Source organism: Stenotrophomonas pictorum JCM 9942, from assembly GCF_001431585.1.
Classification (GTDB): Bacteria; Pseudomonadota; Gammaproteobacteria; order Xanthomonadales; family Xanthomonadaceae; genus Stenotrophomonas; species Stenotrophomonas pictorum.
In genome coordinates this window covers 1-89,339 of record NZ_LLXS01000012.1, presented here as the reverse complement: position 1 = coordinate 89,339, position 89,339 = coordinate 1, and the positions used below count along the sequence as shown (strand labels likewise).

90 protein-coding genes, 11 tRNA genes and 1 pseudogene are annotated in these 89,339 nt (G+C 65.3%); 78 read left to right on the top strand and 24 right to left on the bottom strand.

Going from position 1 to position 89,339, the window contains the following annotated elements:
- Nucleotides 1–325: 325 nt before the first annotated feature.
- From ARC78_RS05465 to ARC78_RS05320, 30 genes are all read left to right on the top strand, one after another.
- Nucleotides 326–3,070 carry a M14 family metallopeptidase gene (locus tag ARC78_RS05465; RefSeq protein ID WP_199398896.1) on the top strand — a complete coding sequence of 915 codons (2,745 nt, stop codon included), beginning with the start codon at nucleotides 326–328 and terminating at the stop codon, nucleotides 3,068–3,070.
- A gap of 445 nt (nucleotides 3,071–3,515) precedes the next feature.
- Complete coding sequence (gene rpsJ, locus ARC78_RS05460; protein ID WP_010341589.1) at nucleotides 3,516–3,827, top strand: 30S ribosomal protein S10; 312 nt, start codon at nucleotides 3,516–3,518, stop codon at nucleotides 3,825–3,827.
- 11 nt (nucleotides 3,828–3,838) lie between these two features.
- Nucleotides 3,839–4,489: a 50S ribosomal protein L3 gene (gene rplC / locus ARC78_RS05455; RefSeq protein ID WP_054657191.1), complete on the top strand. Its 651-nt coding sequence runs from the start codon at nucleotides 3,839–3,841 to the stop codon at nucleotides 4,487–4,489.
- A 12-nt stretch (nucleotides 4,490–4,501) separates the two neighbouring features.
- The gene (gene rplD, locus ARC78_RS05450) at nucleotides 4,502–5,107 is read left to right on the top strand and encodes a 50S ribosomal protein L4 (protein ID WP_054657239.1); all 606 of its coding nucleotides are present in this window, start codon (nucleotides 4,502–4,504) and stop codon (nucleotides 5,105–5,107) included.
- Nucleotides 5,104–5,403: a 50S ribosomal protein L23 gene (gene rplW / locus ARC78_RS05445; RefSeq protein WP_054657193.1), complete on the top strand. Its 300-nt coding sequence runs from the start codon at nucleotides 5,104–5,106 to the stop codon at nucleotides 5,401–5,403. The genes rplD and rplW overlap by 4 nt, the downstream gene beginning before the upstream one ends.
- Nucleotides 5,404–5,413: 10 nt before the next feature.
- Nucleotides 5,414–6,241, top strand: a complete 828-nt coding sequence (gene rplB, locus ARC78_RS05440) for a 50S ribosomal protein L2 (RefSeq protein ID WP_054657195.1) — start codon at nucleotides 5,414–5,416, stop codon at nucleotides 6,239–6,241.
- Between the two features lie 6 nt (nucleotides 6,242–6,247).
- Nucleotides 6,248–6,517, top strand: coding sequence for a 30S ribosomal protein S19 (gene rpsS, locus ARC78_RS05435; RefSeq protein ID WP_054657196.1), 270 nt, complete (start codon nucleotides 6,248–6,250; stop codon nucleotides 6,515–6,517).
- A gap of 12 nt (nucleotides 6,518–6,529) precedes the next feature.
- Nucleotides 6,530–6,865, top strand: coding sequence for a 50S ribosomal protein L22 (rplV, locus tag ARC78_RS05430; RefSeq protein WP_054657198.1), 336 nt, complete (start codon nucleotides 6,530–6,532; stop codon nucleotides 6,863–6,865).
- Between the two features lie 17 nt (nucleotides 6,866–6,882).
- A complete protein-coding gene (gene rpsC, locus ARC78_RS05425; protein ID WP_054657200.1) occupies nucleotides 6,883–7,617 on the top strand; it encodes a 30S ribosomal protein S3 in 735 nt (244 codons plus the stop codon).
- A gap of 5 nt (nucleotides 7,618–7,622) precedes the next feature.
- Complete coding sequence (rplP, locus tag ARC78_RS05420; protein ID WP_054657202.1) at nucleotides 7,623–8,036, top strand: 50S ribosomal protein L16; 414 nt, start codon at nucleotides 7,623–7,625, stop codon at nucleotides 8,034–8,036.
- Complete coding sequence (gene rpmC, locus ARC78_RS05415; RefSeq protein ID WP_054657204.1) at nucleotides 8,036–8,221, top strand: 50S ribosomal protein L29; 186 nt, start codon at nucleotides 8,036–8,038, stop codon at nucleotides 8,219–8,221. The genes rplP and rpmC overlap by 1 nt, the downstream gene beginning before the upstream one ends.
- Nucleotides 8,222–8,232: 11 nt before the next feature.
- On the top strand, nucleotides 8,233–8,502 hold the full coding sequence (gene rpsQ, locus ARC78_RS05410) for a 30S ribosomal protein S17 (RefSeq protein ID WP_054657206.1): 270 nt from the start codon (nucleotides 8,233–8,235) through the stop codon (nucleotides 8,500–8,502).
- A 12-nt stretch (nucleotides 8,503–8,514) separates the two neighbouring features.
- Nucleotides 8,515–8,883 (top strand): 50S ribosomal protein L14, encoded by a 369-nt coding sequence (rplN, locus tag ARC78_RS05405; RefSeq protein WP_003479595.1) that lies wholly within the window; start codon nucleotides 8,515–8,517, stop codon nucleotides 8,881–8,883.
- 16 nt (nucleotides 8,884–8,899) lie between these two features.
- Nucleotides 8,900–9,217: a 50S ribosomal protein L24 gene (gene rplX, locus ARC78_RS05400; RefSeq protein ID WP_054657208.1), complete on the top strand. Its 318-nt coding sequence runs from the start codon at nucleotides 8,900–8,902 to the stop codon at nucleotides 9,215–9,217.
- Between the two features lie 11 nt (nucleotides 9,218–9,228).
- On the top strand, nucleotides 9,229–9,771 hold the full coding sequence (gene rplE, locus ARC78_RS05395) for a 50S ribosomal protein L5 (RefSeq protein WP_054657210.1): 543 nt from the start codon (nucleotides 9,229–9,231) through the stop codon (nucleotides 9,769–9,771).
- Between the two features lie 18 nt (nucleotides 9,772–9,789).
- The gene (gene rpsN / locus ARC78_RS05390) at nucleotides 9,790–10,095 is read left to right on the top strand and encodes a 30S ribosomal protein S14 (protein WP_057505880.1); all 306 of its coding nucleotides are present in this window, start codon (nucleotides 9,790–9,792) and stop codon (nucleotides 10,093–10,095) included.
- Nucleotides 10,096–10,309: 214 nt separating this feature from the next.
- Nucleotides 10,310–10,708, top strand: a complete 399-nt coding sequence (gene rpsH, locus ARC78_RS05385; RefSeq protein WP_054657212.1) for a 30S ribosomal protein S8 — start codon at nucleotides 10,310–10,312, stop codon at nucleotides 10,706–10,708.
- A 15-nt stretch (nucleotides 10,709–10,723) separates the two neighbouring features.
- The gene (rplF, locus tag ARC78_RS05380) at nucleotides 10,724–11,251 is read left to right on the top strand and encodes a 50S ribosomal protein L6 (RefSeq protein WP_054657214.1); all 528 of its coding nucleotides are present in this window, start codon (nucleotides 10,724–10,726) and stop codon (nucleotides 11,249–11,251) included.
- Between the two features lie 33 nt (nucleotides 11,252–11,284).
- Entirely contained in the window at nucleotides 11,285–11,638 is a 354-nt protein-coding gene (rplR, locus tag ARC78_RS05375; RefSeq protein ID WP_054657216.1) for a 50S ribosomal protein L18, read from the top strand.
- A 158-nt stretch (nucleotides 11,639–11,796) separates the two neighbouring features.
- Nucleotides 11,797–12,339 carry a 30S ribosomal protein S5 gene (gene rpsE, locus ARC78_RS05370; RefSeq protein WP_054657217.1) on the top strand — a complete coding sequence of 181 codons (543 nt, stop codon included), beginning with the start codon at nucleotides 11,797–11,799 and terminating at the stop codon, nucleotides 12,337–12,339.
- Nucleotides 12,332–12,523, top strand: a complete 192-nt coding sequence (rpmD, locus tag ARC78_RS05365; protein ID WP_054657219.1) for a 50S ribosomal protein L30 — start codon at nucleotides 12,332–12,334, stop codon at nucleotides 12,521–12,523. Before rpsE ends, rpmD begins: the two co-directional genes overlap by 8 nt.
- 6 nt (nucleotides 12,524–12,529) lie before the next feature.
- Nucleotides 12,530–12,973, top strand: coding sequence for a 50S ribosomal protein L15 (gene rplO / locus ARC78_RS05360; protein WP_054657221.1), 444 nt, complete (start codon nucleotides 12,530–12,532; stop codon nucleotides 12,971–12,973).
- Nucleotides 12,974–12,980: 7 nt separating this feature from the next.
- Nucleotides 12,981–14,336 carry a preprotein translocase subunit SecY gene (gene secY, locus ARC78_RS05355; protein WP_054657223.1) on the top strand — a complete coding sequence of 452 codons (1,356 nt, stop codon included), beginning with the start codon at nucleotides 12,981–12,983 and terminating at the stop codon, nucleotides 14,334–14,336.
- 347 nt (nucleotides 14,337–14,683) lie between these two features.
- Nucleotides 14,684–15,040 carry a 30S ribosomal protein S13 gene (gene rpsM, locus ARC78_RS05350; protein WP_057505879.1) on the top strand — a complete coding sequence of 119 codons (357 nt, stop codon included), beginning with the start codon at nucleotides 14,684–14,686 and terminating at the stop codon, nucleotides 15,038–15,040.
- Nucleotides 15,041–15,052: 12 nt separating this feature from the next.
- Nucleotides 15,053–15,445, top strand: a complete 393-nt coding sequence (gene rpsK, locus ARC78_RS05345) for a 30S ribosomal protein S11 (protein WP_054657227.1) — start codon at nucleotides 15,053–15,055, stop codon at nucleotides 15,443–15,445.
- Between the two features lie 14 nt (nucleotides 15,446–15,459).
- Nucleotides 15,460–16,089 (top strand): 30S ribosomal protein S4, encoded by a 630-nt coding sequence (rpsD, locus tag ARC78_RS05340; RefSeq protein ID WP_017355428.1) that lies wholly within the window; start codon nucleotides 15,460–15,462, stop codon nucleotides 16,087–16,089.
- 54 nt (nucleotides 16,090–16,143) lie between these two features.
- The gene (locus ARC78_RS05335) at nucleotides 16,144–17,142 is read left to right on the top strand and encodes a DNA-directed RNA polymerase subunit alpha (RefSeq protein ID WP_054657229.1); all 999 of its coding nucleotides are present in this window, start codon (nucleotides 16,144–16,146) and stop codon (nucleotides 17,140–17,142) included.
- Between the two features lie 192 nt (nucleotides 17,143–17,334).
- The gene (rplQ, locus tag ARC78_RS05330) at nucleotides 17,335–17,721 is read left to right on the top strand and encodes a 50S ribosomal protein L17 (protein WP_054657231.1); all 387 of its coding nucleotides are present in this window, start codon (nucleotides 17,335–17,337) and stop codon (nucleotides 17,719–17,721) included.
- 144 nt (nucleotides 17,722–17,865) lie between these two features.
- The gene (locus ARC78_RS05325; RefSeq protein WP_054657233.1) at nucleotides 17,866–18,372 is read left to right on the top strand and encodes a disulfide bond formation protein B; all 507 of its coding nucleotides are present in this window, start codon (nucleotides 17,866–17,868) and stop codon (nucleotides 18,370–18,372) included.
- Between the two features lie 42 nt (nucleotides 18,373–18,414).
- Nucleotides 18,415–19,797 carry a class II 3-deoxy-7-phosphoheptulonate synthase gene (locus ARC78_RS05320; RefSeq protein ID WP_057505878.1) on the top strand — a complete coding sequence of 461 codons (1,383 nt, stop codon included), beginning with the start codon at nucleotides 18,415–18,417 and terminating at the stop codon, nucleotides 19,795–19,797.
- 16 nt (nucleotides 19,798–19,813) lie between these two features.
- On the opposite strand, the gene ARC78_RS05315 is transcribed toward ARC78_RS05320, so the two are convergent.
- From ARC78_RS05315 to typA, 3 genes are read right to left on the bottom strand one after another with little or no spacing between them, the layout of a single operon-like run.
- Nucleotides 19,814–21,427, bottom strand: a complete 1,614-nt coding sequence (locus ARC78_RS05315; RefSeq protein WP_057505877.1) for an amidase — start codon at nucleotides 21,425–21,427, stop codon at nucleotides 19,814–19,816.
- Nucleotides 21,428–21,472: 45 nt separating this feature from the next.
- Nucleotides 21,473–21,946: a DUF7144 family membrane protein gene (locus tag ARC78_RS05310; RefSeq protein ID WP_054658415.1), complete on the bottom strand. Its 474-nt coding sequence runs from the start codon at nucleotides 21,944–21,946 to the stop codon at nucleotides 21,473–21,475.
- Nucleotides 21,947–21,951: 5 nt separating this feature from the next.
- Nucleotides 21,952–23,781: a translational GTPase TypA gene (typA, locus tag ARC78_RS05305; protein ID WP_054658417.1), complete on the bottom strand. Its 1,830-nt coding sequence runs from the start codon at nucleotides 23,779–23,781 to the stop codon at nucleotides 21,952–21,954.
- A 211-nt stretch (nucleotides 23,782–23,992) separates the two neighbouring features.
- Between typA and ARC78_RS05300 the strand changes: the two genes are divergently transcribed.
- From ARC78_RS05300 to ARC78_RS05290, 3 genes are all read left to right on the top strand, one after another.
- Nucleotides 23,993–24,487, top strand: a complete 495-nt coding sequence (locus ARC78_RS05300; RefSeq protein ID WP_054658419.1) for a peptidylprolyl isomerase — start codon at nucleotides 23,993–23,995, stop codon at nucleotides 24,485–24,487.
- Between the two features lie 117 nt (nucleotides 24,488–24,604).
- The gene (locus ARC78_RS05295) at nucleotides 24,605–25,588 is read left to right on the top strand and encodes a malate dehydrogenase (RefSeq protein ID WP_054658421.1); all 984 of its coding nucleotides are present in this window, start codon (nucleotides 24,605–24,607) and stop codon (nucleotides 25,586–25,588) included.
- Between the two features lie 107 nt (nucleotides 25,589–25,695).
- Complete coding sequence (locus tag ARC78_RS05290; protein ID WP_054658423.1) at nucleotides 25,696–26,319, top strand: RluA family pseudouridine synthase; 624 nt, start codon at nucleotides 25,696–25,698, stop codon at nucleotides 26,317–26,319.
- 21 nt (nucleotides 26,320–26,340) lie between these two features.
- Here ARC78_RS05290 and ARC78_RS05285 read toward each other — a convergent pair whose 3' ends face one another.
- Nucleotides 26,341–27,639 carry a M14 family zinc carboxypeptidase gene (locus tag ARC78_RS05285; protein WP_158499974.1) on the bottom strand — a complete coding sequence of 433 codons (1,299 nt, stop codon included), beginning with the start codon at nucleotides 27,637–27,639 and terminating at the stop codon, nucleotides 26,341–26,343.
- Nucleotides 27,640–28,081: 442 nt separating this feature from the next.
- Here ARC78_RS05285 and prpE point away from each other — a divergent pair.
- Together prpE and ARC78_RS05275 are read left to right on the top strand one after the other, a co-directional pair.
- Nucleotides 28,082–29,974 (top strand): annotated as a pseudogene (gene prpE, locus ARC78_RS05280) (propionate--CoA ligase); the annotation flags it as partial.
- A gap of 135 nt (nucleotides 29,975–30,109) precedes the next feature.
- Nucleotides 30,110–30,589 (top strand): hypothetical protein, encoded by a 480-nt coding sequence (locus tag ARC78_RS05275; protein ID WP_054658427.1) that lies wholly within the window; start codon nucleotides 30,110–30,112, stop codon nucleotides 30,587–30,589.
- 93 nt (nucleotides 30,590–30,682) lie between these two features.
- Here the strand turns inward: ARC78_RS05275 and ARC78_RS05270 are convergent, their stop codons facing one another.
- The 5 genes from ARC78_RS05270 to ARC78_RS05250 all read right to left on the bottom strand — a co-directional run bounded on the left by ARC78_RS05270 (nucleotide 30,683) and on the right by ARC78_RS05250 (nucleotide 36,483).
- Nucleotides 30,683–31,300, bottom strand: a complete 618-nt coding sequence (locus tag ARC78_RS05270) for a glutathione S-transferase family protein (RefSeq protein ID WP_054660724.1) — start codon at nucleotides 31,298–31,300, stop codon at nucleotides 30,683–30,685.
- Between the two features lie 101 nt (nucleotides 31,301–31,401).
- On the bottom strand, nucleotides 31,402–31,860 hold the full coding sequence (locus tag ARC78_RS05265) for a cell wall hydrolase (RefSeq protein ID WP_054660722.1): 459 nt from the start codon (nucleotides 31,858–31,860) through the stop codon (nucleotides 31,402–31,404).
- Between the two features lie 454 nt (nucleotides 31,861–32,314).
- On the bottom strand, nucleotides 32,315–34,345 hold the full coding sequence (locus tag ARC78_RS05260) for an NADPH-dependent 2,4-dienoyl-CoA reductase (RefSeq protein ID WP_057505876.1): 2,031 nt from the start codon (nucleotides 34,343–34,345) through the stop codon (nucleotides 32,315–32,317).
- A 390-nt stretch (nucleotides 34,346–34,735) separates the two neighbouring features.
- A complete protein-coding gene (gene yczE / locus ARC78_RS05255; protein WP_054657992.1) occupies nucleotides 34,736–35,353 on the bottom strand; it encodes a membrane protein YczE in 618 nt (205 codons plus the stop codon).
- A 104-nt stretch (nucleotides 35,354–35,457) separates the two neighbouring features.
- Complete coding sequence (locus ARC78_RS05250) at nucleotides 35,458–36,483, bottom strand: zinc-binding alcohol dehydrogenase family protein (protein WP_054657990.1); 1,026 nt, start codon at nucleotides 36,481–36,483, stop codon at nucleotides 35,458–35,460.
- Between the two features lie 385 nt (nucleotides 36,484–36,868).
- Between ARC78_RS05250 and ARC78_RS05245 the strand changes: the two genes are divergently transcribed.
- The 4 genes from ARC78_RS05245 to ARC78_RS05230 all read left to right on the top strand — a co-directional run bounded on the left by ARC78_RS05245 (nucleotide 36,869) and on the right by ARC78_RS05230 (nucleotide 39,919).
- Nucleotides 36,869–37,975 (top strand): OmpA family protein, encoded by a 1,107-nt coding sequence (locus ARC78_RS05245; protein ID WP_054657988.1) that lies wholly within the window; start codon nucleotides 36,869–36,871, stop codon nucleotides 37,973–37,975.
- A 190-nt stretch (nucleotides 37,976–38,165) separates the two neighbouring features.
- Nucleotides 38,166–38,654: a hypothetical protein gene (locus ARC78_RS05240; protein WP_054657986.1), complete on the top strand. Its 489-nt coding sequence runs from the start codon at nucleotides 38,166–38,168 to the stop codon at nucleotides 38,652–38,654.
- Nucleotides 38,655–38,682: 28 nt separating this feature from the next.
- A complete protein-coding gene (locus ARC78_RS05235) occupies nucleotides 38,683–39,555 on the top strand; it encodes a pseudouridine synthase (RefSeq protein ID WP_083468411.1) in 873 nt (290 codons plus the stop codon).
- A gap of 55 nt (nucleotides 39,556–39,610) precedes the next feature.
- Nucleotides 39,611–39,919: a hypothetical protein gene (locus ARC78_RS05230; RefSeq protein WP_145974278.1), complete on the top strand. Its 309-nt coding sequence runs from the start codon at nucleotides 39,611–39,613 to the stop codon at nucleotides 39,917–39,919.
- Between the two features lie 67 nt (nucleotides 39,920–39,986).
- Here ARC78_RS05230 and kbl read toward each other — a convergent pair whose 3' ends face one another.
- Complete coding sequence (gene kbl / locus ARC78_RS05225; RefSeq protein ID WP_057505874.1) at nucleotides 39,987–41,201, bottom strand: glycine C-acetyltransferase; 1,215 nt, start codon at nucleotides 41,199–41,201, stop codon at nucleotides 39,987–39,989.
- A 207-nt stretch (nucleotides 41,202–41,408) separates the two neighbouring features.
- Between kbl and ARC78_RS05220 the strand changes: the two genes are divergently transcribed.
- From ARC78_RS05220 to ARC78_RS05195, 6 genes are all read left to right on the top strand, one after another.
- Nucleotides 41,409–42,785: an OprO/OprP family phosphate-selective porin gene (locus ARC78_RS05220; protein WP_241772676.1), complete on the top strand. Its 1,377-nt coding sequence runs from the start codon at nucleotides 41,409–41,411 to the stop codon at nucleotides 42,783–42,785.
- 11 nt (nucleotides 42,786–42,796) lie between these two features.
- Complete coding sequence (locus ARC78_RS05215; protein ID WP_083468410.1) at nucleotides 42,797–43,819, top strand: sulfate ABC transporter substrate-binding protein; 1,023 nt, start codon at nucleotides 42,797–42,799, stop codon at nucleotides 43,817–43,819.
- A gap of 13 nt (nucleotides 43,820–43,832) precedes the next feature.
- On the top strand, nucleotides 43,833–44,681 hold the full coding sequence (gene cysT, locus ARC78_RS05210; protein WP_054657994.1) for a sulfate ABC transporter permease subunit CysT: 849 nt from the start codon (nucleotides 43,833–43,835) through the stop codon (nucleotides 44,679–44,681).
- On the top strand, nucleotides 44,678–45,625 hold the full coding sequence (gene cysW, locus ARC78_RS05205; RefSeq protein WP_054657978.1) for a sulfate ABC transporter permease subunit CysW: 948 nt from the start codon (nucleotides 44,678–44,680) through the stop codon (nucleotides 45,623–45,625). The genes cysT and cysW overlap by 4 nt, the downstream gene beginning before the upstream one ends.
- Before the next feature lie 7 nt (nucleotides 45,626–45,632).
- Nucleotides 45,633–46,670: a sulfate/molybdate ABC transporter ATP-binding protein gene (locus ARC78_RS05200; RefSeq protein ID WP_057505873.1), complete on the top strand. Its 1,038-nt coding sequence runs from the start codon at nucleotides 45,633–45,635 to the stop codon at nucleotides 46,668–46,670.
- A gap of 112 nt (nucleotides 46,671–46,782) precedes the next feature.
- Nucleotides 46,783–47,535 carry a TorF family putative porin gene (locus ARC78_RS05195; RefSeq protein WP_057505872.1) on the top strand — a complete coding sequence of 251 codons (753 nt, stop codon included), beginning with the start codon at nucleotides 46,783–46,785 and terminating at the stop codon, nucleotides 47,533–47,535.
- Between the two features lie 307 nt (nucleotides 47,536–47,842).
- Here the strand turns inward: ARC78_RS05195 and tdh are convergent, their stop codons facing one another.
- Complete coding sequence (gene tdh / locus ARC78_RS05190; protein WP_096144905.1) at nucleotides 47,843–48,865, bottom strand: L-threonine 3-dehydrogenase; 1,023 nt, start codon at nucleotides 48,863–48,865, stop codon at nucleotides 47,843–47,845.
- 153 nt (nucleotides 48,866–49,018) lie between these two features.
- Between tdh and ARC78_RS05185 the strand changes: the two genes are divergently transcribed.
- Nucleotides 49,019–51,184 carry a S46 family peptidase gene (locus ARC78_RS05185; RefSeq protein WP_057505870.1) on the top strand — a complete coding sequence of 722 codons (2,166 nt, stop codon included), beginning with the start codon at nucleotides 49,019–49,021 and terminating at the stop codon, nucleotides 51,182–51,184.
- A gap of 319 nt (nucleotides 51,185–51,503) precedes the next feature.
- On the opposite strand, the gene ARC78_RS05180 is transcribed toward ARC78_RS05185, so the two are convergent.
- Nucleotides 51,504–52,373, bottom strand: coding sequence for a hypothetical protein (locus ARC78_RS05180; RefSeq protein WP_057505869.1), 870 nt, complete (start codon nucleotides 52,371–52,373; stop codon nucleotides 51,504–51,506).
- A gap of 397 nt (nucleotides 52,374–52,770) precedes the next feature.
- Between ARC78_RS05180 and ARC78_RS05175 the strand changes: the two genes are divergently transcribed.
- The 9 genes from ARC78_RS05175 (at nucleotide 52,771) to ARC78_RS05135 (ending at nucleotide 61,004) form a co-directional block, all read left to right on the top strand.
- Nucleotides 52,771–53,415 carry a histidine phosphatase family protein gene (locus ARC78_RS05175; RefSeq protein WP_054660839.1) on the top strand — a complete coding sequence of 215 codons (645 nt, stop codon included), beginning with the start codon at nucleotides 52,771–52,773 and terminating at the stop codon, nucleotides 53,413–53,415.
- A gap of 11 nt (nucleotides 53,416–53,426) precedes the next feature.
- Nucleotides 53,427–54,179, top strand: coding sequence for an energy transducer TonB family protein (locus ARC78_RS05170; RefSeq protein ID WP_158499973.1), 753 nt, complete (start codon nucleotides 53,427–53,429; stop codon nucleotides 54,177–54,179).
- 155 nt (nucleotides 54,180–54,334) lie between these two features.
- Complete coding sequence (folC, locus tag ARC78_RS05165) at nucleotides 54,335–55,609, top strand: bifunctional tetrahydrofolate synthase/dihydrofolate synthase (protein ID WP_057505882.1); 1,275 nt, start codon at nucleotides 54,335–54,337, stop codon at nucleotides 55,607–55,609.
- A gap of 66 nt (nucleotides 55,610–55,675) precedes the next feature.
- Complete coding sequence (locus ARC78_RS05160) at nucleotides 55,676–56,689, top strand: SPOR domain-containing protein (RefSeq protein ID WP_057505867.1); 1,014 nt, start codon at nucleotides 55,676–55,678, stop codon at nucleotides 56,687–56,689.
- A 64-nt stretch (nucleotides 56,690–56,753) separates the two neighbouring features.
- Nucleotides 56,754–57,518 (top strand): CvpA family protein, encoded by a 765-nt coding sequence (locus ARC78_RS05155; RefSeq protein WP_054659392.1) that lies wholly within the window; start codon nucleotides 56,754–56,756, stop codon nucleotides 57,516–57,518.
- 29 nt (nucleotides 57,519–57,547) lie between these two features.
- Entirely contained in the window at nucleotides 57,548–59,014 is a 1,467-nt protein-coding gene (purF, locus tag ARC78_RS05150) for an amidophosphoribosyltransferase (RefSeq protein ID WP_054659395.1), read from the top strand.
- 3 nt (nucleotides 59,015–59,017) lie between these two features.
- Nucleotides 59,018–59,860 carry a ferritin-like domain-containing protein gene (locus ARC78_RS05145; RefSeq protein ID WP_054659397.1) on the top strand — a complete coding sequence of 281 codons (843 nt, stop codon included), beginning with the start codon at nucleotides 59,018–59,020 and terminating at the stop codon, nucleotides 59,858–59,860.
- 207 nt (nucleotides 59,861–60,067) lie between these two features.
- A complete protein-coding gene (locus tag ARC78_RS05140; RefSeq protein WP_241772671.1) occupies nucleotides 60,068–60,520 on the top strand; it encodes a DUF2628 domain-containing protein in 453 nt (150 codons plus the stop codon).
- 34 nt (nucleotides 60,521–60,554) lie between these two features.
- On the top strand, nucleotides 60,555–61,004 hold the full coding sequence (locus ARC78_RS05135) for a COG3650 family protein (protein ID WP_057505866.1): 450 nt from the start codon (nucleotides 60,555–60,557) through the stop codon (nucleotides 61,002–61,004).
- 58 nt (nucleotides 61,005–61,062) lie between these two features.
- Here the strand turns inward: ARC78_RS05135 and lpxH are convergent, their stop codons facing one another.
- The 8 genes from lpxH to ARC78_RS05095 form a co-directional block, all read right to left on the bottom strand.
- Entirely contained in the window at nucleotides 61,063–61,803 is a 741-nt protein-coding gene (gene lpxH / locus ARC78_RS05130; RefSeq protein ID WP_054659401.1) for a UDP-2,3-diacylglucosamine diphosphatase, read from the bottom strand.
- 21 nt (nucleotides 61,804–61,824) lie between these two features.
- Entirely contained in the window at nucleotides 61,825–62,361 is a 537-nt protein-coding gene (locus ARC78_RS05125; protein WP_057505865.1) for a phosphatase PAP2 family protein, read from the bottom strand.
- The gene (locus tag ARC78_RS05120; RefSeq protein WP_057505864.1) at nucleotides 62,348–63,478 is read right to left on the bottom strand and encodes a glycosyltransferase family 4 protein; all 1,131 of its coding nucleotides are present in this window, start codon (nucleotides 63,476–63,478) and stop codon (nucleotides 62,348–62,350) included. Before ARC78_RS05120 ends, ARC78_RS05125 begins: the two co-directional genes overlap by 14 nt.
- Nucleotides 63,479–63,568: 90 nt before the next feature.
- The gene (ppx, locus tag ARC78_RS05115; RefSeq protein WP_172675078.1) at nucleotides 63,569–65,089 is read right to left on the bottom strand and encodes an exopolyphosphatase; all 1,521 of its coding nucleotides are present in this window, start codon (nucleotides 65,087–65,089) and stop codon (nucleotides 63,569–63,571) included.
- Nucleotides 65,090–65,163: 74 nt separating this feature from the next.
- The gene (ppk1, locus tag ARC78_RS05110) at nucleotides 65,164–67,251 is read right to left on the bottom strand and encodes a polyphosphate kinase 1 (RefSeq protein ID WP_057505863.1); all 2,088 of its coding nucleotides are present in this window, start codon (nucleotides 67,249–67,251) and stop codon (nucleotides 65,164–65,166) included.
- Nucleotides 67,248–68,588, bottom strand: a complete 1,341-nt coding sequence (gene phoR / locus ARC78_RS05105; protein ID WP_054659075.1) for a phosphate regulon sensor histidine kinase PhoR — start codon at nucleotides 68,586–68,588, stop codon at nucleotides 67,248–67,250. The genes ppk1 and phoR overlap by 4 nt, the downstream gene beginning before the upstream one ends.
- 62 nt (nucleotides 68,589–68,650) lie before the next feature.
- A complete protein-coding gene (gene phoB / locus ARC78_RS05100; protein WP_054659077.1) occupies nucleotides 68,651–69,340 on the bottom strand; it encodes a phosphate regulon transcriptional regulator PhoB in 690 nt (229 codons plus the stop codon).
- A 111-nt stretch (nucleotides 69,341–69,451) separates the two neighbouring features.
- Nucleotides 69,452–71,104 carry a M48 family metalloprotease gene (locus tag ARC78_RS05095; RefSeq protein WP_057505862.1) on the bottom strand — a complete coding sequence of 551 codons (1,653 nt, stop codon included), beginning with the start codon at nucleotides 71,102–71,104 and terminating at the stop codon, nucleotides 69,452–69,454.
- A 151-nt stretch (nucleotides 71,105–71,255) separates the two neighbouring features.
- On the opposite strand from ARC78_RS05095, the gene grxC reads away from it, so the two are divergent.
- From grxC to ARC78_RS05080, 3 genes are all read left to right on the top strand, one after another.
- On the top strand, nucleotides 71,256–71,552 hold the full coding sequence (gene grxC / locus ARC78_RS05090; RefSeq protein WP_054657137.1) for a glutaredoxin 3: 297 nt from the start codon (nucleotides 71,256–71,258) through the stop codon (nucleotides 71,550–71,552).
- A complete protein-coding gene (locus tag ARC78_RS05085) occupies nucleotides 71,549–71,941 on the top strand; it encodes a carboxymuconolactone decarboxylase family protein (protein ID WP_054657139.1) in 393 nt (130 codons plus the stop codon). Before grxC ends, ARC78_RS05085 begins: the two co-directional genes overlap by 4 nt.
- A gap of 131 nt (nucleotides 71,942–72,072) precedes the next feature.
- On the top strand, nucleotides 72,073–73,077 hold the full coding sequence (locus tag ARC78_RS05080; RefSeq protein WP_057505861.1) for an isocitrate dehydrogenase: 1,005 nt from the start codon (nucleotides 72,073–72,075) through the stop codon (nucleotides 73,075–73,077).
- A 242-nt stretch (nucleotides 73,078–73,319) separates the two neighbouring features.
- Here ARC78_RS05080 and ARC78_RS05075 read toward each other — a convergent pair whose 3' ends face one another.
- Nucleotides 73,320–74,081: a Bax inhibitor-1/YccA family protein gene (locus ARC78_RS05075; protein ID WP_054657141.1), complete on the bottom strand. Its 762-nt coding sequence runs from the start codon at nucleotides 74,079–74,081 to the stop codon at nucleotides 73,320–73,322.
- Between the two features lie 141 nt (nucleotides 74,082–74,222).
- On the opposite strand from ARC78_RS05075, the gene ARC78_RS05070 reads away from it, so the two are divergent.
- From ARC78_RS05070 to ARC78_RS04995, 16 genes are all read left to right on the top strand, one after another.
- A tRNA-Pro gene (locus tag ARC78_RS05070) sits at nucleotides 74,223–74,299 on the top strand.
- A gap of 44 nt (nucleotides 74,300–74,343) precedes the next feature.
- Nucleotides 74,344–74,420, top strand: a tRNA-Arg gene (locus ARC78_RS05065).
- Between the two features lie 34 nt (nucleotides 74,421–74,454).
- A tRNA-His gene (locus ARC78_RS05060) sits at nucleotides 74,455–74,531 on the top strand.
- Nucleotides 74,532–74,608: 77 nt separating this feature from the next.
- Nucleotides 74,609–74,684 (top strand) — tRNA-Lys (locus ARC78_RS05055).
- A gap of 110 nt (nucleotides 74,685–74,794) precedes the next feature.
- A tRNA-Lys gene (locus tag ARC78_RS05050) sits at nucleotides 74,795–74,870 on the top strand.
- Between the two features lie 140 nt (nucleotides 74,871–75,010).
- Nucleotides 75,011–75,095, top strand: a tRNA-Leu gene (locus tag ARC78_RS05045).
- Between the two features lie 182 nt (nucleotides 75,096–75,277).
- Nucleotides 75,278–76,573 (top strand): trigger factor, encoded by a 1,296-nt coding sequence (gene tig / locus ARC78_RS05040; protein ID WP_057505860.1) that lies wholly within the window; start codon nucleotides 75,278–75,280, stop codon nucleotides 76,571–76,573.
- Nucleotides 76,574–76,639: 66 nt separating this feature from the next.
- A complete protein-coding gene (clpP, locus tag ARC78_RS05035) occupies nucleotides 76,640–77,266 on the top strand; it encodes an ATP-dependent Clp endopeptidase proteolytic subunit ClpP (protein WP_054657143.1) in 627 nt (208 codons plus the stop codon).
- Between the two features lie 127 nt (nucleotides 77,267–77,393).
- Complete coding sequence (gene clpX, locus ARC78_RS05030; RefSeq protein ID WP_054657145.1) at nucleotides 77,394–78,680, top strand: ATP-dependent Clp protease ATP-binding subunit ClpX; 1,287 nt, start codon at nucleotides 77,394–77,396, stop codon at nucleotides 78,678–78,680.
- 177 nt (nucleotides 78,681–78,857) lie between these two features.
- The gene (gene lon / locus ARC78_RS05025) at nucleotides 78,858–81,317 is read left to right on the top strand and encodes an endopeptidase La (protein ID WP_054657147.1); all 2,460 of its coding nucleotides are present in this window, start codon (nucleotides 78,858–78,860) and stop codon (nucleotides 81,315–81,317) included.
- A 207-nt stretch (nucleotides 81,318–81,524) separates the two neighbouring features.
- Nucleotides 81,525–81,797 (top strand): HU family DNA-binding protein, encoded by a 273-nt coding sequence (locus ARC78_RS05020; RefSeq protein ID WP_054657149.1) that lies wholly within the window; start codon nucleotides 81,525–81,527, stop codon nucleotides 81,795–81,797.
- A gap of 12 nt (nucleotides 81,798–81,809) precedes the next feature.
- Nucleotides 81,810–81,884, top strand: a tRNA-Val gene (locus tag ARC78_RS05015).
- A gap of 27 nt (nucleotides 81,885–81,911) precedes the next feature.
- A tRNA-Asp gene (locus ARC78_RS05010) sits at nucleotides 81,912–81,988 on the top strand.
- A gap of 80 nt (nucleotides 81,989–82,068) precedes the next feature.
- Nucleotides 82,069–82,145: transfer RNA gene (locus ARC78_RS05005), tRNA-Asp, on the top strand.
- 68 nt (nucleotides 82,146–82,213) lie between these two features.
- Nucleotides 82,214–82,290: transfer RNA gene (locus ARC78_RS05000), tRNA-Asp, on the top strand.
- A gap of 129 nt (nucleotides 82,291–82,419) precedes the next feature.
- The gene (locus tag ARC78_RS04995; RefSeq protein ID WP_057505859.1) at nucleotides 82,420–84,387 is read left to right on the top strand and encodes a peptidyl-prolyl cis-trans isomerase; all 1,968 of its coding nucleotides are present in this window, start codon (nucleotides 82,420–82,422) and stop codon (nucleotides 84,385–84,387) included.
- A gap of 87 nt (nucleotides 84,388–84,474) precedes the next feature.
- Here the strand turns inward: ARC78_RS04995 and ARC78_RS04990 are convergent, their stop codons facing one another.
- Nucleotides 84,475–85,686: a lytic transglycosylase domain-containing protein gene (locus ARC78_RS04990; RefSeq protein ID WP_054657151.1), complete on the bottom strand. Its 1,212-nt coding sequence runs from the start codon at nucleotides 85,684–85,686 to the stop codon at nucleotides 84,475–84,477.
- The gene (gene gloB / locus ARC78_RS04985) at nucleotides 85,683–86,447 is read right to left on the bottom strand and encodes a hydroxyacylglutathione hydrolase (RefSeq protein WP_054657153.1); all 765 of its coding nucleotides are present in this window, start codon (nucleotides 86,445–86,447) and stop codon (nucleotides 85,683–85,685) included. The genes ARC78_RS04990 and gloB overlap by 4 nt, the downstream gene beginning before the upstream one ends.
- Nucleotides 86,448–86,527: 80 nt before the next feature.
- Between gloB and ARC78_RS04980 the strand changes: the two genes are divergently transcribed.
- From ARC78_RS04980 to dnaQ, 3 genes are read left to right on the top strand one after another with little or no spacing between them, the layout of a single operon-like run.
- The gene (locus tag ARC78_RS04980; protein WP_241772669.1) at nucleotides 86,528–87,112 is read left to right on the top strand and encodes a class I SAM-dependent methyltransferase; all 585 of its coding nucleotides are present in this window, start codon (nucleotides 86,528–86,530) and stop codon (nucleotides 87,110–87,112) included.
- A gap of 16 nt (nucleotides 87,113–87,128) precedes the next feature.
- A complete protein-coding gene (rnhA, locus tag ARC78_RS04975) occupies nucleotides 87,129–87,581 on the top strand; it encodes a ribonuclease HI (protein ID WP_054657155.1) in 453 nt (150 codons plus the stop codon).
- 8 nt (nucleotides 87,582–87,589) lie between these two features.
- Nucleotides 87,590–88,318: a DNA polymerase III subunit epsilon gene (dnaQ, locus tag ARC78_RS04970; RefSeq protein ID WP_054657157.1), complete on the top strand. Its 729-nt coding sequence runs from the start codon at nucleotides 87,590–87,592 to the stop codon at nucleotides 88,316–88,318.
- Nucleotides 88,319–88,333: 15 nt separating this feature from the next.
- On the opposite strand, the gene ARC78_RS04965 is transcribed toward dnaQ, so the two are convergent.
- On the bottom strand, nucleotides 88,334–89,038 hold the full coding sequence (locus ARC78_RS04965) for a PP2C family protein-serine/threonine phosphatase (RefSeq protein ID WP_054657159.1): 705 nt from the start codon (nucleotides 89,036–89,038) through the stop codon (nucleotides 88,334–88,336).
- A gap of 203 nt (nucleotides 89,039–89,241) precedes the next feature.
- Between ARC78_RS04965 and ARC78_RS04960 the strand changes: the two genes are divergently transcribed.
- A tRNA-Ser gene (locus ARC78_RS04960) sits at nucleotides 89,242–89,332 on the top strand.
- The last annotated feature ends 7 nt before the right edge of the window (nucleotides 89,333–89,339 follow it).

Below are 89,339 nucleotides of genomic sequence, written 5' to 3'. Positions count from 1 at the left end.
CTCCAAGATCACCAAGTAATAGCCCGGTTCGAGCACCTTCTTCAAAGAAGGTGCTTCAGGCGGGATGTCATCGGGAAGGGCAGCCTCTGGGCTGCCCTTCTTCGTTTGCTTGCCTGCAATAAGGTGTTCGGGTGGTTTCGGTCGGCCGACGGGATGGCGGAAAAACCGCGTCCGTGCGTCTTTTTGTTGCCTGTCGTCGGAGTATTCACGGTGACTGGGCCAGGGGTGTCGGGGCTGTGTGCATGCGCGGACTCCGGTGCCGAATATGGCTGTTGCGGGGTGGCCGTGCCGGTATCTGGTGCAAGGCTGCTCCTGGGGAGAGGAAGTGAAGTACGGATTTGGACAATGGCGCGGGCGTATCGCTCTTGCATTGGTGATGTTGCTGGCCGCAGGTATGGGGCAGGCCGCTGCGCCTTCGCCGCGCGAGCATTTTGGATTCGATATCGGCGATGACTACATGCTCGCCAACTACACGCAGACGGAGGCGTATTTCCGCAAAGTGGCGGCCGCTTCCGACCGGTTCGTGCTGCAGGAGCTGGGCAAGACTTCGGAAGGGCGATCCCAGTTGATGCTGGTGGCATCGTCGCCGGCCAATCTCGCCCGCCTGGAGGAATATCGGGCGCTGTCCGGACGCATGGCGCGGGCACGGGATGACGAGGCCACCGCGCGGGCGCTGGCGGCGCAGGGCAAGGCGGTGGTGTGGATCGATGGCGGCCTGCATGCCAACGAGACGGTCGGCGCCCACCAGCTGATCGAGACGGTCTGGCAGCTGGCCAGCCGCGACGATGCCGAAACCCGGCGCATTCTGGAGGACACCATCATCCTGCTGGTCCATGCCAACCCGGACGGGCAGGAGCTGTATGCGGACTGGTACATGCGGGAGCCGGTGCCCGAGAAGCGGGTGCTCGACAAGCCGCCGCGGCTGTACCAGAAGTACGCCGGGCACGACAACAACCGTGACTTCTACATGGCGGCGTTGCAGGAAACGCGCAACCTGAATCGGGCGATGTACACCCGCTGGTATCCGCAGATTGTCTACAACCACCACCAGACCTCGCCCAAGGGCACGGTGATCGTGATCCCGCCCTATCGCGATCCGTACAACTACAACATCGACGCGATGATTCCGGTCGGGCTGGAGGCGCTGGGGTCGGCGATGAACCTGCGCTACCTGCAGGAGGGCAAGCCGGGTGCGGTTTCAAAGCGTGGCAGCGTGTACTCGACGTGGTGGAACGGCGGCCTGCGCACAATGCCGTACTTCCACAACATGATGGGCGTGCTGACCGAGATCACCGGCAACCCGACGCCGATGCAGATCCCGTTCATTCCGGAGCGCCAGTTGCCAGACAGCAATCTGCCTGCGCCGGTGGCGGCCCAGACCTGGCATTTCCGCCAGTCCATCGATTACAGCCTGACGGCCAACTGGGCGCTGCTGGATTACGCCTCGCGCAACCGTGAACAGCTGTTGTTGAACATCTACCGCATGGGGCGCAACTCGATCGAGCGGGGCAGCCGCGACAGCTGGACGCCAAGTCCGACAGCTCTGGCGCAGGCGAAGCTGGCGGTGGAAAAAGCGGGCAGGGACAAGGGCGCGTTGGCCGCGGCGCAGGTGCAGCAACTGCTGCGCCAGCCCGATCAGCGTGATGCGCGTGGCTATATCATCCCGGCCGACCAGGCGGATTTCCCGACCGCGGTGAAGTTCGTCGATGCCTTGCAGCTGGGCGGTGTGGAGGTGATGCGCGCCTCGCGTGAGTTCACGGTCGCAGGCAAAAAATACCCGGCCGGTTCCTTCGTGGTGCGTGGCGATCAGGCCTTCCGCCCGCACGTGCGGGACATGTTCGAACCGCAGGATCATCCCCACGATTTCGAATATGACGGTGGTCCGCCGATCGCGCCGTATGACTCGGCGGGGTGGACGCTGGCCTACCAGATGGGGGTGAGTTTTGATCGGGTCATGCACGGCTTTGCCGGCCCGTTCGAGGCGCTGCCGATCGGGCAGCTGCAAACGCCCGTCGACTTGCCTGTGGCGCATTCCTCGCGCGGTTATTTGCTGGATGCGCGGGTCAATGACAGCGTGCTGGTGATCAATCGCCTGCTCAGGGAGGGGGTTGAGGTCCGGCGGTTGCCAGGGCGGGACGGTGCCTTCTTCCTGCCTGCGGTGCCTGTGCCGCAGCTCGAGCGGGCGCTGCGCGGCACGGGTGTTCGCGCGGTGGTGCCCAAGGGGCGGGTGGAGGCGGGCGAAGTGGTGCACGCGCCGCGCATCGCGCTGTGGGATCACTACGGCGGTTCGATGGTGTCCGGATGGACGCGCCTGGTGCTGGAGAATTTCGGCTTCGACTACCAGGTGGTGTATCCGCAGCAGATCCTCAAGGGCCGGCTGCGTGAGCGGTTCGACGTGATGATCCTGCCCAGTGGGGCACTGCCGTTGCCGGAGGCGCTGGCAATCGAGGGCAAGGCTGGCAGGGTGCCGGCGTCCCCGGATCCGGCGACGATTCCTGACCAGTACCATCCGCTGCTCGGCGAGCTGACGGCGGAAAAGGTGGTGCCGGTGCTGCGCGGGTTTCTCGAGTCGGGCGGACATGTGGTGGCGACCGGGTCTTCCAGCGGGCTGGCGCTGGCGCTGGGGTTGCCGCTGCAAAGCCATCTGCGTACGCCGGCGGCTGAGGGCGGGATGCGCGCGCTCTGTCAGCGTGAGTACTACATCCCGGGCAGTGTGCTGCAGGTCGCGGTGGACAAGTCCAGTCCGTTGAGCTGGGGCTTGCCGTCGGAGCTGGATGTGTATTTCTCCGATGGTCGCTGGGACAATGCACCGGTATTCGAGCTGCCGGCGGGGCGGGCGGACATCCGGCCGCTGCTGAGTTTTGCCGGTCCGGCCCCGCTGCGTTCCGGCTGGGCCTGGGGACAAGAGCATCTGCAGGGCGGGGTACTGGCGGCCGAGGCGGATATCGGTACGGGACGGCTGACCTTTGTTGGTACCGACATCACGTTCCGCGCGCAGACCCATGGCTCGTTCAAGTTGCTGTTCAATGGCCTGCTGCGCGCAGGTGGATCGGACGCGGCGCAGAACTGAGATCCGGTCCCGGTCCGGGCCGCCGTTGCGCGGCCTGGGCCAGCTCCGGGGGCGCGAGGCGTGTTCCTGAACAGGCAGTCTGTCTATTGGCTGAAGCCTCTGTGCGGCGGTTGCAGGGTGACTTGCGGTGGCTGGCAATAACTGACAGAATGCACGACCACTCGCGAAGGTGCGCATCAGTGCAGCTTCGCAACCAGCGAAAAGAGGTGCAGGAAGCGCCTCGTGTTCGCCAGACTAAGGACAGGTCGCGTGGATCGCTCCGGCATCGCTGGAGGGGTGTTGCGCGTTTGTTTGTGTCTGGGGCGGGCCGGGAAACCGGGCCGCCTTCCTTGTATCGAAAGGATTCGCGCGACGGAGGGTGCTTCGGCGCTTTTTGTCGTATTCATGGGGTTCGGCACACTCAGGGGCCGGACCTGTCGCTCTTTAGACCTATAGGAACACCGTCATGGCGGACCAAAAGATCCGGATTCGGTTGAAGGCGTTCGATCATCGTTTGATCGACCGTTCGGCCAGCGAGATCGTTGAAACGGCAAAGCGGACCGGCGCGCAAGTGCGTGGCCCGATCCCCCTGCCGACCAAGATCGAGCGTTACACCATCCTCGTTTCCCCGCACGTCGACAAGGACGCGCGTGACCAGTACGAGACCCGCACGCACAAGCGCGTGCTTGACATCGTCGACCCCAACGACAAGACCGTGGACGCGCTGATGAAGCTCGAACTGGCTGCCGGCGTCGACGTGCAGATCAAGTTGACCTGAGGACTACGACCATGACGAAGAAATATTCGTTGGGCTTCGTGGGCCGCAAGGCTGGCATGAGCCGCGTTTTCACTGAAGATGGCCAGTCCATCCCGGTGACCCTGATTGAAGCAACCCCGAACCGCATCGCGCAGATCAAGACCGTCGAAACCGACGGCTACAGCGCCGTGCAGGTGACCGTCGGCGCCCGTCGCGCTGCGCTGGTCAACAAGCCGGAAGCCGGCCACTTCGCCAAGGCGAAGGTGGAAGCGGGCCGTGGCCTGTGGGAATTCCGCGTTGAAGACGCACAGATCGGCGATTTCGCCGTCGGTGGCGAAGTCAAGGCGGACATCTTCGAAGTTGGCCAGAAGGTCGACGTCCAGGGTGTCACCAAGGGTAAGGGCTTCCAGGGCACCATCAAGCGCCACAACTTCCGTATGGGCGATGCAACCCACGGTAACTCGCTGTCGCATCGCGCGCCGGGTTCGCTGGGTCAGCGCCAGACCCCGGGTCGCGTTTTCCCGGGCAAGAAGATGTCCGGCCACATGGGTGCTGTGCAGCAGAGCACGCAGAACCTGGAAGTGGTCAAGGTCGACGTCGAGCGTGGTCTGATCGCCATTCGCGGCGCCGTGCCTGGCGCAGCCGGTGGTGACGTGATCGTGCGTCCGGCTAGCAAGGCATAAGGAGAGATGACGATGGAACTCGTTATCACGGGTAGCAACAACAAGGTCTCGGTCTCCGACGCCGTGTTCGGTCGCGATTTCAGCGAAGATCTGGTTCACCAGGTCGTCGTTGCTTACCGCAACGCCGCTCGCGCCGGCACCAAGGCTCAGAAAACGCGTTCGGAAGTGAACGGCACGACCAAGAAGTCGAAGAAGCAGAAGGGCGGCGGTGCGCGTCATGGCGCGCTGACGGCTCCGATCTTCGTCGGCGGTGGCGTGACGTTTGCCGCAAAGCCGCGTTCGTTCGACCAGAAGGTCAATCGCAAGCAGTACCGTGCCGCCATGTGCGCGATCCTGTCCGAGCTGAACCGTCAGGGTCGCATCACCGTCGTCGAATCCTTCGACGTCGATGCTGTCAAGACCAAGGCGCTCATCGAGAAGCTGGCGGGTCTGTCGGTGGGCAAGCGCCCGCTGATCGTGACCGAAGACGCTTCCGAGTCGCTGTACCTGTCGGCCCGCAATCTGCCGTACGTGCAGGTGCGTGACGTGCAGGGTCTGGATCCGGTGGCTCTGGTCGGTGCCGACACGGTCGTCATCACCGCTGACGCGGTCAAGAAGGTCGAGGAGTGGCTGGCATGAGCAGCAACGAAAAAATCTTCAGCGTGCTGCGTGCTCCGCGAGTCTCCGAGAAGACCGCGCGCCTGCAGGAACTTTCCAACCAGTATGTCTTCGAGATTTCGAGCGAAGCCACCAAAGCCGATGTAAAGGCCGCGGTTGAGCAGCTGTTCGACGTCAAGGTCGAGGCCGTCAACGTGCTGAACGTCAAGGGCAAGAGCAAGTCCTTCCGTAATCGCGCTGGCCGCCGTGGCGATTGGCGCAAGGCGTACGTGCGTCTGGCCGATGGCCAGTCCATCGATGTAACGGCCAAGGCCTGAGGTACATCCCATGCCATTGATGAAATTCAAGCCCACCTCCGCAGGCCGTCGTTCGGCCGTGCGCGTGGTCACGCCCGATCTGCACAAGGGCGCACCGCACGCAGCGTTGCTGGAGCCGCAGAGCAAGTCCGGTGGTCGTAACCACCACGGTCGCATCACCACCCGTCACGTGGGTGGTGGTCACAAGCAGCACTACCGTCTGATCGACTTCAAGCGCAACAAGGAAGGTATTCCGGCGCGCGTGGAACGTATCGAATACGATCCGAACCGCACCGCCCATATCGCCCTGCTGTGCTATGTCGACGGCGAACGTCGCTACATCATCGCCCCCAAGGGCCTGAAGGCGGGTGACCAGGTCATCTCCGGTGCACACGCGCCGATCAAGACCGGCAACACCCTGCCGCTGCGCAACATCCCGGTGGGTACCACCATTCACGGGATCGAGCTGAAGCCGGGCAAGGGCGCCCAGATCGCCCGTGCCGCCGGTGCAGCCGTGCAGCTGGTCGCTCGTGAAGGTATCTACGCCACCCTGCGTCTGCGCTCGGGTGAAATGCGTAAGGTGCCGGTCGAATGCCGCGCCACCATCGGTGAAGTCGGTAATGACGAGCACAACCTGGAAAAGCTGGGCAAGGCTGGTGCCAAGCGCTGGCGTGGCGTGAAGCCGACCGTTCGTGGTGCTGCCATGAACCCGGTGGATCACCCGCATGGTGGTGGTGAGGCCAAGGCCGGTCAGGGTAATCCGCATCCGGTCACCCCGTGGGGTGTTCCGACCAAGGGTTACAAGACGCGCCATAACAAGCGCACTCAGCAGTTCATCGTCCGCGATCGTAGGGGCTAATCGACCATGGCACGTTCACTCAAGAAGGGCCCGTTCGTCGATCACCACCTCATCAAGAAGGTGGAGGCCGCTGCGGGCAGCAAGAAGCCGATCAAAACCTGGTCGCGCCGTTCGATGATCCTGCCGGAAATGGTAGGCGTCACCATCGCCGTTCATAACGGCAAGAACCACGTTCCGGTGCTGGTCAACGAGAACATGGTCGGCCACAAGCTCGGCGAATTTGCCGTCACCCGGACCTTCAAGGGTCACGGTGGCGACAAGAAGTCGGGCAAGTAAGGAGAGATGACAATGGAAGCGAAAGCAATCCTGCGCTCCGCGCGCATCTCTGCGCAGAAAGCCCGTCTGGTCGCTGACCAGGTGCGCGGTCTGCCGGCCGAGCGTGCGGTCAACCTGCTGAAGTTCTCGGACAAGAAGGCTGCCCACCTGATCAAGAAGGTGGTGGAGTCGGCTATTGCCAATGCCGAGAACAACCAGGGCGCTGACGTCGACGAGCTGAAGGTCAAGACCATCATGGTTGATGAAGGTCCGACCCTGAAGCGTTTCATGGCGCGGGCGAAAGGCCGCGGTACCCGCATCCTCAAGCGCACCAGCCACATCACTGTGGTTGTGGGCGCCGGCAAGTAAGCGGAAAGGAAAAGACCATGGGTCATAAAGTTCATCCGATTGGTATCCGCCTCGGTATTTCCAAGGATTGGAACTCCAAGTGGTACGCCAACAAGGCCGAGTTTGCTGGTTACCTGGCAGCCGACCTGAAAGTCCGTGAGATGCTGCGCAAGAAGCTTGCTCAGGCCGGCATCAGCAAGATCCTGATCGAGCGTCCGGCAAAGACCGCTCGCGTGACGATCCACACCGCCCGTCCGGGCGTGGTGATCGGCAAGCGTGGTGAGGACATCGAGAAGCTGCGCAAGGAAGTGAGTGAGATGATGGGCGTTCCGGCGCACATCAACGTCACCGAAGTGCGCAAGCCGGAGTTGGATGCACAGCTGGTTGCCGAGTCGATCGCGCAGCAGCTGGAGCGTCGCATCATGTTCCGCCGCGCAATGAAGCGCTCGGTCGGCAACGCGATGCGTCTGGGTGCCCTGGGCATCAAGGTCAACGTCGGCGGCCGCTTGAACGGCGCTGAAATCGCCCGTTCGGAGTGGTACCGCGAAGGCCGCGTGCCGTTGCACACCCTGCGTGCGGATATCGACTACGGTTTCGCTGAAGCCAGCACCACCTACGGCATCATCGGCATCAAGGTCTGGATCTACAAGGGCGAGGTCTTTGATTTCTCCCAGGTTGGCCAGGAAAAGCAGGACGACAGCCCGCGCAACGATCGTAACGATCGCGGCGACCGTGGTGACCGTCCGTCGCGCCCGGCTCGTGAAGCGAGGTAACGGCAATGTTGCAACCCAAGCGAACCAAATACCGCAAGATGTTCAAGGGCCGTAACGACGGCCTGAGCTGGAGCGCAAATGCCGTCAGCTTTGGCGAGTACGGCCTGAAGGCAACCGCTCACGGTCAGCTGACCGCGCGTCAGATCGAAGCGGCCCGCCGCTCGATCAGCCGCTACGTCAAGCGCGGCGGCAAGATGTGGATCCGCGTGTTCCCCGACAAGCCCATCACCAAGAAGCCCATCGAAGTCCGAATGGGTGCCGGTAAGGGTGGCGTGGAATACTGGGTCGCGCAGATCCAGCCCGGCCGCATGATCTATGAAATCGAGGGCGTTTCCGAGGAAGTGGCACGCGAGGCGTTCCGCCTGGCCGCTGCCAAGCTCTCGGTCACCACCACTTTCGTGACCCGGACGGTGCGCTGATGGACATCAAACAACTCCGCGAGAAGTCGGCTGACGAACTCAAGGCCCACCTGACCGACCTGCGTAAGGAGCAGTTCTCGCTCCGTATGCAGCAGGTCACCGGCCAGCTGCCGAAGACCCACGAAACCCGCCGGGTGCGCCGCGAGATCGCTCGCGTCAAGCACCTGATCGGCAGCACGAAGTAAGGATGGCTGCTATGAGCGAAAATAACGCAAGCAAGACGCTGCGCACGGTCGAAGGCCGTGTCGTCAGCAACAAGATGGACAAGACGGTCACCGTGTTGGTGGAGCGCCAGGTCAAGCACGCCCTGTACGGCAAGTACATCAAGCGCTCGACCAAGCTGCATGCACACGACGCCGAGAACACCTGCAATGAAGGTGATTTCGTGCGTGTGACCGAGATTGCTCCGCTGTCCAAGACCAAGAACTGGCGTGTGGTGGAAATCATCACCCGCGCAGCGAAATAAGGAGCCTGAATCATGATTCAGATGCAGAGCTACCTCGACGTCGCTGACAACTCTGGTGCCAAGGAAGTGATGTGCATCAAGGTGTTGGGCGGCTCGAAGCGCCGTTACGCACACATCGGTGACATCATCAAGGTCACCGTGAAGGATGCGATTCCGCGCGGTAAGGTCAAGAAGGGTGAAGTGTATGACGCAGTCGTGGTGCGTACCCGCAAGGGTGTGCGTCGCGCTGACGGTTCGCTGATCCGCTTCGATGGCAATGCCGCGGTCCTGCTGAACAACAAGCAAGAGCCGATCGGCACCCGCATCTTCGGGCCGGTGACCCGTGAACTTCGTTCTGAGAAGTTCATGAAGATCGTCTCGCTCGCTCCCGAAGTTCTGTGAGCGCCAGGAGATAATCATGGCTAACCGTATCAAGAAGGGCGACCAGGTCGTCGTCAACACCGGCAAGGACAAGGGCAAGCAGGGCGAAGTCGTCCGCGTCGACGGCGATCGTGTGATCGTCGCCAACGTGAACATCGTCAAGCGCCACACCAAGCCGAATCCGCAGGCAGGCGTTGCTGGCGGCGTGGTCGAGCGTGAAGCGTCGATCCATATCTCCAACGTCAATGTTCTGAACCCGGCAACGGGCAAGGGCGAGCGCGTTGGCTTCAAGGTGCTGGAGGATGGACGCAAACTGCGTGTGTTCCGCTCCAGCGGTGAGGCGCTTGACGCCTGAGGAATGATCGAATGAATTCCCGTCTCGAAAAGTTTTACAAAGACGAAGTTGTGCCGGCACTGACCAAACAGTTCGGCTACAAGAACCCGATGGAAGTGCCGAAGCTCGTCAAGATCACCCTGAACATGGGTGTGGGCGAAGCGGCTACCAACAAGAAGGTTCTGGAAAACGCCGTCGCGGATATGACCAAGATCACCGGTCAGAAGCCGATCGTCACCAAGTCGCGTGTTTCGGTGGCATCGTTCAAGATCCGTGATGGCTGGCCGATCGGCTGCAAGGTCACGCTGCGTCGTGACACCATGTTTGAGTTCCTGGATCGTCTGATCAACATCTCGCTGCCGCGCGTGCGTGACTTCCGCGGCGTGTCGGGTCGTTCGTTCGACGGTCGTGGCAACTACAACATGGGTGTGAAGGAACAGATCATCTTCCCGGAAATCGACTTCGACGCCGTCGATGCGATCCGTGGTATGGATATCGCCATCACCACCACTGCCAAGACCGACGCGGAAGCCAAGGCGCTGCTCGCAGCGTTCAAGTTCCCGTTCCGTAACTGATTCGTCGAGGATACCGAAATGGCAAAGACCTCCATGGTCAACCGCGACATCAAGCGGAAAAAGCTGGCTGAAAAGTACGCTGAAAAGCGTGCGGCTCTGAAGAAGATCGTGTCCTCGGTGGACGCGACCTACGAAGAGAAGATCGAGGCCTCGACGAAGTTGTCCAAGCTGCCGCGCGACTCGTCGCCGTGCCGCCACCGCAACCGTTGCGAGCTGTCCGGTCGTTCGCGTGGCGTGTACAGCAAGTTCGGCCTCGGCCGTAACAAGCTGCGCGAAGCCACCATGCGCGGCGATGTGCCGGGCCTGCGCAAGGCCAGCTGGTAAGAAATTCCGGCCGGGCCGCGAGGTCCGGCCGGAGCATCGGCAGGGCAACCTGAAGGTGACTCAAAAAGTCCGACGCCAGTCGGGCTTTTTGTCGTATAATCCCGCTCCTTGCCTGTCCGAAACCGGCTGGCTGGTGTGGTAGGGGCCCTGGCCCATCCCAGGAAAACACGAGATTTTCGCGAAAGCGGATATCGGTGCACTCAAAGGTATCTACATGAGCATGACTGATCCCATCGCCGACCTGCTGGTACGCATCAAGAATGCGGCCGCGGTTGGCAAGCAGACGGTGAAAGCCCCGTCGTCCAAGGTCAAGGTGGCCATTGCCCAGGTCCTGAAGGACGAGGGTTACATCACCGACCTGCGCGTGACCAACACCGAAAACAACAAGGCCGAGCTTGAAATCGTCCTGAAGTATTTCGAAGGCAAGCCGGTCATCGCGACCCTGAAGCGCTTCTCGCGTTCGGGTCTGCGCCAGTACCGTGGCAAGTCTGAACTGCCGAAGGTCCTCAACGGCCTGGGCGTCGCCATCATTTCCACCTCCAAGGGCATCATGACTGATGCGCAGGCGCGCCAGTTGGGCGTCGGCGGCGAAGTCCTGTGCTTCGTGGCCTAAGGGAAGGAGTCCACTATGTCCCGCGTAGCCAAGAAGCCGATCAACCTGCCCAAGGGCGTTGAACTGACCATCCAGCCGGAAGTTGTGACCGTGAAGGGCCCGAAGGGCGTCCTGTCGCTGAACAAGGCCGCTGGCGTTGAAATCACTCTCGACAATGGCGTTGCCACGCTGAGCCCGAAGGACATCTCCTTCGACGCGCTGACCGGCACCGTCCGTTCGATCCTGGCCAACATGGTCCAGGGCGTGTCCGAAGGCTTCGAAAAGAAGCTGGAGCTGGTGGGTGTGGGTTACCGCGCCGCCATGCAGGGCAAGGACCTGAACCTGTCGCTGGGCTTCTCCCATCCTGTCGTGTTCGTGGCGCCGGAAGGCATCACCCTGTCGACCCCGACCCAGACCGAAATTCTGGTCCAGGGTTCGGACAAGCAGGTTGTCGGTGAAGTCGCCGCCAAGATCCGCGGTTACCGTCCGCCGGAGCCCTACAAGGGCAAGGGTGTGAAGTACGCCGGTGAAGTCATCATTCGCAAGGAAGCCAAGAAGGCCTAATTCCTAGGTTTTCAGCTTTCGAGGATAAAGAACATGAACAAGAACATTGCACGTCTGCGTCGCGCCAAGTCGACCCGCTCGCACATCCGCACCCTGGGTGTGGCGCGCCTGTCGGTTCTGCGCACCGGCCAGCACCTGTATGCACAGGTCTTCACCGCCGATGGCTCCAAGGTGCTGGCGGCTGCCAACACCGCCCAGGCCGAAGTCATGGAAGGCCTGAAGAACGGCAAGAACTGCGACGCAGCTGCCAAGGTCGGCAAGATGATTGCCGAGCGCGCCAAGGCTGCCGGTATCGAAAAGGTCGCGTTCGACCGTTCCGGTTACCGCTACCACGGCCGCATCAAGGCCCTGGCCGATGCAGCCCGCGAAGGCGGCCTGCAGTTCTAAGGGATCGGGAAAGGGGCCGTTGGCCCCTTTCCGCCTGCCTGCCGGTACGGGCTGTGCCGGGCGTCTCCGCTCTTATGCAGCGGCCGACGAGTCAACGTTTCGTCCCACAACTATAAGCGGCTTCGAGCCGTACATAATCCACACAACAAGGAATAGAAATGGCTGAAGAACGTCAGTCGCGGGGTCGCGATCGCGATCGCAACCGCGAAGAAAAAGTCGACGATGGCATGATCGAGAAGCTGGTCGCGGTCAATCGCGTCAGCAAGACCGTCAAGGGTGGTCGCCAGTTCACCTTCACCGCACTGACCGTGGTCGGTGATGGTGCAGGCAAGGTCGGTTTCGGCTACGGCAAGGCGCGCGAAGTGCCGGTCGCCATCCAGAAGTCGATGGAGCAGGCCCGCAAGAACCAGATCAGCGTTGATCTGAACAACGGCACGCTGTGGCACACCGTCAAGGACGGCCACGGTGCGGCTCGCGTGTTCATGCAGCCGGCTTCGGAAGGTACCGGCGTGATTGCCGGCGGCGCGATGCGCGCTGTGCTGGAGGCGGTTGGCGTGAAGGACGTGCTGGCCAAGGCGGTGGGTTCGCGCAACCCGATCAACCTGGTTCGCGCCACGCTGAAGGGTCTGGCAGGCGTGCAGTCGCCGGCTCGCATTGCGGCCAAGCGCGGCAAGAAGGTGGAGGATCTCAACCATGGCTGATCAGAACGTCAAGACCGTGAAGGTGCGCCTGGTGCGTGGCCTGCGTGGAACCCAGTCGCGTCACCGCCTGTCGGTGCGTGCCCTGGGCCTGAACAAGCTCAATGATGTGCGTGAACTGAAGGACAGCCCGCAGGTTCGCGGCCTGATCAATAAGGTTCAGTACCTCGTCCAGGTTGAGGAGTAATTGACCATGACTTTGCGTCTTAATGAACTGAGCCCGGTTGAGGGCGCGCGTACCGAGCGTAAGCGCGTCGGTCGCGGCATCGGCTCCGGCCTTGGCAAGACCTGCGGCCGCGGCCACAAGGGTTCGTTCGCTCGTTCGGGCAAGGGCAAGATCAAGGCCGGCTTCGAAGGCGGTCAGACCCCGATGCAGCGTCGTCTGCCGAAGATCGGCTTCGTTTCCCGTACGGCCAAGGACACCGCTGAAGTGCTGTCCTACCATCTGGACCGTCTGGAAGCTGGCGAGATCGATTTTGCGGCACTGCGTGCTGCCAAGCTGGTCCCGTCCACTGCCAAGAAGGCCAAGATCGTCCTGAAGGGCGAGCTGAGCAAGGCGTTCACCCTGAAGGGTGTTGCGGCAACTGCCGGCGCCAAGGCTGCGATCGAAGCTGCCGGCGGCAGCGTACAGGAGTAACTGGAACATGGCGCAAGCTGGCATCGGTAACCTCGCGGGCGGGATGGGCAAGTTCACGGAACTTCGCCAGCGTCTTCTGTTCGTACTCGGGGCATTGCTCGTCTATCGCATTGGCTGTTATGTGCCGGTGCCGGGCGTCAATCCCGATGCCATGCTTGCGCTGATGCAGGCGCAGGGCGGCGGAATCGTGGACATGTTCAACATGTTCTCGGGCGGCGCCCTGCACCGTTTCAGCATCTTCGCGTTGAACGTGATGCCGTATATCTCGGCATCCATCGTGATGCAGCTGGCGGTCCACATCTTCCCGGCCCTGAAGGCCATGCAAAAGGAAGGTGAGTCCGGTCGTCGCAAGATCACGCAGTATTCGCGCATCGGCGCGGTGCTCCTGGCGGTGGTGCAGGGCGGCAGTATCGCGCTGGCATTGCAGAACCAGGTGTCGCCGGGCGGTGCTCCGGTGGTGTACGCACCGGGTATGGGTTTCGTGCTGACCGCTGTGGTCGCACTCACGGCCGGCACCATCTTCCTGATGTGGGTGGGTGAGCAGGTCACCGAGCGGGGTATCGGCAACGGTGTGTCGCTGATCATCTTCGCCGGTATCGTCGCGGGCCTTCCGGCGGCGGTGATCCAGACCGTCGAGGCGTACCGCGATGGCAACATGAGCTTCATTTCGCTGTTGCTGATTGTGCTGGTGGTGCTGGCGTTCACCTACTTCGTGGTGTTCGTCGAGCGCGGCCAGCGCCGCATCACTGTCAATTACGCCCGCCGTCAGGGTGGCCGTAACGCCTACATGAACCAGACCTCGTTCCTGCCGTTGAAGCTGAACATGGCGGGTGTGATTCCGGCGATCTTCGCTTCCAGCATCCTGGCTTTCCCGGCCACGCTGGCGATGTGGTCCGGCCAGGCCAGCTCGGCCACCTGGCTGCAGAAAGTGGCTAATGCGCTGGGTCCGGGCGAGCCGCTGCACATGATCGTGTTCGCTGCACTGATCACCGGTTTCGCGTTTTTCTATACCGCGCTGGTGTTCAACTCGCAGGAAACCGCTGACAACCTGAAGAAGTCGGGTGCGCTGATTCCGGGTATCCGTCCGGGCAAGGCCACGGCTGACTATATCGATGGTGTGTTGACGCGCCTGACGGCGGCCGGCTCGGCCTACCTGGTCATCGTCTGCCTGTTGCCGGAAATCATGCGCACCCAGCTCAACGCCTCGTTCTACTTCGGTGGCACCTCGCTGCTGATCGTGGTGGTGGTGGTGATGGACTTCATTGCGCAGATCCAGGCGCATCTGATGTCTCACCAGTACGAGAGCCTGTTGAAGAAGGCCAACCTGAAGGGCGGCAACCGCGGCGGTTTTGCGCGCGGCTGATTCACCCGGTATACTTTCCGCTTCATAGCGAGAAGATCCCCTCCGGTTCCCGTTGGGGTCTTCAAGACAGAAGGGCGGCCCCCGCAGCGGTCTCGGGTGGGGGTGTGATGTGGTGGTTCTGCGCAGGAGTAGCGCGGGCGGCAGAGGTGGTATCACTTTGCCAAGCACATCCGGCGCCGGAGCGTGGGCACACTCCCCACGCCGGGTCTGTGGAACCTTCGGGTTATGCGGACCTCAAAGCAAACCGAGGCCTTGTTAGATCGCTAATTAACTTTTTTGATCCATCCTGCCGGATTGGCGCGCCTGTTGGTGCGCATTCGGCCATCACTCAGCTGGAGAACCGCGTCATGGCGCGTATTGCAGGCGTCAACCTGCCAGCCCAGAAGCACGTCTGGGTCGGGTTGCAAAGCATTTACGGCATCGGCCGTACCCGTTCGAAGAAGGTTTGCGAAGCCGCAAACGTTGCTTCGACCACCAAGATCCGCGAACTGTCCGAGCCGGAAATCGAGCGTCTCCGCGCCGAAGTCGGCAAGTACATCGTGGAAGGCGACCTGCGTCGCGAAATCGGTATCGCAATCAAGCGCCTGATGGACCTGGGCTGCTATCGCGGCCTGCGTCACCGTCGCGGTCTGCCGCTGCGTGGCCAGCGTACCCGTACCAACGCCCGCACCCGCAAGGGTCCGCGCAAGGCGATCAGGAAGTAAGGGACCTAAATAATGGCTAAGCCCGCTGCTGCAAAAACCAAGAAGAAGATCAAGCGCGTCGTCACTGACGGCGTCGCCCACGTCCACGCTTCGTTCAACAACACCATCGTGACCATCACCGACCGCCAGGGCAATGCACTGTCTTGGGCCACCTCCGGTGGCGCTGGCTTCCGTGGTTCGCGCAAGTCGACTCCGTTCGCTGCCCAGGTTGCCGCCGAAAAGGCTGGCAAGGCTGCGCTGGATTACGGCCTGAAGTCGCTGGAAGTCCGCATCAAGGGCCCGGGTCCGGGCCGTGAGTCGGCCGTACGTTCGTTGAACAACGTCGGCTACAAGATCACCAACATCATCGACGTGACGCCAATCCCGCACAACGGGTGCCGTCCGCCGAAGAAGCGTCGCGTCTAAGGGAGCGATAAGAAATGGCTCGTTATATCGGTCCCACCTGTAAGCTCGCCCGCCGCGAAGGCGCCGACCTCTCTCTGAAGAGCCCGGCCCGCGCGTTGGATTCCAAGTGCAAGCTGGAGCAGAAGCCCGGCCAGCACGGCGCTACCGCCCGCAAGGGCAAGCTGTCCGACTACGCCACCCAGCTGCGTGAAAAGCAGAAGGTCAAGCGTATCTACGGTCTGCTGGAGCGTCAGTTCCGCAACTACTACAAGAAGGCCTCGACGAAGAAGGGCAACACCGGCGAGAACCTCTTGCAGCTGTTGGAAACCCGTCTTGACAACGTCGTCTACCGCATGGGCTTCGCAGTGACCCGTCCGGCTGCCCGTCAGCTGGTCTCGCACCGCGGTGTCACGGTCAACGGCAAGTCGGTGAATCTGGCTTCGTACCAGGTCAAGGCTGGCGATGCCGTTGCGCTGTCGGAAAAGGCTGCCAAGCAGCTGCGCGTTCAGGAAGCCCTGACCGTTGCCGCCCAGCACGACCTGCGTCCGTCGTGGGTTGAGGTTGATTCGGGCAAGTTCGCCGGCATCTTCAAGGCCGTGCCGGATCGCGCCGATCTGCCTGCGGATATCAACGAAGCGCTGATCGTCGAGTTGTATTCGAAGTAATTCACAATGGAGAACCTCCGGGTTGCACCGGAGGTTCGCAGGAGAACCCGCAACATGACGGTTACCGCAAACCAGGTTCTGCGTCCTCGTGGCCCGCAGATCGAACGCCTTACCGACACCCGCGCCAAGGTCGTTATCGAACCCTTGGAGCGTGGTTACGGGCATACGCTGGGCAACGCCCTGCGTCGCGTGCTGCTGTCGTCCATCCCGGGCTTCGCCATTACGGAAGTCGAGATCGACGGCGTGCTGCACGAATACACCACCCTTGAAGGTCTGCAGGAGGACGTGCTGGAAGTCCTGCTCAACCTGAAGGATGTGGCAGTCCGTATGCATACCGGCGACAGCGCCACCGTGACCCTGTCCAAGCAGGGCCCGGGCGTTGTTACCGCTGCCGACATCAAGGTCGACCACAACGTCGAAGTGATCAACGGCGACCATGTGATCTGCAACCTGACCAAGGATGCATCGATCAACATGCGTCTGAAGATCGAACGTGGCTTCGGCTACCAGCCGGCTGCCGCGCGTCGTCGTCCGGACGAAGAAACCCGTGCGATCGGCCGTCTGGTTCTGGACGCCTCGTTCTCGCCGGTTCGCCGCGTCGCCTATTCGGTGGAAGCGGCCCGTGTGGAACAGCGTACCGATCTGGACAAGCTGGTCATCGAGATCGAAACCAACGGCACGATCGATGCCGAGGAAGCTGTCCGCACCGCGGCCGACATCCTCAGCGATCAGCTGTCGGTGTTCGGTGACTTCACCCACCGCGACCGCGGTGCAGCCAAGCCGGCCAACAATGGCGTGGATCCGGTGCTGCTGCGCCCGATCGACGATCTGGAGCTGACCGTGCGTTCGGCCAACTGCCTGAAGGCCGAGAGCATCTACTACATCGGTGATCTGATCCAGAAGACCGAAGTGGAGCTGCTCAAGACCCCGAACCTCGGCAAAAAGTCGCTGACCGAGATCAAGGAAGTACTGGCCCAGCGTGGTCTGTCCCTTGGCATGAAGCTGGAAAACTGGCCGCCGGCCGGTGTTTCCCAGCACGGCATGCTCGGCTGAGAGTAAAATCCATTCCCCCGCATGGGTAACCATGTGGGGGAATGTTGTCTGCAGTACCCGCGTTGACCGGTGCAGATGCCGGCACGCAGGTCGTCCAGGACGGACGACCAGGACCATCCGCAGTCCACAGTTTCAACGCCTGGATGGCGACAGCGAAGTTCAACGATCCATCATTAACCAAGGAATACACTCATGCGTCACATGAAGTCGGGCCGCAAGTTCAACCGCACCAGCGCCCACCGCGAAGCGATGTTCAAGAACATGGCTGCGTCGCTGTTCAAGCACGAGCTGATCAAGACCACCCTGCCGAAGGCCAAGGAACTGCGTCGCGTCGCCGAGCCGCTGATCACCCTGGCCAAGGTCGACTCGGTCGCCAACCGCCGTCTGGCGTTCGCCCGTCTGCGTGACAAGGAAGCCGTCGGCAACCTGTTCACCATCCTGGGCCCGCGCTACGCCAACCGTCCGGGCGGCTACCTGCGTCTGCTGAAGTGCGGTTTCCGTGCTGGCGACAACGCACCGATGGCCTATGTCGAACTGGTGGACCGTCCGGCTGTTGTGGCCGAGGAAGTCGCCGAGTAATCGGCGCACTCGCCAAGCGACGGATCCTGCGGAAGCCCGGCCTATGCCGGGCTTCTTGCGTTTGCGTACCCGGCATCTGCAAGACGGCTGCCGGAAGGCATGGGGGCTGCTACTCTTGCGACCTTATTTGTAAGGGGGTTGCCGATGAATCCGTTGCGTTGGAATTTCCGTGCGCAGTGCCTGCTGGGTTTTTTGATCTGTGCCGGGTTGCTGGCCTTTGCGATCTACATGCAGATCCAGATGGGGCTGGAGCCATGCCCGCTGTGTATCTACCAACGCATCGCCTTCGCCTCGGTCGGCGTCTTGTTCCTGCTCGGCGCGCTGCACGGTCCTTCCAGCCGCGCTGGCCGCGCCTGTTATGGCGTGTTGACCCTGATCGCGGCAGGCGTGGGGGCCGGCATCGCCGGGCGCCACGTCTATGTGCAGTTGCTGCCGAAGGACCTCGGCAGCAGCTGTGGCCCGCCGTTGAGCTTCCTGAGCGAGACCATGGGGCCGTTCGAGGTGTTCCGTACGGTGCTTACCGGCACCGGTGATTGCGGCAACATCGATTGGCAGTTCCTGGGCCTGACCATGCCGATGTGGAGTCTGGTGTGGTTCGTGTTGCTGGGGCTGTGGGCCCTGTATGCCGGCTTGCGCCGGGTGGCGCGCTGATCGCCGCGTCGTTTTCTTTCTTCCTCTCTTGCCGGTAATTGCATGAACCAGTCTGCGCCTTCTGTTGCTTATCCTGTTCCAGATCCGGGCTGGGCGCCGTCGAGCTGGCGTGGCAAGCCGGGACTGCAGATGCCGACCTATCCCGATCCGGTGGCGTTGGAAGCGGCGCTGGGTCAATTGCGGCAGCTGCCGCCTCTGGTCACCTCCTGGGAGATCTTCGCGCTCAAGCAGCAGCTGGCCGAGGCGCAGGAGGGCAAACGCTTCCTGCTCCAGGGCGGGGATTGCGCCGAGAATTTCGCCGATTGCGAATCGGCCACAATCTCCAACCGGCTCAAGGTGCTGCTGCAGATGAGTCTGGTGCTGGTGCATGGGCTGCGCAAGCCGGTGATCCGCGTCGGCCGCTTTGCCGGGCAGTACGCCAAGCCGCGCTCGGCCGATACTGAAACCCGCGACGGCGTGACCCTGCCCAGCTACCGCGGCGATGTGATCAACGCCCCGGAGTTCACCGAGGCGGCGCGTGTTCCCGACCCGCAACGGATGATCACCGCGCATTCGCGTTCGGCGCTGACGATGAACTTCGTACGGGCGCTGATCGATGGCGGCTTCGCCGATCTGCATCACCCCGAGTACTGGAACCTGGGCTGGGTGGGCTGTTCGCCGCTGGCGGCCGAGTACCAGAAGATGGTGGGCTCCATTGGCGATGCGGTGCGTTTCATGGAGACGCTGGCCGGCGCGCCCGTGCACAACCTCAACCGGGTGGACTTCTACACCTCGCATGAGGCGCTGTTGTTGCCCTATGAGGAGTCGCTGACCCGCCAGGTGCCGCGCCAGCACGGCCATTTCAACCTGAGCACGCATTACCCGTGGATCGGCATGCGTACGGCGGCGCTGGATGGCGCGCATGTGGAATACCTGCGCGGCGTGCGCAATCCGATCGCGATCAAGGTCGGGCCATCGGTGCAGCCGGACCAGTTGCTGCGGCTGATGGATGTGCTCAATCCGGATGACGAGCCGGGCCGGCTGAGTTTCATCCACCGCATGGGGGCGGCGCAGATCGCCGAGAAGCTGCCGCCGTTGCTCGATGCGGTCAGCCGCGACGGGCGCCGGGTGTTGTGGGTCTGCGATGCGATGCACGGCAATACCGAAAGCACCAGCAATGGCTACAAGACCCGCCGCTTCGACAATATCCGCGGCGAGGTGGAATTGGCCTTCGATCTGCATGCCGCAGCCGGCACGCGTCTGGGAGGCGTGCATCTGGAGCTGACCGGGGAGGATGTGACCGAGTGCACCGGCGGCGCACGCGAGTTGACCGAGCGTGATCTGGAGCGTGCCTACCGCTCCACTGTCGATCCGCGGCTGAACTACGAACAGTCGCTGGAAATTGCCATGGCGATCGTGCGCAAGCAGGGGCAGTCCGCCCCGTGAGTGGCGCCCGTCGGACTCAGTGTCGGCGGGCCGGCGCGGCGGGGCTGGCGGAAAACGCCGGTGGCCGCCGGGCCTGGGTGAGCTGTTCATAGGCGTAGCCCAGCGCCAGCAGCCTGGGCTCGCTCCAGGCCGTTCCCATGAACAGAAGCCCCAGCGGCAGGCCATTGGCGTGCCCCATCGGCACGCTCAGGCTCGGATAGCCGGCCACGGCTGCGGCGCTGTAGCTGCCGCCGGGAAATGCATCGCCCTGGCCGGGCGTGGTCAGCCATGCGGTGCCGGTAGTCGGGGCGATCAGTGCATCCAGTCTGTCTGCCTGCAGGGCGGCATCGATCCCCTGCGGACCAGCAAGACGTCGTGCGCGGGTGCGGGCGGCGATATAGGCCGGATCGGTGAGGGGGCCCTGGCGGGCGGCCTGCTCCAGCAGATCCTGGTCGAAGTGCGCCATTTCGCGTGCGGCATGTTCGTGATTGAAGGCGATCAGTTGTTCCAGCGTGCGGATTGGCGCCTTGGCGGTGCCAAGGTAACGCTCCAGCCCGGCCTTGAATTCATACAGCAGCAGGGTCTGCTCGTCCTGCTCCCACTGGCCCTCGGTAGGGATGCGGGTTTCGATGACCGTGGCACCGGCATCGCGCAGGGCGGCGATGGCCTGGGCGAACACTGCGGCGATCTCGGGCTGTTCGACCAGGGCGGGGCGCAGTACGCCGATGCGGGCTCCGCGCAGGGCGTCCGGGTGCAGGCGGGCATGGTAGTCGTACACCGCCCGGCCGGGCATGGTCGCGGTCGCCGGGTCGGCGCCGTCGCGGCCGGCCAGGATGCCCAGCAGGATGGCGCTGTCGGCGACGCTGCGGGTCATCGGGCCGGCGGTGTCCTGGCTGAAAGAGATCGGTACGATGCCGCCGCGGCTGACCAGTCCCACGGTCGGCTTGAGTCCGACGATCCCGTTCACTGCCGCCGGACAGGCGATGCTGCCGTCGGTTTCGGTGCCCACGGCCGCCACGGCCAGGTTGGCCGCCACCGCCACCGCGCTGCCGGCGCTGGAGCCGCAGGGATTGTGGCTCAGTGCGTAGGGGTTGCGCGTCTGGCCGCCTACCGCGCTCCAGCCGGAAGTGGAGCTGCTGGAGCGGAAGTTGGCCCATTCGCTGAGATTGGTCTTGCCCAGGATCACCGCGCCGGCCTCGCGCAGCCGCTGCACCACAAAGGCGTCCTCGTCGGGGTGGAATGAGCGCAGCGCCAATGAGCCGGCGGTGGTGGCCATTGGCGTGGCGTCGATATTGTCCTTGAGCAGGATCGGCAAGCCATGCAGGGGGCCGCGGATACGGCCGCTGCGCCGCTCGGCATCGCGCTGGGCAGCCTCGCGGCGGGCGGCGGGGTTGATCAGCAGTACCGAGCGCAGGCGTGGGCCGCTGCGGTCCAGGCTGGCGATCCGCTGCAGGTAGGCTTCGGTCAGGGTGACGCTGTCCAGCTCACCGCGGGCCATCTGCGCCTGCAGATCGTCGATGCGGGCTTCGGCATAGGCGAATGGCGCCACGGGGACGTCGGCGGGTACTGGCGTGCGTGTGCAGGCGCTGCCCAGCAGCAGGGTCAGGGCGGTCAGCAGGAAGGGCTGGGAGCGGCGCGAGGGGGTGTCCATCTGCGCAGGCTAGCCAGCCGGCAGGGGGCTTTGCAAATGCCGCGCTCAGTCGAGGTGGCGCTTGCGGATATCCCGTGCCAGCACCCAGACCACCAATACGTTGACTGCCAGCAGCAGCCACGACGCCCAGCCAGGGTGTTTGACGATGGCGTACAGATCCAGTGGCAGATACAGCGCCGCGGAGATGCAGCCCAGCCACGAGGCCCACGCATGGGCGCGCCACAGCCCCCACGCTTCCACGGCACGCAGCAGGCCATAAGCGGCCAGTACGGTGGCGGCGAGGTGGACGGTATCGGGAGTGATCTGGCCGAGCAGCGAAGAGAATGACCCGTGCTCGGGATCGCCGCCAAGGCGCAGGATCACGGTGTTGATGACGGTGCGCAGCGGGGCGGGCCCGGACACTTCCAGGCCGGCCGCGGCGAGAAAGGCCGCAAGGGCCTTTCCCGCTTCCAGCAGCGCGATGGCTGCCAGGCCCGGATGCGCATGCGGATCCGGGTTGTAGGGCGGCGTGCCGGTCAATGCAATCAGCCGGCGCGCGAGGCCTTCTTGCGGTCGCTTTCGGTCAGGAACTTCTTGCGCAGGCGGATTTCCTTCGGGGTGACTTCGACCAGCTCGTCGTCCTCGATGAAGTCCAGTGCCTGCTCCAGCGTGTACTTGATGGCCGGGGTCAGCTTGATCGCGTCATCCTTGCCCGACGCGCGCATGTTGGTCAGCGGCTTGGTCTTGATCGCGTTGACGGTCAGATCGTTGTCCTTGGAGTGGATGCCGATCAGCTGGCCTTCGTACACGTTGTCGCCTTCGGCGGCGAACAGCTTGCCGCGCTCTTCCAGCGGGCCCAGCGCGTAGGCCGGGGTGGCGCCCGGGGCGTTGGCGATCATCACGCCGTTCTGGCGCTTGGCGATGGCGCCCTGTTCCTTCGGACCGTAATGGTCGAACACGTGGAACAGCAGGCCCGAACCCTGGGTCAGGGTCTTGAACTCGTTCTGGAAGCCGATCAGGCCGCGGGCCGGAATCATGTAGTCAAGGCGCACACGGCCCTTGCCGTCGGCTTCCATGTTCTTCAGCAGGCCCTTGCGGATGCCCAGCTTCTCCATCACGCCGCCCTGGTGCTGTTCTTCGATATCGACGACCAGCTGCTCGATCGGCTCCATCATCTGGCCGTCGATTTCCTTGATGATCACTTCCGGGCGCGACACGGCCAGTTCGTAGCCTTCACGACGCATGGTTTCGATCAGCACCGACAGGTGCAGCTCGCCACGGCCGGAGACCAGGAACTTGTCCGCATCTTCCAGCTGCTCGACCTTCAGTGCCACGTTGTGCACGGTCTCGCGCTCCAGGCGCTCCTTCAGCTGGCGGCTGGTCAGGAACTTGCCGCCGGACAGGTCCTTGTTGCCGGCGAACGGCGAGTTGTTGACCTGGAAGGTCATGGAGATGGTCGGCTCGTCGACGGTCAGTGCCGGCAGCGCTTCCGGGGCATCCGGATGGCAGATGGTGTCGGAGATGGTCAGTTCCTGGATGCCGGAGATGGCGACGATGTCACCGGCCTCGGCCTCTTCGACTTCCACCCGCTCTAGGCCCATGAAGCCCAGCACCTGCAGCACCTTGCCGTTGCGCTTCTTGCCTTCGCGGTCGATCACGGTGACCGGCATGTTCTTCTTCAGCTTGCCGCGCTGGATGCGGCCGATGCCGATCACGCCGACGAAATTGTTGTAGTCCAGCTGGCTGATGCGCATCTGGAACGGGCCTTCCGGATCCACGTCCGGCACCGGCACGTACTTCATGATCGCTTCGAACAGCGGGGTCATGTCGCCCGAACGCACGGTGTCTTCCAGGCCGGCGTAGCCGTTCAGGCCCGAGGCGTAGACGATCGGGAAGTCCAGCTGCTCATTGGTGGCGCCGAGCTTGTCGAACAGGTCGAACACCTGGTCGATCACCCACTCCGGACGCGCGCCCGGGCGGTCGACCTTGTTGACCACGACGATCGGCTTGAAGCCCATCGCGAAGGCCTTCTGGGTGACGAAACGGGTCTGCGGCATCGGGCCGTCCATCGCGTCGACCAGGATCAGCACCGAGTCGACCATCGACAGCACGCGCTCCACTTCGCCGCCGAAGTCGGCGTGTCCGGGGGTGTCGACGATGTTGATGCGGTTGCCGTTCCACTTGATGGCCGTGTTCTTGGCCAGGATGGTGATGCCGCGTTCCTTTTCCTGGTCGTTGCTGTCCATCACGCGCTCGGCGAGCACCGTGCGCTCGGACAGCGTGTCGGAGTTCTTGAGCAGGCAGTCAACCAGGGTGGTCTTGCCATGGTCCACGTGAGCGACGATGGCGATGTTGCGAAGATTTTCGATAGACATGCGAAAGACGGCCAGCCGGCGCCGTGAATTGGGGAAAAGAGTTCAACATTATACCGGTATGTGGCCCCATCGCGAAAAGTACCTGTGAAATCGACCGGACCGGGGGTTCAGCTGGCATCGGCAGAGGTGAGGGCCGCAGGGGCAGCGCCGGGTGCGGGGGCGGGTGTATCCTATGGGGCTAGCGAAAATGTCTTCTCCCACAAGGATTCCCATGTCCCTGATCGCCCATTTCGACACCTCCCGCGGCCCCATCAAGGTCGAGCTGTTCGCCGACAAGGCCCCGCTGACCGTGGCCAACTTCGTCAACCTGGTCAAGCATGGCTTCTACGACGGCCTGATCTTCCACCGCGTGATCGCCGATTTCATGATCCAGGGCGGCTGCCCGGAAGGCTCCGGCCGCGGCGGCCCGGGCTACCGGTTCGAGGACGAGACCAAGAACGGCGTGCGCCATGATCGCGGCGTGCTGTCCATGGCCAATGCCGGCCCGTCGACCAACGGCAGCCAGTTCTTCATCACCCACATCAAGACCGATTGGCTCGATGGCAAGCACACCGTGTTCGGCAAGGTGCTCGAAGGCATGGATGTGGTCGACAGCGTGGCCATGGGCGACGTGATCAACAAGATCACCCTCGAGGGCGACGCCGAGGCGGTGCTGGCCGCCAAGGCCGACCGCGTGGCCGAGTGGAACAAGATCCTCGCCGCCTGATTCCTTTCGACGGCCACCCTTCATCCGGTGGCCGTTTTTGATCCGGCCGCCGTGCCCGGCACGGCGACCTGCGCAGACTCTCACCCCACACGCTTTATCAAGCAGAGGAAATCCCCCATGAAGACTCCTGTACGTGTTGCCGTCACCGGCGCCGCCGGCAATATCGGTTACGCCCTGCTGTTCCGCATCGCCTCCGGCGAAATGCTGGGCAAGGACCAGCCGGTCATCCTGCAGCTGCTGGAAATCGACAACGAAAAGGCCCAGGCCGCCCTGCAGGGCGTGGTCATGGAGCTGGAAGACTGCGCGTTCCCGTTGCTGGCCGGCGTGGTGACCACCGCCGATCCGCTGGTGGCCTTCAAGGATGTGGACGTCGCCCTGCTGGTCGGCGCGCGTCCGCGCGGTCCGGGCATGGAGCGCAAGGACCTGCTGCTGGAAAACGCCAAGATCTTCACCGTGCAGGGCAAGGCCCTGAACGCCGTCGCCAAGCGTGACGTGAAGGTGCTGGTGGTCGGCAACCCGGCCAACACCAATGCCTACATCGCCATGAAGTCGGCCCCGGACCTGAACCCGAAGAACTTCACCGCCATGCTGCGCCTGGACCACAACCGTGCGCTGAGCCAGCTGGCCGCCAAGACCGGCAAGACCGTGGACAGCTTCGAGAAGTTCACCGTGTGGGGCAATCACAGCCCGACCATGTACCCGGACTACCGCTTCGCCACCACCGGCGGCGCCAAGGTTGCCGAGCTGATCAACGACCAGGAATGGAACGCCAATACCTTCATCCCGACCGTCGGCAAGCGTGGCGCGGCGATCATCGCCGCCCGTGGCCTGTCCTCGGCCGCGTCGGCCGCCAATGCCGCCATCGACCACGTCCATGACTGGGTGCTGGGCAGCAACGGTAAGTGGGTGACCATGGGCGTGCCGTCCGACGGCTCCTACGGAATCCCGGAAGGCGTCGTGTTCGGCTTCCCGGTAACCACCGAGAACGGCGAGTACACCATCATCAAGGATCTGCCGATCGATGACTTCTCGCAGAAGTACATCGACATCACCCTGAACGAACTGGAAGAAGAGCGCGCCGGCGTTGCCGACCTGCTGTAAATCCACACGTGTGATGGTGTGACCGACGGGGAAGCTTGGGCTTCCCCGTTTTTTATTGTTTTTCCGGTTCGAAGCGACGCTGTTGCGTTGCTCGCATGTGAGTTGTCATGAGCCCTGATATCAGCGTGCATCACCTGGACGCGCAGCTGCTGGTGGCGGAAAAGCCGGCCGGGCTGTTGTCCGTGCCCGGGCGCCTGCCGGAGAGCCAGGATTGCGTGATCGCCTGGCTGCAGCAGGTGTATCCGGAGGCCCTGACCGTGCACCGGCTCGACCAGGTGACGTCCGGGCTGATGCTGTATGCGCGCGGCAAGCCGATGCAGGCGGCGCTGTCGGGACTGTTCGAGCGGCGCCAGGTCGAAAAGTGCTATGAGGCGCTGCTGGAAGGGGAGGTGGCTGGCGAGGCCGGCGAGGTGGCCCTGCCCCTGATCTGCGATTGGCCGAACCGGCCGCGGCAGATCGTCGATTTCGAGGTTGGCAAACCGGCGCTGACGCGCTGGCGGGTGATCGGGCGCGATGCCGTCGCGCAGCGTACGCGGGTGGCGCTGGAACCGGTGACCGGCCGCAGCCACCAGTTGCGGGTGCATATGGCCAGCCTCGGCCATCCGATCGTCGGCGATGTGTTCTACGGCGCGGCTCCGGCCGAGCGGGTTGCGCTGCATGCCTGCGCGCTGGCTTTCGTGCATCCCGAATCCGGACAACCGCTGCGCTTCCTGTCACCGGCGCCGTTCTGAGTTGCGGGTGCTGGCGCCGGCTCAATGCCGCCCGGCGTTTTCCGGCATCGGTTGGGTGGTGTCCAGATCGTCCAGCAGTGACCAGACCACCTGGAGACCTTCCGGGTCCCGGCTCAGGGCGAATCGGGCCGGGGCGTTGTGTACCAGGCGGCTGCCCGGGACGGGAGTGAGGTAGAGGTCACGCGCATCGATCACCGTGCGGGCAGAGCGTGCGCCCAGATCGCCGATATCGGTGATGCGGCCCCCTTCGCCGCTGAGGGCATGCTCGAACTCCACCAGGATGTCGGCGCGTGCCGGTGCCACGCCCGGGCTGGCGAGGGTGGCGCCGCGAATCAGCAGATCGGGCCACACGTCGCCGTTCTCCGGCAGCCCGGTGTACAGGGCGTGAGGCGCGCTGGCGTAGTCGCCGCTGGCGATGGCATCCAGCGCCACCAGCAGGGCGAGGAAGTTCAGTTTGCGCAGCTTCTGCTTCTGCGGATCGCCTTCGATGCCGCCGGATTCGATCAGCACGGTGCTGGTGCCCCAGTACGTCATCAGATCACCGAACGCGCGCGGGTTGAACTCGTCGTCCCAGCGGGCGATATGGCCGCCGATGCGCGGTTCCAGTGCGGCGCGGATCAGCGCCGAGACACCGATCGCGCGTCCGCGCACGTCATTGACTTCCCGCTGTTCGTTGAACGGCGGCGCGAGCAGGGCGATCGCGGTGCCACGTGCGGAGTCGCCCACGCGGTAGCCGGGACGCTGGTCATGCAGGTTGAAGCCGAAGGCCGGCTGCAGGCGATCACGGAGCATCTTCAGCGCGCGGGCTTCCGGCGAGGCCAGCGCGGCGGCATCGCGATTGATGTCGATGCCCTGCGCGTTGCGGCGCTGGAAGCGGGCCGCGCCATCAGGATTGAGGATCGGCACGACGTGCAGGCTCAGCTGCCGGCGCAGGCGATCTGCCAGCGGATGCGCCGGGGATTGGCCGAGAAAACGGAACAGATCGGCCAGCGCCATGCTGGCGGTGCTTTCATCACCATGCATCTGCGACCAGAGCAGGACGCGGGTCGGGCCGTCTCCCCAGTGCACATGGCGCAACGGGCGGCCCTCGGCGCTGTAGCCGATCGGCTCGATTTCGAAACCGGCCTCCGTCGTCAGCAGCGGGGTGGCGATTTCCCACCAGTGCTCCGCAGTGAAGATGCGCGAGGACAGACCATCGACGTGGTGGCGGGAATAGTCGGCCTCCACAACGGCCAGCCATGCCGGCGGTGGCGGCAGCTCGGCTGGTGAGCTGGCGGTTGCCGGCGCGGCGGACGCGACGTGGGGAAGCAGCATCAACATCGCGAGCATCAACGCAGGTCGGATCATGGGCACGGCAACGAACAGCGAGGCCGGCAGCGTCGGCGAGTGTGGGGCCCGGTGTCAATGGCGCTGCGCTCGTAACTGCTGGGCATATCCTGGCGCCGCTTCCGGGGCCCATCTCATCGGTCACGCCGGTGTCACGCGCACGGCGCTGGCGCGGTGACCGGTGCTCAGTGACGTCGCTTGCGAGCCGCAAGCCGTGCAAGCGGGCTGGCATTGCCGGCAACGGCAGCGCGGAAAAGACAGGGGCAGTGTGGTTGCAGGATCGGGTCATGCCGGAAAGCCGCTGTCGCCCGCGTCGGGGACGGTGCGACGGCTTTGACTGGGGCCGCACCTGCCCGTGTCTGGCAGGTCTCCTACGACCAATGTCGGAAGGAGCGGGGCACGGGCGCGGACTATGCTCGGATCAAACGCGCAGGTGCCGGAGGATGTCGTGCAGTACGAGCAGATCTACCGCCGTTCCATCGAAGAACCGGAGAGCTTCTGGGCCGAAGAGGCCAAGGCGATCCATTGGCATCGCCCGCCGCAGCAGATCCTGGACTATTCCAACCCGCCGTTCCGGCGCTGGTTTGTCGGTGGGGAAACCAACCTCTGCTACAACGCGGTGGACCGGCATCTGCCCGCGCGCGGCGATCAGCTCGCACTGGTCGCCATCTCGACCGAAACCGATGTCACCCGCGAGATCACCTACCGCGAGTTGCATCGCGAGGTGAATGCCTTCGCCGCGGTGCTGCAGACGCTCGGTGTGGTTCGTGGCGACCGCGTGGTCATCTATATGCCGAACATGGCCGAGGCGGTGTTCGCGATGCTGGCCTGCGCGCGCATCGGCGCGGTGCATTCGGTGGTGTTTGGTGGTTTTGCCGCGCACAACCTGGCGCTGCGGATCGACGACGCCACGCCCAAGCTGCTGATCACCGCTGATGCCGGCATGCGCGGTGGCAAGGTCATTCCCTACAAGCCGATGGTCGATGCGGCCTGCGCCGAAGCCCAGTCACCGCCGCCGAAAGTGCTGATCGTTTCGCGCGGGCTGGATGCGGCCCAGCCGCGCATCGCCGGCCGCGATGAAGACTATGCCGCGCTTCGCGCGCAGGTCGGTGATGCGGAAGTGCCGGTGGTGTGGCTGGAATCCAACGAGCCCAGCTATCTGCTCTATACCTCCGGCACCACCGGCAAGCCGAAAGGCGTGCAGCGCGATGTCGGTGGCTACGCGGTGGCGATGGCGCAGTCCATGCGCACGGTGTTCGACTGCGCGCCGGGGCAGGTGATGTTTTCCACCTCCGATGTCGGCTGGGCGGTGGGACATTCCTACAACGTCTACGGCCCGTTGATCGGTGGCTGCACCTCACTGCTGTACGAGGGGCTGCCGACCACACCGGACGCCGGCATCTGGTGGGCGCTGTGCGAGCAGTACGGAGTGCGCACGATGTTCTCCTCCCCCACCGCGATCCGGGTGCTGAAGAAGCATGACGTGGACTTCATCGACCGTCACGACCTGTCCGAGCTGAAATACCTGTTCCTGGCCGGCGAGCCGCTGGATGAACCCACCGCGCAGTGGATCAGCGGCGCGCTGCGCAAACCGGTGATCGACAACTACTGGCAGACCGAGACCGGCTGGCCGGCCTTGACCCTGCTGCCGGGCCTGGAGATGAAACCGGTGAGGTTCGGTTCGCCCGGTTTCCCCAACCTCGGCTACCGGATGAAGATCATCGACGAGCAGAGCGGTGCCGAAGTGCCGGCCGGGCAGAAGGGCGTGCTGGTGATCCAGCCGCCGCTGCCGCCGGGCTGCATGAGCACGGTCTGGAACGACGACGAACGCTTCCTCAAGAGCTACTTCAGCCACTTCAACGAGCTGCTGTACAGCTCGCTGGACTGGGCGATCCGCGACGCGGACGGCTACACCTTCATCCTCGGCCGCACCGACGATGTGATCAATGTCGCCGGCCACCGGCTGGGCACGCGCGAGATCGAGGAGGCCATCGCCAGCCACCCGCGGGTGGCCGAGGCGGCGGTGATCGGCGTCCATGACGAGCTGAAGGGGCAGGTGCCGCTGGTGTTCGTCACCCTCAAACAGGCCGCGGCCGAGGACGAGGTGCCGCGGCTGGCAGCGGAAATGCTGCAGGCGGTGACCACCTCGCTGGGGGCGGTGGCGCGGCCGGCGCAGGTCCATATCGTCCATTCACTTCCCAAGACGCGTTCGGGTAAGCTGCTTCGGCGTTCGCTGCAGGCCCTGGCTGAACGGCGCGACCCGGGGGATCTGTCCACACTGGATGATCCGGGCGCGCTGGAGGAAATCCGTCGCGCGCTGGGGATATAGCGCCGCCGGGCCGAGGGGCCGCAACGGCAGTGATCGCAAGGGGGCGGTACGCATGCAGGTGAGGTGATCCGGGGCGGGGGCTCCGGGTTGCGCGGTGTGCGCCGTGTTTGCGATGTATGAACCGTGGGAGGGGGAATGGCATTCATCTATGCCAAGACGGCCGCTGGCCGTCGTGAGATCGAAGACCGTGGGCTGCGTCTGGCGCCGGCGTTGCGCTCGGTGCTGCTGCTGGTCGATGGCCAGCGCGATGAGCATGAACTGTCGCAGATGGCGCAGGGCCTGCGTGCACCCGGGGATGTTCTGGTGCAACTGGCGTCGCTGGAACTGATCGAAGCGGTGGGCGGCAGTGCCGAGATCAAACCGGCGCTGCCGGTGACCACGCAGCTGGGCGATGATCCGTTGCGCTACCAGCAGCTGCGCGACTGGATGGCCGAATCGGTGCGCAAGCACTTGGGGCTGAAAGGCTATCTGATCCAGTTGAAGATCGAGCGCAGCAAGACCGCGGTCGCACTGGAGCAGCTGTGGCCGGAACTGGCCGGTGCGTTGGGCAAGGCCAAGAGCCCGGCCTTTGCCACCCGCTGGCTGGAGGAAACCCGCGCGCTGGTGTTGGGCTGAGGCGGGCCTGAAACGCCCACGGCCGCCAGCGTGAGGCCGGCGGCCGTGGTTTTCAGACGGCGGTGTGCAGGCCGTCCGCAGCGCGCCGGCCGGTCAGACCAGACCTTCGGCCTTCAGGGCGGCCTGCACCGCCGGATCGGCCTGCATGCGCTGCTCGAAGCGGTCCAGCGCATCCATGCCGGCCAGGTCGAGCTTCAGCCCGCGCGCCCAGCGCAGCGTTACATAGGTGTAGGCATCGGCGATGGACGGACGCGACGTGCCGCCGAGCCAGTCCACCTGCGCCAGACGGTCGTTCACCCGCTGGTACAGGGCCTTGAGCCTGTCGCGCGCGTTCTGCTGGGTGCGGGCGATCACCGCCTCGTCTTCCAGATACCGGGTCGAACCGAAGATCGGGTAGTACACCGGGTGCAGATCGGCGTTGACGAAGGACAGCCAGCGGTTTACTTCGGCGCGGGTGCGCGGCTCGCTGCCACCGTCCAGGCCGGCGGCCGGCGCCTTGTCGCAGATGTAGTGCAGGATCGCCGCGTTCTGGGTCAGCACCCAGCCGCCGTCTTCCAGCACCGGCACCGCGCCGGAAGGATTCATCGCCAGGAACTCGGGCGACTTCATGGTCGGCATATCCACGATCTGGACTTCAAACGGCAGGCCGGACCAGATCAGCGCGATATGGTCGGCCAGCGAGCAGGCGCCGGGCTTGGTGTAGAGCTTCATGGGAATCCTGTCGAAGGGATGGGACTCCGCATTATCGCTACAAGCGCGCTGCCGTTTGTGGCCATGCGTAGCACAGACAGTGCGCCACGCGTTCAATCTGCTCAGGAGTTGCGGGGCTTGAGCGACTGCACCTTATAGAAGGTGTGGCCGCCGATGACCGCGACCTGGTAGGCGTTGCGCCAGCTCGGGCTGGCGATGGCATGGGCGGCGAAATGGCTGGCGCCGGGCACGATCTCCTTGCGTTCGCCCACGGGCAGTGCCCAGTTGCGCTCGGCGGCAAAGGCCACGTCAACGGCTTCCGCCCAGGCATCGTTGTTGCGCAGCTGGGTGCCGGGGGCGACCAGGGTCGGGGCGAACTGCTTGCGCGCGGTCACCACCTGGCACATCGAGTCGCCCCACAGGCCGCTGTCCAGCCGCCGCAGGGCGACTTCGGCCACGGCCTGCTGGCCGCGCAGGGTCTGGTCGCGGGCTTCCAGATAGACGGTGGTACTCAAGCACAGCGAATCGGCAGCCGGCTGCGGCAACATCTGCGACAGCCAGAGAATCCAGGCCAGTTTCATAAATCTCCTTGCTCCGTATGGGCCCGCGGCAACCTGCTCCGGGAATGGAGCAGAACGGCACGTCGGACTTGGCGTTATGGGGAGGCGGCCATGGCATCGGGGCCGCCCCGTGGGCGGCTCTCCATCAGATGTGGGAGGGCCGCGCCTGGCTCACCGGGACTGGGGGTGAGCGAGAAGTGCGCGCAAGGTAGGGGGCGAATCCAAAACTCATCCTGAACGTTATTTCTTGACATTCAGGTTTGCATCTGAAGCCGAATGGGCGCCGGTTTTGCGTATTCACATTTTGGGCGGGCGCCACGCAGCACGGCGCGGAGGCCCTGATTTCCCCATTTCAGCGGGGAAAATGCGTGATACGCATCGCGTTTTCAGCGCTATAAGCCGCTCAAACAGGCCGATTGCCGGCGCCGGCCCCATCGGCCGAGCCCCGCCGGCAAGGGGGCCGTCCGCCGCGTGCTCAGAGCGCGGCCGCCAGGCGGCTGCCTTGGTCGATCGCGCGTTTGGCATCCAGCTCGGCGGCCACGTCGGCGCCGCCGATGATGTGCACCGGGCGACCGGCCGCGCGCAGTGCATCGGCCAGATCCCGGCGCGGCTCCTGGCCGGCGCAGACCACCACGGTGCCCACTTCCAGCAGCTGCTCGCTGCCGTCCACGCGGATGCGCAGGCCCCTGTCGTCCACGCCCAGATATTCGACCCCGCCGAGCATCTGCACGCCCTTGGCCTTGAGCGTGGCGCGGTGGATCCAGCCGGTGGTCTTGCCCAGCCGCGCGCCGGGCTTGCCGGGGCTGCGCTGCAGCAGCCAGACCTGGCGCGCGGCGGTCGCGGGCTGCGGCCGGGCCAGTGATCCGCGGGTTTCGAAGGTGGCATCCACGCCCCATTCGGCCATCCAGCGGGCCGGATCCAGCGCCGGGGACGGCCCTTCATGCACCAGGAACTCGCCAACATCGAAGCCGATGCCGCCAGCGCCGATGATCGCCACCTTGTCGGCAGCCGTTACCCGGCCCAGCAGCACATCCAGATAGCTGACCACCATCGGGTGGTCAGCGCCGGGGAAGCTGGCCTTGCGCGGGGTGATGCCGGTGGCGATCACCACCTCGTCGAAGCTGCTCAATGCCTCGACATCGGCGCGGGTGTTCAAGCGCATATCGACCCCGGTTTCGGCCAGCTGATGGCGGAAGTAGCGCAGCGTCTCGTGGAATTCCTCCTTGCCGGGGATGCGCTTGGCCACGTTGAACTGGCCGCCGATCTCGCCGGCCGCATCGAACAGGGTCACCTGATGGCCGCGCTCGGCGGCCACGGTGGCGCAGGCCAGCCCGGCCGGGCCGGCGCCGACCACCGCAACACGCTTGGGCGCGCTGGTCGGCAGGTAGACCAGCTCGGTTTCATGCGCGGCGCGGGGATTGACCAGGCAGCTGGCGCGCTTCTGCTGGAACACGTGATCCAGACAGGCCTGGTTGCAGGCGATGCAGGTGTTGATCGCCTCCGGCTTGCCGGCGCGGGCCTTGGCCGGCCATTGCGGATCGGCCAGCAGCGGCCGCGCCAGCGACACCATGTCGGCACCACCGCCGGCGAGGATGCCTTCGGCCACGTCCGGCATGTTGATACGGTTGGTGGCGATCAGCGGAATGCCCACGTGTGGCTTGAGCTTGGCGGTGACGCCGGCAAACGCGGCGCGCGGTACCGAGGTGGCGATGGTCGGGATGCGCGCCTCGTGCCAGCCGATACCGGAGTTGATCAGGGTCGCGCCAGCCGCTTCGATCGCCTTGGCCTGCTGCACGATCTCTTCCCAGTTGCTGCCGTCCTCGACCAGGTCCACCAGCGACAGCCGGTAGATGATGATGAAGTCCGGGCCGCAGGCCTCACGGATGCGACGCACGATCTCCACCGCAAAGCGCATGCGCTTGGTCGCGTCACCGCCCCAGACATCGCTGCGGCCGTTGGTGCGCGGGGCGATGAACTCGTTGATCAGATAGCCTTCCGAGCCCATCACCTCCACGCCGTCATAGCCCGCCTCGCGCGCGTACTTCGCAGCACGGGCGTAGTCGGCGATATGCCGTTCCACGCCACCGGACGACAGCGCGCGCGGCGTGAACGGATTGATCGGAGCCTTCAGTTTCGACGGTGCCACCTGCAACGGGTGGTAGCCGTAGCGGCCGGCATGCAGCAGCTGCAGGCAGATCTTCGCGCCATGCGTATGCACCGCCGTGGTCACCTGGCGGTGGCGGCCCACTTCCCATCGCCACGACAGCTTGCTGCCGAACGGCGCCAGCCAGCCCACCACATTCGGCGCGAACCCGCCGGTCACCAGCAGCGCCGCGCCACCGGCCGCGCGCTCGCCGAAATAGGCAGCCAGCTTGGGAAAATCGCGGGCATGGTCCTCCAGTCCGGTGTGCATCGAGCCCATCAGGATGCGGTTGCGCAGCCGGGTGAAGCCCAGGTCCAGAGGGGTGAACAGGTGTGGATAGGCGGTGTCGGTGGCGGGCGTCATGTGGGATACGCTTGCGTATGGAATGTGCCCATTCTTACTGCCAATCGGCCTGTTTCTCAATCGTTGCCAGCGCCGGGCGGCGTGGTGTGGTCAACGACCGTGGCATCTCCGGAAGAGTTTGCGCCGCCGGTGGGGCGGCCTCCGTACGCTCTGTCGATGGCGGGCAGGTGCTGACGCGGTTCGCATGGCTGTACGCCCCCGCGCGCATGCCGCTGCCACGGGAAGTACCGAAGCTGCCGGGTTGGCAGGGGCGGGCAGCCCGCAGGCACAAGGACCATTACCGGTACAGCCACCGCTGCCACGACACGCCATATGGCGGGGCAGGTGGCGCTGCGGGAAAGGGCATCTATGCCAGCCGGTGCTGGCCACACAGAGGCTGGGCCACGGACCTCATCGGGCCAGCGGGAGGTCGAGCGGGCGCCGTTGCCGGTCGAACAGCGGCAACGTGAGCCCGCACAGCGGGCCGATCAGCAACGCGAAGACCAGCGTGCCCCAGCCGATATTCCCGCCCAGCCATCCGCCGATGAGCAGCGCGGTGGCCTCAATCAGTGTGCGCACCTGCCAGATCGCCCGGCCGGTACGTGCGTGCAGGCCGGTCATCAGGCCGTCGCGGGGGCCGGGGCCGAAACGCGCTCCTATATAGAGACCGGTGGCGGTGGCCATCAGCACCAGCCCGGCGGCAAACACCAGCAGTTGCCACCCCAGTCCGTTCACGGTTGGCAGCACGGTCAATCCGAGTTGCGCGCTGGGGCCGATCATCAGCACGTTCAGCAGTGTGCCCAACCCGGGCTTCTGTCGCAGCGGCCACCACATCAGCAGTACAGCGGCGCCGATCAGATTGGTGGCCAGGCCGAACGACAGACCGCTGCGGACGGCAATGCCCTGGCCCAGTACATCCCACGGCGCAATACCGAGGTTGGCGCGGATCATCAGCGCCGACGCGATGCCGAACAGGAACAGCCCCAGCAACAGCTGCAGCAGGCGCTTGGTGAACGTCAGGGTGGGCATCGGATGACAGACGTGAGCGGCCCGCATTGCCGCGGGCCGGGTAAGGGCGACATGCACCGCCGTCGGGCCGGCGCATGCGGTGGTGGCGGTTCAGGGGCGCGGGATCAGTCCCAGCCCTCCAGGGCCAGTTTGCCGATGGTGCGGCCCGATTCCAGCAGCGCATGTGCCTCGCGCAGATTGGCCGCGGTGATCGGCCCCAGGCGCCGGGTCAAGGTCGTGCGCAACTCGCCGGCATCGATCAGGCTGGCCGCACGGGTGAGAATGCGGTGCTGCTCGACCATGTCGGCGGTGCGGAAGCGGGCGCGCGCGAACATGAATTCCCAGTGGATGCCGATGCACTTGGCCTTGTAGGGATCGCCGATGTGCAGCTCCCCCTTGGGTTCGACCACCAGGCCGACGTGACCTTGCGGCGCCAGCAACTGGCCGAGCTGTTGCCAGTAGTGGTCGGTGTCGGCCAGGTTGAGCGCGGCATCCACCTGTGCAATGCCCAGCGCCTGCAACTGCGGCGCCAACGGCTGGCGATGGTCGATCACATGATCGGCTCCCATCTGCCGGCACCAGCTGCGGGTTTCCTCGCGCGAGGCGGTGGCGATGACGGTGAAGCCGGCATGGCGGCCCAGCTGGATCGCCATCGAGCCGACACCACCGGCCCCACCGATGACCAGCAAGCTGCGGCCGCAATGGCGCTTGCCATCGAGCTGGAACGGCATGCGCTGGAACAGCAGCTCCCACGCGGTCAGTGTGGTCAGCGGCAGCGCGGCGGCTTCGGCGAAATCCAGCGTGGCGGGTTTGCGCCCGATCAGGCGCTCGTCCACCAGCTGCAGCTGGGCGTTGCAGCCCGGGCGGGTGACATCGCCGGCGTAGTAGACCTCGTCACCCGCTTCAAACGCGGTCGCCTCCGGTCCCACGGCCACCACAATGCCGGCCGCGTCGAACCCCAGCACCTTTGGCTGACGTTCTTCGCCGGGCCTGGGCGCGCGCAGCTTGGTATCGACGGGGTTGACCGAAACCGCCTGCACACTGACCAGCACATCCTGGCCTTGGGGAGCGCCCGGATCAGGCAGATCGACATCTTCCAGCGAGGCGGGATCGACGATGGGGAGATAGCGGCTCAGGCCAACAGCTTTCATGCGGAAAAGTTCCGTCGCAGTGGGGGCAGGGACATGATACGCAGTGGACTGTTCAGCTGCCGCTTACGCAGGTATTCGACACTGAATTTCAAGGGCTTGCATGGCAAAAGGACCCTGCGCTGCAGCAATTGGCCGGGAGCCCTTGCCAAGGCTCGATCTTGCGGGGTTTGACGAAGCTGTATACGGTGCGCTCAGCCGGAAGCGTACGGACTGGATGGCCGTGCAAATTGTTACGCAGCCGTTAACATCGTCTTCACGGCCCTGCGAATACTGTTTATCGCGATGGCGTGCGGAAACGGCCGTCTCTGAACGCGACGAATGAAATCGCTGTGCTGGACCATGCCTCTACCGGTTTCATACCCCCGAAACACAAGGAGTTGTATTCATGAATAAGAAGATTCTTACCGCCGCACTGCTGGGTGGTCTTGCATTCGCCCAGGCCGCTTCGGCCCAGGAATTCGATGATCGCTGGTACCTGACCGGTGCTGCTGGTTTCAACTTCCAGGACAACGACCGTGGCACCAACGATGCTCCGTTCGCAACCCTGGGTCTGGGCAAGTTCATCAGCCCGAACTGGTCGCTGGACGGTGAGCTGAACTACCAGAACCCGAACTTCGACAACAACCAGGATCTGAACTGGTCGCAGTACGGCGTTTCGCTGGACCTGCGTCGCCACTTCATCCAGGACGGCCGTGGCTGGAACCCGTACCTGCTGGCAGGTCTGGGCTACCAGAAGTCGGAAGAAGAATATGTGATCAACTCGGTCGACTCGCCGGCCCAGCGCAAGGACGGCAACCTGGCTGCCAAGGTCGGTGTGGGTCTGCAGACCACGTTTGAAAAGCGCGTCGCCGTGCGTGCCGAGTTGGCCTACCGCGCCGACTTCGACGACCAGAGCGTTGCTACCGCCGCAGCTGGCGACCAGCAGGATTGGTTCGGCGACGTGCTGGCTTCGGTCGGCGTCGTGATCCCGCTGGGGCCGGCTCCGGTCGCCGCAGTTGCTCCGGCTCCGGCTCCGGTCGCGCCGAGCTGCGCTGACCTGGACGACGACGGTGACGGCGTCAACAACTGCGACGACAAGTGCCCGACCTCGCAGCCTGGCCAGACCATTGGTCCGGACGGTTGCCCGGTGCCGGTGTCGATCGATCTGAAGGGCGTGAACTTCGACTTCGACAAGGCCACCCTGCGTCCGGACGCTGTTGCGATCCTGGGCGAAGCCGCCGAGATCCTGAAGCGTTACCCGGATCTGCGTGTTGAAGTGGCCGGTCACACCGACTCGAAGGGCACCGACGCGTACAACCAGAAGCTGTCGGAGCGTCGCGCTGCGGCGGTGTACGACTACCTGAAGGACAACGGTGTTGACACCTCGCGTATGGTCGGCCCGATCGGCTACGGCGAGAGCCGCCCGATTGCTCCGAACACCAACCCGGATGGTTCGGACAATCCGGAAGGTCGCGCCAAGAACCGTCGCACCGAGCTGAACGTCCAGAACTGATCGGACGCTACAGTTGAGACACAACAAGGCCCGGCATTGCCGGGCCTTGTTTTTTGTTTTGGCGGGACTTTTTCACCCCTGACTTGGCGGGGGTGTGCGGCCGGCCACAGAACCGCCGGCAGAAGACGGTTGAAAGCACCCCGGTGCCTGCCTACACTCGCGACGTTCTCTTGTTCGAATGGAAGTCACCATGTTGCGTATCGCACTGGCCGGTGTGCTGGGTCTGGTTCTTGTTCCCGCCGCGCACGCCGCTGTCGATTGTTCGGCCAGCGCGGTGATGCCCGCGCCGCTGGCGGCGACGGTAGTCGCACCGGTGGCCTCGGAGCTGTACGCCCGCCAGGGGCAGCTGGGGATGCCCTCGGGGGTGCTCAGTTCCGGCTCCAGCGAGGGGCAGTCGCTGGACCAGGTGCTGATGCGCCTGCGGGTGGAAAGCTGCAACAACGTGGCCAGCGCGATACCGGCGCGCCCGGCGATCAACGCCAATGATCCGGCGGCGTACAAGCCGCAGACCGAGTTCGACAACACCCCGTGGCGTTTTGACATGAGCCAGAATGGCAAGCGCATGACCGCCGAGGAGTTCGATGCGTGGATGAAGGCGCGTGGCGTGCGCGTGGTTAAGGCCCGTCCGGCTGCGGCGGAGGGTGCTGCGCCGGCCCAACCGGCAACCGAGGCCAAGTAAGGCGGCGGGAGCTCCTTCGCAATCACAGATGGCCTCCCGCAAGCACCCCCATAACTACAATGCCCGCCCTGGCAACAGGAGCGGGCATTTTGTTTCCGGCGCGTCACCGATCAGGCCGGTGGCCAACGCCGGGGGGCGTCACGGGCTGGCGCGGGTGCTGTCCAAGGCCGGTTTGTGTTCGCGCAGCGAGGCGGCGCGACGGGTTCAGGACGGCCGGGTCAGCGTGGATGGACGGGTCATCCGTGATCCGGAATTTCCCATCATCCAGGGCGTTCACCGGATTGTGGCCGATGGGCAGCCGTTGACGGCAGCACGGCGGCTCTACCTGGCGCTGAACAAGCCGCGTGGGCTGGTCACCACGGTGAAGGACGAGCAGGGCAGGCAGACGGTCTATCGCTGCTTCGACGGGGCGGGATTGCCGTGGCTGGCGCCGGCCGGGCGATTGGACAAGGCGAGCGAGGGCCTCCTCCTCTTCAGCAATGACCCGGAGTGGGCGGCGCGGTTGACCGACCCACTCACTGGACCGCTGAAAACCTATCGGGTACAGATCGATGGGATTCCGGATGCGGACCAGTTGGCAAGGATGCATCATGGCGTCGATGACGCCGGCGAACATCTGGCAGCCCAAAGCGCCAGGCTGTTGCGCCAGAACGGGCGTACCGCCTGGTTGGAAATAGTGTTGGACGAAGGGCGCAACCGCCATATCCGGCGCCTGCTGCAGGTTCTTGGGTGGGAAGTGTTGCGGCTGGTGCGCGTGGCGATCGGCCCGGTCCAGCTCGGAGAGCTGGCAAAAGGGCAATGGCGCGAGCTGGCCGCAGAAGAGCTCAAGGCGCTGGCCGGCGGCAAGGGCCTGGCCAAGCAAGACGATTTTGTATCGGGTTCAAATAATTCAGTCGAATAGCTGGAGTTGTTGCAGGGGTTGATTAGACTGATCCCCTGTTTCCGAGGTCATGGTCATGCACTCTTCCGCTCGCGTTTCCGCCATTGCCGTGTTGATGGCGTCTGTGGCATTTCTGGCCGGGTGCGCGTCCTCCGGCAAGCCGGCAGCCAAGGCCGAGGACAAGCCGGTCACGGTGACGGTGGATGCACCGGTGGCGCAGAAAGATGCGCAGGGCAATTACCGCTTCCTGATGCAGCAGGGCGAGAAGCGCATGAGCGCCGACCAGTTCGACGCGTGGATGAAGGCCAACGGTATCCGCGTGGCCAAGGGCGCGCCGGCGCCGGTGCCGGAAACGGCCAAGCCGGCCAAGCGCGGCAAGAACTGAGCCGCTTGCAACAGATACGAAAAAGGCGCCGGTGACGGCGCCTTTTCTGTTTCTACCCAGGCGGTGATCAGCCCTTGATCACGCCCAGCTCCAGGCCGATCCGGGTGAACGCGTCGATCGCGCGGTCCAGATGTTCACGGCTGTGCGCGGCGCTGATCTGGGTGCGGATGCGGGCCTGCCCCTTGGGCACCACCGGGAAGAAGAAGCCGATCGCATAGATGCCTTCTTCCAGCAGGCGCTCGGCGAATTTCTGTGCCAGCGGTGCGTCGTACAGCATCACCGGGCTGATCGGATGCACACCGGGCTTCACGTCGAAACCGGCGGCGGTCATCTTCTCGCGGAAATAGGCGGTGTTCTCGCGCAAGGTGGCGCGCAGGTCGTCGGCGGCGGCCAGCATCTCGAACGCCTTGATCCCGGCGGCGACCACATGCGGCGGCAGCGAGTTGGAGAACAGGTAGGGGCGCGAGCGCTGGCGCAGCAGTTCGATCACCTCGGCGCTGGCGCAGGTGAAGCCGCCCAATGCGCCGCCCATGGCCTTGCCCAGGGTGCCGGTGATGATGTCGATCTTCTCCAGCACGCCCTTGACCTCGGCCGAGCCGCGGCCGGTGGCGCCGAGGAAGCCGGTGGCATGGCATTCGTCGATATGCACCAGCGCGTTGTACTTCTTGGCCAGCGCGGTGATTTCATCGAGCGGGGCGATGAAGCCGTCCATCGAGAACACGCCGTCGGTGGTGATCAGCTTGGTCTTGCAGCCGGCCGCGTCGGCGGCCTGCAACTGCGCTTCCAGATCGGCCATGTCGCAGTTGGCGTAGCGGAAGCGCTTGGCCTTGCACAGGCGAACGCCGTCGATGATCGAGGCATGGTTCAGGCTGTCGGAAATGACCGCGTCGTTCTCGCCCAGCAGCGGTTCGAACAGACCGCCGTTGGCGTCGAAGCAGGCGGCGTAGAGGATGGTGTCGTCCTTGCCGAAGAACTCGGCGATCTGCTTTTCCAGCTGCTTGTGCAGGTCCTGGGTGCCGCAGATGAAACGCACCGAGGCCATGCCGAAGCCATGGCTGTCCAGCGCGTCCTTGGCGGCCTGGATCAGGTCCGGGTGGTCGGCCAGACCCAGGTAGTTGTTGGCGCAGAAATTCAGCACCGTGCGGCCGTCGTCCAGGGAGATTTCGGCTGACTGCGGGCTGGTGATGATGCGTTCGGACTTGAACAGGCCCTGCGCGCGGATCGCGTCCAGTTCCTCGGCGTAATGCCGGGTGAGCGGGGAATCGGTCTGGAGAGAAGTCATGGCAGGGCCGTACAAGCAGCTAAGGAATGGCCGATTTTAGCCGTCCGCCACCTTCGGCGCTGGCGTCATGCGCAAAGGCTATAAGCGGCGGGGCCGAAGTCATTTCTCCGCTCCGGTGTGCGCCTGCAGCATCGGCTGCCCACTCCCGGAAATAGTCCGCCGATGACCGCGTACCGTCCCCGATCCACAGCGCCGACCAGGAAGCGGTTGTCCCTCGGCCTGGCCGTGGCGGCGTGCGGGGCGTGGTCATCGGCCCCAGCGCAGACGCTGACGGTGGAACAGCTGCAGCAGCGTCTGGAACGGCTGGAACGTCTGGCCGGTGTCGCTGGCGGCGCCGAGGGTATCGTCCTGACCGATCTGGACCAGCGCCTGCGCATTCTCGAGCGCCGTCTGGGACTGCAGGAGGAAGAGCGCGAGGCCGCAGCCAGGGCTGCGCCGAGGATCGCCATCGACCAGAAGGGTGCGGCGTTCAAGTCCGGTGACGGCAACTACGAGCTGAAGCTGCGCGGCCTGTTGCAGGGCGATGCGCGGGTGTTCCTCGGCGACAGCAGCCAGAACGACACCTTCCTGCTGCGCACCGCACGGCCGACGCTGGAGGGCTCGCTGGGCCAGCGGGGGGCCTACCGTTTCACCCCGGAGTTCGCCGGCGACAGCACCAGCATCGTCGATGCCTATGCCGACCTGCGCTTCGATCCGGCCTACACGCTGCGGGTGGGCAAGTTCACCTCGCCGGTCGGTCTGGAGCGGCTGCAGTCCTCGGCCGCGCTGGTGGATGTGGAGCGCGCGCTGGCCAGCGAACTGGCGCCCAACCGCGATCTGGGCGTGCAGCTGCAGGGCGAAGTGGCCACGGGCAGGTTCAGCTATGCGCTGGGCGTGTTCAACGGTGCGGTCGATGGCCGCGACGCGATCGCCAGCAATCCGGATGATGACTTCGAATATGCCGGCCGCGTGTTCTTCGAGCCGTTCAAGGGCGGTGACAGCGGCTGGGCGGGTCTGGGCTTTGGCATCGGCGCCAGCACCGGCGAAAAGCATGGCAGCGGCAACAACTTCCTGCCGCGTTATCGCATCCCGGGCCAGGCCACGTTCTTCGCCTACCGCGGCTCGGTGATCGCCGCCGGTGAACACCGCCGCTGGTCGCCACAGGGCTGGTTCTACCGAAACGGGCTGGGCCTGCAGGCCGAGTACATCGCCTCGCGGCAGGCGGTAGCACGCGACGCACGTCGCAAGGAACTGGAGCACCACGCCTGGCAGGCCACCGCCAGCTATGTGCTCACCGGTGAGGAGGCCGGCTACCGCGGAGTGACGCCGTCACGGCCGTTGGGCGTCAATGGCGGGCTGGGCGCGTTGGAACTCACCGCGCGCTACGGCGAACTGCGGATCGATGACGCGGCATTCCCGCTCTACGCCGATCCGGCGGTCTCGGCCGCGCGGATCCAGTCCTGGACGCTGGGCGCGAACTGGTACCTCACCGCCAACCTGAAGCTGGCCACCAACTACCTGCACAGCCGTTTCGATGCGGTTGCCGGTGGCGCGACGTTGCCTGATGAAAAAGCCGTTTTCTCGCGCCTGCAAGTTTCCTTATGACGGAGAGCCCCATGAAGCATTTTTTCGTTTCCCGCATCGTCAGCGCGGCACTGGCCTTCGGCCTGGCCGTGTCCGCCGGCCATGTGTTCGCGCGCGATGTGCAGCTGCTCAACGTTTCCTACGACCCCACCCGCGAGCTGTACCGTGATTACAACGCCGCCTTTGCCAGGCACTGGAAGCAAACCCGGGGCGACACCGTCACGGTCGAAACCTCGCACGGTGGCTCGGGCAAGCAGGCGCGGGCGGTGATCGATGGCATCGAGGCCGACGTGGTGACGCTGGCGCTGGCCTACGACGTGGACGCGATCGCGCAGAAATCCGGGCTGATTCCCGCCAACTGGGAGTCGCGTCTGCCGGAAAACAGCGCGCCTTATACCTCGACGATTGTCTTCCTGGTGCGCAAGGGCAACCCCAAGGGCATCCGCGACTGGCCGGATCTGCTGCGCAGCGGCGTGTCGGTGGTGACGCCCAACCCGAAGACCTCCGGCGGCGCGCGCTGGAATTACCTGGCGGCTTGGGCCTATGGCGACCACATTTTCAAGGGTGACCGCGCCAAGGTGCTGAACTACATGCGTGCGCTGTTCCGCAACGTGCCGGTGCTCGATACCGGCGCGCGCGGGGCGACCACCACCTTCGTCCAGCGCGGCATCGGCGATGTGCTGCTGGCCTGGGAGAACGAGGCCTTCCTGGCGCAGGAAGAGCTGGGTCCGGACAAGTTCGAGATCGTGGTGCCGAAGCTGTCGATCCTGGCCGAGCCGTCGGTGGCGCTGGTGGACCGCAACGTCGACCGTCACGGTACCCGCGAGGTTGCGCAGGCCTACCTGCAGTACCTGTATTCGCCGGAGGGGCAGCGCATCGCCGCCCGCCACTACTACCGGCCGCGCCATCCCGAGCAGGCCGACCGTGCCGACATCGCACGCCTCCCGCCGGTGCAACGGGTGACCATCCAGCAGGCATTCGGCTCATGGGCCAAGGCCCAGTCCGAACACTTCGCCGACGGTGGTGTGTTCGACCAGATCCAGGCGGGCAAGTAAGAACGTGAGCGCCGTGTTGCAGACAACGGCCGCAGTGCCGCGACGCCGCCCCCGGGTGCTTCCGGGGTTTGGTTTGAGCATGGGCATCACCCTGACCTGGCTGGGCCTGATCGTGCTGCTGCCACTGCTGGGCGTGTTCGCCAAGGCCGCCGGACTGGGGCCTGCGGGCATCTGGCAGATCTGGAGCGAGCCGCGGGTGCTGGCGGCGCTGCGGCTGAGTTTCGGCACCGCCTTCGCCGCCGCCGCCTTCAACACGCTGATGGGCACATGGGTGGCATGGGTGTTCGTGCGCTACCGCTTTCCGGGCCGGCGCCTGTTCGATGCGGTGATCGACCTGCCGTTCGCGCTGCCCACCGCCGTGGCCGGCATCGCGTTGACCGCGCTGTACGGCGGCAACGGCTGGCTCGGGCAATGGCTGGAGCCGCTCGGGATCAAGGTCGCCTACACGCCGCTGGGCATCGTGGTGGCGCTGGTGTTCGTCGGCCTGCCGTTCGTGGTGCGGATCGTGCAGCCGGTGCTGGCCGAGGCCGAGCGCGAACTGGAAGAGGCCTCCGCCACGCTGGGCGCCAGCCGCCTGCAGACCCTCATGCGGGTGGTGCTGCCGGCGCTGTGGCCGGCGATGCTGACCGGGTTCGCACTGGCCTTCGCCCGTGGCGTGGGCGAATACGGCTCGGTGATCTTCATCGCCGGCAATCTGCCGCACGTCACCGAAATCGCGCCGCTGCTGATCACCATCCGTCTGGAGGAGTTTGACTACGCCGGTGCCACCGCCATTGCCGCGGCGATGCTGCTGCTGTCCTTCGCGGTGCTGCTGGGAGTCAACACCCTGCAGGCGCGGCTGCAGCGGCGGGGGGCACGATGAGCGGATTGAGCATCGTCTCGGCGCAGGCGCTGCCCGTCACACCGGCCGGCCCCATCGCGCGCACGCCTAGCGTCATCACCGAGCCTCGCTGGGTGCAGGGGTTGCTGATCCTCGGCGCGCTGGGCTTTCTGCTGTCCTTCCTGTTGCTGCCGCTGGTGCTGGTGTTCGCCGAGGCGCTACGCGGCGGCGTGCTGGCGTTCTGGAACGCGCTCAGTGATCCGGATGCGGTAGCGGCGCTGGGCCTGACGCTGACCGTGACCGCGATCGTGGTGCCGCTGAATCTGCTGTTCGGCGTGGCGGCGGCGTGGGCGGTGAGCAAGCACCCGTTCCCCGGCAAGCGCTGGCTGGTGACGCTGATCGACCTGCCGTTCTCGGTTTCGCCGGTGGTGGCCGGGCTGGTGTTCATCCTGCTGTTCGGTCGCGACGGCTGGCTGTGGCCGCTGATCGAGGACGGCCTGCGCCTGCATCTGCCGGTGTTGGGCGAGGTGCTGCTGCAGCTGCCGCGCATTGTCTTCGCCATTCCCGGCATCGTGCTGGCCACCACCTTCGTCACGTTCCCGTTCATCGCGCGCGAGCTGATGCCGCTGATGGAGCAGCAGGGCCATGACGAGGAGCTGGCCGCGCTGACGCTGGGGGCGAGCAGCTGGCAGATGTTCTGGAAGGTGACCCTGCCCAACATCCGCTGGGGCCTGCTGTACGGCGTGCTGTTGTGCAGTGCGCGGGCGATGGGCGAATTCGGCGCGGTGTCGGTGGTGTCCGGACATATCCGCGGGCGCACCAACACGCTGCCGCTGCACGTGGAGATTCTCTACAACGAATACGCCTACAGCGCGGCCTTCGCCTGCGCCTCGCTGCTGGCGGCCAGCGCGTTGCTGACGCTGGTGGTCAAGACTTTCCTGGAGTGGCGCCACGGCGAATCGCTGGCCGCTCTCCATCGCCGCTGAGGACCGCATGAGCATACGCATACAACACCTGGGCAAGCGCTTTGGCAGCTTCACCGCGCTGGAGGATGTGAGCCTGGATATCCGCCAGGGCGAGCTGCTGGCGCTGCTCGGCCCCTCCGGCTCGGGCAAGACCACGTTGCTGCGGGCCATCGCCGGGCTGGAACATGCCGACAGCGGCCGCATCCTGTTCGATGGCGAAGACGCCACCGCGCTGAGCGTGCAGGCACGTCGCGCCGGCTTCGTGTTCCAGCACTACGCGCTGTTCAAACATCGGGATGTGCGCGGCAACATCGCCTTCGGCCTGGAGGTGCGCCGCGGCGCCGGGCGCTGGCCCAAGGCGCGCATCGATGCGCGGGTGCAGGAACTGCTGTCGCTGGTGCAGCTGGACGGGTTGGGCGGGCGCTATCCGGCACAGCTCTCCGGCGGCCAGCGCCAGCGCGTGGCGCTGGCACGCGCGCTGGCGATCGAGCCACGGGTGCTGCTGCTGGACGAGCCGTTCGGCGCGCTGGATGCCCAGGTCCGCCGTGAGCTGCGGCGCTGGCTGCGTGAACTGCATGACCGCACCGGGCTGACCACGGTGTTCGTCACCCACGACCAGGAAGAGGCGCTGGAGCTGGCCGATCGCGTGGCGATCCTCAACCGCGGCCGCATCGAACAGCTGGGCACTCCGGCCGAGGTCTACGACCAGCCGGTGTCGCCGTTCGTCTACGGTTTTGTCGGCGAGGCCAACCGGCTGCCGGCGCAGTTGCTGGACGGCCGGCTGGCGGTGGGCGGCGGCAGTCTGCCCGCGCCCTCGACCAGCACCGCGGGTGCGGTGGAAATCTATGTGCGACCGGAGGATCTGGCAGTGGGCGAGGGCGGCTGGCCGGCCACGGTGACCGCGCTGCAGCGCAGTGGGGGCAAGGTCCGGCTGCGCGCAAAACTCGATGCCGATGCCTCGGAACTGGAGCTGGAGTTGCCGGCGGCGGCGCCGGCCTACACGCCCGGCAGCACCGTGCATCTGCAGGTGCGACGCTATGGCGTGTTCCCGCGCACGGAGCGCTGAATAGGGGGGGGCGGGGAGCACGAAGTTGTTGCATCGCAATAGGATGCGGTTAAAAATTCGTGAATCGTGGCCGCTACGGTTTCGATATCCCCCACTGCCTGGAGAATCCCTGATGCACAACAAGCGCCTTGCCGCTGCCGTTTGCGCCGCCCTGTTGTCCGTACCGTTTGCTGTCAGCGCCCAGGACAGCGAGGAAACCGCATCCCCGTTCAGCTTCAACGCGACGGTCACCACCGACTACGTGTTCCGTGGTGTGTCGCAGACCGACAACGGCCCGGCGTTCCAGGCCGAGGCCAGCTACAGCGCGCCGTTCGGCCTGTATGCCACCGTCTGGGGCTCCAACGTCGACTTCGGCGAGAAGGGCGGCCCGAACTTCGAGGTCGACTACGCCATCGGCTGGAGCAAGGACCTGTCCGACCGCTGGAATCTGGACCTGGGGGTGAACCGTTACACCTACACCAGCGCCTCCAGCGACTACGGCGACATCGACTACAACGAATATCTGGCCAAGGTCACCTGGACCGGCCCGGTGACCGTCAGCGGCCTGCTGGGCTATGCCGACGACTACAGCAACAGCGGTGCCGAGCAGACCTACAGCGCGCTGGAAGCCAGCTACGACATCGGCGAGACCGGCTTCTCGATCGGCGCCTCGGCCGGCTACACCACGATCAAGGCCCAGGGCAACGACTGGCCGCGTCGCGAGGATTACTACGACGGCTCGATCTCGGTTTCCAAGGCGTTCGGCCCGGCCACCGCCACTGTGGGCTACTACGACACCTTCGGTGCGGACGCGCCGTCGCTGCGCCGCGAGTCGGACACCTACAAGCCGGGTGTGGTGTTCACCGTCTCGGTGGACGTGCCCTGATCGGTGTTTGATGTGGTGTGAAAAAGGCGCCGCAAGGCGCCTTTTTCTTGGCGGGTTCCGCCGTCGGGGAAAGCGCCGCGCTACCGCGGCCCTACCGCTGCCACCTGCGATCACCTGCTCCCGGTCGCGCGATGCTGACCGGCCCGGCAACAGCTGCCTACCTGCCGTTCGCGCCGGGGGGACGGGCGATCAGAAGGGGCCGCCGCGTACGCGCGCTGCGACGATTTGCCGGAATTGCGTCCGTTCGGTGTCTCCCGCAACGACCGAAGGCGCCTTGCGGCGCCTTCGGTGTTTCATCTGCTGGCGGTCAGTTCCAGCTCAGCACGACCTTGCCGGCCTTGCCTTCTTCCATCAGGTCAAAGCCCTTCTGGAAGTCGTCGATCGGCAACTGGTGGGTCATCACCTTGCCCAGCGGGAAGCCGGACAGCACCAGCTGGGTCATCTTGTACCAGGTCTCGTACATCTTGCGGCCGTAGATGCCCTGCACGGTCAGACCCTTGAAGATGATCTTGTCCCAGTCGCAGCCGGCGCCCTTGGGCATGATGCCGAGCATGGCGATCTTGCCGCCGTGGTACATGCAGTCGAGCATGTCGTTGAAGGCGCGCGGGTTGCCGCTCATTTCCAGGCCCACGTCGAAGCCCTCCATGTGCAGCTCGGCCATCACGTCCTTGAGCGAGGTGTTGGCGACGTTGACCACGCGCGTGGCGCCCATGTCGGCGGCCAGCTTCAGGCGGAAGTCGTTGACGTCGGTGACCACCACATTGCGCGCGCCGATATGCTTGCAGATGCCGGCGGCGATGATGCCGATCGGACCGGCGCCGGTGATCAGCACGTCCTCGCCGATCACATCGAACTCCAGCGCACAGTGCGCGGCGTTGCCGTAGGGGTCGAAGAACGCGGCCAGCTCCGACGGGATCTGGTCCGGGATCGGCCACAGGTTGGTGGCCGGCATCACCATGTATTCGGCAAACGCGCCGTTGACGTTGACGCCGATGCCCACCGTGTTCGGGCACAGGTGCTGGCGGCCGCCGCGGCAGTTGCGGCAGTGGCCGCAGACGATGTGGCCTTCGGCCGACACGCGCTGGCCGATCTCGTAGCCGGTCACGCCCGGACCGATTTCGGCAATGCGGCCGACGAATTCATGGCCGATGGTCAGGCCCGGGGTGATGGTGCGCTGGCTCCACTCGTCCCACAGGTAGATGTGCAGGTCGGTGCCACAGATGGCGGTCTTCTCCAGCTTGATCAGCACCTGGTTGGGGCCGGGCGTGGGGACCGGCACCTGTTCCATCCAGATGCCCTTGGTCGCTTCGCGCTTCACCAGCGCGCGCATCGTGTTGTGTGCCATTGCAGGGAAAACCGCCGTGTGAGTGAGGGCGCCGATTATATGCTTTCGTCTGTAACAACCCGGTACTGACCGATGGCAGGGGAGGGGCGGCGGTTGCAACCGCTACAATCGCCGCAACCTTAATTTGGGGAATGTTCCATGCGTTTGAATCTTCTCGCTTTTTCCATCGTGGCCGGTTTGGGCATGGCCCAGGCCGCGCAGGCCGCCGAAGGCATGTGGGTGCCGCAGCAGCTGCCGGAAATCGCCGGGCCGCTGAAGCAGGCCGGCCTGAAGCTGGACCCGCAGCAGCTGGCCAACCTGACCGGCGACCCGATGGGCGCGGTCGTGGCCCTGGGCGGCTGCACCGCCAGCTTCGTCTCGCCGCAGGGCCTGGTGGTCACCAACCACCACTGCGCCTACGGTGCGATCCAGCTCAACTCCACCGCCGAGAAGAACCTGATCAAGGACGGCTTCAATGCGCCGACCACCAAGGACGAACTCAGCGCCGGCCCGAACGCGCGCATCTACGTGCTGGACGACATCACCGATGTGACCGCGCAGGCCAAGGCCGCCATCGCCGGCGCCGGTGCCGACCCGCTCAAGCGCACCCAGGCGCTGGAAGCGTTCGAGAAGAAGCTCATCGCCGAGTGTGAAACCGACGAGGCCTACGCCTGCACGCTGTACAGCTTCTCCGGCGGCAACACCTACCGTCTGTTCAAGAACATGGAAATCCGCGACGTGCGCCTGGCCTATGCGCCGCCGGGCAGCGTCGGCAAGTTCGGTGGCGACATCGACAACTGGATGTGGCCGCGCCACACCGGCGATTTCGCGTTCTACCGTGCCTACGTCGGCAAGGACGGCAAGCCGGCCGCCTTCGCCGCCGACAACGTGCCCTACCAGCCCAAGCACTGGCTGAAGCTGGCCAACCAGCCGCTGGGCGAGGGTGACTTCGTGATGGTGGCCGGTTACCCGGGCCGCACCGACCGCTATGCGCTGGTCAGCGAGTTCGAGAACACCGCCAACTGGACCTACCCGGCCATCGCCAAGGCCTACAAGGACCAGATCGCGCTGGTGGAAGCGGCCAGCAAGGACAACCCGGACATCGCGGTGAAGTACGCCGCGAACATGGCCAGCTGGAACAACACCAGCAAGAACTACGACGGCCAGCTGGACGGCTTCAAGCGCAACAACGTGCTGGCCCACAAGCAGAAGGAAGAAGCGGCGGTGCTGGAATGGCTGCGTGGCCAGGGCGCGGCCGGCAAGCCGGCGCTGGACGCCTATGCGCAGCTGCAGGTGCTGGGCCAGCAGGCCCGCGCCACCCAGGCCCGCGACATGGATCTGGGCATGCTCAACCGCACCGGTACGCTGGGCACCGCCGTGCGCCTGTACCGTCTGGCCATCGAGAGGACCAAGCCCGACGCCGAGCGCCAGGAGGGTTACCAGGAGCGTGACCTGCCGGCCATCGAGGGCGGCCTGAAGCAGATGGATCGCCGCTACGTGCCGGCCATGGACCGCCAGTTCCAGCAGTACTGGCTCAACGAGTACGTGCAGCTGCCGGCCGCGCAGCGCCTGCCGGCGTTCGACACCTGGATCGGTGGCAGCGATGCCAAGGCCGTGGCGGCGACGGTGTCGCGTCTGGACGGTTCCAAGCTGGGCAACCTGGATGAGCGCCTGAAGTGGCTCAAGGCCGACAAGGCCGCGTTCGAAGCCAGCACCGATCCGGCCATCCAGTACGCGGTGGCGGTGATGCCGGCGCTGCTGGAGCTGGAGCACCAGCGCAAGCTGCGCATCGGCGAGGAGCTGGTGGCGCGTCCGCTGTTCCTGCAGGCCATCGCCGACTACAAGAAGAGCCAGGGCGGCTTCGTCTATCCGGACGCCAACCTGTCGCTGCGCATCACCTTCGGCAACGTGAAGGGCTACACCGGTCTGGATGGCAAGCCGCAGCCGGCCTTCACCGATCTGGAAGGCATCGTCGCCAAGGAAACCGGCGCCGATCCGTTCGATTCGCCCAAGGCGCTGCTCGATGCGGTCAAGGCCAAGCGCTACGGTGGCTTCGAGGACAAGCGCATCGGCAGCGTGCCGGTGAACTTCCTGTCGGATCTGGACATCACCGGCGGCAACTCCGGTTCGCCGGTGCTGGACGCGCATGGCCGTCTGGTCGGCCTGGCGTTTGACGGCATCTGGGAATCGGTCGCCAGCAACTGGGTGTTCGACCCGGTGATGACCCGCATGATCTCGGTGGACGAGCGCTACATGCGCTGGATCATGCAGGAAGTGGCGCCGGCGCCGCAGCTGCTGAAGGAAATGGACGCCGCCTCCAAGTAAGCGGTCGCATCGTGTGAATGAAAAGCCCCGGGCGGGAAACGGCCCGGGGTTTTTTTGTGCCCGGGACGGTCACGGCTTTTTTGACAGCGACCTCCGTTGCGAAGCCGAGGAAGTTGCCGTTGGCCGAAGCCGCTGCACTTGCGGACCTTGCTGCTGTGTTGTGGCGTCGATGGATTCGCGAGCGGCGTCGTTCCTGCCAAAGCTGCAGCTCGGGCAAGCCACGCGCCCCCGGGGAGGTTTGCGTGCCCCCGGCGACGATCGCCCGTCTTCCGGGTGCGCTGCGCTTGCCCGGGCTACGCTGCCCGATTCTGCACCGCGCTCAGCGGTACGGGCCGGGGCCGCGCCACAGCAGCTCGCCGTAGCGGTAGACGAACATCACGATGACAAACTGGCGGGCATCGCCGATGGCCTGCAGTTCGGGCGCGTCCGCCGCCAGCATGCGGCATTTGCTGGAGCCGCGGCGCAGGGCCACTTCGGCCGGACAGACCATCAGCCAGGTGGTGCCCGGCAGCGGGATCGACAGTTCCTTCTGGCCATCGACCTCCTTGGCCCCGTCCATCCACGCACGCAGCTTTTCCTCGCTGATCAGGTCATAGACGATCTGGTAGCCGCCCACTTCCATGGCCGGCGCGCCCGCGCTGCGGTCGATGCGGCGGCCGCTGTCATTGCCCGGGCCGGCCGAATGCCCGTGATCGTCCGCGGCGGTGGTCCTGTCCAGCGCGCCGGGCGGGCGTCCGGTCCAGGTCTGCCGGCGGCGCGGTACCGATTCGGAGGGGCTGGCTGCCGGCGGTGGCGCGGCCGGCGCCTGTGCCGGTTGCGGCGTCGGCTGTTCTTGCTGCTCCGGTTCGCTGGGCGGCTCGATGTAGCGGGCCTCGGGCACCGGCTTGCGCTCCGGGCTGCGGCGTTGCGTGGTGGGTTTGGGTTGCGCGCGCGGGGCCTGGGTGGGCTTGTCCTGCGGCGGCACGTTGCTTGGCTGCGTTGACGGCGGTGCGTCGCCGACGAAATCGACCTTGACCCGGCCACCGCCAACCGCGCCTTGGGGCGTGGATACCAGCGGGGGATTGGAGTGGAGCAGGAGCAGCAGCATCAGCGCATGCAGCAGCGCGCTGACCAGCGCTGCGGCCCAGGGATCACGCTGTTCGCTCCAGGGGGCGGAGCGGGACGTCGGTGCGACAGGAACGTCGTTCATGCCGGCTGGGGGGCGTGGGAGGTGCGGACCCTCATGCGGACGTCATACCGGTTGGGCGATGGAAGCCGGGCATGGTAACGCCTGCCGTCGCCGGGTGAATGCGCGGCGGGCAACAAAAGGCGGCGCTGGCGCCCCGGTCTTGGCCGCCGGTCGGACAGGTCTGTGCGGCATGTACGGGATGGTCACGCCGGATCGCGACCATCTCCCGCCGTTGCCGGTCTGCCCGCATTCGCCGCCGGCTCCCCTGCGGTCGCCGTTCCGGCCAGACGGCGGATGCGCTGAACACGCCGAGTCCGTAACGCAGGCAACCGTTTCTGGCACCGCGGCGGGCTCAGGCTATGATGCCGGTCCCGCCGCATTCACCCGGCGGTTCTCCCCCTTTCAACGGAAATGCTGCATGCGCATCCTGCTTGCCCGTCACGGCGAAACGCCGTGGAACGCCGAAGGCCGCTACCAGGGCCAGATCGACATTCCCCTCTCGCCGGTGGGTGAGGCCCAGGCCAGGGCGCTGGGGGAGCGGCTGGCGGACGTGCAGATCGCCCGTGCGGTGGCCTCGCCACTGAGCCGCGCCCAGGCGACCGCCAGGGCCGCGCTGGGCAGTGCCCGAGAAGCGATGCTGCTGACCGAGCCGGACCTGCAGGAAATCGCCCACGGCGAGTGGGAAGGTCTGCTTGCCAGCGAGATCAACGACAAGGACCCGGCACGTCTGCGCGCGTGGCGCGAGGAGCCGGATACCGTGCTGATGCCCGGCGGCGAATCGCTGCGCCAGGTGCTGGATCGCAGCTGGCGCGGCCTGAGCGCCGCCGCCGACGGGCTGGGCGAGGACGACACGTTGCTGGTGGTCGCCCATGACGCGGTCAACCGGGTGATCCTGTGCAAGATCCTGGGCCTGCCGATTGCCAAGCTGTGGAGCTTCCGCCAGGCGCCGACCACGTTGAACCTGCTCGAAGGCCCGGATGTGGAGCATCTGGAAGTGGTGCGCCTGAACGACTGCGCGCACCACACCCCGTTCTTCGGCGAAGCCAAGCACCGCGCGCTGTAATGCGGCGTGCGGTGACCGCCGTCGTCGGGCTGGTGGCCGTGCTGCTGGCGTTGCCGTCGGCAGCGGCGGCGCAGGCCGATTGCCCGCCGTTCCCGGCGCACGCCAACCGCGCGCCGTCCTATCCGGTGGACGAGCTGTGGCGGCTGCTGGACTACACCGTCAACGTGATCATCGAGACCGACCGCTGTGGCCGGGTCGGCGCTGCGCGCCTGGAGCAGTCCTCGGGCGTGGCGGCGCTGGATGCGGTGGCGCTGGAGGCCGCGCGCGGCTGGGTTGTGGCGCCGGAGTACCGTGGCCAGCCCCGCTATCGTCTGCCGTTCGCGTTCGATCCCCTGCCCGAGGCGGTGCCGGCGCGCGCCGCCGCGCGGGTGCGCGATCCGTTCTTCGAAGAACGCCGTAGCGGCCAGGTGCGGCCGGGGCTGGGCAACAGCGCACAGGGGATGCCGGGCTTCGTGGCTGATCCGGTGCCGATCGGTTTCATGCAGATTCCCGAGGCGATCGCGGCCATCGGCCCGCTGGCGGTATTCCGCCGTTATGGCGACCAGGTCAATTTCTGGCTGCGCGATGAGGAGGGGCTGAGCCTGTTCCAGCTCAACGGCACGATGCTGGTGCGCAACCGGCTGGTCAACGACGGACAGCGCCGGTTCGTGGTCAGCAGCGTGCTGTGCGGGCGTGATCTGGAGGCGTGCCGGCAATCGCTGGCGCAGCTGCGCGCCGCCCGCACGCGGCAGCAGCCGTTGCCGCTGGAAGCCCCGGCGCCGTAGCCACCCGCGGCATCGGCTGCACAGGTCGCATGGCGGCCTTCCTGCGGGGCCGGATCACACGCAGGGCGTCGACGGCGGGCTGTATCATGGGCACCTGTCCCGCGCGCAACGCGCAGCCGGCCTGCAGCCCGGCCATGATCCTGAGAAACGTCAGCATGTCTTCCGTCCGTCCCGCCACGCTCGAGCAGTGGCTCGCCCATATCGAACAGCAGCATCCGCAGAACATCGCGATGGGCCTGGAGCGCGTGCGCGAGGTCGCCCAGCGTATGCCGCCAGGTCAACCGGCCGAACGCAGCATCGTGGTCGGCGGTACCAACGGCAAAGGCTCGACGGTGGCGTTCATCGAGTCCATCGCCCGTGCCGCCGGCTGGCGGGTGGGCGCCTACACATCGCCCCACCTGCTGCGCTACAACGAGCGGGTACGCATCGACGGCCAGGACGTGGACGACGCCACGCTGGTGGCCGGCTTCAACGCAGTGGAAGACGCGCGCGGCGATACCCCGCTGACCTATTTCGAGTACGGCACGCTGTGCGCGCTGTGGGTGTTCGCGCAGGCCGGGCTGGATCTGGCGGTGCTCGAGGTCGGGCTCGGTGGCCGGCTGGATGCGGTCAACCTGATCGACGCCGACGTGGCGGTGATCACCACGGTGGACATCGACCACGCCGACTGGCTGGGCAACGACCGCGAAACGATCGGTGCGGAGAAGGCCGGCATCATCCGCGGCTGGAAGCCGGTGATCCTGGGCGAGATCGACCCGCCCTCCAGCGTGCTGCGCCGCGCCTATGTGCTGGGCGCCAACGCGATCCGTTTCGGCAGTGATTTCTTCGCCGAGGCGGTGGATGCGCAATGCTGGCGCTGGCGCGATGTGTCTTTCCAGGTCGAGCTGCCGCAGCCGGCGTTGTGGGCGCCGATCCAGCGCAACAACGCCGCCACCGCCATCGCCGCGCTGCGCGCGCTGGACCGCGAGGTGCCGCTGGCGGCATGGGCGCAGGGCGTGGCCGCCGCGCAGGTGCCCGGGCGCCTGCAGCGTTTCATGCGCGAGGGGGTCGAAGTGCTGGTCGATGTCGGCCACAACCCGCAGGCCGCCACGGCGCTGGCGGCCGCGCTCAAGGCCGAGCCCGCTGCGGGCCGCACGCTGGCGGTGTATGCAGCGCTGGCCGACAAGGATGCGCCGGCCGTGGTCGCCGCGCTGCAGGGCCAGGTGGCCGGCTGGTTCCTGGCCGGGCTCGACGCTGCGCGTGGCCAGAGCGCGCTGCAATTGCGGGACCGGCTGCTCCAGACCGAGGCCGCCACCGCGGTGCTGGCCGATGACGTCGGCCGGGCGCTGGAAGCCGCGCTGGCGCAGGCGCAGGCGGGAGACCGGGTACTGGTGTTTGGCTCGTTCCATACCGTGGCCGAGGTCCTGCCGCTGCTCCGTTCAGCCGGTTGAAGCGGTGAGCCGGGCGTCCCGCCTATAATCGCCACGGCATTCCGCCGCGCCGCTTGTACGCCATCTGTGGAAACTCCTCTGAAACAGCGACTGATTGGTGCCATCGTTCTGGTGGCGTTGGCCGTGATTTTCCTGCCGATGCTGGTCAAAGGACCGGCGCCGGACAGTGGTGTGCAGGACGTGCCGCTGAAGGCGCCGATCGCGCCGTCCGAGGGCCAGTTCGAAACCCGTGAGCTGCCGCTGGTGACGCCGAGTGCGCCGCCCGGTGGCGCACTGGGTATGCCCGTCGCGCAGCCGGAAACGGCCGCCGCCGCGCCGTCCACCGGGCAGCCGGGTGCCAAGCTGCCGCCGGCAACGGCGGCCGGCAACTACGCGGTGAACTTTGGCGCCTACGCCACCGAGGCCGATGCCGATGCGGTCATCGCTCACCTGAAGAAATCCAATCTGCCGGGCTTCCGCCAGGCCGACACCATCAACGGCCGCCAGGCCTGGCGCGTGCGCATCGGTCCGTATGCCGATCGCGCGCAGGCCGAGTTGGTGCGTCTGGAAGCGGGCAAGGTGCGCAACGATGTGAACGCGCAGGTGGTCGTACTCAATGCCGATGCGGCCACGCCGGCCGCGGCGCCCGAGGCGGTGGCCAGTACCCCGGCCGCCGCCCCGCCGCCGGCACCGGTGCGGACCGAGACCTTGCCGCCCGAACCGGCCAAGCCGGTTGCCGCCGCGCCCAAACCCGAATCCAAACCGGCGCCGAAGCCGGAAGCGCCCAAACCCGCACCGGCCAAACCGGTCGCCGTCACGCCTGCTCCGGCAGCGGCGCCCAAGCCGACGGTTCCGGCGGCCAGTTCGGTCGGGTTCGCCGTGCAGCTGGGCGCGTTCGGCCAGGCTGCCGATGCCAATGCGCTGCGCGACAAGGTGCGGGCGGCCGGTTTCAGCGCCTTCGTCGAGCAGGTGCGCACCGACAACGGCGTGTTGAACCGCGTGCGGGTCGGCCCGGTGGCCAGCCGCGCCGATGCCGAGCAGCTCAAGGCGCAGGTTGCCGCCAAAGTGGGTATCGCTGGCATGGTCCGACCGCATCCCTGATGCGCGTTGACCTGAGCGCTCCCGTCGCCCGCTTGCCGGCCCGGCCACGCGCCCCAGGTGGCGCATGATCGACCTGCTGCTGCTGGCGGTGATCGGGGTGTCGGCCCTGCTGGGCCTGATGAAAGGTTTCGTCGGCATCGTGGTCGGCACCGTTTCGTGGCTGCTGGCCGGCTGGGCGGCCTTCCAGTTCGGCGATCGCGCCGCGCACTGGCTGGCCGAAGGCGCGCAGCCCTCGATGACCAATTACCTCGGCGGCTATGTGCTGGTCTTCATCGGCGCGATGGTGCTGGTGGCGCTGCTGGGCATGGCGGTGCGCAGCCTCGTCCAGGCGACCCGGCTGACCGGTACCGACCGTGCGCTGGGATTTGCGCTGGGCGCGCTGCGCGGCGCCTTTTTCAGCTGCCTCCTGATCCTGCTGATGGGCTTCACGCCGATGCCGCGCGAAGCCGCGTGGCAGCAATCCCTGCTGTTGCCGTTGCTGCTGCCGGCTACCGGCTGGATGCGTGCGCAATTGCCGGACTTCCAGATGCCGGAGGTGGACGTGGGCGGACTGTCTGCGCCGGAGCCAGGCAAATATGCGCGATTGGACGTGGGCAAGTTGCCCATCGCAGGCGATAATGCGGCCCTGAACGAGATGATGAAGGGCGGCGTGCTGTCGCAGGTGGTGTCCAGGGCGCTGACAGGTGCCACTGGCCAGGCCGCGGATGCAGACGACCAGGACCCGGCGAAGGCGTTGCCTTCCAATATCGATCCGGCGCAGGTGCGCCCGGGTCACCCCGATCCGGCACGGGTCGAGTCCCCCGGCCAGGTAAGGCCACCTTCACGTTAACGGGCATCGCCCAGCGGAGATCGCGCAACATGTGTGGCATCGTCGGAATCGTCGGCAACCAGAACGTCGCCGGGCAGCTCTATGACGGTCTGACCGTCCTCCAGCATCGTGGCCAGGATGCGGCCGGTATCGCCACGGTCGATGGCACCCGTCTGCGCGTGGAGAAGGCCAATGGCCTGGTGCGCGACGTGTTCGACGAGCGCCGCATGCAGGTGCTGAAGGGGCGCATCGGCATCGCCCACGTGCGCTATCCCACCGCCGGTTCGGAGGGCACCGACGAGGCGCAGCCGTTCTACGTCAATTCGCCCTACGGCATCGCGCTGGCGCACAACGGCAACCTGATCAACACCGAAGCGCTGCGCAAGCAGGTGTTCGAGGCTGATCGCCGCAACATCAACACCGATTCGGACAGCGAAGTGCTGCTGAACGTGTTCGCCTATGAGCTGGACGCGCAGCGCATGCTGACCCCGGAAGCGGCGATCCGCGCGGTGGCCGGTGTGCACCGTCGCTGCAAGGGCGGCTATGCGGTGGTCAGTGTGGTGCTGGGCCTGGGTCTGGTGGCGTTCCGCGATCCGCATGGCATCCGTCCGCTGGTGCTGGGCAAGCGCAGCCATGCCGAAGGTGACGAGTACATCGTCGCTTCCGAATCGGTGGCGCTGGATGTGCTGGGCTTCGAGCGCGTGCGCGATGTCGCGCCGGGCGAAGCGGTGGTGATCACCGAGCGCGGCGAGCTGTTTTCCGAGGTCTGCGCCACCACCACGCAGCAGACGCCGTGCATTTTCGAGTACGTGTACTTCGCGCGCCCGGATTCGATGATCGACAACGTTTCCGTGCACAAGGCGCGCATGCGCATGGGCCAGAAGCTGGGCGAGAAGATCCTGCGCCTGCGTCCGGACCATGACATCGACACCATCATCCCGATTCCCGACACCTCGCGTGACGCCGCCCTGGAAATGTCCAACGTGCTGGGCGTGAAGTACCGCGAAGGCTTCGTCAAGAACCGGTATGTCGGCCGCACCTTCATCATGCCGGGGCAGGGCGAGCGGGTGAAATCCGTGCGCCGCAAGCTCAATCCGATCCATCTGGAGTTCCGCAACCGGGTGGTGCTGCTGGTGGACGACTCGATCGTGCGCGGCACCACCAGCCAGCAGATCGTGCAGATGGCGCGTGACGCCGGCGCGCGCAAGGTCTACCTGGCCAGCGCCGCACCGCCGGTGCGTTACCCGAACATCTACGGCATCGACATGCCGGCCGCCGAAGAGCTGATCGCCCACGAGCGCAGCATCGAGGACATCGAAAAGCACCTGGGCTGCGACTGGCTGATCTACCAGGATCTGGAAGACCTGGAAGCGGCCGTGCGCGAGGGCAATCCCGAGCTGAAGGCCTTCGATTCGTCCTGCTTCAATGGCGAGTACGTCACCGGCATCGAGTCGGGCTACTTCGAACGCATCCAGCAGTTGCGTTCGGACGAAGCCAAGAACCAGCGCCGCGCCTGATCCATGCACACCGGTTGTGCCGCCGCCGACGGCATGCCTGCGGTCGATGATCTGCTGCAGGCCGCGCAACTGTGCCTGGTCGAGGCCGACCCGCTGCGCAAGGTGGCGCTGACCCAGCATTTCGCCGCGCGGTTCCGTGCCGGGGGACTGAAGCTGCCGGCACAGGCATCCGATCCGCAGCCGATCCGCATGCCGGGGCGGCCACCGCAGCTGGTGCTGGTGCATCCGCGCGACGTGCCGCGACGCGGGCTGGGTTCGCCGGAAGGACGCGCGGCCTTCATCCACGCCATCGCCCATATCGAACTCAACGCGATCGATCTGGCTTGGGACGCGGTGTACCGCTTCCGTGGCCTGCCGGGCAGTTTCTATGCGGACTGGGTCAGTTGCGCGGACGATGAATCGCGCCACTTTGTGCTGTTGCGCGAGCGGCTGCGGGCGCACGGCCACGACTACGCCGATTTCCCCGCGCACAACGGCCTGTGGGAGATGTGCGAGAAGACCGCGCATGACGGGCTGGCGCGCATGGCGCTGGTGCCGCGGGTGCTGGAGGCGCGCGGGCTGGATGTCACCCCGGCGATGATCGGCAAACTGCGCTCGCTGGGCGATGACGCCACCGCCGATGTGCTGGAGGTGATCCTGCGCGAGGAAGTGGCGCATGTCGCCGCCGGTTCGCGCTGGTACCGCTGGTACTGCGAGCGCGAAGGCGTCGAGCCGCGTGAGCGCTTCAAGCAGCTGCTGGGCGAATACGCCCACGGCTATCTGCGCGGGCCGTTCAATCTGGAGGCGCGGCTGCTGGCCGGCTTCGATGACGAGGAACTGGCCGATCTGGTGGAGCAGGCGGGCTGAGCGCTGCCGCTTGCTGATGTTGCCAGGTGACGCTGCCGGCGCGCACGGCGTTGCTTGTCAGCGAATGAAGCTGTGTCGTCCGCAGAGGCGTGCCGCCCCCGACCACGGCCCGGTAGCTTCCGCCTTGACCTGATCCATGGCCCAGCCCAGTATCGGCGCGGTTGATCGTGCCGACGAGGCGACGTCGGTGCCACTGGGCTGCGTGCAATGGAGTGGGCGATGACAGATCCATACAACAGCAATCCCTATCAAGCGCCGGCATCGGTGGCGCAGCCACCCTCACCGCCACGCGCCATGCAGCGCGACGCCATTGCGCAGGCGGATGTGTCCGATACCTGGAAGCGGCGTTTCCGCACGATAGAAGCCGCCGGTGGACCAAAGCTGCCCAGGTTCAAAGAGCTGCCATTTGGTGAGCGCGCCGGCATCCAGTTCAACATCCTCGCTTTTCTGTTCGGGCCGTTCTACTTCCTGGCCAAAGGGTTGTGGCGGCAGGCGCTGGCGTACGTGATCATCGCCATCACCTGCGTGCTGGTTATGGAATTGATTGGCTTGGGTAAGTTCGCCAACGGTGTCGGTTACGTTTTCGCTGCCCTCTATGCAACGCGTGCCAACATCAGCTATTACCAGCGGGTGATACAGCAGCAGGCGCTGTGGCTGTAGGGTTGAGGTCCGTCATTGCTCTCAAGGATCTGAAATGAAGCATTCGCCTCTCTGGCTGGTCGTGCCGATGCTGGCTCTGCTGGGCTGTGCCCGGCAGGCGCCCGGACCGGTCGCCGCTGCGCCCTCCGCGTCGTCTTCCGCGATCACCGCGCCGGCTGCTGCCGATGACTATCCGGCCGTTCTGCAGGCCTCCGGTACCGAGCCGTTCTGGGGCGTACGCGTGGAGGGTGCGGCGCTGGACTACACCACCCCGGACACCCAGCAGAGCCCGCGTCATTTCGAGGGGACGCGTGAGGTGCGCGACGGCCGCCTGCGGGTGCAGGGCGGTGAAGGGCAGGACGCATTCCGCCTGACCATCGAACGTGCGACCTGTTCGGATGGCATGTCCGATCTGCCCCATCCCTACACGGCGGAGTTTGTGCTGGGTGCGGAAACCCTCAAAGGCTGCGCCCGAGATCCGGCGGTCCCGGTGCCCGCACCCTGAAACAGCAACGGCAGCCGCGAGGCTGCCGTTCCGTTGTTGGGCCAGGTGGCGCTTAGGTCTAGCCCAGCGCATCCAGCGTGAAGCCATCGGCATCCACGCGCAGTACCGAGCCCTGTTCGTACCAGTCGCCCAGCACGATGCGGGTGCAATCGCGTCCGCCCACCTTCAGCGCATGGATCGCCGGGCGGTGGGTGTGGCCGTGGATCATGGTGTCCACCCCGTAGCGCTGGAACGTCGCAGCGACTTCGGCCGGGGCCACGTCGGTCACGGTTTCGAACTGGGCGCGGTCGCCTTCCTTCATTTCCGACTGGTGGGCCTGGCTGGCCGCCCGCGCCTGCTGGGCGAAGGCAATGCGGGCCTGCAATGGCTGCGACAGGAACTGGGCCTGGAAGGCCGGGTCGCGGGTCTGCGTGCGGAAGGCCTGGTAGGCGGTGTCATCGGTACACAGCAGGTCGCCGTGCTGCAGCAGCACCGGTTTGCCGTACAGCTCGATCACCGCCGGGTCGGGCAGGATGCGCATGCCGGCACGGGCGGCATAGTCGTTGCCGAGCAGGAAATCGCGGTTGCCGCGGATGAAGTACACCGGGACACCGGCGTCGTGGAGTGCGCGCAGGGCGGTAGCCACCGCATCGGCCGCGCTGGAGGGCGTGTCATCGCCGATCCAGGCTTCGAACAGGTCGCCGAGGATGTACAGCGCCTGGGCCTGGCGCGCCTGGTCACGCAGGAAATCAAGGAACAGCTCGGTGATGGCCGGACGGCTCGGGTCCAGGTGCAGGTCGGAGATGAACAGTGTCGTCATGCTCCGCATTGTAGGGGCTGTTCACCCGGCGGACAGGGGGGCGAGGTGCACGGAGAGGCCGCCGAGCCCCAGACCGATGCCGGTGGCGGCCAGCACGTCGCTGGGATAATGCAGCCCCAGCACCACGCGCGAGAGCGCCACGCCGGCGCAGAACGGCAGCAGCAGCGGCGCCAGCTGCGGGTAGTAGGCCAGCGCCACCCAAGTGAATGCCACGGCATGCAGTGTGTGTCCGGACGGAAAGCTGTATTCGTCCAGGGGCGCTATCCAGGCGCGGATGCGCAGGTCGGCGGCGAACGGACGCGGGCGCCGGGTCCAGCGCTTGAGCCCTTTGTACAGCGCCAGCGCTGCTGCACCGGTGAGCGCCATATGGAGGGCGGCGCGCAGCCCGTCTAGTCCGTCGGCCAGCACCAGCGCGACCATCAGCACATACCAGAACACCCCGTCACCGAGCCGGCTCAGCACCGAAAACAGCGTGCGGATACCGCGGCGGCGGCCGTAGCGGTTCGCCCGCCGGCACCAGCGGGCCTCGCGGGCGAGGATGCCCTCAGGCGGCCGCATCGGTGTGCCTTTGCGCGGCCAGCTCCTGCAGCAGCGCCTCGAACTGGGCCACGACCTGTTCCGGATGCAGCCGCTGCATCGCGCGGCGGGCGTTGGCGCCGAGCGTGGCACGCATCTCGTCATCGCCGGCCAGCTGCACGGCGGCGGCGATGAAGGTCTGCTCGTTGTCCACCGCCACCCCGCTGTGACCGTTTTGCAGATGCTCGCCTGCGGCGCCGTAGTTGAAAGCCACCGTCGCCACGCCGCTGGCCATGGCCTCCAGGGTCACATTGCCGAAGGTTTCGCTGCGGCTGGGGAACAGGAACAGGTCACCGCTGGCAAAGTGCCGGGCCAGCGCCTGGCCGCGCTGGATGCCACAGAAGATGAAGTCCGGGTTTTCATACGCCAGCCGCTCGCGCAGCGGGCCATCGCCCACCCAGACGAACCGCGCCCGCGGCTGGACCTGCTGGATCCGGCGGAACGCCTTGACCGCCAGCCCGAGGTTCTTTTCGGCGGCGATCCGGCCGACGTGGATCGCCACGAACCCCTCGCCTTCGATGCCCCAGTCGGCGCGCAGCGCGGGATCGCGTTGGCACGGATCGAACTGGCGGCCATCCACCGCCCGGGCCAGCAGGCGGGCGCGGACGAAGCCCTTGTGCTGCAGGAACTGCTGCAGTTCGCGGGTGGGGACCAGGGTGGCCTGGCACTGGTTGTGGAAGCGCCGCATCCATGCCAGTGCGGTGCTCCGCAGCCAGGGTGCGCCGTAATCGGCCAGATATTCATCGAAGCGGGTGTGCAGCCCGGAGGCCACCGGAATGCCGAGCCGCCGCGCGGTGCGCAGCGCCGACCAGCCCAGCGGGCCTTCGGTAGCGATGTAGACCGCATCGGGGCGGTGGCACTGCCACTGCCGGGCCAGCAGCCGCGGCGCGGGCAGGCCAAGGCGCAGGCCGGGATAGCGGGGCAGCGGCGCACCATGCACCAGAAGTTCATGCGTGGCGGCCGGATGCGCACCCTGGCGCGGGCGGATCACCTCCACCGCATGGCCCCGTGCGCGCAGGCCCTGTTCCAGCCCCTGTACCGTCAGGGCGACGCCGTTGACCTCCGGCGGATAGGTCTCGGTGACGATGGCAAAGCGCATGGCGGCCTCCGGCGTTTGAGCCGAGGATGCCGGGCGGGTGTGGCGGCAGGATGTCGCGCAGATGCCGGCGCTGTGACAGCCGGCCCGTGCTCAGGCGATGAATGGCTTGAAGCTGATACCTAGGCCGGTCATGCCGTCGACCTCGCCGATCAGGTCCGCGCGCAGCAACGGGCGAGCATCGATATAGGCCTGGGCCAGTACCAGCGACAGGTTGTCACCGTCTGCCGACAGTTCCAGGGTCGGAATCGGATCGGCTTCGTGGGCACGGTGCAGCAGCACGGCCAGGCGCAGCAACGCGGCCAGGCGCCGGGCCGGCATCAGCAGGCGGTCGGGCAGGGCCTCGAAGGCGGATTTGGGCACGTTGCGGCGGTGGGTGCGTACCAGGGCCGCCAGCAGCTGCTGTTCCTGCCGTGAGAAACCGGCGATATCCGAGTTCTCCAGGATGTAGCTGCCATGGGTGTGATAACCGCTGTGGGCAATGGCCAGGCCGATCTCGTGCAGGCGTGCGGCCCAGCCCAGCATCAGCGCATCATCGGTTTCCAGATTCCACAGGGCGGCGACCTGTTCGAACAGACGCTGCGCAGTAGCCTCCACGCGCTGCGCCTGCGTGCTGTCGATGCCGTAGCGGTGCATCAGCGCGGCGACGGATTCATCGCGCAGGTCGTTCTCGCTGGCACGGCCGACAATGTCGTAGAGGATGCCCTCACGCATCGCGGCCTTGCTGACCTGCAGTTTCTGCAGTTCCAGCGCCTGGAACGCCGCCTCCAGCACGAGGATGCCACCGGCGATGATCGGCCTGCGCTCGTTGGACAGCGTGGGCAGGTCGATCTCGTCGATGTGCTTGGCGCGCAGCAGTTCCTCGCGCAGCAGCGGCAGCGCCTCGGCGGTGATCGCCCCTTTGCTCAGCTTCATCGCCGCGCACATGTCGCTGATCGCCTTGTGCGTGCCGGACGAACCCAGCGCCTCGTTCCAGCCCTGCACCTTGTACTTGGCGGCAAACGGCTGGAACTCGGCGCCGATCTCGGTCAGCGCGTCCTTCCAGCGCTTCTTGCTCAGCTTGCCGCCGGGAAAGAAACGGCGGGTGCTGGCGATGCAGCCGGCCTGCAGGCTTTCACGTTCGATCGTCTCGAAGCCGCGGCCGATGATGAATTCGGTGGAGCCGCCGCCGATGTCGATCACCAGCCGCTGCTGGCCCGGGTGCGGTGGCTGCGCGTGGGCCACGCCCAGGTAGATCAGGCGTGCTTCCTCGCGGCCGCTGACCACTTCGATCGGGTGGCCCAGCGCGGTTTCAGCCGGCATCAGGAACGCCAGCGGCGAGCGCAGCTTGCGCACGGTGTTGGTGGCCAGCGCGCGCACCCGCAACGGCGGGATGTCGCGGATACGCTGGCCGAAGCGGGCCAGGCATTCCAGCGCGCGCTGCCGTGCCTCCGGTGACAGCCCGCCTTTGCCGTCCAGGCCATCGGCCATGCGCACGGTTTCGCGCAGGCGGTCGACCACGCGCAGCTGCCCCAGCAGATAGCGGGCAATGACCATGTGGAAGCTGTTGGAGCCCAGGTCGATGGCGGCCAGCAGGTCGCCTTCCTGCAGGGGCGGGGGAGTCGTGGAGGACAGTGGCATGGCGGAATGGTAGCCGATGGCCGTGCGCGGCCGTCACCTGCTGATGACAGCCGTTGCTGGCCGGCGCCTCAGACGCCGGCCAGCAGCGTCATCTGCGCCGAATGCGGCGGTTCGCCGTTGCCTGGCGCGCACTTGCGGTAACGGCCGTCGGCCTGCAGTTCCCAGGCGTTGAGGTTGTCATCCAGATAGTTCTGCAGGGTTTCACGATACACGCGGCGGGCGACCTCCGCATCGAGAATCGGGAAGCAGGTTTCCACGCGGCGCAGCAGGTTGCGTTCCAGCCAGTCGGCGCTGGCGCAGAACAGCTCCGGGGCGCCGTTGTTGCCGAACCAGTACACGCGGCTGTGCTCCAGGAAACGCCCGACGATGGAGCGCACGCGGATGTTGTCCGAAATACCCGGGACGCCGGGGCGCAGGGTGCAGGCGCCGCGCACGATCAGGTCGATCTGCACGCCGGCCTGCGAGGCGGCATACAGCGCGCGGATCACCTGGGCCTCGTTGAGGGCGTTCATCTTGGCGATGATGCGCGCCGGCTTGCCCTCCTGCGCCAGCCGGGTCTCGCGTTCGATGCGCTTGATCAGCCCGGCATGCAGGGTGAAGGGCGATTGCAGCAGGCACTTGAGCTTCATCTTCGGCGCCAGCCCGGACAGCTGCTGGAACAGCAGGTGCACGTCGTTGCCGATGTCGGCATTGGCGGTGATCAGGCTCAGGTCCGTGTACGCGCGGGCCGTGCCGCTGTGGTAATTGCCGGTGCCCAGGTGCACGTAGCGACGCAGTTTGCGGCCCTCGCGGCGCACGATCAGCAGCATCTTGGCGTGGGTCTTGTAACCGACCACGCCGTAGACGACCTGCACGCCGGCGTCCTGCAGGCGGTCGGCTAGGCCGAGGTTGGCCTCCTCATCGAAACGCGCGCGCAGCTCGACCACCACGGTGACGTCCTTGCCGTTGCGCGCGGCCTGGATCAGCGCCTCGACAATCCCCGAATCCTTGCCGGTGCGGTACAGCGTCTGCTTGATCGCCAGCACGTTCGGATCCACCGAAGCCTCGCGGATCAGGTCCAGCACGGTGCTGAACGAATCGAACGGATGGTGCAGCAGGATGTCGTTGCCGGCCACGCTCTCGAAGATGCCCTCGGCGGTCTTGAGCACGCGCGGTGACATCGGCGGGTATTTCAGGTCCGGCCGGGTGAGCAGGTCATACACCTGGATCACCCGGTTGAGGTTGACCGGGCCGTCGATGCGGTAGGCCGCGTTTTCGGGCAGGCCGAAGTTCTGCAGCAGGGTCTGCATGATCGGCTTGGGGCAGTCGTGCGCGATCTCCAGCCGCACCGCCGGCCGGTAGCCACGGTCGGCCAGTTCATCGCGCAGCGCCAGCGCCAGGTTCTCCACTTCCTCCTCGTCCACCACCAGCTCGGAGTTGCGGGTGACCCGGAACTGGTAGGCGCCCTGCACATCCATGCCGGGGAACAGCTCGTCGACGAAGGCCGACAGCACCGCCGACAGCAGCACGAAGTTCTGCGGGCCGCCGAGCGATTCGGGCAGCTGGATGATGCGTGGCAGCGAGCGCGGCGCACGTACCAGCGCCAAGTGGCCGGCGCGGCCGAACGCATCGGTGCCCTTGAGCACCACGACGATGTTCAGCGACTTGTTGAGGATCTTCGGAAACGGGTGCGAGGGGTCCAGTCCCAGCGGCGAGAGCACCGGCATGATCTCGTTGCGGAAATAGGCGCGCAGCCAGCGGCGCTGGCGTGGCGTCCAGGTCCGGTTGTGCAGGATGCCCACGCCGGCCTCGGCCAGTGCCGGGCGCAGCACCTCGTTCCAGCAGTGGTACTGCTGCTCGACCAGTTCGGCGGCGCGGTCGTGGATCGCGCCGAGGATGGCCTGCGGGCCCAGGCCGTCCGGTGCCGGGGGCAAACCGAACTCCTGCGCGTGGCGTACCGCGGCGGCGCGGATCTCGAAGAATTCATCCAGGTTGGTGCAGGAGATGCACAGAAAGCGCAGCCGTTCCAGCAGCGGCACCTGCGCGTCCATGGCCTGGGCCAGCACGCGGAAATTGAAATCCAGCTGCGACAGTTCCCGGTTGATATACAGCGCCGGATCGCGCAGCGGATCGGTGCTGACAAACGTGGGCGACGGAGGCGAAACGGGAGGAGTCATGCCGGGGGATCTTCCGTGAGAGCTGGCGACAGCGGAGCCGGTCGCGGGCGGACGTGTTCAGCATCGAAGTGGCAGGCAAAGGTGCTGCCCTGGCCGACTTCACTGCGGATTTCCAGGCGTGCCTGGTGCAGGCCGAGGATGTGTTTGACGATGGACAGGCCCAGTCCGGTGCCGCCGCTTTCGCGCGAACGGCTGCTCGACACGCGGTAGAAGCGCTCGGTCAGGCGGGGCAGGTGGCTGGCCGGAATGCCATAGCCGGTATCGGTGACGGCGAGCACCGCACCGCCGTTCTCGCGGGCAAAGGTCAGGGTGATGCGACCGCCAGCCGGGGTGTAGCGCACCGCGTTGGTGACCAGGTTGGAGAAGGCGCTGTGCAGTTCCTTGTTGGAGCCGGCCAGGTCCACCCCGGCGTTGTCTTCGATCCTGATGGTATGGCGTCCCTGGCTGTGCGCCTCGGCTTCGCGCCGCAGCGACACCAGCATCGGCGTCATCGCCACGGTTTCCAGTTCGGTGTGCTGCTGCGATTCCAGCCGCGACAGCGTCAACAGGTCTTCCACCAGTTGCGCCATGCGCTGGGACTGCTTGCGCATCTCCATCAGCATCGGGCCGGTACCGGGGAAATCCTCCGGCTCCATCATGTCCAGATAGCCATGTACCACGGTCAAGGGCGTGCGCAGCTCGTGCGAGACATTGGCGACGAAATCGCGGCGTACCTGCTCCAGATGCAGCAGCTTGGTGACGTCGCGGGCGACCAGCAGCCAGTGGTGGTCCGAATAGGGAATCAGCCGCAAGTGCAGGCGGATGCCCGAATCCACCGGCGAGTTGGCATCCAGGATCGGCTCGGCGTTGCGGCCACCGGCCAGCCAGTGCGCCAGCGGCAGCGGCTGCAGGCGTTCGACCAGCGCCGCGCCCATGTCGTGCGGATGCTGCAGGCCGAGCAGGGTGGTCGCCGCCTCGTTGAACCACTGCACACGCTGGGTGTTGCGGTCCACCACCACCACCGCATCGGGCAGCGCGGCAGCGGCGGCGCGGTAGCTGCGCAGCATCTGCAGCAGGCGCCGCTTGCGCGCGCGCATCTCCTGCTGGTTGCGGTACAGCAGGCGGTCCAGTTCGTTCCAGACGCCATTGCCGTTGATGGTTTCCCAGCGCTGGCGCGCGGTCAGGCGCAGCAGCACCTGCCGCAGGCGCCAGTAGTGCCACGCCAGGATTCCCAGCGCGGCGGCCGCGACGGTCAGCCCGACGTGGCCGACCAGTGCGCCCAGCAATCCGGCCAGCAACAACAGCGCGGCCACGGCGGCCAGCGTCTTCAACCAGGCGGATCGGAATTGGCGGGGCATTGCGTTCTCGGGTGGTGCGGATGGATCCGTCGAAATGACTGCTGGTTATAGCATCAAGCCGCTCAGATGGAGGCCGAGAAGCGATAGCCGGCACCGCGCACGGTCTGCACCATGTTCTCCGCACCGAACGGCTCCAGCGTCTTGCGCAGGCGGCGGATGTGCACATCGATGGTGCGTTCTTCCACATACACACTGCCGCCCCAGACGTGGTCCAGCAGCTGCGAACGGGTGTAGACGCGTTCGGGATGGGTCATGAAGAAATGCAGCAGGCGGTATTCGGTCGGGCCGATCGGCACCGGCGCCTCGCCGGCGAACACCCGGTGGGCAGCGCCGTCGATGCGGATCGGGCCAATGGCCACGCTGCCGTCCTCATCGTCATCGCGGGTGCGGCGCATCACCGCCCGGATGCGGGCCAGCAGCTCGCGTGCGGAGAACGGTTTGACCACATAGTCGTCCACGCCGGCTTCCAGCCCACCGACGCGGTCGTTCTCCTCGCCGCGGGCGGTGAGCATGATGATCGGCACGTCGCGGGTGAGGGCCTCCTTGCGCCAGCGCCGGGCCAGTTCCAGGCCGCTGGTGCCGGGCAGCATCCAGTCCAGCAGGATCATGTCCGGGACCCGGTCGGCGATGGCGGTCTGCGCTTCCAGCGCATCGCCGGCGTGGACCGGGTCGTACTCGCCCTTGCGCAGGGCGAAAGCGACCATGTCACGGATCGCGGGTTCGTCGTCGACTATCAGGATGCGTTTCTGCACGTCTGCCTACCGTAGAGCCCATCAATCTGGAGTGCGCCCAGTAGACTACGGTTTGATGACCGGTTTGTGACATCGGATGAGACTTCCGGCGGCGGTACGCGGCGGCGTGATTCAGTTCCGTGACATGTCCGGGTCACGCACACCCAGGCGGCGCATTTCCAGCACCGTGGGCATGATCGACTCGATACGCGCATTCACGCGGGCGCGGCTGATGTAATCCAGTCCGGGCTGTTTGAGCAGGGCCTCGAACTGGAGCAGCGCCTGTTCCGGGCGACCATTCAGATAGGCGGCCTCGGCGTAGGCCTCACTGGCACGCACCGGGTCTCCGGCCAGTTCGCAGGCACGGGCGAACAGCCGCTGGAACACTGGGTCATCGCCCGAGCGGGCCAGCAGCGGGCGCAGCATGCTCTGGGCGCGCTTGCCTGCCTCGGCGCCGCCTTGCTCGTTGAGTACCTGGGCGTAGGTCAGCGCCACCGCACGGTTGCGCGGCAGGCGTTGCAGCAGCGTATCGAAGCGCTGGTTGGCCTCGGTGCGCTTCCCGCTGCGCGACTCGGCTTCGCCCAGGGCCAGGCTGACCCACAGGTTGTCCGGGTAGGTGGCGTGCAGCTGCTGCAGATCCTCCAGCGCCTGCCGGGTGTTGCTGCCGCCGTCCCGCAGTTGCGCGATGGCCACACCGTAGCGCTGGGGATCATCCAGGCCGTCCTTCTGGCTGCGGCGCAGATCCTCGTATTCGCGGACCAGCTCCGACGGCGTCGGCGCGCTGAGCACCCGCAGCCGTTCGCGGGCCCAGTCGAACTGGCCGCTCGCGCCGCGGGCCACGCTGCTGGCCGGCAGCGACAGCTGCAGGGAGCTCGGCAGCAGCGGATTGCCGCCGGCACCGAGCGGGTCGCGGATATCCGGCAGGGTGGGATTCACCCGTTCCTGGCGCACGCCGGTGGGCGTCTGCGTGGTGAGCAGCACGGTGTCTTTTTTCATCTGCTCGGCGCGGGATTTGGCCTCGCTGATGCGGGTGATGTTGACTGGATGGGTGCGCAGGAAATCCGGGGTGCTGTAGCCGCCCTCGTTGCCGCGCATGGCCGCGGACATGCGCTCGAAGAAGCCGGCCATCGCGTCCACGTCATAGCCGCTGTGGGCCAGGGTGCGGATGCCGAGGCGATCGGCCTCCGATTCATTGGAGCGGGTGAAATTGATCTGGCGCTGCTGCATCAGGCCCATGCCCGAGGTGATCGCGGCCATGGTGGCGTCGCCGGAGGAGTTGCCCCCGGCCTGTTGCGCGGCGACCACCGCCGCCAGCATGCCCAGCAGGATCGGGATCTGGTCGCGCTGGGCGCGCTCCACGCCGCGCAGCACGTGCTGCTGGGTGACGTGGGCGATTTCATGGGACAGCACCGCGGCCACCTCGTCTTCGCGCTGGGCGGTCAGCACCAGCCCGGCGTTCACGCCGATGTAGCCGCCCAGGGTGGCGAAGGCGTTGATCTGCCGGTCCTTGAGCATGAAAAACGTGAACGGCTGGCGCGGCTGCGCGCTGTTGGCACCCAGCCCGGTGCCCATCCCCTGCAGCCAGTCGTCGATCAGGGGGTCGTCCAGCAGGTAGCCGTAGTTGCGCAGCTCGCGCAGCATCATGCCGCCGTATTCAGCTTGACGGGCGGGCGTGAGCAGCTCGCCGGCCGATGAGCCGATGTCCGGCAGTTTCGTGTCCTGGGCCGCGCCGGGCGGGGTGGCCAGGGCCAAGGTCAAAGCGGTGGCAAGCAGCAACGGGCGCAAACGGTGACTCCGGTAGGGCTGGGCGGAGGATGACGGGGAAGCGGCGGCGGGGTGTGAAGCGCAGGTTAATCCAGAGTGTTCTGCCGGTGGCATCGAAAATCCATGCGCCCGCTACCATATAAGGACAACATTTCCAGCGAGGAGTTTCCTTGTGAGCAATCCCGTCACCGGCGCCGTGTCCGGCGCACCTGCAGTGACCATCTACTCCACCGCCGTGTGTCCTTACTGCGTGGCCGCCAAGAACTTCCTGAAGAGCAGGAACCAGTCGTGGACCGAAGTCCGTATCGACCTGGATCCGGCCGAGCGCGAGAAGATGATGGCGCTGACCCGGCGCACCAGCGTGCCGCAGATCTTCGTCGGCGACGTCCATGTCGGTGGCTACGACGACATGATGGCGCTGCATCGTGCCGGCAAGCTCGAGCCGCTGCTGGCGGGGCAGGGCGCATGAGCGCCGGGACCGAGAAGGACCGTCTGGCCGAATTCACCGAATTCCGCCAGCGCATGAACCAGCGCATCTTGGCCGAGCCCAACCAGGTGGTGCGGCGCTTCTTCGCGCTGGACACCCAGACCTACCAGGCCGGTGCGCTGGATGTGAAGACCAAGGAACTGCTGGGTCTGGTCGCCTCGCTGGTACTGCGCTGCGACGACTGCATCAGTTACCACGTGGCCCAGTGCAAGGAGGCCGGGGTCAGTCGCGAGGAGTTCTTCGAGACCTTCTCGGTCGGTCTGGTGGTGGGCGGCTCGATCGTTATTCCGCACCTGCGGCGGGCGGTGGATTTCCTCGACCAGCTCGAGAACGGGGCGGCCCAGGCGCCGGCCGGGCACGACCACGGCTGAACCCAGACCTTGGTCCAGTTGGGGGCGGAGGGGCGGATCGGGCATAATTGACAGTTGAAACCTTTTCAATCGCGCCGGGTTCCGGGCAGCCGGATGGCGCTTTCCCCTCCTCCCTGTTTGGAATACCCAAAATGACGCAGACAATCACCGTCATCCGCGGCGATGGCATCGGCCCGGAAATCATGGACGCCACCCTGTTCGTGCTCGACGCGCTGAACACCGGCCTGACCTATGAATACGCCGACGCCGGCCTGGCCGCGCTGGAAAAGCACGGTGAGCTGATCCCGGCGTCCACGCTGGAATCGATCACGAAGAACAAGGTGGCGCTGAAGAGCCCGCTGACCACGCCGGTGGGTGGTGGTTTCAGCTCGATCAACGTCGCCCTGCGTCGCCAGTTCGACCTGTACGCCAACGTGCGTCCGGCCATCTCGTTCCCGAACACCAAGTCGCGCTACGAGAACATCGACATGATCACGGTGCGCGAGAACACCGAAGGCGCCTACCTGGCCGAAGGCCAGGAAGTGTCGGCCGACGGCGAGACCGCTTTCTCCGGCACCCGCATCACCCGCAAGGGTTCCGAGCGCATCGTGCGTTACGCCTTCGAGCTGGCCAAGAGCACCGGCCGCAAGAAGGTAACCGCCGTGCACAAGGCCAACATCATCAAGTCGACCTCGGGCCTGTTCCTGGACGTGGCGCGTGAAGTGGCCGCCAAGTATCCGGAAATCGAATTCCAGGAAATGATCGTCGACAACGCCTGCATGCAGCTGGTGATGCGTCCGGAGCAGTTCGACATCATCGTCACCACCAACCTGTTCGGCGACATCATCTCCGACCTGTGTGCCGGCCTGGTCGGCGGCCTGGGTCTGGCTCCGGGTGCCAACATCGGTGCTGACGTGGCGATCTTCGAAGCCGTGCATGGCACCGCGCCGGACATCGCCGGTCAGGGCAAGGCCAACCCGGTGGCGCTGATGCTGGGTGCGGCGCAGATGCTGGACCACGTGGGCCAGCCGGAAAACGCCGAGCGCCTGCGCAAGGCCATCGTCGCCACGATGGAAGCCAAGGACTCGCTGACCGGCGATCTGGGCGGCACCGGCACTACCATGGGCTTCGCCAAGGCGATCGCCAGCCGCATCTGATTGCGGCGGCGGCACGCTGGTGGTTGACGAAACGGAGCGCGCAAGCGCTCCGTTTCTGTTTGGATTGATCGCGTGGGCGGTGTGCTGCGGACGGTCGCAACGTCATCGCCGCGCCTTCGCTATGTGAAAGGGCGGGGGCCGGGCCCTGTGCACTCTCCGCGTTGCAGGTCAGCGGCGCAACGTCCCAAAAAAAACAAAGGGCGCCTGAGGGCGCCCTTTGCATCACCGTCTGCTGCAGGCCCTCAGTTGCGGGATTGCAGCTTGGACAGCAGGCGCAGGAATTCGATATACAGCCACACCAGGGTGACCATCAGCCCGAACGCGCCGTACCACTCCATGTACTTGGGTGCTCCGGCTTCCACGCCGCTTTCGATGAAGTCGAAATCCAGCACCAGGTTCAGCGCCGCGATCACTACCACGAACAGGCTGAAACCGATGCCGATCAGGCCGGACTCATGGATGAAGGGGATGTTGATATTGAAAAAGCCCAATACGATCGTGGCCAGGTACACCAGTGCGATGCCGCCGGTGGCGGCGACCACGCCCAGCTTGAAGTTCTCGGTGGCCTTGATCAGTCCGCTGCGATAGGCGAACAGCAGCGCGAACAGCGTGCCGAAGGTCAGGATCACCGCCTGGAAGACAATGCCGTTGAAGCGGGCTTCGTAGATGGCCGAGATCGAGCCCAGGAAGAAGCCTTCGGCCAATGCGTACAGCGGTGCGCTGACCGGTGCCCAGCTCTTCTTGAAGATGGTCACCACCGACAGGATGAGGCCGGTGATCATGCCGCCCCACAGGTAGAGTTTGGCGGCCGGCAGCAGCTCGCCGCTGTCGCTGATCGTGCCGCTCCATGCAAACGCGGCGGTGAGCACGGCCAGCAGCAACAGCAGACCGGTCTTGTTGACGGTGCCGTTGATCGTCATCACCTGCGCGCCGCGTGAGACCACGCTGCCACTGCCAAGATCGAGGAAGGTGGATTCGGAAAGGGCGGGGTTGCCGCTGCGCATGCAAGTCTCCGTTGCGAGGAATGAGGGGCGGGTGCTGCATCAAGCATACCCGTATCAATCGAAGTGAAATTTACCGTTGACAGACTGCGCCACTATTACGACAATAGCCGACCTTTCCGGGGCATCGGAGAGATTCACCGCCGGGGTATAGCGCAGTCTGGTAGCGCGCCTGCTTTGGGAGCAGGATGTCGGGGGTTCGAATCCCTCTACCCCGACCATCCAATGCACCAAGCGCGTGTTGGAGTGCGACAATCCGGTCAGAGCGCCCGTAGCTCAACTGGATAGAGCACCGGCCTTCTAAGCCGGCGGTTACAGGTTCGATTCCTGTCGGGCGCACCATCAGGTGCAAGCGGTAGGTAGCAAGTTTTCAGTGGTGGCTGTAGCTCAGTTGGTTAGAGTACCGGATTGTGATTCCGGTGGTCGGGGGTTCGAATCCCCTCAGCCACCCCACTGTTTCAAAGCTTCGGAGTGAAATCCGGGCTTGCAATAAAAGCCAGGTTGCGGCATTATTCGCCTCCTGATTTTCAGGGCTGTTAGCTCAGTTGGTAGAGCAGTTGACTCTTAATCAATAGGTCCAAGGTTCGAATCCTTGACAGCCCACCAGATTGAAAAGCCGTCAGAGCAATCTGGCGGCTTTTGCTTTTTATGTAAGCCCCGCACTTTGGGGTGGCGTGGAAAACACCCTCTGGTGTAGACTTGGCGCCGAAGTTTCAGGGCTGTTAGCTCAGTTGGTAGAGCAGTTGACTCTTAATCAATAGGTCCAAGGTTCGAATCCTTGACAGCCCACCAGATTGAAAAGCCGTCAGAGTGATCTGGCGGCTTTTTTCTTGCCAGACAGGGGGGGGCGGTCTGGGGCGTTGGATGGGGGGCGGGTGCTTGTCTTCCGCTTTTCTGGCGCTCCTGCAACAATGGCGGCCTGAATCGGCATCGCGAAAGTGGCGGAATTGGTAGACGCCCTGGATTTAGGTTCCAGTGCCGCAAGGCGTGGGGGTTCGAGTCCCCCCTTTCGCACCATCTTTGGATATTGCCGGTCCCATCTTCCCGGCGCCGGTTTCGGTGCTGCGGTCTTGCAGCGGGCTGGAAGCGCCCGCCAGAATCAGCGAAACTACCGGGCTGGCGTGGATACGTGCGCCGTTCAAATCCGTTTCTCTACCAATCGAGCCGGGGCCCATGCGCCACCGGTGGCAGGAGTCCACATGCAAGCTTCGATCGAATCCACCGGCAACCTGGAACGCCGTCTGACCTTTTCCCTGCCGGAGGAGCGCCTGCAGACCCACATCAATGGACGCCTGGGTGAGATCGCTCGCACTGCGCGCATCAAGGGTTTCCGCCCAGGCAAGGTGCCGGCCAAGGTGATCGAGCAGCGCTTCGGTCAGCAGGTGCGCGCCGAGGCGGTGGATGGCCTGCTGCGCGAGACGTTCGACGCCGCGCTGCGCCAGCATGAGCTGCGCATCGCCGGCAATCCGCGCATCGACAAGGCCGGCGAAGGCGAGTTCGATTTCGTCGCCACCGTCGAGCTGGTGCCGGACTTCGGCGATGTCGATGTGACCAAGCTGAACGTTGTGCGTCACACCGCTGAAATCAGCGACGCCGACATCGACCAGATGATCGAGAACCTGCGTGCGCAGCGCCGCAGCTGGAAGCCGGTTGCGCGCGGTGCGCAGCAAGGGGATCTGGTCGGTCTGGAAACCTGGTCGCAGATCGGCGACGAGCGCCTGCCGGCGGAAGGTGCCGAGAAGGGCACCATCATTCTCGGCCAGGGCATGATGTTCGAGTCGATTGAAAAGGGCCTGGTCGGGCTGGCCAAGGGCGAGGAAAAGACGCTGGACGTCGATTTCCCGGCCGACTGGCGCGTGCCGGCGCTGGCCGGCAAGACGGCCAAGGTCACCGTCAAGGCCGTTGAAGTCTCCGAACAGGAAGTTCCGGAAGTCGACGCCGCGTTTATCAAGAGCTTCGGTGTGAAGAACGGTGATCCGGAGCAGTTCCGCGCCGACATCCGTTCCAACCTGGAGCGCGAGCTCAAGGGTGCGCTGATGAACCGTCTGCGCCGTGAAGTGGGCGAGCAGCTGATTGCCGCCTATTCCTCGGTGGAGCTGCCGCCGCGTCTGGTCGAGAACGAAGCCCGTGCGATGCTGGCCCAGCAGATCGAGGCCATCCGTCGCCAGGGCGGCAACCCGGGCGAAGTGCCGGCCGATGCCCATGAAGGCTTCAAGGACGCCGCTGCCAAGCGCGTGCTGGTCGGCCTGCTGGTCGGTGAAGTGGCCCGCAAGAACGAGCTGCGCCTGGATCCGAAACGCCTGAACGAAACCATGCGCCTGATCGCTTCGACCTACGAAGAGCCCGAGCAGGTCATTGAGATGTACCGCAACGACCCCCAGCTTATGGCTGGCCTGCAGAACCGCGTGATGGAAGAGCAGGTGATCGACTGGATCGCCGAGCGTGCCCAGCACACCGAGCAGTCGCTGTCGTTCCAGGAAGCCATCCGCCAGTAACTGGCGGGCGTTTGATCCCCGCGCCGCTGGCGCGGGGTGTTCCTCTCAAAATAGGTGCCCCACGTAATGGACAACCGAGCCAAAGCCCTGAACATGGTTCCAATGGTGGTCGAACAGACCGCCCGCGGCGAGCGCGCCTATGACATCTATTCGCGCCTGCTCAAAGAACGCCTGATTTTCCTGGTCGGTCCCATCGACGATCACATGGCGAACGTGGTGGTGGCGCAGCTGTTGTTCCTGGAAGCGGAAAATCCGGAAAAGGACATCAGTATCTATATCAATTCGCCCGGTGGCGTGGTCACCGCCGGTATGGCGATCTACGACACCATGCAATACATCAAGCCGGATGTGAGCACGATCTGCATCGGTCAGGCGGCCTCCATGGGCGCGCTGCTGCTGGCGTCCGGTGCGGCCGGCAAGCGTTATGCGCTGCCTAATTCGCGGGTGATGATCCATCAGCCGCTGGGGGGCTTCCAGGGCCAGGCCACCGACATCGACATCCATGCGCGTGAAATCCTGACCCTGCGCGCTCGCCTGAACGAGGTGCTGTCCAAGCACACCGGGCAATCGCTGGAAACCATCGCGCGCGACACCGAGCGCGACAATTTCAAGAGCGCGGCCGAGGCCCAGGCCTATGGTCTGGTGGACCAGGTGCTTGAGCGTCGTCCGGACGAGTCGATCCAAGCGGCCTGATGGTAAAAACTGCCGGAAAACACGGCAATTCTGCAGGGTCGGAACGGGGCTGGTGTCCCTCCGGCCCTGTGTTATTCTCGAATTTGAACCCCCTGTTCATAGGGGGAAGCAACTGGGTAAGCGAAGCATGAGCGAAGACCGGCAAGGTCGTTCCGGGGACAGCAGCAAGATTCTTTACTGCTCGTTCTGCGGCAAGAGTCAGCATGAAGTACGCAAGCTGATCGCGGGCCCGAGCGTGTTCATCTGTGATGAATGCGTGGAGCTGTGCAACGACATCATCCGTGAGGAGCTTGAGGAGAAGGCCCAGTCGGCACGCAGTTCGCTGCCCAAGCCGAAGGAAATCCTCGAGGTCCTGGACCAGTATGTGATCGGTCAGACCCGCGCCAAGCGCACGCTCGCGGTGGCGGTGTACAACCATTACAAGCGCATCGAAAGCCGTCAGAAGAACGACGACGTCGAGCTGTCCAAGTCCAACATCCTGCTGGTCGGCCCGACCGGTTCGGGCAAGACGCTGCTGGCCGAAACGCTGGCGCGGCTGCTCAATGTGCCCTTCACCATGGCCGATGCGACCACGCTGACCGAAGCCGGTTACGTGGGCGAGGACGTGGAGAACATCATCCAGAAGCTGCTGCAGAAGTGCGACTACGACGTCGAGAAGGCGCAGCAGGGCATCGTCTACATCGATGAGATCGACAAGATCTCGCGCAAGAGCGAGAACCCGTCGATCACCCGCGACGTGTCGGGCGAAGGTGTGCAGCAGGCCCTGCTGAAGCTGATCGAAGGCACCGTGGCCAGCGTGCCGCCGCAGGGCGGACGCAAGCATCCGCAGCAGGAGTTCCTGCAGGTCGATACCAAGAACATCCTGTTCATCTGTGGCGGCGCGTTCGCCGGCCTGGACAAGGTGATCCAGCAGCGTTCCTCGGAAACCAGCAGTATTGGCTTTGGCGCCAAGGTCAAGAGCACCGAGCGCAAGCAGGAGATCGGCAAGGTACTGGCCGAGGTCGAGCCGGAAGATCTGATCAAGTTCGGTCTGATCCCCGAGTTTGTCGGCCGCCTGCCGGTGGTCGCCACGCTGGAAGAGCTCGATGAGCCGGCACTGATCAAGATCCTGACCGAGCCGAAGAACGCCATCACCAAGCAGTTCAAGAAACTGTTCGAGATGGAGAACGTCGAGCTGGAGTTCCGGCCCGACGCGCTGGCGGCCATCGCCAAAAAGGCGATCAAGCGCAAGACCGGTGCCCGCGGCCTGCGCACGATCGTCGAGTCGGTGCTGCTGGACACCATGTATGACCTGCCGTCGCAGGAAAATGTCAGCAAGGTGGTGGTCGATGAATCGGTCATCGAGAACAAGTCCGAGCCGTACGTGATCTACCAGACGCCGCCGGCACCGCCCAAGGCTGCTTCCGGCGACTGAACAGGGGCAACGGGACGCACTGTTGCGGGGCTGGGTTGCCCGTTCAGAATCTCGCTCGTACACCTCTTGCAACACCTCGCCGATGGCCCCATAACGGGGCCATCGGCTTTTTTATTTCAGCCTTGTCCACCCACCAGCTCCCGGCTGGTTGTTCCCCCGAATTCCTGCGGAGCCCCCATGGCCCAGTCCCAACTCGAAGTCCTCGACCTGCCGGTCCTGCCACTGCGCGACGTGGTGGTGTTCTCGCACATGGTCATTCCCCTGTTCGTGGGCCGCGACAAGTCCATGCAGGCGCTGGAGCGCGCGATGGAGGCGGACAAGCGCATCCTGCTGCTGGCGCAGAAGTCGGCCGAAACCGATGACCCGGCCGCGGCGGACCTGTACACCGTCGGTACCCTGGCGCAGGTGCTGCAATTGCTGAAGCTGCCCGATGGCACCATCAAGGTGCTGGTCGAGGGGCTCTCGCGCGTGGCCGTGGACAAGGTCCATGAGCAGGATGGCGCGCTGCAGGGGCACGGCGTGGAAATCGAATCGGATGAGACGCGCGAGCCGCGAGAGATCGAGGCGATCGCCCGTTCGCTGATGTCGCTGTTCGAGCAGTACGTCAAGACCAACCGCAAGCTGCCGCCGGAGCTGCTGCAGACGCTGGCTGGTATCGATGAGCCGGCGCGTCTGGCCGACACCATCGCCGCGCACATCGGCGTGCGCCTGGCCGACAAGCAAAAGCTGCTGGAAACCCTGCAGATCGGTGATCGTCTGGAAATGCTGGTCGGCCTGGTCGACGGCGAGATCGACGTGCAGCAGCTGGAGAAACGCATCCGCGGGCGCGTGAAGTCGCAGATGGAAAAGAGCCAGCGCGAGTACTACCTCAACGAGCAGATGAAGGCCATCCAGAAGGAACTGGGTGATCTGGATGACGCGCCGGGCGAGCTGGAAGAGCTGGCGCGCAAGATCGCCGACGCCGGCATGCCCAAGGCGGTCGAGGCCAAGGCCAAGAACGAACTCAACAAGCTCAAGCAGATGTCGCCAATGTCGGCAGAAGCGGCGGTGGTGCGCAACTATCTGGAATGGCTGCTGGGTGTGCCGTGGAACAAACGCACCAAGGTCCGCAAGGATCTGAAGGCCGCGCAGGACACGCTGGATGCCGACCACTACGGCTTGGAGAAGGTCAAGGACCGCATTCTCGAGTATCTGGCCGTGCAGTCGCGCGTGAAGCAGATGAAGGGCCCGATCCTGTGCCTGGTCGGACCGCCCGGCGTGGGCAAGACCTCGCTCGGTCAGTCCATCGCCAAGGCCACCAACCGCAAGTTCGTGCGCATGAGCCTGGGTGGCGTCCGCGACGAGGCCGAGATCCGTGGCCATCGCCGTACCTACGTCGGCTCGATGCCGGGCCGCATCGTGCAGAACCTCAACAAGGTCGGCAGCAAGAATCCGCTGTTCGTGCTGGATGAGATCGACAAGATGTCGATGGATTTCCGTGGCGATCCGTCCTCGGCCCTGCTCGAAGTGCTGGACCCGGAGCAGAACAACGCTTTCAACGACCACTACCTCGAGGTCGATCTGGACCTGAGCGAAGTGATGTTCGTGGCCACCTCCAACTCGTTGAACATCCCCGGTCCGCTGCTGGACCGCATGGAAGTGATCCGCATCCCGGGCTATACCGAGGATGAAAAGCTCAACATCGCCACCCGTTACCTGGTGCCCAAGCAGCTCAAGGCCAATGGCCTGAAGGTGGAGGAGCTGGCGATCGAGGAGGGGGCGATCCGTGACATCGTGCGCTACTACACGCGCGAATCGGGCGTGCGCAACCTCGAGCGTGAGATCGCCAAGATCTGCCGCAAGGTGGTGAAGGAAATTGCCCTGGCCGGTCCGCAGCCGGTGAAGAAAGTGGCTGCAAAGAAATCTGCCAAGAAGCCGAAAGCCGTGGTGGTGGTGGACGCGAAGAACCTGGAGAAATACCTAGGCGTGCAGCGCTTCGACTTCGGTCGTGCCGAGGAGGCGAACGAGATCGGCTTGGTCACCGGTCTGGCGTGGACCGAGGTCGGCGGTGACCTGTTGCAGATCGAGTCGACACTGATTCCGGGCAAAGGCGCTGTCACCCTGACCGGCCAGTTGGGCAATGTGATGAAGGAGTCGGCGACGGCGGCATTGTCGGTGGTGCGTGCGCGTGCCGAAACGCTGGGGATCGATGTCGATTTCCTGCAGAAGCACGATGTGCATCTGCATGTGCCCGATGGCGCCACGCCGAAGGATGGCCCCAGCGCGGGTATCGCGATGGTCACCTCGCTGGTCTCCACGTTGACCCGGGTTCCGGTCAAGGCGGATGTGGCGATGACGGGTGAAATCACGCTGCGCGGCCGCGTCACCGCCATCGGTGGTTTGAAGGAGAAGCTGCTGGCGGCGTTGCGCGGTGGCATCCGCACCGTGCTCATCCCCGACGAGAACCGCAAGGATCTGGCTGATATCCCCGCCAATGTCACCCGCGATCTGCACATCGTGCCGGTGAAGTGGATCGATGAAGTGCTGGATATCGCACTGGAGTCGCCACCGGCGCCGAAGAAGGTGGGCAAGAAAGCGCCGCGTGTGGCGGTACGAGGCAAGGCCAAGTCATCTCCGGCAACACGCGTCAAGCATTGAATGCAGTGCTGAAAACCCCTGAAACCCGCGTCGTTATTGGCTTTTCAGCTTGCGCGGGTAGGGGGCGGCTGGTATAAAAGTGCGACTCACGTACCTGTGAAATCACAGGCAACGTGTTTGAAGGATTTTCCGGTTGCCGCTGCTGCAAATGCGGGCGACGACCCACCCATCTATTCCGCGGCATTACCGCAAAGGGAGTTTTACAGAATGAACAAGACCGAATTGATTGATGGCGTTGCCGCTGCTGCCGACCTGTCCAAGGCTGAGGCTGGCCGTGCAGTTGACGCCGTCATCGCCGAGATCACCAAAGCTCTGAAGAAGGGCGATGCCGTGACTCTCGTCGGCTTTGGTACGTTCCAGGTTCGCGAGCGCGCCGAGCGCACCGGCCGTAATCCGAAGACCGGTGACACCATCAAGATCGCCGCTTCGAAAAATCCTGCGTTCAAGGCTGGCAAAGCTCTGAAAGACGCTGTAAACTAAGCGGCTCACCTAGGGTGCTTAGCTCAGCGGTAGAGCGTCTCCCTTACACGGAGAGGGTCGGGGGTTCGAAACCCTCAGCACCCACCAAAGCATCATTGGTAAAAGTTTGAAAGTGGAGCGGTAGTTCAGCTGGTTAGAATGCTGGCCTGTCACGCCGGAGGTCGCGGGTTCGAGTCCCGTCCGCTCCGCCACTTCATACGGGCCCCTGAGGAATCGGGGGCCTCGTTTTCTCAAGTCCCCCGGGACCGGAGAAAACAAACAGGTTAAATGTGGAGCGGTAGTTCAGCTGGTTAGAATGCTGGCCTGTCACGCCGGAGGTCGCGGGTTCGAGTCCCGTCCGCTCCGCCATTTATCCAGTCATTCTTCGGAATGCGCGTTTTGCGGGGAAACCTTGCAGGACGGACGAGTCAAAACGTGGAGCGGTAGTTCAGCTGGTTAGAATGCTGGCCTGTCACGCCGGAGGTCGCGGGTTCGAGTCCCGTCCGCTCCGCCAGTTGTCTCAAAAGCCCTCGGCGCAAGCCGGGGGTTTTTCTTTGGCCGCTCATGTGGAACACGTGCGCTGGGAGTCGGGCGGGAAGCGGGTTACACTGCCCGGCTCGCCAATCGGGCCGTGATTTTTCCCATGCTGCAGAAACTCCGCGACAAGACCTCGGGCTGGATCGTTACCGTGATCATGGGCCTGTTGATGATTCCGTTCCTGTTCGTGATCGACAACAGCTATCTTGGCGGTGTCGGTGCGCAGAACGTGGCCAAGGTGTCGGCGCCGCCGACCTGGTGGCAGTCGGCGCCGTCCTGGTGGCCGATGTCGTTCCTGTGGAGCCATCACGAAATCAGTGCCGAAGAATTCCGTACCCGTTTCGAGCAGGCGCGGATGCAGGCGCGTGAGCAGCAGGGCGAGAATTTCGATCCGCGTGAATTCGAAACGGCGGAGAACAAACTGCTGGTGCTGGATCAGCTCATTGACGAGCAGGTCGTGCGTCTGGCGGCTGAAGACGCGCATATCGTGATCGGCGATGCCGCGGTGCGCGATTACATCGCCAGCATTCCGGCGTTCCAGCGCGATGGCAAGTTCGATGCCGACCAGTACCGGCTGGTGCTGGCGCAGAGTGTGCCGCCGCGGACACCGGCGATGTTCGAACAGCTGGTGCGCACCAGTCTGCAGCAGTCGATCATTCCCAGCGCGCTTGCACAGTCCGGTTTTGTCACCAAGGGTGAAAGCGAGCGTCTGCTGAAGCTGCTGGGTGAAACCCGTGACGTCGAGTTCGCGCTGTTGCCCGCACCGGAAGTCGATACCGCCGCTGTCAGCGATGACGAAATCAAGCAGTGGTACGACAGCCATCCGAAGGATTTCCTGCAGCCGGAAAGTGTCTCCATCGAGTACGTTGAACTCAGTGCGGCGACGTTGCCGCCGGTTGCGCCGGCTGATGACGCCGCGCTGCGCCGTCGCTACGACGAGGAGAAGGCGCGTTTTGTTGCGCCTGAGCAGCGTCTGGCATCGCACATCCTGATCAGCGCCGGTTCCGATGCGGCGTCGCAGAAGGCCGCAGAAGCCAAGGCGGCAAAGCTGGCTGAAGAAGCCAGGCAGGGGGCTGATTTTGCGGCACTGGCCAAGGCCAACTCCGATGACCCGGGCTCGAAGAACGAGGGTGGTGATCTGGGCTGGGTCGAGCGCGAAGTGATGGTCAAGCCGTTCGAGGACGCCCTGTATGCGATGAAGATTGGCGAGATCACCGGGCCGGTCAAGACCGATTTCGGTTACCACGTGCTGAAGCTGCGCGAGATCAAGGGCGGTGAAGGGCGTCCGTTCGAGGAGGTCCGCGATCAGCTGGCTGCCGAACAGTTGCAGGCTGATACCGAAAAGGCGTTCAGCGAGCTGAGCGGGCGCCTGGTGGATCTGGTCTACAAGAACCCGACCGCGTTGGAGCCGGCAGCCAAGGAAGTGGGCGTGCCGGTGCAGGTGCTGGGACCGTTCACGCGGACGACCGCCAGCGGTATCGCTGCCACCCCGGCCGTGTTGCGTGCGGCGTTCTCCGACGCGCGGGTGGAAGACGGTACGGTCAGTGACCCGATCGAGATCGCGCCGAACCACAACGTGATGCTGCGTGTCACCGAGCACACGCCGGAGCAGCCGATCCCGCTTGCGCAGGCACGTGAGCAGGTGATTGCGGCCATTCGCGCACACCGTACGGAAGAAGCATCGAGCAAGGCCGCTGATGCACTGCTGGCCAAGCTGGGCAGCGGACAAACCCTGCAGCTGCTGGCCGAATCCGAAAAACTGCAGCTGTTGCCGATGCCGGGTCTGCCGCGTACCGCGCCGATGCCTACCGTTGAGGCCAATCGAGCCGTATTCGCTGCGGCACCGCCAAGTGCCGACAAGCCGAGCTATGGCAAAGTCGACATGGGCGATGGTCGCTATGCGGTGTTCGCGGTGACCAAGGTGACGCCTGGCGATATCGCTGAAGTGAGTGAGCAGCAGCAGTCCATGTTGAAGCAGCAGCTCAGCCAGATCGATGGCGCTGCGGCGGCGAAGGCCTATGTGGATGGCATGCGCAAGCGCTTCAAGGTGCAGGTGCAGGAATCCCAGCTCTAGGTCTGGGTTCAAGTAAAAAGCCCGGCTTTCGCCGGGCTTTTTTATTTGTCTGTCCTGCAGTGTCGGGTGGGCAGGGGAGCTGCGGCCTCAGCGCGCATCTTCGAAGTTGAGCACCATGCCCGGTTTGAGCGTCGCCTTGGCGTCCAGGTTGTTGCGGGCCAGCAGGGCTTTGACGGGAACCCCGTAGCGACGTGCGATCGACCAGGCCGATTCGCCGCTGCGCACGGTATGGCGGCGTGAGGTCCGGCCGGTGGTGGTTGCTGCGCTGCTGCTGGCCACGCGCGGGGCTGCGGCCGTGGCCGGAGGTGGGGAGGAGGAGGCCACTGCGAAGCTGTCGGTCTGCGCTATGGCTCCTTCTGCATGGCCGATCATCGCAGGTGCCAGCACCCGCACGCCCGGGCGTGCACCGGTCACGGCCGGGTTGAGGCGGGCGATTCGGGCCGGGTCCAGTGCATTCTGCGCCGACCAGGCGGCCAGCGTGGTGTTGGCTGGCAGCGGGTGGCCCTTGAGAATCGGTACTGGACGGTCGAGGGCGGCCATCAGATCCGGTTGCTTCTCGGCCTGTTCCAGCACACAGGCCAGCGCGTGCAGTTTCTCGACATACGAATAGGTGATGGGCGAGAGCCCGGGCAACTCTGCGGGACGCGCGTTCTGGGCGTTCATGCCGGCCCGCCGTAGCGATTGCAGGATGCGGTACTCGCCGGCGTTGTAGGCCATCACCGCCAGCCGCCAGTCGCCGCCGAACATGCCGTGCAGCGTTTTCAGGTAGCGTACGGCCGCGCGGGTGGAATCCACCGCAGAAAGGCGGCCGTCGTAGCCGGCTTCCATCGGTACCCGGTGGTTGCGTGCGGTGGTGGCGATGAACTGCCACAGCCCGGCAGGGCCACCGGCATTGCGCGCGCCGGGCCTGTAGCCGCTTTCCACGAAGGGGATCAGCGCATATTCGGTCGGCAGGCCGGCCTCACGCAGTTCATCAACCACGTAACCGAACAGCGGCAGTGCATCGTCTTCGATATTGCCCAGGCGCGAAGGGGCGTGTGCGAAGTGCTTGCGCCAGCGGGGATTGGTCGCGGCGGCATCGCACTGGGCGTCGGCCAGGCCTTCGCGGAAGTTGGCGAAAATCTCGCGACCATTGCGGCTGGTCGGCGGCGGCAGCGAGGCCGGGTCAATGGGCAAGGCGCCCAGTGCCGCGAGGTTCTGGCTCACCCCGGCGCTGACGGGCAGCGGCGGGGTACTGGCGGCAGCCGCGCCCACGCCCAGAAACATCCCGAGCGCGAGCGCCAGAGCGTGCCGCTTCATGCGCGGAAACCGTCTTTCCAGCGCCGTAATTCGGCAAAGGTCTCCACTTCATCGGCTGGCGCCCGGCCCAGACGGGTGGCGACGGCGGCGCGAATGGCGGAGTCGTTGGTGCGCAGGAATGGGTTGCACTGCAGTTCGCTGGCCAGTAGGGCGGGAACGGAGGGGCGTGAGCGGCTGCGCATGTCCTGAGCTTCCTGTTGGCGGCGTTGCAATGCCGCGTTGGTGGGATCGATATGCCGAGCGAACACGGCATTGGCCAGTGTGTACTCGTGCCCGCAGCAGACCCATGTCTGCGGGGGCAGCGCGGCCAGGCGTTGCAGCGAGGCCAGCATCTGGGCGGGCGTACCTTCGAACATGCGTCCACAGCCCAGGCTGAACAGCATGTCGCCACAAAACAGGTGGTTGTGGCCGAGGTAGGCGATATGGCTCCGGGTGTGGCCGGGAACTTCCAGCACGGTGAAATCGAAGCCGGGCAATTGTACCCGGTCGTTTTCACCCACCCGTTCACAATCCAAAGTGATGCGTTCATCGGCTGGGGCGAACACCGGCAGCCAGGGCCAGCGCTGGCGCAGCGCCGCGACGCCGCCGATGTGGTCGTCGTGGTGGTGGGTGAGCAGGACGGCAGCGGGCTGCATGCCTTGGTCCGCGGCGTCGAATACGGGGCCGGCTTGGCCCGGATCGACAAAAACCGTGCGGTCGTCAGGTGTTTGCAGCGCCCAGATGTAGTTGTCCTGAAATGCAGGCAGGGCGGTCAGTCGCATAGAATTGGACCATGCCTGCCGCCCCGTTCCCCCGTCAAGCTGCAGTCTCGGCCTGGTTTGAGAAAACTGGCGCGCTTGCGATGCGTGAACTCGAGCATCGGACCCTGCTTGAACAGTTGCGTGCGGTACCGGCGCAGCCTTGGCTGTGGATGGGGCCGGCGGCCAGCTGGTTGCCCGTGTCTCCACCCCAGGGCCGGGGCATCCGGCTGCATCCGCATGTGACCGGACCGGGGTACGACGGCGATCTGCGTTGCTCGCTGCCCCTGCCGCTGCCGGCCGAGTCCGTCAATGCGATCGTGCTGCAGCATGTGGCGGCGGAGCAGGCGGCGGATCTGCTGGCCGAGTGCGCGCGGATCTTGATGCCCGGGGGGCGGCTGTGGATGACACTGCTCAACCGCTGCAGTCCCTACCGCACGCACTGGCAATGGCAGGGCGCACGGCCACCCTCGGCGGGGCATTGCCGGATGCTGATCCAGCGCCAGGGTCTGCGCTGCACCTCGCTGCGCCATCTGGGGCCTTTGCTGGATTCCTCCGGTGCAGGCGCAGGTACGTCGTTGGCGGCATTGCGCGCGATCTGTGTATTGAGCGGGGAAAAGCGCACCACCACGTTGACCGCTATTGGCCAGCTCAGGACGGCCGATTGGCGCCGGCCGCTGGCGACCTGACTTTTTACGGAACTACATGAAATCCATTGAAATACACACCGACGGCGCGTGCCTCGGTAATCCCGGGCCGGGCGGCTGGGCCGCCCTGCTGCGCTACAAGGGACATGAGCGCGAGGTCACCGGCGGGGAAGGTCACACCACCAACAATCGCATGGAGTTGATGGCCGCCATCTCGGGCCTGGAGACCCTCACCGAGCCGTGTGAGATCGTGCTGCATACCGATTCGCAGTACGTGCGCCAGGGCATCACCGAATGGATGGGCGGCTGGGTGCGGCGCAACTGGAAAACCGCCGGTGGCGATCCGGTCAAGAACCGCGATCTGTGGGAGCGTCTGCACGCGGCCACCCAGCGGCATCGGATCGACTGGCGCTGGGTCAAGGGCCATTCCGGCGACCCGGACAACGAACGCGTGGACCAGCTGGCCCGCGATGAAGCCATCCGCGTGCGCGCCAGCGCCGCAAGCAACTGAGGTAGGCCGTGCGCCAGATCATCCTTGATACCGAAACCACCGGCCTGGACTGGAAGAAAGGCAACCGCGTGGTCGAGATCGGCTGCGTGGAGCTGCTTGAACGCCGCCCCAGCGGCAACAATTTCCATCGTTACCTCAAGCCCGATTGCGAGTTCGAGAGTGGGGCGCAGGAAGTCACCGGGCTGACCCTGGAGTTCCTCGCCGACAAGCCGCGCTTTGAAGAAGTAGTCGACGAGTTCCTGGCCTATGTCGATGGCGCCGAACTGATCATCCACAACGCCTCGTTCGACATGGGCTTCCTGGAGAACGAGCTGGCGCTGGCCGGAAAAACCCGGCTGGCCGAGCGGGTCACCGTCACCGATACCCTGCTGATGGCGCGCGAGCGCTACCCTGGCCAGCGCAACTCGCTGGACGCGCTGTGCCGGCGGTTGGGCGTGGACAACTCGCATCGCCAGCTGCACGGCGCACTGCTCGATGCGCAGATTCTGGCCGATGTGTATATCGCCCTGACCTCGGGCCAGGAGGAGATCGGCTTCGGTCAGCCAGAGGCCGAGCGCAGTGGCGCTGTCGGCGCGGTACAGGCATTTGACCCTGCGGTCTTGCTGCCGCGCCCGCGGGTGCTGGCGACCGGTTCCGAGCTGGAGGCACACGAAGCCCGGCTGGCGCGGCTGCGCAAGAAGGCCGGTCACGCCTGGTGGGATGGTGAGCGTGCGCCGGTGGCGCCGGAAACCGCCTGAGGCAATCGAAGGGGGCTAGTGGCAGCGGACGAGGATGACGGTCACGTTGTCCGAGCCGCCGCCATCCAGTGCCGCGCCGACCAGGGTGTCCACGCATTCCTGCGCACTGCAATCGGCATGGGCCAGCATGCTGGCGATGCTGGCATCGTCCACTTCCTCGCTCAGCCCGTCGCTGCACAGCAGCAGCTGCATGCCCGGGCGCAATTCCCCGGTCATCGTGGCCACGTTCAGGTGCGCCGGGTCGGTGACTCCCAATGCCTGGGTGACCACGTTGCGGTGCGGGTGGGCGCGGGCCTGTTCGGCGGTCAGTGAGCCTTTTGCGACCAGCTCCTGCACGTAGCTGTGGTCCTGGCTCAGTTGGCTCAGTTTGCCGTCCCGCCACAGGTAGGCGCGGCTGTCGCCGATCCAGGCCACTTCGAACTGGTGCCCCAGGATCTGTGCGGCCACCACGGTGGTGCCCATCGGCAGGCTGTCATTGCGCCGTCGCGAGGTGCGGATGATCTCCTCATCGGCGATACGGATCGCCTGGACCAGCGGGATCCCCTTGCGGATCTCGCGGACGATGGTTTCCCGCGCCAGGGCGCTGGCCACTTCGCCACAGGCGTGTCCGCCCATGCCATCAGCCACCAGCCACAGGCCGAGCTCGCTGTCACCGTAGTAGGTGTCTTCATTGAGCTGGCGGCGCAGGCCGACATGGCTGAGGTGTCCGAATTCGATCATGAGTGCCGGCGTGGGCTGTATTGCGTCAGGAAGGGCAACGCATCATCGCGTTCATGGAGGTGTACAGCAAGCGTCGCAATGTGGCTTGCCGGTTGCCGCAACGCCCGCTCCGGGCAGGCGATGGCGCGTCAATTGTGAAAAACCGCTTGTCGGCAATGCCAATGCCCCTTATTATTCGCAGCCCGGTTCGCCGGGGACCATCTGGAGAGGTGGCAGAGCGGTTGAATGTACCTGACTCGAAATCAGGCAGGCGTTTATAGCGCCTCGGGGGTTCGAATCCCCCCCTCTCCGCCAGATTAAG

Coding starts and splice junctions, on each gene's coding strand:
- folC (WP_057505882.1), top strand. CDS start 54,335: ATGTCTTCCGTCCGTCCCGCCACGCTCGAGCAGTGGCTCGCCCATATC.
- lpxH (WP_054659401.1), bottom strand. CDS start 61,803: ATGACGACACTGTTCATCTCCGACCTGCACCTGGACCCGAGCCGTCCG.
- rplD (WP_054657239.1), top strand. CDS start 4,502: ATGGAACTCGTTATCACGGGTAGCAACAACAAGGTCTCGGTCTCCGAC.
- ARC78_RS05145 (WP_054659397.1), top strand. CDS start 59,018: ATGCACACCGGTTGTGCCGCCGCCGACGGCATGCCTGCGGTCGATGAT.
- rplB (WP_054657195.1), top strand. CDS start 5,414: ATGCCATTGATGAAATTCAAGCCCACCTCCGCAGGCCGTCGTTCGGCC.
- gloB (WP_054657153.1), bottom strand. CDS start 86,447: ATGCGACTGACCGCCCTGCCTGCATTTCAGGACAACTACATCTGGGCG.
- secY (WP_054657223.1), top strand. CDS start 12,981: ATGGCGCAAGCTGGCATCGGTAACCTCGCGGGCGGGATGGGCAAGTTC.
- rplF (WP_054657214.1), top strand. CDS start 10,724: ATGTCCCGCGTAGCCAAGAAGCCGATCAACCTGCCCAAGGGCGTTGAA.
- ARC78_RS04965 (WP_054657159.1), bottom strand. CDS start 89,038: ATGATCGAATTCGGACACCTCAGCCATGTCGGCCTGCGCCGCCAGCTC.
- ARC78_RS05235 (WP_083468411.1), top strand. CDS start 38,683: ATGGCCTCCCGCAAGCACCCCCATAACTACAATGCCCGCCCTGGCAAC.
- ARC78_RS05215 (WP_083468410.1), top strand. CDS start 42,797: ATGAAGCATTTTTTCGTTTCCCGCATCGTCAGCGCGGCACTGGCCTTC.
- lon (WP_054657147.1), top strand. CDS start 78,858: ATGGCCCAGTCCCAACTCGAAGTCCTCGACCTGCCGGTCCTGCCACTG.
- ARC78_RS04990 (WP_054657151.1), bottom strand. CDS start 85,686: ATGAAGCGGCACGCTCTGGCGCTCGCGCTCGGGATGTTTCTGGGCGTG.
- ARC78_RS05325 (WP_054657233.1), top strand. CDS start 17,866: ATGAATCCGTTGCGTTGGAATTTCCGTGCGCAGTGCCTGCTGGGTTTT.
- rpsH (WP_054657212.1), top strand. CDS start 10,310: ATGAGCATGACTGATCCCATCGCCGACCTGCTGGTACGCATCAAGAAT.
- ARC78_RS05295 (WP_054658421.1), top strand. CDS start 24,605: ATGAAGACTCCTGTACGTGTTGCCGTCACCGGCGCCGCCGGCAATATC.
- ARC78_RS05260 (WP_057505876.1), bottom strand. CDS start 34,345: ATGACGCCCGCCACCGACACCGCCTATCCACACCTGTTCACCCCTCTG.
- rplC (WP_054657191.1), top strand. CDS start 3,839: ATGACGAAGAAATATTCGTTGGGCTTCGTGGGCCGCAAGGCTGGCATG.
- rplO (WP_054657221.1), top strand. CDS start 12,530: ATGACTTTGCGTCTTAATGAACTGAGCCCGGTTGAGGGCGCGCGTACC.
- ARC78_RS05195 (WP_057505872.1), top strand. CDS start 46,783: ATGCACAACAAGCGCCTTGCCGCTGCCGTTTGCGCCGCCCTGTTGTCC.
- ARC78_RS05285 (WP_158499974.1), bottom strand. CDS start 27,639: ATGTTGATGCTGCTTCCCCACGTCGCGTCCGCCGCGCCGGCAACCGCC.
- phoR (WP_054659075.1), bottom strand. CDS start 68,588: ATGCCCCGCCAATTCCGATCCGCCTGGTTGAAGACGCTGGCCGCCGTG.
- typA (WP_054658417.1), bottom strand. CDS start 23,781: ATGTCTATCGAAAATCTTCGCAACATCGCCATCGTCGCTCACGTGGAC.
- rpsK (WP_054657227.1), top strand. CDS start 15,053: ATGGCTAAGCCCGCTGCTGCAAAAACCAAGAAGAAGATCAAGCGCGTC.
- rplQ (WP_054657231.1), top strand. CDS start 17,335: ATGCGTCACATGAAGTCGGGCCGCAAGTTCAACCGCACCAGCGCCCAC.
- ARC78_RS05335 (WP_054657229.1), top strand. CDS start 16,144: ATGACGGTTACCGCAAACCAGGTTCTGCGTCCTCGTGGCCCGCAGATC.
- rpsQ (WP_054657206.1), top strand. CDS start 8,233: ATGAGCGAAAATAACGCAAGCAAGACGCTGCGCACGGTCGAAGGCCGT.
- ARC78_RS05230 (WP_145974278.1), top strand. CDS start 39,611: ATGCACTCTTCCGCTCGCGTTTCCGCCATTGCCGTGTTGATGGCGTCT.
- ARC78_RS04980 (WP_241772669.1), top strand. CDS start 86,528: ATGCGTGAACTCGAGCATCGGACCCTGCTTGAACAGTTGCGTGCGGTA.
- cysW (WP_054657978.1), top strand. CDS start 44,678: ATGAGCGGATTGAGCATCGTCTCGGCGCAGGCGCTGCCCGTCACACCG.
- ARC78_RS04995 (WP_057505859.1), top strand. CDS start 82,420: ATGCTGCAGAAACTCCGCGACAAGACCTCGGGCTGGATCGTTACCGTG.
- ARC78_RS05085 (WP_054657139.1), top strand. CDS start 71,549: ATGAGCGCCGGGACCGAGAAGGACCGTCTGGCCGAATTCACCGAATTC.
- ARC78_RS05200 (WP_057505873.1), top strand. CDS start 45,633: ATGAGCATACGCATACAACACCTGGGCAAGCGCTTTGGCAGCTTCACC.
- ARC78_RS05300 (WP_054658419.1), top strand. CDS start 23,993: ATGTCCCTGATCGCCCATTTCGACACCTCCCGCGGCCCCATCAAGGTC.
- ARC78_RS05075 (WP_054657141.1), bottom strand. CDS start 74,081: ATGCGCAGCGGCAACCCCGCCCTTTCCGAATCCACCTTCCTCGATCTT.
- rpsS (WP_054657196.1), top strand. CDS start 6,248: ATGGCACGTTCACTCAAGAAGGGCCCGTTCGTCGATCACCACCTCATC.
- ARC78_RS05135 (WP_057505866.1), top strand. CDS start 60,555: ATGAAGCATTCGCCTCTCTGGCTGGTCGTGCCGATGCTGGCTCTGCTG.
- rplE (WP_054657210.1), top strand. CDS start 9,229: ATGAATTCCCGTCTCGAAAAGTTTTACAAAGACGAAGTTGTGCCGGCA.
- yczE (WP_054657992.1), bottom strand. CDS start 35,353: ATGCCCACCCTGACGTTCACCAAGCGCCTGCTGCAGCTGTTGCTGGGG.
- ARC78_RS05240 (WP_054657986.1), top strand. CDS start 38,166: ATGTTGCGTATCGCACTGGCCGGTGTGCTGGGTCTGGTTCTTGTTCCC.
- purF (WP_054659395.1), top strand. CDS start 57,548: ATGTGTGGCATCGTCGGAATCGTCGGCAACCAGAACGTCGCCGGGCAG.
- ARC78_RS05180 (WP_057505869.1), bottom strand. CDS start 52,373: ATGAACGACGTTCCTGTCGCACCGACGTCCCGCTCCGCCCCCTGGAGC.
- ARC78_RS05270 (WP_054660724.1), bottom strand. CDS start 31,300: ATGAAGCTCTACACCAAGCCCGGCGCCTGCTCGCTGGCCGACCATATC.
- ARC78_RS05020 (WP_054657149.1), top strand. CDS start 81,525: ATGAACAAGACCGAATTGATTGATGGCGTTGCCGCTGCTGCCGACCTG.
- rplV (WP_054657198.1), top strand. CDS start 6,530: ATGGAAGCGAAAGCAATCCTGCGCTCCGCGCGCATCTCTGCGCAGAAA.
- rplP (WP_054657202.1), top strand. CDS start 7,623: ATGTTGCAACCCAAGCGAACCAAATACCGCAAGATGTTCAAGGGCCGT.
- rplR (WP_054657216.1), top strand. CDS start 11,285: ATGAACAAGAACATTGCACGTCTGCGTCGCGCCAAGTCGACCCGCTCG.
- rplX (WP_054657208.1), top strand. CDS start 8,900: ATGGCTAACCGTATCAAGAAGGGCGACCAGGTCGTCGTCAACACCGGC.
- rpsE (WP_054657217.1), top strand. CDS start 11,797: ATGGCTGAAGAACGTCAGTCGCGGGGTCGCGATCGCGATCGCAACCGC.
- ARC78_RS05315 (WP_057505877.1), bottom strand. CDS start 21,427: ATGGACACCCCCTCGCGCCGCTCCCAGCCCTTCCTGCTGACCGCCCTG.
- ARC78_RS05290 (WP_054658423.1), top strand. CDS start 25,696: ATGAGCCCTGATATCAGCGTGCATCACCTGGACGCGCAGCTGCTGGTG.
- ARC78_RS05250 (WP_054657990.1), bottom strand. CDS start 36,483: ATGAAAGCTGTTGGCCTGAGCCGCTATCTCCCCATCGTCGATCCCGCC.
- rpmD (WP_054657219.1), top strand. CDS start 12,332: ATGGCTGATCAGAACGTCAAGACCGTGAAGGTGCGCCTGGTGCGTGGC.
- clpX (WP_054657145.1), top strand. CDS start 77,394: ATGAGCGAAGACCGGCAAGGTCGTTCCGGGGACAGCAGCAAGATTCTT.
- tig (WP_057505860.1), top strand. CDS start 75,278: ATGCAAGCTTCGATCGAATCCACCGGCAACCTGGAACGCCGTCTGACC.
- rpsD (WP_017355428.1), top strand. CDS start 15,460: ATGGCTCGTTATATCGGTCCCACCTGTAAGCTCGCCCGCCGCGAAGGC.
- rpsN (WP_057505880.1), top strand. CDS start 9,790: ATGGCAAAGACCTCCATGGTCAACCGCGACATCAAGCGGAAAAAGCTG.
- rnhA (WP_054657155.1), top strand. CDS start 87,129: ATGAAATCCATTGAAATACACACCGACGGCGCGTGCCTCGGTAATCCC.
- ARC78_RS05140 (WP_241772671.1), top strand. CDS start 60,068: ATGGAGTGGGCGATGACAGATCCATACAACAGCAATCCCTATCAAGCG.
- rpmC (WP_054657204.1), top strand. CDS start 8,036: ATGGACATCAAACAACTCCGCGAGAAGTCGGCTGACGAACTCAAGGCC.
- rpsC (WP_054657200.1), top strand. CDS start 6,883: ATGGGTCATAAAGTTCATCCGATTGGTATCCGCCTCGGTATTTCCAAG.
- rplW (WP_054657193.1), top strand. CDS start 5,104: ATGAGCAGCAACGAAAAAATCTTCAGCGTGCTGCGTGCTCCGCGAGTC.
- ARC78_RS05275 (WP_054658427.1), top strand. CDS start 30,110: ATGGCATTCATCTATGCCAAGACGGCCGCTGGCCGTCGTGAGATCGAA.
- rpsJ (WP_010341589.1), top strand. CDS start 3,516: ATGGCGGACCAAAAGATCCGGATTCGGTTGAAGGCGTTCGATCATCGT.
- ARC78_RS05125 (WP_057505865.1), bottom strand. CDS start 62,361: ATGCGGCCGCCTGAGGGCATCCTCGCCCGCGAGGCCCGCTGGTGCCGG.
- ARC78_RS05320 (WP_057505878.1), top strand. CDS start 18,415: ATGAACCAGTCTGCGCCTTCTGTTGCTTATCCTGTTCCAGATCCGGGC.
- ARC78_RS05245 (WP_054657988.1), top strand. CDS start 36,869: ATGAATAAGAAGATTCTTACCGCCGCACTGCTGGGTGGTCTTGCATTC.
- clpP (WP_054657143.1), top strand. CDS start 76,640: ATGGACAACCGAGCCAAAGCCCTGAACATGGTTCCAATGGTGGTCGAA.
- ARC78_RS05265 (WP_054660722.1), bottom strand. CDS start 31,860: ATGAAACTGGCCTGGATTCTCTGGCTGTCGCAGATGTTGCCGCAGCCG.
- tdh (WP_096144905.1), bottom strand. CDS start 48,865: ATGCGCGCGCTGGTGAAGCGCGAAGCGACCAAGGGCATCTGGATGGAA.
- ARC78_RS05185 (WP_057505870.1), top strand. CDS start 49,019: ATGCGTTTGAATCTTCTCGCTTTTTCCATCGTGGCCGGTTTGGGCATG.
- ARC78_RS05155 (WP_054659392.1), top strand. CDS start 56,754: ATGATCGACCTGCTGCTGCTGGCGGTGATCGGGGTGTCGGCCCTGCTG.
- ARC78_RS05175 (WP_054660839.1), top strand. CDS start 52,771: ATGCGCATCCTGCTTGCCCGTCACGGCGAAACGCCGTGGAACGCCGAA.
- ARC78_RS05080 (WP_057505861.1), top strand. CDS start 72,073: ATGACGCAGACAATCACCGTCATCCGCGGCGATGGCATCGGCCCGGAA.
- ppk1 (WP_057505863.1), bottom strand. CDS start 67,251: ATGACTCCTCCCGTTTCGCCTCCGTCGCCCACGTTTGTCAGCACCGAT.
- kbl (WP_057505874.1), bottom strand. CDS start 41,201: ATGACTTCTCTCCAGACCGATTCCCCGCTCACCCGGCATTACGCCGAG.
- rplN (WP_003479595.1), top strand. CDS start 8,515: ATGATTCAGATGCAGAGCTACCTCGACGTCGCTGACAACTCTGGTGCC.
- ARC78_RS05120 (WP_057505864.1), bottom strand. CDS start 63,478: ATGCGCTTTGCCATCGTCACCGAGACCTATCCGCCGGAGGTCAACGGC.
- rpsM (WP_057505879.1), top strand. CDS start 14,684: ATGGCGCGTATTGCAGGCGTCAACCTGCCAGCCCAGAAGCACGTCTGG.